General features: G+C 67.3%; 105 protein-coding genes, 1 tRNA gene and 2 pseudogenes (2 of these 108 running past the window's edge). 44 read left to right on the top strand and 64 right to left on the bottom strand.

Annotated features, from left to right (window positions below):
* From BLU38_RS01010 to BLU38_RS31135, 3 genes are all read right to left on the bottom strand, one after another.
* Positions 1-1,177 carry the 5' portion of an ABC1 kinase family protein gene (locus BLU38_RS01010; RefSeq protein ID WP_091531568.1) on the bottom strand. 146 nt of this gene lie to the left of the window's left edge, so 1,177 of the gene's 1,323 nt are visible here — the first part of the coding sequence; the start codon lies at positions 1,175-1,177; its stop codon lies beyond the left edge, outside the window.
* A 27-nt stretch (positions 1,178-1,204) separates the two neighbouring features.
* A complete protein-coding gene (locus BLU38_RS01005; protein ID WP_091518463.1) occupies positions 1,205-2,158 on the bottom strand; it encodes a ThiF family adenylyltransferase in 954 nt (317 codons plus the stop codon).
* Positions 2,159-2,300: 142 nt separating this feature from the next.
* Entirely contained in the window at positions 2,301-2,459 is a 159-nt protein-coding gene (locus BLU38_RS31135; RefSeq protein ID WP_091531565.1) for a DUF5679 domain-containing protein, read from the bottom strand.
* 547 nt (positions 2,460-3,006) lie between these two features.
* Between BLU38_RS31135 and BLU38_RS00995 the strand changes: the two genes are divergently transcribed.
* Positions 3,007-3,672, top strand: a complete 666-nt coding sequence (locus BLU38_RS00995; protein WP_091518460.1) for a M48 metallopeptidase family protein — start codon at positions 3,007-3,009, stop codon at positions 3,670-3,672.
* The gene (locus tag BLU38_RS00990; protein ID WP_157683125.1) at positions 3,669-4,277 is read left to right on the top strand and encodes a hypothetical protein; all 609 of its coding nucleotides are present in this window, start codon (positions 3,669-3,671) and stop codon (positions 4,275-4,277) included. Before BLU38_RS00995 ends, BLU38_RS00990 begins: the two co-directional genes overlap by 4 nt.
* A gap of 45 nt (positions 4,278-4,322) precedes the next feature.
* Here BLU38_RS00990 and BLU38_RS00985 read toward each other — a convergent pair whose 3' ends face one another.
* The 4 genes from BLU38_RS00985 to BLU38_RS00970 all read right to left on the bottom strand — a co-directional run bounded on the left by BLU38_RS00985 (position 4,323) and on the right by BLU38_RS00970 (position 8,528).
* A complete protein-coding gene (locus BLU38_RS00985; protein WP_091518454.1) occupies positions 4,323-4,862 on the bottom strand; it encodes an NUDIX hydrolase in 540 nt (179 codons plus the stop codon).
* Positions 4,859-5,728: an oxidoreductase gene (locus BLU38_RS00980; RefSeq protein ID WP_091518451.1), complete on the bottom strand. Its 870-nt coding sequence runs from the start codon at positions 5,726-5,728 to the stop codon at positions 4,859-4,861. The genes BLU38_RS00985 and BLU38_RS00980 overlap by 4 nt, the downstream gene beginning before the upstream one ends.
* A 144-nt stretch (positions 5,729-5,872) precedes the next feature.
* Positions 5,873-7,486, bottom strand: coding sequence for a zinc-dependent metalloprotease (locus BLU38_RS00975; RefSeq protein WP_091518448.1), 1,614 nt, complete (start codon positions 7,484-7,486; stop codon positions 5,873-5,875).
* Between the two features lie 184 nt (positions 7,487-7,670).
* Positions 7,671-8,528, bottom strand: a complete 858-nt coding sequence (locus tag BLU38_RS00970; RefSeq protein WP_091531562.1) for an NmrA family NAD(P)-binding protein — start codon at positions 8,526-8,528, stop codon at positions 7,671-7,673.
* An 82-nt stretch (positions 8,529-8,610) separates the two neighbouring features.
* Between BLU38_RS00970 and BLU38_RS00965 the strand changes: the two genes are divergently transcribed.
* Genes BLU38_RS00965 through BLU38_RS00945 form a run of 5 tightly spaced genes read left to right on the top strand, consistent with a single transcriptional unit; the run spans position 8,611 to position 14,520 of the window.
* Positions 8,611-9,354: a TetR/AcrR family transcriptional regulator gene (locus BLU38_RS00965; RefSeq protein ID WP_197679943.1), complete on the top strand. Its 744-nt coding sequence runs from the start codon at positions 8,611-8,613 to the stop codon at positions 9,352-9,354.
* A 50-nt stretch (positions 9,355-9,404) separates the two neighbouring features.
* Positions 9,405-9,869, top strand: coding sequence for a molybdenum cofactor biosynthesis protein MoaE (locus BLU38_RS00960; protein ID WP_091518440.1), 465 nt, complete (start codon positions 9,405-9,407; stop codon positions 9,867-9,869).
* Entirely contained in the window at positions 9,866-10,948 is a 1,083-nt protein-coding gene (locus BLU38_RS00955; protein WP_172836039.1) for a YlbL family protein, read from the top strand. Before BLU38_RS00960 ends, BLU38_RS00955 begins: the two co-directional genes overlap by 4 nt.
* 58 nt (positions 10,949-11,006) lie before the next feature.
* Positions 11,007-11,654 carry a PPA1309 family protein gene (locus BLU38_RS00950; RefSeq protein ID WP_197679942.1) on the top strand — a complete coding sequence of 216 codons (648 nt, stop codon included), beginning with the start codon at positions 11,007-11,009 and terminating at the stop codon, positions 11,652-11,654.
* 16 nt (positions 11,655-11,670) lie between these two features.
* Positions 11,671-14,520, top strand: coding sequence for a UPF0182 family membrane protein (locus BLU38_RS00945; RefSeq protein WP_091531559.1), 2,850 nt, complete (start codon positions 11,671-11,673; stop codon positions 14,518-14,520).
* 57 nt (positions 14,521-14,577) lie between these two features.
* Here the strand turns inward: BLU38_RS00945 and BLU38_RS00940 are convergent, their stop codons facing one another.
* The 5 genes from BLU38_RS00940 to BLU38_RS00910 all read right to left on the bottom strand — a co-directional run bounded on the left by BLU38_RS00940 (position 14,578) and on the right by BLU38_RS00910 (position 21,759).
* Positions 14,578-15,780, bottom strand: a complete 1,203-nt coding sequence (locus BLU38_RS00940) for an IS110 family RNA-guided transposase (protein ID WP_157683124.1) — start codon at positions 15,778-15,780, stop codon at positions 14,578-14,580.
* A 1,571-nt stretch (positions 15,781-17,351) separates the two neighbouring features.
* A complete protein-coding gene (locus BLU38_RS00925) occupies positions 17,352-18,710 on the bottom strand; it encodes a M16 family metallopeptidase (protein ID WP_091518426.1) in 1,359 nt (452 codons plus the stop codon).
* A complete protein-coding gene (locus tag BLU38_RS00920) occupies positions 18,710-20,041 on the bottom strand; it encodes a M16 family metallopeptidase (protein ID WP_091518422.1) in 1,332 nt (443 codons plus the stop codon). The genes BLU38_RS00925 and BLU38_RS00920 overlap by 1 nt, the downstream gene beginning before the upstream one ends.
* 56 nt (positions 20,042-20,097) lie before the next feature.
* Complete coding sequence (locus BLU38_RS00915; protein ID WP_091518418.1) at positions 20,098-21,369, bottom strand: RNA polymerase sigma factor; 1,272 nt, start codon at positions 21,367-21,369, stop codon at positions 20,098-20,100.
* Between the two features lie 21 nt (positions 21,370-21,390).
* Entirely contained in the window at positions 21,391-21,759 is a 369-nt protein-coding gene (locus BLU38_RS00910) for a YciI family protein (RefSeq protein WP_091518414.1), read from the bottom strand.
* Positions 21,760-21,938: 179 nt separating this feature from the next.
* Between BLU38_RS00910 and BLU38_RS00905 the strand changes: the two genes are divergently transcribed.
* Complete coding sequence (locus BLU38_RS00905; RefSeq protein ID WP_197679941.1) at positions 21,939-23,114, top strand: hypothetical protein; 1,176 nt, start codon at positions 21,939-21,941, stop codon at positions 23,112-23,114.
* 3 nt (positions 23,115-23,117) lie between these two features.
* On the opposite strand, the gene BLU38_RS00900 is transcribed toward BLU38_RS00905, so the two are convergent.
* Complete coding sequence (locus BLU38_RS00900) at positions 23,118-23,687, bottom strand: mismatch-specific DNA-glycosylase (protein ID WP_091518411.1); 570 nt, start codon at positions 23,685-23,687, stop codon at positions 23,118-23,120.
* Positions 23,688-23,783: 96 nt separating this feature from the next.
* Positions 23,784-25,406, bottom strand: coding sequence for an alpha/beta hydrolase (locus BLU38_RS00895; RefSeq protein WP_091518406.1), 1,623 nt, complete (start codon positions 25,404-25,406; stop codon positions 23,784-23,786).
* A 367-nt stretch (positions 25,407-25,773) separates the two neighbouring features.
* On the opposite strand from BLU38_RS00895, the gene BLU38_RS00890 reads away from it, so the two are divergent.
* The 4 genes from BLU38_RS00890 to BLU38_RS00875 all read left to right on the top strand — a co-directional run bounded on the left by BLU38_RS00890 (position 25,774) and on the right by BLU38_RS00875 (position 33,201).
* Positions 25,774-31,272: a DUF6531 domain-containing protein gene (locus tag BLU38_RS00890; protein WP_091518401.1), complete on the top strand. Its 5,499-nt coding sequence runs from the start codon at positions 25,774-25,776 to the stop codon at positions 31,270-31,272.
* Positions 31,272-31,625 (top strand): hypothetical protein, encoded by a 354-nt coding sequence (locus BLU38_RS00885; RefSeq protein WP_091518397.1) that lies wholly within the window; start codon positions 31,272-31,274, stop codon positions 31,623-31,625. Before BLU38_RS00890 ends, BLU38_RS00885 begins: the two co-directional genes overlap by 1 nt.
* Positions 31,612-32,163 (top strand): RNA 2'-phosphotransferase, encoded by a 552-nt coding sequence (locus BLU38_RS00880; RefSeq protein WP_091518393.1) that lies wholly within the window; start codon positions 31,612-31,614, stop codon positions 32,161-32,163. The genes BLU38_RS00885 and BLU38_RS00880 overlap by 14 nt, the downstream gene beginning before the upstream one ends.
* A gap of 309 nt (positions 32,164-32,472) precedes the next feature.
* On the top strand, positions 32,473-33,201 hold the full coding sequence (locus BLU38_RS00875; protein ID WP_157683123.1) for a pentapeptide repeat-containing protein: 729 nt from the start codon (positions 32,473-32,475) through the stop codon (positions 33,199-33,201).
* 477 nt (positions 33,202-33,678) lie between these two features.
* Here BLU38_RS00875 and BLU38_RS00870 read toward each other — a convergent pair whose 3' ends face one another.
* The 5 genes from BLU38_RS00870 to BLU38_RS00850 all read right to left on the bottom strand — a co-directional run bounded on the left by BLU38_RS00870 (position 33,679) and on the right by BLU38_RS00850 (position 36,267).
* On the bottom strand, positions 33,679-34,008 hold the full coding sequence (locus BLU38_RS00870) for a DUF6572 domain-containing protein (protein ID WP_157683122.1): 330 nt from the start codon (positions 34,006-34,008) through the stop codon (positions 33,679-33,681).
* A gap of 130 nt (positions 34,009-34,138) precedes the next feature.
* Positions 34,139-34,546 (bottom strand): type II toxin-antitoxin system VapC family toxin, encoded by a 408-nt coding sequence (locus BLU38_RS00865; protein ID WP_091518382.1) that lies wholly within the window; start codon positions 34,544-34,546, stop codon positions 34,139-34,141.
* 3 nt (positions 34,547-34,549) lie between these two features.
* Entirely contained in the window at positions 34,550-34,828 is a 279-nt protein-coding gene (locus tag BLU38_RS00860) for a type II toxin-antitoxin system Phd/YefM family antitoxin (RefSeq protein WP_091518379.1), read from the bottom strand.
* A 109-nt stretch (positions 34,829-34,937) separates the two neighbouring features.
* A tRNA-Met gene (locus tag BLU38_RS00855) sits at positions 34,938-35,014 on the bottom strand.
* Positions 35,015-35,133: 119 nt separating this feature from the next.
* Positions 35,134-36,267 carry an FUSC family protein gene (locus BLU38_RS00850; protein ID WP_091518375.1) on the bottom strand — a complete coding sequence of 378 codons (1,134 nt, stop codon included), beginning with the start codon at positions 36,265-36,267 and terminating at the stop codon, positions 35,134-35,136.
* A 129-nt stretch (positions 36,268-36,396) separates the two neighbouring features.
* On the opposite strand from BLU38_RS00850, the gene BLU38_RS00845 reads away from it, so the two are divergent.
* The 4 genes and pseudogenes from BLU38_RS00845 to BLU38_RS00830 form a co-directional block, all read left to right on the top strand.
* Positions 36,397-37,200 (top strand): ThuA domain-containing protein, encoded by an 804-nt coding sequence (locus tag BLU38_RS00845; RefSeq protein WP_231920122.1) that lies wholly within the window; start codon positions 36,397-36,399, stop codon positions 37,198-37,200.
* Between the two features lie 3 nt (positions 37,201-37,203).
* The gene (locus BLU38_RS00840) at positions 37,204-38,331 is read left to right on the top strand and encodes a Gfo/Idh/MocA family protein (protein ID WP_231920121.1); all 1,128 of its coding nucleotides are present in this window, start codon (positions 37,204-37,206) and stop codon (positions 38,329-38,331) included.
* 104 nt (positions 38,332-38,435) lie between these two features.
* Positions 38,436-39,635 carry a phosphoglycerate dehydrogenase gene (gene serA / locus BLU38_RS00835; protein WP_091531552.1) on the top strand — a complete coding sequence of 400 codons (1,200 nt, stop codon included), beginning with the start codon at positions 38,436-38,438 and terminating at the stop codon, positions 39,633-39,635.
* 257 nt (positions 39,636-39,892) lie between these two features.
* A pseudogene (locus BLU38_RS00830) lies at positions 39,893-41,194 on the top strand (alkaline phosphatase family protein); the annotation flags it as partial.
* Positions 41,195-41,449: 255 nt separating this feature from the next.
* Here BLU38_RS00830 and BLU38_RS00825 read toward each other — a convergent pair.
* The 3 genes and pseudogenes from BLU38_RS00825 to BLU38_RS00815 form a co-directional block, all read right to left on the bottom strand.
* Positions 41,450-42,620, bottom strand: a pseudogene (locus tag BLU38_RS00825) (IS3 family transposase).
* Positions 42,621-42,785: 165 nt separating this feature from the next.
* A complete protein-coding gene (locus tag BLU38_RS00820; protein ID WP_091518364.1) occupies positions 42,786-44,318 on the bottom strand; it encodes an HNH endonuclease signature motif containing protein in 1,533 nt (510 codons plus the stop codon).
* 92 nt (positions 44,319-44,410) lie between these two features.
* Positions 44,411-45,280: a PaaX family transcriptional regulator C-terminal domain-containing protein gene (locus BLU38_RS00815; protein WP_091518360.1), complete on the bottom strand. Its 870-nt coding sequence runs from the start codon at positions 45,278-45,280 to the stop codon at positions 44,411-44,413.
* Between the two features lie 74 nt (positions 45,281-45,354).
* Here BLU38_RS00815 and BLU38_RS00810 point away from each other — a divergent pair, with 74 nt between their 5' ends.
* Positions 45,355-46,092 (top strand): VC0807 family protein, encoded by a 738-nt coding sequence (locus tag BLU38_RS00810; protein WP_091518356.1) that lies wholly within the window; start codon positions 45,355-45,357, stop codon positions 46,090-46,092.
* Between the two features lie 298 nt (positions 46,093-46,390).
* A complete protein-coding gene (locus tag BLU38_RS00800; RefSeq protein ID WP_091518350.1) occupies positions 46,391-48,667 on the top strand; it encodes an exo-alpha-sialidase in 2,277 nt (758 codons plus the stop codon).
* A gap of 18 nt (positions 48,668-48,685) precedes the next feature.
* Here the strand turns inward: BLU38_RS00800 and dgoD are convergent, their stop codons facing one another.
* The 6 genes from dgoD to BLU38_RS00770 all read right to left on the bottom strand — a co-directional run bounded on the left by dgoD (position 48,686) and on the right by BLU38_RS00770 (position 55,447).
* Positions 48,686-49,831: a galactonate dehydratase gene (gene dgoD, locus BLU38_RS00795; protein ID WP_091518346.1), complete on the bottom strand. Its 1,146-nt coding sequence runs from the start codon at positions 49,829-49,831 to the stop codon at positions 48,686-48,688.
* Between the two features lie 81 nt (positions 49,832-49,912).
* Positions 49,913-51,298 carry an MFS transporter gene (locus tag BLU38_RS00790; protein WP_091518342.1) on the bottom strand — a complete coding sequence of 462 codons (1,386 nt, stop codon included), beginning with the start codon at positions 51,296-51,298 and terminating at the stop codon, positions 49,913-49,915.
* 94 nt (positions 51,299-51,392) lie between these two features.
* Positions 51,393-52,235, bottom strand: a complete 843-nt coding sequence (locus BLU38_RS00785; protein ID WP_091518339.1) for an inositol monophosphatase family protein — start codon at positions 52,233-52,235, stop codon at positions 51,393-51,395.
* Between the two features lie 10 nt (positions 52,236-52,245).
* Positions 52,246-53,247 carry a ribosome small subunit-dependent GTPase A gene (rsgA, locus tag BLU38_RS00780; protein WP_231920120.1) on the bottom strand — a complete coding sequence of 334 codons (1,002 nt, stop codon included), beginning with the start codon at positions 53,245-53,247 and terminating at the stop codon, positions 52,246-52,248.
* Positions 53,244-54,575, bottom strand: a complete 1,332-nt coding sequence (aroA, locus tag BLU38_RS00775; RefSeq protein ID WP_091518337.1) for a 3-phosphoshikimate 1-carboxyvinyltransferase — start codon at positions 54,573-54,575, stop codon at positions 53,244-53,246. Before aroA ends, rsgA begins: the two co-directional genes overlap by 4 nt.
* Entirely contained in the window at positions 54,575-55,447 is an 873-nt protein-coding gene (locus BLU38_RS00770; RefSeq protein WP_091518334.1) for a DoxX family protein, read from the bottom strand. The genes aroA and BLU38_RS00770 overlap by 1 nt, the downstream gene beginning before the upstream one ends.
* A 118-nt stretch (positions 55,448-55,565) precedes the next feature.
* Here BLU38_RS00770 and BLU38_RS00765 point away from each other — a divergent pair, with 118 nt between their 5' ends.
* The 3 genes from BLU38_RS00765 to BLU38_RS00750 all read left to right on the top strand — a co-directional run bounded on the left by BLU38_RS00765 (position 55,566) and on the right by BLU38_RS00750 (position 58,396).
* On the top strand, positions 55,566-56,366 hold the full coding sequence (locus tag BLU38_RS00765) for an SOS response-associated peptidase (RefSeq protein ID WP_091518331.1): 801 nt from the start codon (positions 55,566-55,568) through the stop codon (positions 56,364-56,366).
* The gene (locus BLU38_RS00760; RefSeq protein ID WP_091518327.1) at positions 56,366-57,019 is read left to right on the top strand and encodes an alpha/beta hydrolase family protein; all 654 of its coding nucleotides are present in this window, start codon (positions 56,366-56,368) and stop codon (positions 57,017-57,019) included. The genes BLU38_RS00765 and BLU38_RS00760 overlap by 1 nt, the downstream gene beginning before the upstream one ends.
* Positions 57,020-57,406: 387 nt before the next feature.
* The gene (locus BLU38_RS00750) at positions 57,407-58,396 is read left to right on the top strand and encodes a GlxA family transcriptional regulator (RefSeq protein WP_091518321.1); all 990 of its coding nucleotides are present in this window, start codon (positions 57,407-57,409) and stop codon (positions 58,394-58,396) included.
* A 23-nt stretch (positions 58,397-58,419) separates the two neighbouring features.
* Here the strand turns inward: BLU38_RS00750 and BLU38_RS00745 are convergent, their stop codons facing one another.
* From BLU38_RS00745 to BLU38_RS00715, 7 genes are all read right to left on the bottom strand, one after another.
* Positions 58,420-59,838 (bottom strand): lactate racemase domain-containing protein, encoded by a 1,419-nt coding sequence (locus BLU38_RS00745; RefSeq protein ID WP_091518317.1) that lies wholly within the window; start codon positions 59,836-59,838, stop codon positions 58,420-58,422.
* On the bottom strand, positions 59,835-61,241 hold the full coding sequence (locus tag BLU38_RS00740) for an MFS transporter (RefSeq protein WP_091518313.1): 1,407 nt from the start codon (positions 61,239-61,241) through the stop codon (positions 59,835-59,837). The genes BLU38_RS00745 and BLU38_RS00740 overlap by 4 nt, the downstream gene beginning before the upstream one ends.
* Entirely contained in the window at positions 61,241-62,137 is an 897-nt protein-coding gene (locus tag BLU38_RS00735; protein ID WP_091518310.1) for an NAD(P)-dependent oxidoreductase, read from the bottom strand. Before BLU38_RS00735 ends, BLU38_RS00740 begins: the two co-directional genes overlap by 1 nt.
* A gap of 93 nt (positions 62,138-62,230) precedes the next feature.
* Entirely contained in the window at positions 62,231-63,124 is an 894-nt protein-coding gene (locus tag BLU38_RS00730) for an aminoglycoside phosphotransferase family protein (protein ID WP_091518306.1), read from the bottom strand.
* 50 nt (positions 63,125-63,174) lie between these two features.
* Complete coding sequence (locus BLU38_RS00725; RefSeq protein ID WP_091518303.1) at positions 63,175-63,996, bottom strand: carbohydrate ABC transporter permease; 822 nt, start codon at positions 63,994-63,996, stop codon at positions 63,175-63,177.
* Positions 63,996-64,937: a carbohydrate ABC transporter permease gene (locus BLU38_RS00720; protein ID WP_231920119.1), complete on the bottom strand. Its 942-nt coding sequence runs from the start codon at positions 64,935-64,937 to the stop codon at positions 63,996-63,998. Before BLU38_RS00720 ends, BLU38_RS00725 begins: the two co-directional genes overlap by 1 nt.
* On the bottom strand, positions 64,934-66,292 hold the full coding sequence (locus BLU38_RS00715) for an ABC transporter substrate-binding protein (protein WP_172836038.1): 1,359 nt from the start codon (positions 66,290-66,292) through the stop codon (positions 64,934-64,936). The genes BLU38_RS00720 and BLU38_RS00715 overlap by 4 nt, the downstream gene beginning before the upstream one ends.
* Before the next feature lie 200 nt (positions 66,293-66,492).
* On the opposite strand from BLU38_RS00715, the gene BLU38_RS00710 reads away from it, so the two are divergent.
* From BLU38_RS00710 to rsrA, 3 genes are all read left to right on the top strand, one after another.
* The gene (locus tag BLU38_RS00710) at positions 66,493-67,515 is read left to right on the top strand and encodes a DUF4037 domain-containing protein (RefSeq protein ID WP_407939637.1); all 1,023 of its coding nucleotides are present in this window, start codon (positions 66,493-66,495) and stop codon (positions 67,513-67,515) included.
* A gap of 126 nt (positions 67,516-67,641) precedes the next feature.
* Positions 67,642-68,313, top strand: coding sequence for a sigma-70 family RNA polymerase sigma factor (locus BLU38_RS00705; RefSeq protein ID WP_091531544.1), 672 nt, complete (start codon positions 67,642-67,644; stop codon positions 68,311-68,313).
* Positions 68,310-68,597, top strand: coding sequence for a mycothiol system anti-sigma-R factor (gene rsrA / locus BLU38_RS00700; RefSeq protein WP_091518292.1), 288 nt, complete (start codon positions 68,310-68,312; stop codon positions 68,595-68,597). The genes BLU38_RS00705 and rsrA overlap by 4 nt, the downstream gene beginning before the upstream one ends.
* On the opposite strand, the gene BLU38_RS31295 is transcribed toward rsrA, so the two are convergent.
* Complete coding sequence (locus BLU38_RS31295; RefSeq protein ID WP_197679940.1) at positions 68,578-68,766, bottom strand: hypothetical protein; 189 nt, start codon at positions 68,764-68,766, stop codon at positions 68,578-68,580. The two genes, rsrA and BLU38_RS31295, sit on opposite strands and share 20 nt — an antisense overlap.
* A 70-nt stretch (positions 68,767-68,836) precedes the next feature.
* Positions 68,837-69,328 carry a MerR family transcriptional regulator gene (locus BLU38_RS00695; RefSeq protein ID WP_197679939.1) on the bottom strand — a complete coding sequence of 164 codons (492 nt, stop codon included), beginning with the start codon at positions 69,326-69,328 and terminating at the stop codon, positions 68,837-68,839.
* 172 nt (positions 69,329-69,500) lie between these two features.
* Between BLU38_RS00695 and BLU38_RS00690 the strand changes: the two genes are divergently transcribed.
* Entirely contained in the window at positions 69,501-70,037 is a 537-nt protein-coding gene (locus BLU38_RS00690; protein WP_091518288.1) for a GNAT family N-acetyltransferase, read from the top strand.
* A 476-nt stretch (positions 70,038-70,513) separates the two neighbouring features.
* Here the strand turns inward: BLU38_RS00690 and BLU38_RS32215 are convergent, their stop codons facing one another.
* The 3 genes from BLU38_RS32215 to BLU38_RS00680 form a co-directional block, all read right to left on the bottom strand.
* Entirely contained in the window at positions 70,514-70,588 is a 75-nt protein-coding gene (locus BLU38_RS32215; protein ID WP_369797015.1) for a 50S ribosomal protein bL37, read from the bottom strand.
* A 72-nt stretch (positions 70,589-70,660) separates the two neighbouring features.
* A complete protein-coding gene (gene mctP, locus BLU38_RS00685) occupies positions 70,661-72,301 on the bottom strand; it encodes a monocarboxylate uptake permease MctP (RefSeq protein WP_091518284.1) in 1,641 nt (546 codons plus the stop codon).
* 2 nt (positions 72,302-72,303) lie between these two features.
* Positions 72,304-72,672, bottom strand: a complete 369-nt coding sequence (locus BLU38_RS00680; protein ID WP_091518280.1) for a DUF3311 domain-containing protein — start codon at positions 72,670-72,672, stop codon at positions 72,304-72,306.
* Between the two features lie 125 nt (positions 72,673-72,797).
* Between BLU38_RS00680 and BLU38_RS00675 the strand changes: the two genes are divergently transcribed.
* Positions 72,798-74,285 (top strand): sensor histidine kinase, encoded by a 1,488-nt coding sequence (locus BLU38_RS00675; protein WP_091518276.1) that lies wholly within the window; start codon positions 72,798-72,800, stop codon positions 74,283-74,285.
* 112 nt (positions 74,286-74,397) lie between these two features.
* On the opposite strand, the gene BLU38_RS00670 is transcribed toward BLU38_RS00675, so the two are convergent.
* Positions 74,398-74,649, bottom strand: coding sequence for a WhiB family transcriptional regulator (locus BLU38_RS00670; RefSeq protein ID WP_091518273.1), 252 nt, complete (start codon positions 74,647-74,649; stop codon positions 74,398-74,400).
* Positions 74,650-74,876: 227 nt separating this feature from the next.
* Here BLU38_RS00670 and BLU38_RS00665 point away from each other — a divergent pair, with 227 nt between their 5' ends.
* Entirely contained in the window at positions 74,877-75,332 is a 456-nt protein-coding gene (locus BLU38_RS00665) for a hypothetical protein (protein WP_091518269.1), read from the top strand.
* 48 nt (positions 75,333-75,380) lie between these two features.
* Here the strand turns inward: BLU38_RS00665 and BLU38_RS00660 are convergent, their stop codons facing one another.
* The 11 genes from BLU38_RS00660 to galK all read right to left on the bottom strand — a co-directional run bounded on the left by BLU38_RS00660 (position 75,381) and on the right by galK (position 86,459).
* Positions 75,381-75,716: a hypothetical protein gene (locus BLU38_RS00660; protein WP_091518264.1), complete on the bottom strand. Its 336-nt coding sequence runs from the start codon at positions 75,714-75,716 to the stop codon at positions 75,381-75,383.
* A complete protein-coding gene (locus BLU38_RS00655; protein ID WP_197679938.1) occupies positions 75,713-76,540 on the bottom strand; it encodes a sulfite exporter TauE/SafE family protein in 828 nt (275 codons plus the stop codon). The genes BLU38_RS00660 and BLU38_RS00655 overlap by 4 nt, the downstream gene beginning before the upstream one ends.
* The gene (locus BLU38_RS00650) at positions 76,537-77,253 is read right to left on the bottom strand and encodes a GntR family transcriptional regulator (RefSeq protein WP_197679937.1); all 717 of its coding nucleotides are present in this window, start codon (positions 77,251-77,253) and stop codon (positions 76,537-76,539) included. The genes BLU38_RS00655 and BLU38_RS00650 overlap by 4 nt, the downstream gene beginning before the upstream one ends.
* 65 nt (positions 77,254-77,318) lie before the next feature.
* Positions 77,319-78,926, bottom strand: a complete 1,608-nt coding sequence (locus BLU38_RS00645; RefSeq protein ID WP_091518257.1) for an N-acyl-D-amino-acid deacylase family protein — start codon at positions 78,924-78,926, stop codon at positions 77,319-77,321.
* 40 nt (positions 78,927-78,966) lie between these two features.
* On the bottom strand, positions 78,967-80,319 hold the full coding sequence (locus BLU38_RS00640) for a Na+/H+ antiporter NhaC family protein (RefSeq protein WP_197679936.1): 1,353 nt from the start codon (positions 80,317-80,319) through the stop codon (positions 78,967-78,969).
* Positions 80,320-80,473: 154 nt separating this feature from the next.
* On the bottom strand, positions 80,474-81,583 hold the full coding sequence (gene menC, locus BLU38_RS00635) for an o-succinylbenzoate synthase (RefSeq protein WP_091518253.1): 1,110 nt from the start codon (positions 81,581-81,583) through the stop codon (positions 80,474-80,476).
* A 61-nt stretch (positions 81,584-81,644) separates the two neighbouring features.
* On the bottom strand, positions 81,645-82,421 hold the full coding sequence (locus tag BLU38_RS00630) for a hypothetical protein (RefSeq protein ID WP_091518250.1): 777 nt from the start codon (positions 82,419-82,421) through the stop codon (positions 81,645-81,647).
* Positions 82,411-83,283 (bottom strand): amino acid ABC transporter ATP-binding protein, encoded by an 873-nt coding sequence (locus tag BLU38_RS00625; protein ID WP_091531536.1) that lies wholly within the window; start codon positions 83,281-83,283, stop codon positions 82,411-82,413. Before BLU38_RS00625 ends, BLU38_RS00630 begins: the two co-directional genes overlap by 11 nt.
* Before the next feature lie 23 nt (positions 83,284-83,306).
* Complete coding sequence (locus BLU38_RS00620; protein ID WP_091518246.1) at positions 83,307-84,302, bottom strand: amino acid ABC transporter permease; 996 nt, start codon at positions 84,300-84,302, stop codon at positions 83,307-83,309.
* A 2-nt stretch (positions 84,303-84,304) separates the two neighbouring features.
* Positions 84,305-85,195, bottom strand: coding sequence for an ABC transporter substrate-binding protein (locus tag BLU38_RS00615; RefSeq protein ID WP_091518243.1), 891 nt, complete (start codon positions 85,193-85,195; stop codon positions 84,305-84,307).
* Positions 85,196-85,289: 94 nt separating this feature from the next.
* Entirely contained in the window at positions 85,290-86,459 is a 1,170-nt protein-coding gene (gene galK / locus BLU38_RS00610; RefSeq protein WP_231920118.1) for a galactokinase, read from the bottom strand.
* A gap of 95 nt (positions 86,460-86,554) precedes the next feature.
* Between galK and BLU38_RS00605 the strand changes: the two genes are divergently transcribed.
* Positions 86,555-87,553, top strand: coding sequence for a zinc-binding dehydrogenase (locus BLU38_RS00605; protein ID WP_091531534.1), 999 nt, complete (start codon positions 86,555-86,557; stop codon positions 87,551-87,553).
* A 70-nt stretch (positions 87,554-87,623) separates the two neighbouring features.
* Positions 87,624-88,919 (top strand): enolase C-terminal domain-like protein, encoded by a 1,296-nt coding sequence (locus BLU38_RS00600; protein WP_231920117.1) that lies wholly within the window; start codon positions 87,624-87,626, stop codon positions 88,917-88,919.
* A 36-nt stretch (positions 88,920-88,955) separates the two neighbouring features.
* Here the strand turns inward: BLU38_RS00600 and BLU38_RS00595 are convergent, their stop codons facing one another.
* The 4 genes from BLU38_RS00595 to BLU38_RS00580 all read right to left on the bottom strand — a co-directional run bounded on the left by BLU38_RS00595 (position 88,956) and on the right by BLU38_RS00580 (position 91,933).
* A complete protein-coding gene (locus BLU38_RS00595) occupies positions 88,956-89,399 on the bottom strand; it encodes a hypothetical protein (protein ID WP_091518236.1) in 444 nt (147 codons plus the stop codon).
* A 68-nt stretch (positions 89,400-89,467) separates the two neighbouring features.
* Positions 89,468-89,758, bottom strand: a complete 291-nt coding sequence (locus BLU38_RS00590) for a hypothetical protein (protein WP_091518233.1) — start codon at positions 89,756-89,758, stop codon at positions 89,468-89,470.
* 15 nt (positions 89,759-89,773) lie between these two features.
* Entirely contained in the window at positions 89,774-91,462 is a 1,689-nt protein-coding gene (locus BLU38_RS00585; RefSeq protein WP_231920116.1) for a sodium:solute symporter family protein, read from the bottom strand.
* Between the two features lie 222 nt (positions 91,463-91,684).
* Entirely contained in the window at positions 91,685-91,933 is a 249-nt protein-coding gene (locus BLU38_RS00580; protein WP_157683121.1) for a DUF4242 domain-containing protein, read from the bottom strand.
* A 113-nt stretch (positions 91,934-92,046) separates the two neighbouring features.
* Here BLU38_RS00580 and BLU38_RS00575 point away from each other — a divergent pair, with 113 nt between their 5' ends.
* Positions 92,047-92,973, top strand: coding sequence for an AraC family transcriptional regulator (locus BLU38_RS00575; protein WP_091531525.1), 927 nt, complete (start codon positions 92,047-92,049; stop codon positions 92,971-92,973).
* A gap of 246 nt (positions 92,974-93,219) precedes the next feature.
* Here BLU38_RS00575 and BLU38_RS00570 read toward each other — a convergent pair whose 3' ends face one another.
* Together BLU38_RS00570 and BLU38_RS30665 are read right to left on the bottom strand one after the other, a co-directional pair.
* Positions 93,220-94,170: a sigma-70 family RNA polymerase sigma factor gene (locus BLU38_RS00570; protein ID WP_091518227.1), complete on the bottom strand. Its 951-nt coding sequence runs from the start codon at positions 94,168-94,170 to the stop codon at positions 93,220-93,222.
* A gap of 122 nt (positions 94,171-94,292) precedes the next feature.
* The gene (locus tag BLU38_RS30665) at positions 94,293-95,018 is read right to left on the bottom strand and encodes a TetR/AcrR family transcriptional regulator (protein ID WP_172836037.1); all 726 of its coding nucleotides are present in this window, start codon (positions 95,016-95,018) and stop codon (positions 94,293-94,295) included.
* A gap of 91 nt (positions 95,019-95,109) precedes the next feature.
* Between BLU38_RS30665 and BLU38_RS00560 the strand changes: the two genes are divergently transcribed.
* From BLU38_RS00560 to BLU38_RS00540, 5 genes are all read left to right on the top strand, one after another.
* Positions 95,110-96,747 carry an FAD-dependent monooxygenase gene (locus tag BLU38_RS00560; RefSeq protein WP_091531520.1) on the top strand — a complete coding sequence of 546 codons (1,638 nt, stop codon included), beginning with the start codon at positions 95,110-95,112 and terminating at the stop codon, positions 96,745-96,747.
* 79 nt (positions 96,748-96,826) lie between these two features.
* The gene (locus BLU38_RS00555; protein ID WP_091518223.1) at positions 96,827-97,546 is read left to right on the top strand and encodes a GntR family transcriptional regulator; all 720 of its coding nucleotides are present in this window, start codon (positions 96,827-96,829) and stop codon (positions 97,544-97,546) included.
* A 2-nt stretch (positions 97,547-97,548) separates the two neighbouring features.
* Positions 97,549-98,499, top strand: a complete 951-nt coding sequence (locus BLU38_RS00550; protein WP_091518220.1) for a carbohydrate kinase family protein — start codon at positions 97,549-97,551, stop codon at positions 98,497-98,499.
* A 5-nt stretch (positions 98,500-98,504) separates the two neighbouring features.
* On the top strand, positions 98,505-99,536 hold the full coding sequence (locus BLU38_RS00545) for an ADP-ribosylglycohydrolase family protein (RefSeq protein ID WP_091518216.1): 1,032 nt from the start codon (positions 98,505-98,507) through the stop codon (positions 99,534-99,536).
* Between the two features lie 43 nt (positions 99,537-99,579).
* The gene (locus BLU38_RS00540) at positions 99,580-100,944 is read left to right on the top strand and encodes an MFS transporter (RefSeq protein WP_091518212.1); all 1,365 of its coding nucleotides are present in this window, start codon (positions 99,580-99,582) and stop codon (positions 100,942-100,944) included.
* A 33-nt stretch (positions 100,945-100,977) separates the two neighbouring features.
* Here BLU38_RS00540 and BLU38_RS00535 read toward each other — a convergent pair whose 3' ends face one another.
* The 3 genes from BLU38_RS00535 to BLU38_RS00525 are packed head-to-tail and all read right to left on the bottom strand — an operon-like array spanning position 100,978 to position 102,596.
* A complete protein-coding gene (locus BLU38_RS00535) occupies positions 100,978-101,478 on the bottom strand; it encodes a mycothiol transferase (protein WP_091518207.1) in 501 nt (166 codons plus the stop codon).
* 39 nt (positions 101,479-101,517) lie between these two features.
* Complete coding sequence (locus BLU38_RS00530) at positions 101,518-101,853, bottom strand: YnfA family protein (protein WP_091518204.1); 336 nt, start codon at positions 101,851-101,853, stop codon at positions 101,518-101,520.
* Positions 101,850-102,596 carry a MerR family transcriptional regulator gene (locus tag BLU38_RS00525; protein WP_091518201.1) on the bottom strand — a complete coding sequence of 249 codons (747 nt, stop codon included), beginning with the start codon at positions 102,594-102,596 and terminating at the stop codon, positions 101,850-101,852. The genes BLU38_RS00530 and BLU38_RS00525 overlap by 4 nt, the downstream gene beginning before the upstream one ends.
* Positions 102,597-102,747: 151 nt before the next feature.
* On the opposite strand from BLU38_RS00525, the gene BLU38_RS00520 reads away from it, so the two are divergent.
* From BLU38_RS00520 to BLU38_RS00505, 4 genes are all read left to right on the top strand, one after another.
* Positions 102,748-103,365: a GNAT family N-acetyltransferase gene (locus BLU38_RS00520; RefSeq protein ID WP_197679935.1), complete on the top strand. Its 618-nt coding sequence runs from the start codon at positions 102,748-102,750 to the stop codon at positions 103,363-103,365.
* A gap of 146 nt (positions 103,366-103,511) precedes the next feature.
* Entirely contained in the window at positions 103,512-103,931 is a 420-nt protein-coding gene (locus BLU38_RS00515; protein ID WP_091518198.1) for an acyltransferase domain-containing protein, read from the top strand.
* A gap of 8 nt (positions 103,932-103,939) precedes the next feature.
* Positions 103,940-104,332, top strand: a complete 393-nt coding sequence (locus BLU38_RS00510; RefSeq protein WP_157683118.1) for a hypothetical protein — start codon at positions 103,940-103,942, stop codon at positions 104,330-104,332.
* The gene (locus BLU38_RS00505; RefSeq protein WP_091518190.1) at positions 104,332-104,892 is read left to right on the top strand and encodes a hypothetical protein; all 561 of its coding nucleotides are present in this window, start codon (positions 104,332-104,334) and stop codon (positions 104,890-104,892) included. Before BLU38_RS00510 ends, BLU38_RS00505 begins: the two co-directional genes overlap by 1 nt.
* Before the next feature lie 128 nt (positions 104,893-105,020).
* Here BLU38_RS00505 and BLU38_RS00500 read toward each other — a convergent pair whose 3' ends face one another.
* Together BLU38_RS00500 and BLU38_RS00495 are read right to left on the bottom strand one after the other, a co-directional pair.
* Positions 105,021-107,189: a S9 family peptidase gene (locus tag BLU38_RS00500; protein ID WP_091518187.1), complete on the bottom strand. Its 2,169-nt coding sequence runs from the start codon at positions 107,187-107,189 to the stop codon at positions 105,021-105,023.
* Positions 107,190-107,233: 44 nt separating this feature from the next.
* Positions 107,234-108,028, bottom strand: a complete 795-nt coding sequence (locus BLU38_RS00495; protein WP_231920114.1) for a thioesterase family protein — start codon at positions 108,026-108,028, stop codon at positions 107,234-107,236.
* A 46-nt stretch (positions 108,029-108,074) separates the two neighbouring features.
* Between BLU38_RS00495 and BLU38_RS00490 the strand changes: the two genes are divergently transcribed.
* The 4 genes from BLU38_RS00490 (at position 108,075) to BLU38_RS00475 (ending at position 112,862) form a co-directional block, all read left to right on the top strand.
* Positions 108,075-109,592 (top strand): glutamate--cysteine ligase, encoded by a 1,518-nt coding sequence (locus BLU38_RS00490; protein ID WP_091518181.1) that lies wholly within the window; start codon positions 108,075-108,077, stop codon positions 109,590-109,592.
* Between the two features lie 106 nt (positions 109,593-109,698).
* Positions 109,699-110,106, top strand: coding sequence for a universal stress protein (locus BLU38_RS00485; RefSeq protein ID WP_091531513.1), 408 nt, complete (start codon positions 109,699-109,701; stop codon positions 110,104-110,106).
* Positions 110,107-110,333: 227 nt separating this feature from the next.
* Positions 110,334-111,701 (top strand): RNA polymerase sigma factor, encoded by a 1,368-nt coding sequence (locus BLU38_RS00480; protein WP_407939635.1) that lies wholly within the window; start codon positions 110,334-110,336, stop codon positions 111,699-111,701.
* Between the two features lie 195 nt (positions 111,702-111,896).
* Positions 111,897-112,862 (top strand): PDDEXK family nuclease, encoded by a 966-nt coding sequence (locus tag BLU38_RS00475; RefSeq protein ID WP_091518176.1) that lies wholly within the window; start codon positions 111,897-111,899, stop codon positions 112,860-112,862.
* A gap of 226 nt (positions 112,863-113,088) precedes the next feature.
* Here BLU38_RS00475 and BLU38_RS00470 read toward each other — a convergent pair whose 3' ends face one another.
* Positions 113,089-113,286 carry a DUF7455 domain-containing protein gene (locus BLU38_RS00470; RefSeq protein WP_091518173.1) on the bottom strand — a complete coding sequence of 66 codons (198 nt, stop codon included), beginning with the start codon at positions 113,284-113,286 and terminating at the stop codon, positions 113,089-113,091.
* A 334-nt stretch (positions 113,287-113,620) separates the two neighbouring features.
* Between BLU38_RS00470 and BLU38_RS00465 the strand changes: the two genes are divergently transcribed.
* Positions 113,621-115,343, top strand: partial view of a DNA gyrase/topoisomerase IV subunit B gene (locus BLU38_RS00465; RefSeq protein WP_157683117.1) — the 5' portion only. It continues 362 nt past the right edge of the window; 1,723 of the gene's 2,085 nt are visible here — the first part of the coding sequence; its start codon is at positions 113,621-113,623; its stop codon lies beyond the right edge, outside the window.

The following is a 115,343-nucleotide window of genomic DNA, read 5'->3' as shown; positions in this document are numbered from 1 at the left end:
GGCCGAATTCGGCGGCGGCCGCGGTGTCACCGTTGGCCTGCCGGTAGACCCCTTGCATCCAGGCCCGGTCGAAGGCGAACTCCGGTTCTGCCGCCGGTTCCACGAACGGAGCGAGGTAGTCCATCACCAGTTCGGCGTCGACGTCATGGGTGAGGAAGCCTTCCTGCCGCAGCCCGGCGACCGCGGACTCGGCGTCGCCGGTCATCGCGATCCGTAGGGTCTCGCCGATCTCGTCGGGCAGCCCGGCCGGCATCCGCGCGACCAGGCCGAAATCGACCACGCCGAGTCGTCCGTCGGGCAGCATCTTGAAGTTTCCCGGATGTGGGTCGGCGTGCAGCATCCCCGCCCTGCTCGGGCCGGCGAACAGGAAACGTACGTATTTCAGCCCGGCCTCGTTGCGGTCGTCATCGGGCCAATCGGCGATCGTGGTCAACGGAACACCGTCGATCCACTCGCTGATCAGCACCTTGCCGGTGCCATCCAGCACCCGCGGTACGACGAATTCCGGGTCGTCGGCGAAGGCCTCGGCGAAGCCGGACTGTGCCTGGGCCTCCAGCCGATAGTCCAGCTCCTCGTCGATCCGGGCGGTCAGCTCGTCGGCAACGGCACGGACGTCCATCCCACCGGCCAGTGGTCCGGCGATCGACGCCATCCTGGACAGCTGCTTGAGGTCGGAGCGGAGCGCTTCATCGGCACCCGGATACTGCACCTTGACCGCAACCGTCCGGCCGTCGTGCCAGACCGCGCGATGGACCTGGCCGATCGAGGCGGCCGCGGCCGGCCGTGGCTCGAAACTGATGAATCGGTCGCGCCAATCGGCCCCGAGTTCGCGAGCCAGCACGGTGTGCACCCGCGAGGTCGGCATCGGCGGCGCGGAGTCGCGCAGCATCGACAGCTTCTCCCGATACGGCCCGGCCACCTCATCGGGCAGAAAGCCCTCGAACAGACTCATCGCCTGGCCGACCTTCATCGCGCCGCCCTTGAGCTCGCCGAGCACCCGGAACAGCTGCTCGGCGGTCCGCTCCCGGAGTTGCTCGTTCACCGTGTCGGCGGATTGCCCGCCCAGCCGGCGCCCGAAACCGAGCGTCTTGCGACCCGCGACTCCCAACGGCAGTGAGGCCAACTTGGCACCTCGCCGAAGGGCCGACCGGGCCAGCGACTTGTCGTCCGAACTCATACCGCCATTGTTGCTCACCGTCATCTCTCATCCGGCGCACCCACAGGTCGGGTGCATCGGCCACCGTCGAAACTTCGCCTCGCACTCGTCGGCGGTCATCTCCAGCGTGCCGAACAGCGTGCTCGGCAGCCTGCCGGCGTGGTCGGAGACGACCTGGGTGATGGCCGTCGAGGCCGCCCAGTCGGCCAGCACCCGGTCGATCGGCAGCCTGGTCCGGCAGAGCTGGGGGAGCAGGGTCGGCCACCGCGGGTCGGCGTCGCGGCGGGTCAGGTCGAGACAGCGCAGGCACGGCGTCCGACCGGGATGGACGAACGGGCCGACCACGGCGCCGCCGCGGGTCGGCCGAAGATAGAGATGGCGATGGCCGGTGCTGACGAAATCGTCCCCGATCGCCGGGTCCGGTTCGGCCAGATCGGTGGCGATCAGGGTCAGATCCGGTGCGGAATGTTCGGGCTTGCTCCAATGGTCGACGACCTCGACCCGGTCGTCCAGTCCGACGGCGAGCGCCTCGGCCTGGGTGGTGGCCAGGCCGGCGCGCGGATGGGTCGTCGGATCCACCGGATCATTGTCGACCAGGTAGAGCCGGGCAGCGCCGGCTCGCAGCACCGTCCTGGCCACCGCGCTGCCGAGGACACCCGCTCCCAGCAGACGGACCCGTAGACCGTCGAGATCGATCAGCCGGCTGCTGCCGGCGTCGGACTCGATCAGCAGGCCCGCGGTCTGCAGCAGCCGCAGGATCCGGTCGATCAGCGCCGGTTCGATCTCCCGACGGATGGCCTGCAAGTGCAGTTCGGTCGTGGTGTGTCGCCCGTCAGCCAGCTGGAGGACCTGCTCGACCCCGTCAGGGACGCCGGACAGCACCAGCCCTGCTTCGGCGCCGATCCCGACCTGCAGTTCTCCGGGGCCACGCTGCAACAGGGGCAGCCAGGGCGCGAGCCGGGGGACCGATCGAGTCGCCATGTCAGGGCCGATGTCCAGCATCCGATGATTGTGCGGCCGATCGAGCCGACCGACGGGCCGTCATCCACAGGGAGGCTGGCCGGGCCGGTTCTGACATGACGACGGGGACGGCACCGTGGTGGTGTCGTCCCCGTGGGAAGTCGTCGCAGGTTGAACCTGTCGGTCAGGCCTTTCCGAGAATGCGGTTCAGGTTGGTCCCGCACTCGGGGCACTTCGCCTTGGCCATCCGGGTGCCCTTGTCGTTCACCTGGACCTCGCCGGTGGCCTCGCGCTTCGCCTTGCACTTCACACAGTAAAACTCGCCACTGTAGGTCTCTGCCACGTTGTCTCCTCGCTCGTACGTGCGCAAAAGGTCTCTTCGCGCCGTTAACTGTACGTGAGTATGCCTCAAACGGAGGGTCGACACCGGTCCGCGCCTCGGTGTGTCGGGCCCGACCCCGTCTCCTGCCCTGGGAGTGGGCCGAAAAAGACGAAACCTCCAGGAACATCGGATCGCTTGCCTTCCCCTGCGAGCGTGCCGACCATCCGGAGGTTTCGTGATCTGCACGTTATTGGGTAAATCGTCCACACGTCAAACCTCGACGGGATCCACCGCGGTGGATAACCCTGTGGACGGACTGTGTACCGTCCGCCTCGCGGTGTGGACGCCGCAGGGTGGTTGCCCGGTCGTACGCGTGTCGGCTTGTGGACACCTGTCGTTCACCCGGGTCTCGGAATTTATTCCCGCGTGGTCAGTCCGTGAGATGTCGGCGTCCACGGCTACCGTTGGAAGAGTCAGGTCGGGTCTGGGGTTGCCCAACCGGACCCGAGAGCGGGCAGCACCCGGGTAGGCAGATCCAACGCAGGCGGATCCGAGGTAGGGAGGGGCGATGGCGCGACGAAGCGGGCGGCGGGACCCGGCGCAGCCGTCACTGCTGGATCCGACCGCGGAGACCGAGGCGCCGTCTCCACTGGTGTCCAGTGGCGCCGGTGCCGCGCCCGACGGTGCCGGCCCGGCGCCGACCGTCGTCGTCCGGCGCAGTGCCCGCCGCAAGCGCACCGTGACCGCCTACCGGGAGGCCGACAGCATCGTGGTGCTGATCCCGCAGCGGATGACCAAGGCCGACGAGCGGGTCTACGTCGAGGACATGGTGGCCAAGGTGCTGGCCCGGGAGTCCCGGACGGCCGCTCCGCGCGGTGACGTCGCCCTGGCCGAGCGGGCCCGGGAGCTGTCCGAGCGCTACCTGGCACCCCAACTGGGCCATGCCCCCGAGCCGTCCTCGGTGACCTGGGTGACCAATCAGAATCACCGCTGGGGTTCGTGTACGCCCAGTTCCGGAGCGATCCGGTTGTCCCACCGGATGCAGCCGATGCCGTCCTGGGTGGTGGACTACGTGTTGCTGCACGAGTTGGCGCACCTGGTCGAGGCCTCCCATTCCCGGCGCTTCTGGCGGCTGGTCAACGTCTATCCCGAGGCGGACAAGGCGCAGGGATATCTGGAGGGTTTCCAGGCGGCGTCGGGGACCACCGGCGCAGGCCGCGGGGACGTCGGATGACGGGCGGGCCTGCAACCGGGCGCTGGGCGGTGGTGCTGGCGGGCTATCGAGCCGTGCCGCCACCGGGCATCGCGGCCGACTCCTACGCCGAGGCGTGTCTGGCCGACAGCTACGAGGTGATCGCCGGACTGTCGGAGATCCGGGCCGGGCTGGCCGGCGATGCCGAGTCGCTGGAGGAGATCCGCTGGCCCAGCGATCGGGTGTTCGCCGGCGACGGACGATCCGTCCGCGCGATCGCCGATCAGCTCGACGACGCGACCGAGCTGATCGTCGTTGCCGCCGACGTCCCGGACCTACCGGAGCTGATCATCGCCAAGATCGCCAAGGCGCTGGCCCGGGCAGATGTCGCCCTGGCGCCCGAGATCGGCGGTGCCGGGCTGGCCGCTGCCGGTGTCCGGTTGCCCTGGCCGGCGTGGCTCGATCGCGACCTCGATCTTGACCTCGATCCGTACCAGGACCTCGGCGAGGCCGCACCGCGCCGCAATCTGGTGGTGCACACCCCGGGCTGGCACCGGCTCCGGACGCCCGAAGCGGTTCACCGGCTCGATCCGCGGCTGGAGGGCTGGGACAACGTCCGGCTGTTGATCACCGCGCCGCTCGGCTGATCGCGCGAAGGGGATTGCGGCCCGGGGCGGTGACGAGGTGACTGCCTACCCCGCTGGAGCAGCAGTCGCTGCGCTGATCAGATCGCGGACGGACTGATCGAGCTCGGGCAACTCGTCCAGACCGAACCAGCGGACGTCGGCGGACTCGTCGCTGATCACCGGCGGCTGGTCCGGGTCGCCGGTGACCAGATATTGCACGTCCAGATGGAAACAGGGCCGGACCGGGCCGCAGGGCACCTCGTGCCGAGACAACAGCAGCAGGTCACCGAGCACCAGATCAGCGAGCCCGGACTCCTCCCGTGCCTCCCGGAGTGCGGCGGCGCCGAGGTCGGGATCGGCGGCCTCGATGTGGCCGCCGGTCTGCAGCCAGCGTTTGATCCGGGCATGCAGGGTGAGCAGCACCCGGTCACGATCGGGCGAGATGATCAGGCTGCTCGCGGTCAGATGTTGTCCGGCGCAACTCCGGGACCAGCCGTCGGAGGTACTCCGCAGATGATCAAGGTACCGATCGCGCAATGCCGACTGCTGCTGGTCCGGCGGTGACCACCGGACCAGCACCTCCTGGCAGGTTCGAGAAAGACTCACCCGGCGATGGCGTTCAGCTCGGTGAGCGTGTCGTCGGAGAGTTCCAGGCCGGCGCCGGCGACGTTATCGCGCAGATGGTCGACCGATGACGTCCCCGGGATCAGCAGGATGTTCGGCGAGCGATGCAGCAACCAGGACAGTGCGACGGCCAGCGGGGTGCTGCCGGCGCCGGCGGCGATCTTGTCCAGCGCCTCGGACTGCAACGGGGAGAAGCCGCCGAGTGGGAAGTACGGGACGTATGCGATTCCCTGCTGGGCAAGGGAATCCACCAGTTCGTCGTCCTCGCGGTGGGCGATGTTGTACATGTTCTGCACACAGACGATCGGCACGATCGACTGCGCCTCGGCGAGCTGATCGGCGTTCACCGTGCTGATCCCGATGTGCTTGATCAGGCCGTCTGCCTGCAAGGCTGCCATCGTCTCGACCTTGTCGGCGATCGAGCCCGGTTCGGGACCGGCGAAGCCGCCGACCCGGAGGTTGACGACGTCGAGCACGTCCAGTCCGAGCCGGTCCAGGTTGTCGTGTACCTGCTGCCGCAGTGATTCCGAGGTCAGATGCGGGATCCAGTTGCCCTCGTCGTCCCGTTGGGATCCGATCTTGGTGACCAGATGGAGATCATCGGGGTAGGGGTGCAGCGCCTCCTTGATGATCTCGTTGGTCACATACGGTCCGTAGTAGTCGGAGGTGTCGATGTGGTTGATCCCGAGTTCGATCACCTCACGCAGGACCGCGATCGCGGCGTCGCGGTCCCTCGGCGGTCCGAAGACGCCGGGACCGGCCAACTGCATCGCGCCGTAGCCGAACCGGGTGAGTGTGATGTCCTCGGCAAGGGTGAACGTGCCGCCAGGGAGGGCGGTGCGGGTCATAGCCGTTCCTTTCGAAGATCAACTTCCGGAGGGGAAGTTCCGACAGCAACTCTGCACCCGAATCTGCCGATCGTGAAGGGCACCGGCGATCCTGGGATCGACAGAGCCTGGCACACCACCGGTGCGCCAGGCTCTGATCGCAGGTCAGGAATTCTTGGTGTCGTCCCCGCCCTGGCCGTCATTCCCTTCGTCCCCGTCCTGCTTGTCGCTGCTCCGGCCGGCATCACCCTTGGCGGAGTTGCCGGGATCGTTCAGCAGTTCCTGCAGGGCCGCGTCGAAGGCGTCGTCCTCGCCGGACTTGTGCTCGCCCTTGGCATAACCGATCGGATCGTCCAGGTCCGACGAGCCCGGCAGCAGGTCCGGGTGGGCCCAGATCGCGTCCCGCCCGGCCGCACCGCGTTCGGCGCGGACCGCTGCCCACAGGTTGGCCGCATCACGCAGCCGCCGTGGCCGCAACTCGAGTCCGACCAGGGTCGCGAACGTCGCCTCCGCCGGGCCACCGGTCGCGCGTTGCCGGCGCACCATCTCCGCGATCGCCTCCGCCGACGGCATCCAGCGGGCGGCCGCCTGGCTGACCACGTCATCGGTCCAACCCTCGACGAGCGCCAGCATCGTTTCCAGCCGCTCCAGGGTCGCCTTCTGGGCCGGCGTCTTCTGCGGTTCGAACAGGCCACCTTCCAGTGCCGAGGAGAGCTCCTCCATGTTGCCGCCCTCGATCTCGCCGACGGCCTGTTCCAGCGCGGAGGTGTCGATGGTGATCCCCCGGGCGTACTCCGCGACCAGCGCCAGCATCTGCTCCCGCAGCCAGCCCGCGGAGGCGAACAACCGCTGCCGGGCGGCCTCCCGCAGCGCCAGGTAGATGCGGACGTCGTCGGCGGACTGCTGCAGGCCCTCGGCGAACGCCGCGACGTTGGTCGGCAGCAGCGCCAGTTGCCCCTCCGGTGCCAGCGGCAGGCCGATGTCGGTGGTGCCGTTGACCTCCGTGGCCAGGGTGCCGAGGGCCTGGCCCACCTGCAGCCCGAACATGCTCGCGCCGGAGCTGCGCAGCATCGGCCGCAACATCTGTTCCATGCCCTGCATCTGTGGCGGCAGGCCCGGCTGGTCCTCGCCACCGAGGCTCAGGGCACCCTCCATCGCATCGGCGATGTGGGTGGCGACCGGCTCGATCAGCCGTTGCCAGACCGGCATCGTCCGCTCCACCCAGTCGGCCCGGCTCCAGGCCGCGACCGTACGGGCTCCGCGAGGCAGTTCGGTGGCCTGATCCAGCCAGGTCTCGGCCAACGACACCGCGTCGACGATCGCCCGGCGCTGGCCGTCGTCCGGCGTCGGATCGGAGCCCTTGGCCGCAACGGTCTTGCGGGCGGTGTCCTTGGTGACGTCCCAGTTCACGCCGCCGTCCGGCGCCGCACCGGGGAACATCGAGCCACCGCCGCCGAACATCTGGAACGCACCCTGCAGCTGCTGCATCAGGGCATTCATGTCCGGCATCTCGCCACCTGGCCCAGCCATCCCGCCGAACAACGCCTCGAACGGGTTCTGATTGCCGCTGGCTCCGGCCTGATTGCCGCCGGCACCGGTGCTGCCGAAGCCGATCGGGCCGTTTCCGGGCGAGGAAGGGGAGTGGTCGCCGGGCGTCGGGCCGAGTGGCCGCTGCGGCTCGCTGCCACCGGTGCTGCCACTGCCGGCCTCGCTACCGTTCCCCTCGCCGAACGGGTCCTCGGGCAGGTCTTCGTCGCGAGGTCGCGAATCGTCGGCCATATCACTGCTCCTGTTGGAGTCGTCGGTTGATCACGTCAGTACCTGAGCCGACCTCGCTCAAGTCCAGACAGTCCATTGAAGCGCACCGGTCCAACTCATCGAAGAGCAGGGCGCGTGTCGTTCGCTACCAGCGGAGGCATCGGGGCCCTGCCGGCGGGCTCGGCACCGCGGTGTGGTCCTCCCGTCACTCCCCGAGGGCCGAACCGAGAACATCGCGTACGGACCGCGCCGGGCGGCCCAGAAGCCTGCTCAGCAACGGATCGGTGCCGGCGAAGTACTTCTGCTCGGCGGCCTGATACATGCCGAGGGTGAAGCGGGCCGCGGCTTCGGGGAGGCCGGCCGTCGCCTGCCCGGCCAGCCAGGCGTCCGGCTCGACCAATTCCCGTTCGATCGTCCGGCCGACGAGTTCGGAGGCGATCTCGGCGACGTCGACGAAGGTCGGTGCGGCGTCGGCGGTCAGGGTGACGGGTCCGTCGTAGCCGGCTCCTTCGGCGAGGATGATCGCGGCCGCCTCGGCGGCGTCCTCGCGTGCGGTCCACGACACCGGGCCGTCGGCCGGAACGGTGATCCGGCCGGTGTCTTGCCAGGGACCGGCGAGCCAGGTCAGGCTGTGGGCGTAGAAGCCGTTGCGCAGCGAGGTCCAGGCGATGCCGGAGCGGACCAGGAGCTGCTCGGTGGCGAAGTGATCCCGAGCGGGTCCGAACGGGCTGTCGGCGGCCGCGCCCTGGTGGCTGGTGTAGAGGATCCGCCCGACGCCGGCGGCGGCCGCAGCGTCGATCGCGGTCCGGTGCAGGGCCACGGCGTCGGCCGCCGGATCGCTGGAGGAGACCAGCAGCAATTGGTCGGCGCCCGTGAAGGCGGCGGGCAGGGAGTCGGGCTGGGCGTAGTCCCCGTGGCGGACGGTGACACCGCGGTCGGCGAAGCGCTGGCCCTTGGCCGGGTCGCGGACGGCCACCGCGATCTCGGTGGCCGGCATCCGCTCCAGCAGGTGGTCGACGGTTGCGCCGTTCAGGGCGCCGGTGGCCCCGGTGACAACGATCATGAACATCTCCTAATAACGATGGAATCAGTGTGATGTTATCACTGGAAATACAGCGCTAACGTATCTGCGTTATCGTTGGACCGTGAGCGAGTCCGTACAGGCAGCCGGCCGGGACGAGGTGCGTTCCCGGATCGTCGACGTCGCCTCGCAACTGCTCCGCGACCAGGGACCCGAGGCAGTCACCACCCGCCGGGTCGCCGAGGCTGCCGGAGCGCAACCACCGACGATCTATCGGCTCTTCGGCGACAAGGACGGGCTGATGCAGGCCGTCGCCGAGCAGGTGATGGCCGACCACGTGGCTGCCAAGGCAGAGGTGGTCCGGGCGGCGTCGGCGACCGCTGTCGATCCGATCGAGGACCTGCGGATCGGATGGGACACCCAGATCGACTTCGGCCTGGCCAACCCCGCGATCTTCCGGCTGCTCAACGACCCGAACCATGCACTGGACTCTCCGGCCGCCCGGACCGGACGGGAGATCCTGCGGGCGCGAGTGCATCGGGTCGCAACGCACGGTCGACTCCGGGTGCGGGAGGACCATGCGGTCGACCTGATCCACGCCGCCGGCATCGGCACCGTCCAGGTGCTGCTCGCGATGCCGCCCGAGCAACGCGATCAGGACCTTGCTGCCAGCATGTTCGCCGCCGTTCTCGGACAGGTGCTGACGCCGGCACCCGAAGACGCGGTCGCAGTCTCCGACGACGCCGCCGCAGCGGCCGCGGCGGTGACCCTGCGAGCTGTTGTGCCTGCGCTGTCGGCATTCAGCGACGGTGAGCGGCTGCTGCTCGGCGAGTGGCTCGGCCGCATCAGCGGCGACGGCGCCCGGTGACGCGGTACGCGGTCGCGAGAGTGCACAGGGTCGCCAAGTAGGCTGACTTCATGTCTGAACCGGTTCGGGTCGCGGCCGTGACCGAGCAGCCGTTGAGTGTCGATCGGCTGCTCGCGACGGTCAACGACCCCGCGGTCGGCGGGATCGTGCTGTTCGTCGGCACGGTCCGTGATCACGATGCGCCCGTTGATCCGACGATCGACGGCGATTCCGCGGGGACGACGCGCGGCGTCACCTCGCTGGACTACACCGCTCATCCACTGGCCGTCGATCGACTCGCCGAGGTCGCCGCCCGTGCCGCGACCGTACACGGGGTACGTGCCGTTGCCGTCGAGCATCGGGTCGGTCACCTCGTGATCGGCGATCTGGCCGTGGTGGTTGCGGTCGGCGCCGAACACCGGGGCGAAGCATTCCTCGCCTGCCGACAGCTGATCGACGAACTGAAGGCGGGCGTGCCGATCTGGAAGGAACAGACCTTCGACGACGGAGTCGCCGAATGGGTCGGCCTGCCATGAGTGGCCAGACCCGGAGCAGGTCCTGGCAGGCGAGTTTGACCCGGCAGACCTGGACCGCCTTCGTGGCCGCGTTGGCCTTCGTGCTGGTAGCGGTCGGGATGGTCACGTTGCCGGTCCCGTACGTGAGCTGGACGCCGGGTTCGACCACGAACACCCTGGGCAAGGTCGGCAACACCCCGGTGATCAAGATCAGCGGCACCACCAGTTACCCGACGACCGGCGAGCTCAGTCTGACCACGGTGTCGGAGACCAGGGCCGACTCCCGACTTTCGCTGCCGGAGGCGTTGCTGTCCTACTGGCTGCCGCATCGCGACACCATGCCTCGCGACATCGTCTACCCACCGGGCAAGACCGCCGACCAGGTGAACAGCGAGCAGCGGGTGATGATGGAGACCTCGCAGGACAATTCGGTGGTCGCAGCGCTCCGGGCGGCGGGCCAACGGATCGTGCAGCGCCCGGCAGTGTCCTCGGTGACGGTGGGGAGCTCCTCCTACAACAAGCTGCAGCCGGGCGATCTGATCGTCTCCATCAACGGCACCGACGTCACCACCAATGATCAGGCCGCCGAGTTGATCAGGGACCGCCGGCCCGGCAGCACACTGATCTTCGAAGTGCTGCGAGACCGGAAGCAGAAGTTGATCAAGGTCGCCCGAGGAGCCGACGACGAGAGCAACACCGATCAACTGTCCGGGATCACCATCGGCAACGGCTATCAGTACGGTCCGAAGATCTCCTTCGACCTGGGTGAAGAGATCGGAGGGCCGAGCGCCGGACTGGTGTTCTCGCTGGCGATCTACGACAAGATCACCCCCGGCCCACTGCTGGCGGGCCGACGGGTGGCAGGGACCGGCACGATCAGCGCCGACGGCACGGTTGGCCCGATCGGCGGTATCCAACAGAAGATCGGCGCTGCGACCTCCGGCGGGGCGACGGTGTTCCTGGTGCCGGCGGCCAACTGTGAGGATCTCGCCGGGCTGAAGACCGACCTGCAGTTGATCAAGGTCGGCACGCTGCAGGACGCGATCGGTGCACTGGACGACCTGAACGACCACCACACCGCGGACCTGCCGCACTGCTGACCCATCCGACCCGATCCCGATCGCATCCGACCCAACCGAACCCGACCCGAGACGAGCAATGACTGAGAATCATCCGGACGATCCGACCACCATCGACACCGACCAGGGTGCAGACGGTTCCGATGCCCTGGTGGCGGCCCTGCTCGAGCTCGAACGGCACGTCGGTCAGGGTGGCTGGGATCAGCCGCCGCGGTTGTTCGCGCTGGTCCGCACCGATGCGGTGATCGCCGCCGAACCGCAACTGGTCGAGCAGCTCGGCCTCCGCGGCAGTGCTGACGGCGGTCACCCGGACGCGCTGACCGCGATCGAACAAGATCATTTCAAGCCGTCGGCGGACCTGCTGACCGATCTGGCCGAGATCGTCTGGCCGGAGGCGGTGTACGGCTGCGCGCTGACCCTGGAGAGCAGCTTCCTGCCGGCCGACGCCGAGGCCGACATCCCCGACGATCCGCAGGCCGCCGCCGAGTACGTCGCCGGTCACGCCGCGCAGCAGGAGATGCGGGTCGTCGTCGGCGTCGACCGAGCCGAGCATCGGCACGGGGTGGCCCGGGTGCGATCCCGTCCCGACGACCTGCTCGGCGCTCCGGATCTGGTTCCGGGGCTGACCGAGGCACTGGCGCATACGCTTGTCGAACCAGACCTCGACGACGAACCCGGCACAGGTCAACCTGGCACCGTTCAAACCGGCACAGTTCAGGAGAAGTGAGAAACACGTGAGCACGATGCAGGCGCGGACGCAGCGGCGCCGGAGCGCTGTACTGCCGTTCTTGATCATCATCGCCGCCCTGGTGGTGGCGATCGCGATCTACACCAGTATCTGGACCGACCGGCTGTGGTTCGAATCGATCGGCTTCTCCGGGGTGTTCACCAAGCTGCTGCTGGTCCGGGCCGGGCTGTTCGTCTCGTTCGGGTTGATCATGGCTGCGGTGGTCGCGGCCAACGTGGCGATCGCGCACCGGGTCCGTCCGGGTTCCAGAGCGGCCGCCAACACCAGCCCGATGCTGGAGCGCTACCGGATGATGCTGGAGTCACGCTTCACCATCGTGATGGTGGTGCTGGCCGTGATCGCCGGACTGTTCGCCGGTGGCGTCTCCACCGGCCAGGCCCAGACCTATCTGGCCTGGCAGAACTCGACCCCGTTCGGCACCAAGGATCCCAAATTCGGGATCGACGTGTCGTTCTTCGTCTTCGACTACCCGTGGTGGCGTTACATCCTGAGCTTCATCTTCACCACGCTGGTGCTGAGTGCGATGGCTGCGGCGATCGTGCACTACGTGATGGGTGCGATCCGGGTGAACGCGCCCCGACGCGGTGGTACCCCGGCGGCTCAGGCGCACCTGTCCATCCTGGTCGGTCTGGCGGTGCTGGTCCGCGGCGCCCAATACTGGATGGACCGCTACGGCCTGCAGTTGGACGACGGTCCGCGGTTCACCGGTCTGCGCTACACCACCGATCATGCGACGTTGAATGCGCACACCATCCTCGCCGTGATCGCGGTGATCATCGCGGCACTGTTCTTCGTCAACGCGGTACTGCGTCGCTGGGTGGTGCCGACCATCGGCCTGGTGCTGCTGGTGCTGTCCTCGATCATCCTCGGCCTGCTGTATCCGGCGATCGTCCAGGGCACCACCGCCGGCCCGAACGAGGGCGACAAGGAACGTCCTTACATCCAGCGGAACATCGACGCGACCCGCGCCGCCTACGACGTCTCCGATGTCAAGACCACGACGTACAACGCCAAGACCACCGCCACCGCCGGCCAGTTGCGGCAGGACGCCTCGGTGTTGCCCAGCATCCGATTGATGGACCCGGCCCGGATCGGTCAGGCCTTCGAACAGCTGCAACAGGTCAAGGGCTACTACCAGTTCCCGCCGGAGCTGGACGTCGACCGCTACCAGCTCGGCAAGGACAAGGCGACGACCGACGCGGTGGTGTCGGTCCGTGAGCTCAACATGGCCGGCATCCAGGACCGCAACTGGAACATCGATCACACCGTCTACACGCACGGCTACGGCATGGTCGCGGCCAACGGCAGCAAGGCCGGCCCCAACGGCGAGCCGGACTGGCTGGAACGCGACCTGCCACCGACCGGCGAGCTCGGGGAGCACGAGTCCCGGATCTACTTCGGCGAGATGCAGGACACCTACTCCATCGTCGGTGCCAAGCCGAACGGCAACTCCCTCGAACTCGACACTCCGACCGGCGGCAAGGACAACGGGCCGAAGTACAACACCTACGACGGCAAGGGCGGCGTCCAGCTGAACGGCTGGCGGCGGCTGATCTACGCGCTGAAGTATTTCGACGCCAACCTGGTGCTGTCCAACCGGACCAAGGGCGACACCAAGATCATCTACGACCGGGATCCCAAACAGCGGGTGGAAGCGGTCGCGCCGTGGTTGACCGTCGACCGGGACGCCTACCCGGCCGTCGTCGACGGCCGCGTGGTCTGGATCGTCGACGGCTACACCACTGCCGACACCTACCCGAACAGCCAGCGGGTCTCGTTGCAGGACGCGACCAGCGACACCCGCAGCCGGGTCGGCACCATCGGAGCCCAGCCGGACACCATGATCAACTACATGCGCAACTCGGTGAAGGCGGTGGTGGACGCCTACGACGGCTCGGTGAAGCTGTACGCCTGGGACGAGAACGACCCGGTGCTGAAGACCTGGGAGAAGGCGTTCCCGGGCACCGTGCAGCCGAAGTCCGACATCAGCGCTGACCTGACCAAGCACCTGCGCTACCCGCAGGACATGTACAAGGTGCAGCGGCAGATCCTCGGCAAGTACCACGTGTCCGACGCCGCCGACTGGTTCACCGGCACCGACCAGTGGACGGTGCCTTCGGATCCGAGCGCGGCCGGTGGCGAGGACACCAAGGAACCGCCCTATTACTTGACCGTGCGGATGCCCGGCCAGGAGAGTGGTTCGTTCAGTCTGACCAGTGTGTACGTACCGAACGGCCGGCAGAACATGGCCGCCTATTCGGCCGTCAACTCCGATCCGACCAGTCCGAACTACGGCAAGTGGGAGTTGCTCCGGGTCCCCGCCGAAAGTCAGATCGACGGACCGGGCCAGGCCTCGAACGCGATCAGGGCCAACGACACCGTCGCCACCGCCTTGAGACCCTTCACCCAGGGCACTGCGAGTGTGACCTGGGGCAACCTGTTGACCCTGCCATTGGGCGGCGGGCTGATGTACGTCCAGCCGATCTACACCCAGCAGCAGGGCAGCGGCGGCGGTCAGTATCCGATCCTGCGGTACGTGGTCGTGAAGTTCGGCCAGAATGTCGGCATCGGCGCGACCCTGCAGGACGCCCTGGACCAGGTCTTCAAGGGTGACGCCGGTGCCAGCACCGGTGAGGAAAGCACCGGGACCTCCGGTGCCAGCACCGGCAAGCCCGGAGGGCCGGCCGACGAGGCCACCGCCCGGGAGCAGTTGGACATCGCGACCGCAGCCTTCAAGGCCGCCGACGAGGCACTCAAGGGCGGCAACCTGTCGGAATACCAGGACCAGAACCAGAAAGCGCAGGATGCGGTGCAGGCAGCCATCAAGGCGTTGGGCGGCGGCTGATCGCTCACCCTCGCTTCCTATCGCGATCTTGGTGGGGGGGTGTCCCTATGTCGGATGTCAACTGGTTGCGGGTAGCTTTGGGCGGTAGACAGTTCGGGTTCTGATCATGGCGTGGAGGACGTCGCAGCGGCGTCGCGCCAGGCAGATGAGTGCGGCGTTGTGTTTCTTGCCTTCGGCTCGTTTGCGGTCGTAGTAGGCCCGGCTGGCCGGGTCGGCCCGTAGTGCTGCGAACGCGGAGAGGAAGAACGCTCGTTTGAGGTGGCGGTTGCCCGAACGTGCCGGGAACTCGCCGCGGATCGAAGTGCCGGATCGTCGGGTGACCGGGGCGAGGCCGGCGTAGGCAGCCAGGTGGCCGCTGGTGCGGAAGGTGGACGCGTCGCCGACTTCGACGAGGATTCTTGCTGCGGTCCTGACCCCAACGCCGGGCATCGAGGTCAGGACCTCGGCAAGAGGGTGAGCATCGAGCACCTGTTCAACCTCGGCTGCCAGGTGAGCCCGCTGATCCAGGGCCTCGGTCAGACTCTTGGCGAGCCTGGGCAGGACGCGTTCGGCTGCTGCTGCGCCGGGGACGGTGACGGTCTGCTCGGCCAGTGCGGAGACGATCTGGTCGACGAGTTCTGCCGCGCCCCGGCGGTTGGCTGCGGTAGCGGTCGTAATCATCCTTGCTCGGCCGGCCGCTGCCATGCCCCGCGGTCCGCCGTATTTCATGATCAACGCGAGCACAGCCTTGGTATGCAGGCGGGGGCCCAGGATCCTTTCCAGGGCAGGAAAGATCTGTGTCAACAGGCCACGGATCCGATTACTCAACCGTGTCGCTTCGGCAGCGAGGTCGTCGTCGAATCCGATCAGCACCTTCAACTCAGCCAACACATCCTCGCCCACGTCGACCCGGCGCAGGGTGTGCGGCATGGTGCGGGCAGAATCGGCGATCACATAGGCATCGCGGGCATCGGTCTTGGCGCTGCCGGGGTGCAAGTCGGCGATCCGCCGCATCGCCAGCCCTGGCAGGTAGGCGACCTCGATGTCCATCGCCCGAGCGACCGCGACCGGCAGCGCGCCGATCGTGTTGGGTTGATCGACCACGACGAGGACTCGTCCTCGAGCAGCTAGCTCGGTGAACAGTCGTTCCAGGCGTTCCTGGTCCTGCGGCAGTTCGGCATCGAAGACGCGGTGGCCCTGCCTGTCCAGCGCGCATGCGTGATGGGCACTCTTGCCGACGTCAAGTCCGCACCAGATCGTGATCGGCTCGTCTGCATCCAACGCTGACTCTCCTCTGCGGTCGAGTCGGTCACCGATCAGGCATCAAGTCCCGGCAGCCACGTTACGACGAGACCTCACTGGGCCGTGTCCCTATCAGCGGTCACCCGATGCCACCCGGCCCGGCGACAACACCCCCCGGATCATTGACAACAGGGGCAGTAAGTCATACCAAGCCCGGCGACCGAAGCCCTTGCCTCAAGGGCCACCAGAAAGGTAACGGGGGGTGCCGTTCGGTGTGGCTGAGGGGGCGCCCGCCCTCGCAGCCTCACCTGGTCTCGCAAGCTCGACCAGCTGAGTTGCAAACGCCCGACCCACCCAGCGCCCCCTCAGCCACACCGAACGGCACGTCGGGCGGGCGACCCGCGTTCCGCGTTGCTCCTCTGACTGGTCGCGTTCGGCGTCTGCGAGTTACTCGAGGATCGAGTTCGCAGGATCGAGGATCGACAACACCAAGCTCGAGTAGGTTGCCGAGAGCCGATCCAAACCGGGTGGGCAGAGCGTTCCCGGTGGAACGTCCTGGGTGCGTCGCTGTCGCCCGAGACTGTGCGGGATGCCGATGCCCGACGAACGTGCCCGAGACGTTTGCTGCCGAACAGGCCCAATCACAGCGGAACTCTCGGTCAGCTTGGTGACGGTGTCGGCTCGCTGCGCAGATCCCCGGGAACTACTCGAGACCTGGGTGATCCGCGTTCGGCGACACTGGTTGATCGCGGTGTCTGCGACGAACACCCGGCGCCGATTTCGCACCAGCACTGGCGGCGACCCTGGCGAATCCCCAGGGGGAGAGCACAGTGCTGCTGCGTTCTTGGCGGTCGACGCTCGACTAGGCAATCATCACGTGTCCTGACTGTCGGTCCGGTGGGCATGGCGATCAGTTCTTCAGAAGTGTCTGCTGCTTGGTGAGGAGGTGGGTGAGCTCTTCAGGTCGGTCCGCAAGACATCCGGTGTCGGTGTGGATGTTGCGACTGAGCACCAGGAGAATCCTGCCCACGAGATGGCTGACATTCTCTGCCTCCCGACGCTCAGCTTGGTGCGCGGCGAAGCTGCCCGAGAAGGTTGCTGCCAAAACGCGTCTCGGACGACAATCTGCTCGGTCAACTTGGTGACCATGATCACGAACAACCTGCGCCACCGCAAGCGCCCGCTACGTTGCCGGGACCTTGCTGCTGCTCGCCGCTGCCGTGCGACCGAGATCCCTACCCGTGCAGACGACTCGATAGTCGAGCGATTGCGTTCGGCTACTCGCTGTCCGCTCCGGATCAGCCCTATGCTCCCTATGATCGCAACTGGGCCGACCGATCCCGGATCTTGTGTAGGCCAGGGTTCCGACGGATGAACACCGAGAGGGGCCATCGGTGAGCAAATCGACGGCACGACGGGCTCCGACATCACGCAGATGGGCGACGCCACGTGGTGGCAGGCGTTTCACGACAACATCCGGGCCGCCGCCAAGACATTTCGTGAGCGATCATCCTGATCGAGTGCCACTCGGGACGGATGGAGCACGCGCAGCTGCCCGCCGACGATCTGGATGATCTGTCGCCGATCCGCGTCGAGCTCGACACCGGTTGCTACAGCTCGATCGTCTGCAGGTCCTCGAAGCCGGCGTCCTTCAGCGGCTGGCTGATCTGCTCGGCGTCGCCGGAGATGGCCAGGGTGAGCTGGTCGGGATCGACCAACGACGTGTACGCCTCGGCGGCCGACTCCGGCGTCACCTTGCGCAGGGCAGCCAACCGCAGGTCCATGTAGTTGTCGGGGAGCAATGCCAAGGCCTGCAGGGCGGCCTGGTCGGCGACGCCGTCGGCGGTGGCGAAGCGGAGCGGGGAGACACCGGCGAAGTAGGTGACGGCGTTGCCCACCTCCTCGGCAGTGAACGGGGCATCCTTGATCGACAGCAGGCTGCGGGCCTGGGTCAGGGCATCGCCGATCACCTCGGTCCGGAACGAGCCGGACACCGCGAAGGTGCCGCCGGCGCGGAGCGGCTGGAAGCCCATCCGCACGCCGTAGGTGTAGCCGAGGTCCTCACGCAGCACGCTGTTCAGCCGGGAGAGGAACGCACCGCCCATGATGTAGGAGGCGACACTGATGTCGGCCCAGCGGGGATCCGCGCGGTCGATCCCGAAACCACCCAGTTGGACGTCGGCCTGAACAGCGCCGGGACGGTGCACCAGGACGGCTCGGCGCTGTCCGGCGGCGGGCGGCTGGTGCCCGACCTCGCGCTGAGTGTCGCCGAGCCAGCCGCCGAAATGCTTGGCCACCAGGGAATCCACGTCGGTCGGCAGCTCGCCGGCGATCACCAGCTTCGCGCCCCGCGGGCCGAAATGATCACGGTGGAAGCGTTGCGCGGCATCGGCCGTGATCGCCTGCACGGTGTCCGGCTCGCCGTCGGTCATCCGGGTGTAGCGGGACCCGTCGGCGAACACCGAACGCCGGAAGGCGATCGCTGCTGCCTGGGTCGGGTTGGCCCGGGCCTGTTCGATCTCGGCCAGTCGGAGCTGGACCTGACGGTCGATGTCGGCGGCCGCCAGGGACGGGGTGATCACGGCTTCGGCGAGCAGCCCGAGAGCCGGATCCAGACGCCGATCGGGTACGTCCAAGATCAACTGCAGGCCCGCGGAGCTGATATCGACACCGAAGCCGGCGCCGGCGGTCTCCAACAGCTCGGCGAATTCGTCGGTGCTGTGCGTCGTGGTTCCCTCGTCCAGGGTCCGGCTGGTGATCGACGCGATCCCTTCCACCGCACGCGGTTCGGCGGCCAGCGGAAGATCCAGCACCAGGCTCGCCGAGACGACATGCTGGCCCGGCAGCTGGTAGCTGATCACTTCCAGCCCGTTGTCCAGCGTCGTCCGGTCGGGGGTCGGGAAGCTCCACGGTTTCGGCGCCGCAATGGTCGGGCGCGGCGTGCTCGTCGGACGCGGGGACGTGGTCATCAGCTCTCCTGGCGGTAGATCAGCGTTGCCCGGCGGTCGGCAGTGAACCAGTCGGAGATCGCCGCGGACACCTGCTCGGGGGTGACCGCCTCGATCTCGGCGAAGCGGGTATTGATCAAGGTCGGATCGTCATACAGGGTGGCGAATCCGCTGAGCTGGTCGGCTCGGGAATCGATCCGGGCGAGCTCGTGCATCCAGTGCCGCTCGAACTGCGCCTTGGCCCGTTCCAGCTCCGCAGCCGTCGGCGGTTCGGTGATCAGACCGTCGATCTGCTCGATCAATGCGGCCTCGAGTTCCTCCGGCGTGACGCCGCTGCGGGTCCTACCACCGACCATGCCCAGCGAGTTGCCGCCGACCAATCCCATCGCGCTGGCGAACGCCGACTCCGCGATCTCCCGCCCGCGAACGAGATTCTTGGTCAGGCGGGCGCTCTGGCCCTGGCCGAGCACGCCGAACGCCAACTCCAGCGCGTCGTAGCCGGGAGCCCGGTCCGCCGGCAGCCGCCAGGTCAGATAGACCGCCTCGGCCGGTACGTCGGCTGTGGTCTCCAACCGCGGCAGGCCGGTCAGCGGCGGCAACGGTTCGGTGATCAACTTCTCCGGGCGGGTGGCGGCCGGGACGGTGCCGAAATACTGCTCGGCCTTGGCGAAGGCGGTCTCGGCGTCGACATCACCGACGATCGACAGTACGGCGTTGTTCGGCATGTAGAAGCGCCGGAAGAAGTTCCGGGCATCCTCGACACCGGCGGCGTTCAGGTCGTCCATCGAACCGATCACGGTGTGGCTGTAAGGATGGCCGTCGGGGAAGACCTGGCCGATGATCAACTCGATCACATCGCCGTACGGGACATTGTCGTAGCGCTGCCGCTTCTCCTCCTTGACCACCTCGCGCTGGTTCTCGAAGTTCTCCTGCGACAGGGCATCCAGCAGCGTGCCCATCCGGTCGGCTTCCAGCCAGAGCGCCAGATCGAGACCGCCGGCGGGCAGCGCCTCGAAGTAGTTGGTCCGGTCGAACCAGGTGGTGGCGTTCACCGAGGCGCCGGCCGGCTGCAGCAGGCCGAAATGCTCGGCGCTGGCGACGTTGGCCGAACCCTGGAACATCAGGTGCTCGAAGAGGTGGGCGAAGCCGGTCCGTCCCGGCTCCTCGTGACGGGATCCGACGTCGTACCAGAGGTTGACCGCCACCGACCCGCCGGCGTGATCGGGGCTGGCGATCACCCGCAGGCCGTTGTCCAGGACGCGTTCACTGATCGGATAGCCCAGCTCCGCTGTCGATGCGGTGCCGGCGGTCCCTGAAGTTCCCGTACGACGCGCGGAGCCGGTTGCTGTCATGGGCCCATCTCAGCACACCGCTTCAATGGTTCGTCGCGCGGCGTCCGGACCGATGGTCAGTCGTCGGCTTCGACCTCGGCGAGTCGGTCGGCCAGGAAGCTGCGCTCGGCACCGTTGTCGGTGAGTGCCAGCGCCTCCTGATAGGCCAGGACGGCCTCGGATCGTCGGCCGAGTCGCCGGAGGAAGTCGGCACGGGCCGCACTCAGATAGCCGTAGGTCGCCAACGCCGGCTCCTCGGCGAGCGGAGCCAACGCGGCGAGTCCGGCCTGTGGTCCGTCCCGGAAGCCGATCGCGATCGCCCGATTCAACGCCACCACCGGGGAGTCCCACAGGGTGAGCAGGACGTCGTAGAGTGCTGCGATCTCGGACCAGTCGGTGGCCTCGAAGCTCGGTGCCTCGGCATGCACAGCGGCGATCGCGGCCTGCACGGCATACCGGGTGGGCCGCTCCCGGGCCAGGGCCGTGGTGAGCAGTCCGACGCCTTCCTTGATCAACTCCTGGTCCCAGCCGGACCGGTCCTGATCCGCCAGCAGCAGCAACCGGCCGTCGGCCGTGGTCCGGGACGGCGACCTGGCGTCGTTCAAGATCAACAACGCCAGCAGCGCGGCCACCTCTGCCGAGGTGGGCATCAGCAGATGCAGCAACCGTGCCAGGTCGATCGCGCTGTCGGTCAGGTCGCGACGCACCAACTGCTCGCCGGTCGGGGCGGTGTGCCCGGTGGTGAAGATCAGGTGGACCACCGTCAGGACCGCGGTCAGGCGTTCGCCGAACTGCTCCGGCGCCGGCACCCGGTAGGGGATCCTGGCGGTGGAGATCTTCTTCTTGGCCCGGGTGATCCGAGCGGCCATGGTGCTCTCGGAGACCAGGAACGCGCGTGCCACCTCACCCGTCGACAGACCGCACACCAGGCGCAGCGTCAGGGCCACCTGGGCATCGATCGCCAGGGCGGGGTGGCAACAGGTGAAGATCAGCCTGAGTCGTTCGTCGTCGGCCGCCTCGTCGGCGGCAGGGGAGGTGACCTCGGGTATCACCAGCTGCATCGCCCGCCGGCCGGCCGATTCCCGCCGCAGCCGGTCCCGCGCCCGATTGCCGGCGACCGTGGTCAGCCAGGCCCCGGGCCGGTCCGGAACACCGGAGGTCGGCCACGACCGCAGCGCCTGGGCATATGCGTCCTGGGTGCATTCCTCGGCCAGGTCGAGGTCGCGGGTCAGCCGGGTGGTGGCAGCCAGCACCCGGGTCCACTCGGCGCGGTGCGCCGCAGCGATCGCGCGGCGCACCACCTCCGTTGCCGAATCGGCCTCGGGTCCTGATCGCTGCTCGGGGACCATGATCAGGATCTCGACCGACGATCATTCACCATGGTCGACCAGCGGGCGGATCTCCACCGCGCTGTGCCCTCCGCGGACCTCGTGCAGGGCTGAGGCCATCGCGATCACCGCGTCCAGATCCTCGGCCCGCACCACGTAGAACCCGCCGAGCGCCTCCTTGGACTCCAGGAACGGTCCGTCGGTGACGGTCGGCCGGTCGTCGCCGACCGCTTTCAGCGTCGTGGTGGTCGAGGACGACTCCAGCTCACCGGCCGCCAGGATGGTGGCACCGACGGAATCGGCGACCTCCCGGAACCGGAGGTGTCCCTTCTCGATCGTCGAACTGTCCTCCGGCGTCATCGCGTCCCACTGCTTCTCGTCGCCGAGGATCAAGATCATGTACCTGGCCATGGTGCTGCCTCTCGCTCGGGCCCCTGATGGGCCGCTCACCATTCTCGACGGTTCTGCGCCTCGCCGGATCGACAGCGCTGGAAATCTTCTTCGCGGCCGCGTGCGATCCGCTCTATGGCGGGGCCGAATGGTAGCGCTACCATTGCGATCTCGGGATCCAACACAGAGGAGTGGTTCGGATGTGGGGACGGCTGCCGATCGTTGTTCTGGGTGCGTTGCTGGCGCTGCCGGCGTCCGCGGCCGCTACGGCGCCGACCGAGGCTGATCCGGAACGGCCGCAACCCGTCGCCGGCGCGTACGGGGCCCTGGCGGCCAACTTCAATCAGAATCTGGACGCGGTGAACGACCGGGAGCTGCGGCTGTCGGGGACCGACTGGGTCCGCGGCTTCTTCCCGATGCCGGCAGCAGACGACGGCGACCCTGCCGAGCATTTCGCGATCAAGACGATCGTCGGTCTGTCCGACCGTGGCTACCACACCATCCTCAGCCTGAAGTTCCCGTACAACAAGGACTCGTTCCCGCAACCGGGGTCGGCGGCGATGGCCGCGGAACTCGCACGCCTGGACCGGGTGCTGCCGACGGTGCTCGGTACCGTCGACATCATCACGATCGGCAACGAACCCTTCATCGAGAGCCTGCCCGAGGAGCGGGACGAGCGGCTGAACGTCTTCTACGAGACCGTCGCCCGGCACGTGATCGACGTCCGCTCCGCACAGTGCTCCGAAGCGTGCGGCACCGCGCTCTACATGGGTGCACTCAATCGACTCGACCTTCCCGACCGTCGCACGCCGGCCGTGGAACGCTGGATGAGCTTCGTCCGTGAGACGCCTCAGATCGCCGGCGTCGACATCCATCCCCACCTGCCCGACCCCGCCGCCGCGCAACCGTTCCTGGACTACATTCTGCCGCGGATGCGCCCGGACCAGACGTTCCTGGTCACCGAGTTCTCGCTGGTCTGGTATTGGCAACAACACCTGCGCGACACCGTCTCTCCCGAGTATGCGGACAGCTACGGCATCGCTCCCGACACCCAGGTCTGGCAGGTGATCAGATCTGCGATCGACGAACCCTTCAGCGAACGGCAGTGGCATGACTTCCTGATCAGCAACCCGTGGTTCGTCGAGCAGTCCGACTTCCTCGCCGACCAACTGCGGCTCTACCGCGGCACCGGCCGGCTCGCCGTCGCCGGCTACGGCTTCAAGCAGGACGATCTGATGGTGCAGAACTTCGGGCCGACCAAGACGCCCTGGTTGCTGAACAGCGTCTTCGCGCCGTACACGGTGCGGAGCCGCGGTGAGGCGATGTCAGCGCCCGGCTTCTGGCTGGACGGCTTCCGTGAGCTGCAGCGGCACTGAAGGTCAGGAGTCGAGGACGCCCGCGGCGCGGGCGGCGGCAGCGTAGACCTCGGCCAGCGACTCCACCGTCTCGTGGGCGTTCAAACCCGACGGGTTGGGCACCACCCACAGCTCGGCGCCCTCCAACGATTCCGGCTGTCGGCCCGGTTTGGCCTGGCGGCGGCCGAAGGCCGTCCGGTACGCCGTGATGCCGGCGATCGCCACCACCCGGGGACGATGCTCGGCGACGAACGCCCGCAGCGTCTCGCCGCCGGCCACCAGTTCATCGCGGCCGAGCTCGTCGGCGCGGGCGGTGGCCCGGGCGACCAGATTGGTGTTGCCGATCCCGCGCGCGATCAGGTAGCGCCGATCGGCATCGGTGAATCCGGCGGCCTGGTCGATGGCGCGGTCGATGATCCCGGCCCGCCTCAGCGCCGGATAGAAGCGGTTGCCCGGATGGGCGAAATGGGTCTGGGTCGCCGCGGTCCACAATCCCGGATTGATGCCGACGAACAGCAGCCGCAGCCCCGGACCGACCAGGTCGGGAACGACGGTGTCGCGGTAGCTCTCCAACTCGGCTCGGCTGAATCCCACAGCGCCCGATCGTACGTGTAGATCGGTTGCGGACGGTGGCCAGGATCACCTGGCCGGACGGGGCCGACCAGGCGATCCGGTCTTCCGTGCGGTCGATCAGCGGTCGAGGCGTTTCAGGGTGTCGGCTCGCCGCTGCTTCCCCGCGGCATCGAGCTTCAGGCCGGAGCCCTTGGTCGCCGGGCAGAAGACGTCATCGTCGGGAAAGGTGCCGTCGACCAGGTAGCTCGTCGTGACGTCCAGCCCACAGGCGTTGTCGTTGTAGACGTAGGCACCGTGACCGCCCTGGTCGATGCTCACCAGCCGCGCACGGTCACCGAACTTCGCCCGGGCGAGTTCGCCGCCCCGGTGCGGGGTGGCGGGGTCGCGCAGGTTCTGCAGGATCAGGATGTTGGCCGGTCCGTCGTCGGTGATCGTGGCCGGCTTCTCGGCCGGCTCCGGCCAGTAGGCACACGGGGTGATGTTGGCGCTGGCCGCACCGAACAGCGGATACCGCTTGCGGTCCTGGGCGACATCACGTTGGTAGGTCCGGACGTCACGGGGGAACGGGGAGTCGTTGCAGGTGATGCCGAGGTAGGCCGACCAGATGTTGTCGTACGGCGACGGCTCGGCTGCCCGCGAGGTCGGGTCGCTGACCGGCGGAACGCCGGGAGCACCGGCCAGTTGATCGTGGTCGAGGTTCCGGCGGACCGCCGACTCGTCACCGTCGACCAGGGACTGCCAGAGCCGGGCCTGGGGCAGGAAGCTGCTGTCGCCGTACAGCGAGGCGAAGGTGGTGAACCGGAACAGGGCACCGTCGACCCCGGCGATCGGTTGTTGATCAAGCTTTTCGCCCATGGCCAGGTAGTTCTTCCGCACCTGGCCGGGGGTTCGGCCCAGTCCGTAGCTGTCGTGCCGTTCGGCGAGATAGGTCGCGAAGTCGCCGAATCGATCCTCCATCCCGAGACCGAACCGGCGGATGCTCGCCCGGTTGCTCGTGGTGGCGCCGAGATTGCTGTCGATCACGACCCGGTCGGTCCGCTCGGGAAACATCGAAGCGTAGGTCGAGCCCAGCGCCGTACCGTAGGACGCGCCGTAGTAGCTGATCTTCTTCTCACCGAGCAGACCGCGGATGTGATCCATGTCGCGGGCGATGTTGGCTGTCGACAGATGCGGCAGGATGCTGTCCTTGTCGTTGGCCGCGCAGCGCTCGGCTACGGCCTTGGCCGCCTTGGCCTGCCGGGCGACGGCGGCCGCGTCCTTCGCCCAGGGCGCGACGTTGCCGCGGTAGTCCTCCTCGGCGGTGAAGCCGCAGTGCACCGGCGTCGAATGGCCGATGCCTCGGGGATCCATCCCGATCAGGTCGTAGGAGTCGGTCACCGAGGTCGGTAGGCCCAAGTTGATCATGTCGGCCGGCTGGGACAGGGCCAGGCCCGGGCCACCCGGGTTGAGCATCAGCACACCGAGGCGGTCGGCCGGCTTCGCGCTGGCCACCCGGGAGATCATCACCGTGATCTTCGTGCCGTCGGGCTGGTCGTAGTCCAGCGGCACCGGCACCTCGGCGCACTGCATCCCGACCGCCTCGTCGGCGACATCCTTCGGGCAGGCACCCCAACTCACCGTCGGCGCCTCCGCCGTCACGTCGTCGGCGATGGCCGGTGCGATCGTCAGCGACCCACCGACCGCTGCCGCCAGCGTCATCGCCAAGCCCCGTACGATCCGTCCTCGATTCGTTCGATCCATCGTGTCCTCTCGTCGCTCATATCTGCTATCCGGACACCATCAGAAACCGTGTCCTTGGGGCACGGTCAAGCCCCGGGGTGCGACGATTCCGATCCGAGAATTCCGATTCACCGGACATTCCCGTCCGATGGTTATCGTGCGGATCGCAAGAAAGCCCCGGTCCGGGGCGATCGGTGAACTCCGCCACTTGTAGCGTTGGGGCTTCAGGAGTTATCGAACGGATTCGCGATGTGGCGGGTCGTCGGCCAGGGATCGGGAGCGGCGCGCGGGATCGTCGGGGACGGCGTGCCGATCGGGCGGCAGCATCACGACGTGCGATCGTCGCCGCGCGCCCGATGGGGTGGATAGCTGGGGGAGGAACGCAGCAGTGAGTAGTGATCCGGATACCTGGGGTGGGCTACCCGATGTCAAGATCGACAACACGGCGGCCGATTCGCTGATCTCGGGATGCAAGGACGCGGCCTCCAAGATCAGGACCCAGTGCACCAATCGGCGGACGCACACCACCTCGGCGATGAACGATTTCAAGGGCTTGTTCTCGCAGATCTTCGAACGCAATCAGGGAATTGCCAACGAGGACGGCGGGCAGATCGCCACCGCGCTGGATGACATCGCGCGGCAGGTCCAGTACATCAAGGACCTGGTCCCCGACGAGAACAGGCGGCGACGCGAGGCCCGGGAGTGGAAGAAGCGGCACGACGAGGACAAGGCGCACATCACGCTCTCCGACCTCGGTGGCGACGAGGACCCGCCGGAGGGACCGAAGCCGCCGCCGGCACCGAAGCAGTATTCGGCCAATGCCAAGGACCGCGAGAACCCGATGCCCGGTGAGGGCGGCGGCGGCGGTGGTGGCGGCTCGACGTCATCGGCACGCCCGTCGGCGTTGCGGGACTTCGCCAAGAGCGGGTCGGGCGAGATCGAGGCGATGAACGGCAGATCGAGCAAGCTGTCCGGCCTCGAATCGGATTTCAATTCCGGCTTCGACTGGGGTGTCGACGGGACGACCGGTGTCAACGGATCGGCGGTCTATACGGCGTTCGGCACCTATCACAAGCTCAACCAGCAGGACCAGACCTGGGTCGGGGCGGTGGCGTCGGCCTTCGAGAAGGCCGGCGGTTCCGGGAGCATGGTGACGGTCTCCAACAGTGCGCTGACCGCCAGCGTGCAGCGGGCCGGCGTCTCGGTCAACCGAACCGACATCCCGCCGACCTCGCCGGCCCGGCTCGGGGTCGCACCCACTACCGGCTACTCCGATGACCCGGTGAACACGTCGACCGGCAACTTCGTCGAGCCCGAGGCCGACCTGGAGTTCGCCGGCGGCTGCGGTTCGCTGAGCCTGAACCGGATGTACAACTCCTTCAACCACAGCGTCGGTGCGTTCGGCCCCGGCTGGACGAGCTGGACCGAGTCCAAGATCAACTTCACTGACCAGGCCGGCTACCTCACCCAACCGGACGGGCGGGTCGTCGAGTTCCCGCGCAGCGGCACCGGCTGGGGCCGGGCGATCGGGTTGTCGTTGTGGCTGCAGCGCGACGACGCTGCCGACGAACTCCGGGTCACCGACAACGACGGCGGCACCTGGCGCTTCACGACCGCCGGCACCCTGCTCTCCCAGGACCGTGGCGAGGGCACCATGATCAACTTCCGCCGTACCGACGGCAGGTTGGTCGCCCTGGAGCACGAACGTGGCCGTTCGATCACGCTGGAATGGGACGGCGAGTTGGTCGTGGCCGCGACGGCGTCGGACGGGCGCCGGGTCAGCTACGACTACGACTCCGCCGGACGGTTGACGGCGGCCACCGGTGAGGGAGGAACCCGGTCCTATCGGTGGGACGACGCGGGGTTGATCACCGAGGTGGTCGATGCCGACGGGGTCGTCGAGGTGCATAACAGCTACGACGGCCAGGGCCGGGTGACCAGTCAGCGGTCGCCGCACGGACGGACCAGCCGCTACAGCTACCTGCCCGGCAACGTGACCGAGGTCGCCGACCTCGACGGGACCCGCGCCAACACCTGGCTGCACGACGGACGCGGCCGGCTGATCGGGATCATCGACAGCTTCGACCAGCGCCAGTCCACCAGCTACGACACGTACGGCAATCCCGTCCAGGTCGTCGGTCGGGACGGACGGGCGACGGTCCGCGAATACGACGAGCGCGGTCACGTGCTGCGCGAGGTCAGCCCGTCCGGTGCGGAGATCCAGTACGGCTGGGACGATTCCGACCGGCTCCTGACCGTGGTCACCGGGGAGGGTGCGGTGACCACGTACGGCTATCAGGGCAGCCAGCGCAACCCGTCGGAGCTGACCGATCCGGAGGGCGGCGTCACCCGGCTGTTCTGGCGCGACGGTCTGCTGGTCCGGATGGTTGATCCGACCGGGGTCGCGCTGCAGTTCGACTACAACGAACACGGCGACCTGATCGCAACGACCAACGCCGCCGGCAACTCCGCGCGGCTGGAGTACGACGCTGCCGGGCGGGTCGTTGCCGCGGTCACGCCCAGCGGCAATCGCACCACTTTCGTGCACGGCGCGCACGGCATCACCGAGCGCCATGACCCCGACGGCGCGGTGTCGACCTATGAGTACACCGCCGGTGGTCGGCTGGCGGCGACCGTCGACCCGACCGGTGCTCGGACCGAGCTGGAGTACGGCGAGGACGGCGAGGAGTCGCGGACCATCGACCCGCTGGGCCGGACGGTGCAGCGGCGGCTGGATGACCTCGGCAACCTGGCTGCGGTCGAACTTCCCGACGGCAGCAGCTGGCGCTTCAGCCATGACTCGTTGTCCCGGCTGTCGACGACCACCACGCCCGCCGGGCATTCCTGGACCTGGAAGTACGGCCGGGACGGATCGCCCACCGGGGTCGTCGATCCGTTGGGCCACGAGATCTCGGTCAGCTCCGACGCGGCCGGTGGCGAGATCATCTCCCGCGACGAGACCGGCACCGTCACCCACCGCTTCGACCCGCTCGGCCGTCCGATCGCCGTCGGACAGCTGGACGATTCGGCGGCGATCACCGCCTACGATCGCTGCGGCCGTCCGGTCGAACTGCTCGACCCCGAGGGTGCGCTGACCCGGATCGAACGCGATGCCGCGGGCCGGCCGATCGCGTTCACCTCCCCGGTCGGTGACGTCACCCGATTCGAGTACGACGAGTGCGGCCGGCGGAGTGCGACCATCGACCCGCTCGGTGGACGCACCACGATCGGCTACGACGCCGACAGCCGACCGGTCCGGGTCACGCTGCCGACCGGCGAGGTCGGTTGGACCAGCTACGACCGGTGCGGCCGGATCACGGCGACCTTCTCGCCCGGCATCGGCACCACCAGCTACGGCTACGATCTCGCCGGCCGGGTGATCGTGGCCAGAGATCCTGACAACGGGCGACGCAGGTTCCGCTACGACTCCGCCGGGCAGCTGACGTCGGTGGTGAACGGCAACGGCGGTGTCACCCGCTACGACTACGACGCGGCCGGCCGCAACACCACGATCACCGATCCGTTGGGCAACGTCACCCGGCGCGAGTTCGACGCCGAGAACCGGTGCATCGCCGAAACCGACGCTCTCGGCCGGACCACCACCGCCGGGTACGACGCGGTCGGGCACCAGGTCTGGCAGACCGAGCCCGGTGGTCGCCGGACCGAATGGACCTACGATGCCGCCGGCCGGGTCGCCTCGATCGCCGTCGACGGCCGCGAGATCAGCTCCATCCAACGGGATCTGCGCAACCGTCGGGTCACCATCACCGACCGCAGCCGTCCCGATCGGGTCAGCACCCAGCAGCTGGAGTGGAACCGGCGTGATCAACTGATCCGGCAGGAACGCGACGGCAACGCCGTGCAGTGGAGCTACGACGCCGCCGGTCGGCGGACCTCGATGACGACGCCGGACGGCAATCGGACCACGTACAGCTACGACGCCGCGAACCGGCTGGCCGTCGTCGACCATCCGCTGCTCGGCCGTGCCGGATTCACCCGCGACCGGTCCGGTCGGCTGATCGGCGCGACCGCCGGAGCTGAGTCCCAGACCTGGGGCTACGCCGACGGTTTCGTCTCCGCGCACACCGTCAGCCGCACCGACGGATCCGTCCGAACCACCATCGATCGCGACGACGACGGCCGGATCACCCGGATCGACCGGGACGACGTCGACGGCTCCGGGCGATCGACGACCTTCGACTACGACGAGGCCTGCCAGCTGATCGCCGCCCGGCTGGTCGACGGGCTCGGCGAGTCCGTGTCCCGGTGGCGCTATGACGCCGCGGGCCGGCTGATCGCCGAGACCCGGGACGGGCAGTCCCGGACCTACGACTACGACGCGGCAGCCCAACTGATCTCCTCGACCGATGCCGGGGGCACGACCAGCTACCACTACGACGACGCAGGCCGCCGCGTTCGGACCGACTTCGCCGACGGCCGGCAGCGGGACTACTCCTGGTCGCCGACCGGCTATCTGTCGGGGGTCACCGATCGGGTCGGCGACCGGGTGCGGACGACCCGGATGCAGGTCGACAGCACCGGTCAGCTCGCGTCGATCGCGGGGGAGTCGGGCGAGCTGTCGACCTACTGGGACACTGCCACCCCGTACGCGCCCGGTCTGGTGCAGGTCGGGGACGCCTCGGTGCTCGGCACTCCCGCCGCCGTCGGTATCGGTGATCAGTGGACAGCGACCGGCTGGCGTCCCAGCCGGGCGACCGGTCATGATCCGTGGACCATCGACAACGGTGGTGCGACGGATCTTCCCGGTGGCCTGAGCATCGGCGCGGCGGGGGAACTCAACATCGCCGGCCTGGAATGGCTCCATGCCCGGGCCTACGATCCGAGCACCCGCGGCTTCCTGTCGGTCGACCCGCTGGAACCCGAGCTCGGCGCCGGGTGGGCCGGCAATCCGTACTCCTATGCCGGCAACGATCCGTTGCAGGCCTTGGATCCGACCGGTCTGAAACCGGTCTCCCAGGCCGATCTGGAGAACGCCCGCAAGCCCTGGTACGAGAAGGCCTGGGACGCGACGACCGGCTGGGTCAAGAACAACTGGGAATACCTGGCCGGCGGCGCGATGGTGCTGGCCGGCGGTGTCATGGTCGCCACCGGCTTCGGCGGTCCCGCCGGCATGATGCTGATCTCCGCCGGCGCCGACACGATCATCCAGAAGGCCACCACCGGCGAGGTCAACTGGGGTGAGGTCGCGGTCTCCGGTGCCCTCGGCGGTGTCGGCGGTCTGGGTGTCGCGGCCAAGGTCGGGGCCACCGGTCTGAAGGCCGCCGCGATCACCGGTGCGGTGTCCGGTGGCGTCGGCGGCGCCGGGATGGGCGCCTACCGCTACTCCACCGGACCTGGTCCGCACACCGTCGGTGGCTTCCTCACCGCGACCGGCACCGGCGCCGTGTCAGGTGCCGCACTCGGCGGCGCCGGTGGCGCTGCGGGACACGGCCTCGCTGCCGTCGGCGGCAAGGTGTTGCAGAAGGTGCGACCGAAGCCGAGCCCTGGAACTTCGATCCCGTCCGACTCGGTACGGTTCAGTCAGAACAAGGCTGGAGCGGGGGTTGCGGAGATCAGGGACAGCATGCGTGCCAACGGCTGGAAGGGCGACCCGATCGATGTCGTCAAGATGCAGGATGGCGGCCTCACGTCGCTCGACAACCGGCGCCTGCTTGCGGCGAAGATGGCCGGTATCGACGTCAAGGCCAATGTCCACGGCTTCGACGATCTGATCCCTGGCGAGCACGCAGGACGTTTCCCGTCGCGCAAGGGTGTCATCCCTGAGACTTGGGGCGAGGCGGCTAGCAACCGAATCGGCAACCAAAGTGCGGGCTATCGCAACGCATGGCCGAACGGTTCGCCATGGACTGGTTACGAAGGGAACTGATGGTTACTCTGCTGGGCCCTGCCGAGCTTCCCGGCGGGTTCATGTATCCGCCGGAGTTCATTCGGGTTGTGGAGCTCGGGCTGACCGACCTGGAGCCATGGCGAATCCTCGAGGGTGAGGAGCTTGCACAGCGTCTGGATGGTCTGGGTGAGCGATATCCGACGCGACTGCTGGTGCCGTTCGCTCGGCGGATCGATAACGATGACGTCGGTTGTTGGGACCTGCGCCGAGGCGATGGCAGGGTGTCGATCATCCACGACTTCGCCTCACCCGGCTGGGAGCAGCAGGCGGAGTTCGACGGGTTCTACGCTTGGCTGCGCCAAGCAGTGGAGGACTTGATTGAGTACGACTGACGCGGATCTGAGTCGACTGGTGTCTCACGCGCTGCGCCACCAGCCATGGTTGTACGAGCTGGAATTGGACGACGAGGGCTGGGTGCCTATCGATCAACTCATCGAGGCCATTCGCGAGCAGGGTGGCGTGTGGGCTTCGGTCGACCGGACTGCCTTGCAGAACATGCTCGCCACGGCGACAAAACGTCGTCACGAGATCGACGGAGACCGTATCCGGGCGATCTATGGCCACTCGATCCCCGGCCGGATCCGTCGTCGACCTGCTACACCGCCGAGCCGCTTGTTCCATGGGACGGCCCCTGACTCGTGGTCGGCGATCAGGTCCGAAGGTTTGATCCCGATGGGGCGACAGTTCGTTCATCTGTCCATAGATCGCGAGACCGCTGTGTCGGTCGGGCGGCGCAAGAGCGCCGATCCGATCGTGCTGAGTGTGGACTCGGTAGCCGCCGCGGCGGCAGGCGTGACCTTCTACGAAGGTAATGAGGTCGTGTGGCTCGCTGATCAGGTGCCAGCCGAATTCGTTGCTGTCGCGGACTGATCAGCTGGCGGCTATGTCGTCAAGATGATCACGACCGAAGCACGAGTCGGACTACGATCACGGGAATCCGGGAGACCTTGATCTTCGCCGACTGACCGAGGATGTTGCATGGCGACCGCCGCGGAGCTGAGACAGCGCTGGTACGCATCGGACGGATTGAGACTGACCCGTGCCGTCCGTGACTGGTTGCTCGGTCGGGGGCATCGACCCGATGGGCTGTCCGAGGTCTACGGACGGGTCGACCTGCGCGGGATCCCGCTGGCGGCCTCGCCGTTCACCCTCGGGGACAAGGACAATCCCACGGCCGGTGTGCACTGGCAGTCGCTGGATCTCCGGCGGGCTCAGATCGACGCGGCCCGGTTCTTCGGTTCCGAGATCGAGAATTGCCTGTTCGACTCGGCAAGCCTGCTGGACTGGCGGCTGTGGGGCACCGAGGTCACCGACTGCTCCTTCCGCCGAGCCGATCTGCGGGGCAGTGGCGGGCTGGGAACAGGCGAGTGGCTCGGGCGGCGGAACGTGTGGCGCCGGGTTGCGTTCGATCGTGCCAATCTCGTCGATTCGTCGCTCACCGGGTGCGTCTTGATCGACTGCAGCTTTGATGCGCCGTCCAGGTCGCTCAAGTTTCAGGACAGTGAGGTCGTCGACTGTACATTCCGTGGCCCTGCCAGAGAGATGATCATCGACGGGCGCGGCCATCGGTATCCGGTGTCACCCAGTGCGTTCTCGGCGGATTTCAGTCAGGCGGAGTTCACCGACGTCAGCATCACCGGATACGTGCTGGACCGCGTCAAGCTCCCTGATCAAGCCGGCCTGTTCGTCGCCCGACACTATCCGGCCGTCTACCGCCGCGCCGCCGCGTGGCTGTCCTCGCAGCCGAACGATGCTTCGGCTCAAGGGGCATTGGCTTACCTGGAATACGCACTCAAGGCGCCCGGGGCCGAGGACTCCGACGCGTGCTTCGACCTGCGCGGATTCGATGAACCTGAGCTTGAAGCCACGATGCGGCGGGCATTCGAGTGCGCGCAAACCGGTAGCTGAGGAACGTCATGACGGGTGACGTAACGCTGTTCGGGGACCGGTAGCGCCGGTGACGTCGAGCATCGGATTTGTCCGTGCACCATTGGATGAGGTGACCGAGGTGCTACGACTGTGGCGGGCGGAGATTCATGGGAGCTCAACGGTGTCGCGGCTGGACGGCGGTCTGATCGAGAACCTGGAACGGTTGGAGCCGCTGACCGGTGGCGTGCGACCGCGCGAGCTCGAACCTTTGAGTTCAGCGATGGGGGAGAGATCCCCTCCCTCGCACCGCTGTCAGGGTTGAGCAGGATCGAATCGATCATCCTGTACGGATATACCATCGTTACCGATGGTGATCTGACGCCTCTGGAAGTACTGCCTCGGCTGAAGGGCCTGCGGATGCAGACCGACGACACCACCGGCCGAGCGTCCAGGACGTCCAGGCTGGCTTACCCGAGACGTGAGTGACCGGGACGGTGCCGGACCGGATCGAATTGCTCAACCCCGCAACGGATAGTTGACGGCAAGACCCAACGAGTAGGTCGCAAGTTGGGCTTCCGCACGATGCAGCAGGGCACTCACCTCCGGGGTCGGCGCGGTGACGCAGTCGACGAGGATCCGCAGCGGCCTGCCCGCCGACTCCGGGAACTGGTTCAGCAAGCCGCCATCCAGTGCGAAGGACGCGTAGTTGTTGATCTTTGTTGCGAGTCGCTCCAGTTCGACGGGCTCGTCGGTCCAGGCCTTGTCATGGGAGATGATCAGCGAGATCTCACCCGTCTGCTCCTCTCCCACCAGGTCGACCATCCCTGGGGCGTCAAGTCCTCGCATCCGTCCTCCGGGTTTCGACTTCGATCCATCCCAGTCAATGCTGGGCTGCTGACCAGGCCGTGCCAAGCGCTTCGGCCCGGTGAACCGCTGGACGAGGTTCCGGGTTGCGACGATAGCGGAACCGAGACAGCTACGGGCCGGACGTGGCCACTGGGTCCGCCACTCGCAGGCCCAACTGCTCGGCAACGACCTTCATGGTCGCGTCATGCGTCGCGACCGTGACAGGATCGCCGATGAGGAGCGCCGTCGCGAGGTGAAGCGCATCAAGGGTCTTGACGTGCCGTTCGAACGATTCGGCGATCGTGTGGGTCTCGCGGGTGATATCGAGCAGTCCGACGCGGTCGAGCAGCGGCGCTCCGTCGGAGACCGGCCGACCGTCCCGTCGGAGGACGCGAATCACCTCGGTACGCAGCAGTCGGGACGAGACGAAGGTCGTGCCCGGAGTCTGCATCCACTCCTGCAAACGCTGTCGCTCGGGGACATCGAGAATCGTGCGAAGTGCTATCGATGTATCCAGGTAGACAACCGTCGATGCCACGGATCAGTGGTCCCCGCGGATCTCGTCCAGCACGGCGTCGACGTCGCTGTCGCTGTATGTGGGGCCTGCCGGATGATCCGGCCATGACGCGGGATCGGACGACGGTGGGGCATAGCGCCCTTCCCGTCGCAAGCGATCGAGCGCGGAGTCCTGGTCGCGGGCGACGCTGACCCGCCATCGCGGTTTTCCGCGCTCGGTCACCACAACATCGTCGGACTCGGTGACCTCGTCCAGCACCGCGGCGGTGTTCTGATTCAGCTCCCGCTTCGACACCGTCCTCATGACAGCAAATGTACTACCTCTGTCAGACATGACCCCGGACGTCTTCCCGAGGCTCCCAGGAAAGCAAAGAACCTCGGACCGATGGTCCGAGGTTCTTTGGTCCTGCTGGTGGTAGCGGGGGCAGGATTTGAACCTGCGACCTCTGGGTTATGAGCCCAGCGAGCTACCGAGCTGCTCCACCCCGCGTCGCGAGATGGAAATCTACCCGACACATCCCCGTAGGACAAATCGAGCCTGGCCCGACCCCCCGAGACGCACCGTCGACAGTCGATCGGTCGGCTCGGAATCCCTGTGCCCACAGGGATTCAGTCGAGTTCGCCGATCGCCTCACGGGCGTCGGTTGCGCTCATCCCGGACACCTCGAGCAGGTCGACGATCATCGACCGGGTCTGCGCCAGCACCACGATCGCCGACAGCGAATCGGCCAGCCCGACCTGGGTGCTGGCCTGCCCGACATCGAGCAGCCGTTGCCGGGCCCGCTCGGGGATCCGGCCCTCGTAGAGTTCGCCGGCCATGAAGTTGATCACGTCGGCCAGTTGTTCCAGCAGCACCACCGAAGCCAACGGCACGGTCTCGTCCCGCCACAGCGCGACGGCACTGCGACGGGCCAGCACTCGCAGATTGCGCGACAGCCGGTCCAGCGGCGGATAGAGCCCGGCGAAGGCCCGGATCTCCGATCGCCGGCCGCGCAGGAACGGCGAGTTGCGTACCACCGCCAGCCCCTCGTCGGCGGCGTCGGAGATGTCCTCCAGCAGCGCTTCGCCGCGGCGGGCCCGTTCCAGCACGGCGTCACCGGCCTCCGGGTCGTCGTTGCGTAACGACGCCGCGGCGGCCCGTACCGTGGAGGCGACCTCCTGCAGGAAGCCGGCACCCAGCCGACCCGGCCGACGGATCGGACCGATCGGCGCAATGGTCGCGACGATCAACGCCAGCCCGCAGCCGACGAGCGCGTCCAGCCAGCGGGTCACGCCGGCACCAGGATTGGGGAACAGGGTGATCGCGATGATCGCCTGCACCCCGGCCTGGGTGATCATCAGGTTGCCGGCGCCGAGCAGCACCGCGATCGCCATCGCGATGATGCAGACCAGGATGATCTGCCAGGTGCCGGTGCCGAAGATGTGCACGAACAGGTCGCCGATCCCGACGCCGACCGCGACACCGGCCGCCACCTCCAACGCACGGCGCCAGCGCTGGCCGAAGCTGAAACCCAGCGTGATGATCGCGGCAACCGCGGAGAAGAAGGGGCGCGGCCCGATCAGCAGACTGGCCAGTAGCCAAGCCAGGCCGGCGGTCACCGCGCATTGGATGATCATGAACGACCGACTCCGCAGCCGTTCCCAGCGGCGCTGTGCCGACCGCTTGCCGGCGCGCGCCCCGCGCTCACTGAGGTCGAAAGCCCGCAGCGTCATCCGGTGGATCGAGAACCGGTTGCCGTCCATCGGTCACCTCCAATGTCGCCGTCACAGCCGCGGTCCGGACCCCATGATGCCGGTGATCCGTCCGAATGCCGGGAAGGGCGGCGCGCCCGATGTACGAACCCCCGAGGTGAGGGGGAAGGATGGGGCCTTGTGAATCAATTCTTCAACCGACCGATTCGCGTCACCGTATGGGGCGAGAACTTCCACGAGACCTCCGAACGCGACCAGGCCGCGATGGCCGAGCGTTACCCGGAGGGCATGCACGGCGCCATTGCCGGCGGCCTGAGCAAGCTGTTGGGTGATGCCGTCGAAGTGCGCACCGCAACCCGCGACCAGCCCGAGCACGGACTGACCGACGAGGTGCTGGACAACACCGACGTCCTGACCTGGTGGGGCCACGCGGCGCACGATCAGATCGACGACGCGATCGTGGACAAGGTGCATCAGCGGGTGCTCGGCGGGATGGGCATCCTGTTGCTGCACTCGGCGCACTTCTCCAAGATCTTCAAGAAGCTGATGGGCACCAGCTGCTCGCTGTCCTGGCGCAGCAAGGACGACTCCGAGCTGGTCTGGACCGTCGCGGCCGATCATCCGATCGCCGAGGGCGTACCGAGCCCGATCGTGATCGAGCAGCAGGAGATGTACGGGGAGTACTTCGACATCCCGCAGCCCGACGAGCTGGTCTTCATCTCGTCCTTCAGCGGCGGCGAGGTGTTCCGGTCCGGCTGCACCTGGCGGCGTGGCAAGGGCAAGGTGTTCTACTTCTCGCCCGGTGACCAGGACTTCCCGGTCTACCACCATCCCGACATCCAGCAGGTGCTGGCCAATGGCGTTCGGTGGGCCGCCCCGACCGCGAGCACGAACTTCGCCGCGCCCGCAGTGCGGAATATGGCAACGCCGCAGTTCACCGGTGCCAAGCTGAACCCCGAAGCTGACAAGAGCGGGGAGGTCTGAGGAGTGAGCAGGAATCTGCGTGCGGGGGTCGTCGGACTCGGCTGGGCAGGCCAGCAGCACATGAACGGATATCAGCGGGCCGCCGGGGTCGACCTGGTCGGACTCGCCGGGATGGAGGCCGAGCCGCTGCAGCGCCTCGGTGACGAGTACGCCGTCGAGCACCGTTACGCCGACTGGGTCGACCTGATCAAGAACGCCGAACTGGACGTGGTCAGCGTCTGCACCCCGCCGTCGCTGCATGCGCCGATCGCGATCGGCGCGCTGGAGGCCGGTGTGCACGTGCTGAGCGAGAAGCCGATGGCGCTGGACGCTGCCTCGGCGCGGCAGATGGTCGATGCAGCGAAGGCGAACGGCAAGATCCTTGAGGTCTCGTTCAACCATCGGCGCAAGGCCGAGGTGACCGCGACCAAGGAGCTGATCGACAAGGGCCTGCTGGGCGAGATCTACTACGCCAAGGCCGGCTGGATGCGCTATCACGGCATCCCCGGTGGCGTCGGCAACTGGTTCAGCCGCAAGGCCACCTCCGGTGGCGGCCCGCTGATGGACATCGGCGTGCACATGCTGGACATGGCGCTGCACCTGATGGGCGAGCCGTCGGTGCAGACCGTCAGCGCCTCCACCTACGCCGCCTACGGTCCGCGCGGCCGCGGCCGGGGCAACTACGGTGCCGGTCAACCGGGCAGCGACCAGCCGGTGCCGTTCGAGGTCGAGGACCTGGCTACTGCCTTCGTCCGGATGGACAACGGCAGCACCCTGCTGCTGGAAAGCAGCTGGGCGCAGGGTGTCGGGCACGACGACATGTACGTCACGCTGTACGGCACCGAGGGCGGCGCCGAGTTGACCTGGAACCCGCCGGGGCCGCAGCTGCGGGCCTGGACCCAGATCGACGGTGTGGATGCCGACCTGAAGCCGGCGCTGGGGCTGAACGGTGGTCACGCCGAGGCAGTCGCCGACTTCGTGGCCGCGGTCGCTGCCGAGGAGTTGGCCGGGCACCAGGGCGACGAGGCGTTGACCCGTGCCCTGATCGTGGACGCCACCTACCACTCGGCGGCGGAATCGACCGAGGTCCGGCTGCAGCCGACACCGCCGAGCGCGTTGACGCAGGATGCCGTCACCGCGGTTGCTGGCTGAGATCACTGTCGGTGTCGCCGCACCGGGTCCCTAGAATGAGGGCTCGGTGCGGCGACACCGGTGTGCCGGGGTACGACGATCAGGGCGAGGAGCAGGACGCGGCGATGAAGGCTTTATTGCTGGAGAACATCCACGCAGACGCGCAACGGCTGTTGGCCGAGCGTGGCTTCGAGGTCGAGGTGGCCAAGGGTGCCTTGGACGGCGACGATCTGGTGGCCGCGATCCACGATGTCGACCTGCTCGGGATCCGTTCCAAGACCCAGGTGACGGCCGAGGCGCTGGCGTCCGCGCCAAACCTGCTGGCCGTCGGCGCCTTCTGCATCGGCACCAACCAGATCGACCTGAACGCCGCCGCCGAGCGCGGCGTCGCCGTCTTCAACGCGCCGTTCTCCAACACCCGCAGCGTCGTCGAACTGGCGATCGCCGAGATCATCGCGATGGCCCGGCATCTGACCGACAAGAACAAGGCGCTGCATGACGGCGTCTGGGACAAGTCGGCCAAGGGCGCCCACGAGGTCCGCGGTCGCACCCTCGGCATCGTGGGCTACGGCAACATCGGCAGCCAGCTGTCGGTGGTCGCCGAGGCCCTCGGCATGCAGGTCTACTTCTACGACATCGCCGACAAGCTGGCGCTGGGCAACGCTCGTCGCTGCAACAGCCTGGAGGAGTTGCTGGAGACCGCCGAGACGGTCAGCCTGCACGTCGACGGACGGGCCGGAAACGCCGGCATGTTCGGCGCGGAGCAGTTCGCCCGGATGCGGCCGCGCAGCCTGTTCCTCAACCTGTGCCGTGGTTTCGTCGTCGATCATGAGGCGCTGCGCGACAACCTGGTCAGCGGACACATCGCCGGTGCTTCGGTCGACGTCTTCCCCGAGGAGCCGAAGGTGGCCGGCGATCCGTTCGTCTCCTCGTTGCAGGGACTGCCGAACGTGATCCTGACCCCGCATGTCGGCGGCTCCACCGAGGAGGCCCAGCTCGACATCGGCCAGTACGTCGCCGGCAAGCTCCGCGACTACGTCGCCGACGCCAACACCACGATGTCGGTCAACCTGCCGCAGGTCGCCGTCACCGGTCGGACCGCGGCAGCACGGATCGTGCACATCCACCAGAACGTCCCCGGCGTGCTGGCCACCGCCAACGGCATCCTCGCCGACAACGGCGCCAACATCGACAGCCAGACGCTGAGCACCCGCGGTTCGCTCGGTGTGGTGGTCACCGACGTCGGCTCGCCGCTGTCACCGGAGCTGATCGACAAGCTGCAGGCTCTGCCGGAGACCGTCTCGCTGCGGATCATCTCCGACTGACCTTCCCGCAATGGCCTTGAGCTTGTCGAAGGGCTGCGACCTCGACTCCACAACGCAATGCTCGGTCGCGTTGCGGGACCCCTCGACGCGCCCAGGCGCTGGATATCAAGATCATCACTGGGCGCGTTCGCGCCGGTAGATCAGGACGCCGACGCGTCGGCATCCTTTGTACGGCTATTCATCTCAACGTTGACCACCGTCGGCCGTACTGCCGAAATGATCATCGGGTCCCGTCCCTCCGCTCCGGAAGCGAGCCGATGCCCGACGATCCCGACGCGCCCCGTTCCCATGATCAGATTTCGGCAGCGGCTGCTGCCGGTGAGACCCGACTGACCCGCCGCCGGTTGCTCGGCGGTGCCGCCGCGGCGAGCGGGCTGGCCGCCGCAGCAACCATGATGCCGACCAACGTCCAGCGGGCGATGGCCACTCCGATGTCGCATCGCCCCAAGCTGGACGACGTCGAACACGTTGTCCTGCTGATGCAGGAGAACCGCAGCTTCGATCACTATTTCGGCACCCTGGCCGGCGTCCGCGGATTCGACGACCCGCACGCCCAGCGGCTGTCCCACGGTCGGTCGGTGTTCTACCAGCCCGACCCCGTCAACCCGGACGGCTATCTGCTGCCGTACCACCTGAACAGCAGGACCAGCGCGGCTCAGGCGATCCCGTCCACCAGCCACGCGTGGAGTGTGCAGCACGAGGCCTGGAACGAGGGCCGGATGGACAACTGGCTGCCCGCCCACCGGTCCGCCGACGGTGATACGACCGGGCCGTACACAATGGGCTATTTCACCCGCGACGACATTCCGTTCCACTACGCGCTGGCCGATGCGTTCACCATCCTGGACGGCTATCACTGCAGTGTGCTGGGGCCGACGCATCCCAACCGGTACATGTGGATGACCGGAACGATCGATCCGGATGGCACGGCAGGTGGTCCGGCGTTGGACAACGGCGCCAAGGCTGGCACCTACTCCTGGACCAGCTATCCCGAACGACTGCTGGAGGCAGGGGTCAGCTTCAGGGCTTATCACGAGGAATCCAGCGCTACCGGGCTGCCGCCGATGGCGAAGATGAAGCAGTATCGGCAGGCAGCTGCCGACCCTGAATCGCCGCTGTACAAGCAGTTCCTGAAGCCGTCGCCACCTGGCCAGTTCGAGTATGACGCGGTGAATGATCAACTTCCTACGGTCAGCTGGCTGTTTCCGACCTCACTCAACGACGAACATCCCAAGCGGACCCCGGCTGCCGGTGCTCAGTTCATCGCCAGCAAGATCGACGCCATCGCCGCCAATCCGGACGTCTGGCGCAAGACGGTGTTCATCGTCACCTACGACGAGAACGATGGACTGTTCGATCATGTCACGCCGCCGACGCCACCGGACGGTACGCCGGAGGAGATCGTCACCGCGACCTCGCCCACCGGAGTGGAGGGCGGCAAGCTTCCGATCGGTCTGGGCTTTCGGGTGCCGTGCATCATCGTCTCGCCCTGGACGGTCGGCGGCTGGGTGTGCTCGGAAACGTTCGACCACACCTCGCATCTGCGCTTCCTGGAGCGGGTGACCGGCGTCGTGGAACCCAACATCAGTGACTGGCGGCGCAAGACCGTCGGCGACCTGACCTCGGCGTTCCGGTTCCGCAACGGTCGCGACGCACCGGTGCTGCCCGACACCATGGGCGGCTTCAATCTCCAGCAGTACGCGACCACCCAGTTGGCGATGCCGACCGTTCCCGACCGGCAGCAGATGCCGCATCAAGAACGGGGCCGGTGCTCCCAGCTCTGGGGACTGCTGCACGAACTGGTGACAGTTGGGTTAGGCCGCCTGTGTGGCGGGTGTGTTCATGATCAGCTCGCGTTCGATGGGTGTCAACCCGTGGAGTCGGTCTTGGCGTCGTCGGCGGTGGTAGGTGCGTTCGATCCAGGTGATGATCGCGATCCGCAACTGGACACGGCTTGTCCAGATGTGGCGGTCAGGACGTTCTTTTGCAGCAGGGCGAAGAACGATTCCATCGCCGCGTTGTCGCCGGCGGCTCCGACCTGACCCATCGATCCGGCCAGGTCATGACGGCGCAACGCTCGAACGAACTTCCGGCTACGGAATTGCGATCCTCGGTCCGAATGCAGAACGCAGCCGGCCACGTCGTCACCGTCACGTTGGCGTCGTCGGACCGCTGACTCCAGCGCCTGAATGGCTAGTCGGGACCTCATCCGGTCGCTGATGGAATAGCCGACGATCCGGTTGGAGTAGACGTCCTTGACCGCGCACAGATACACCTTGCCCTCACCGGTGGGATGTTCGGTGATATCGGTCAACCACAACTGGTTCGGCCCGGCAGCGGTGAAGTCGCGGTGGACCAGGTCGTCGTGGACCGGTGGGCCAGGCTTCTTGCCGTTCTTGCCGCGTTTCTTACCGAACACCGACCACCACTGCTGATCTCGACAGATCCGCCACACCGTCCGGTCACAACCGGCTTGTCCGACGGCGCGGGCTTCGTCGGCCAACAGGCGATGCCCGAACTCCGGGTCGTCTCGGTGAGCATCGAAAACGGCGTCGGCCAGATAGGCCCGGGACAGTTCTTGGTCGGTGATCGGATCGGCCAGCCACCGGTAATAGGGCTGGCGGGCGATCTTGAGGACCCGGCACGTCACCGTGACGGGGATGCCGTCGACGGCCAACTCGCGGACGAGCGGGTACATCATTTCCCCGGCAGGTTCGCCTGGGACAGATACGCCGCGGCCCGACGCAACACCTCGTTCTCCTGCTCCAGCAGCCGATTCCGACGCCGCAACTCCTTCAACTCAGATGACTCCGCCGAACTCGTCCCGGGCCGGCGGCCGTCCTCGATATCGGCTTTAGCCAGCCAGTTCCGCAGGCAGGAATCACTGATGCCGAAGTCCTTCGCGACCTGACTGACCGGAGCATCACCCTTGCGGGCGACGGCCACGACATCATCGCGGAACTCTCGTGGATGGGGTTTGGGCACGATCAACATCCTTCCAGTGATGCCCACAGACATCACAGATCAGATGTCACCTACTCGTGCAGCAGTCCCCTGAGACGTCGTGTGAAGGGCGCGTCCGGATGGCGACGCGCCCGGTCTTCCAGCGGTCGTCTGCGGTGCGATCTGCTCTTGCGACGAGTCAGCGGTTCAGCGTCGTTGGCGCATGGATCGTTCGGTGAAGCGGACATGTTGCCGGGGTCGCTGGCGGGGGTCGATCCGGATCGGTGGGATCACCTCAGGTAACCCTCGGTGGTCCAGGCGGATGGTCCAGCGACTGCCCGGCGGTGCGGTGGGGTCGGGTTCGACCAGATGATGATGGTGGGTGCACAACAGGACCCCGTTTGACAGGTTGGTTTCACTACCGGCCCACCAAGGTGTCAGATGATGTCCCTCGCACCGGATCGGTGGCACATCGCAGCCGGGGAAGACACAGCCACCGTCGCGCAGGGTCAACGCTTGCCGCAGCGCGCCGGTGAACAACCGCACTCTTCGACCGAGATCCAGGACGGTCGACGGGCCACCGAACACGGCCGGCAGCAGGTCCGCGCCGCAGGCCAGCCGGCGGGCCTCCCCAGGGGTGACGGTCTCCTCCGACCCGAGGATCATTCCACCGGATCGGAGTCCGGCCAACAAGTGCTCGTAATCGATCACGATCACCACCCGGGGCCGATCACCATGCACCGACGGAGCGAGCTGGCGACGGGCCAGATCATCGATCATCGCAGCCAGAGCGTCGGCGCGGCGTTGCGCCAACGTCGGAACCTCGGTGTCCGGGTCGATCCGGTGATCAAGGCCTTTGGCTAGGGCCTGTTTCTCGTAGGCATCGAGCTGACCGATGAACGCTTCCCCGGCAACCGCGGGCAATCGGCCGTGGAAATTGATCGATCCGTGTGCACCATGCCGCCAGGTCAAATACCGGTCGCGTCGGGCCCGGCGTTCCTCGGCCTCCAACTGGGCGTCGAGTCGTTCGTCCACGGTGTCGGGTTCGAGCTGTTCGATCAGACGGTTCGTCAGCCGGCGCAACGCATCGGCGGGGAATTCGGCGGCGCGGATGATCAACTCGACCTGTAACCCTTCGACCTCGACCGGGTCGGCGGTAGCGGGGAGGTTCTTCAGACTGGTGCAGATCGCGGTGGCTTGTTCTACCGTCAGGTCTGCCGAGTCGATGGCGGCGGCGATCAATGGGAACCGTTCCAGTTGTTCGGCCAGCCGGACCAGGGCCCGGCCTTGGCGGGGGCGGAGTCGGTTGGTGTCGGTGATCCGGTCGGCGACGGTCCAGCCTTGTTGGTCTTCACAGATCCGGCGGCGCTGGGTTTCGGCGATCACGCGCAATTGTTCGCCGCGGAGCCGGTCAGCGACCCCACCGAGCTGGTCCAGTCGTTCCAGCAGCTCGGTATCGGACAACTGCCACATCTGCGTTGATGTGATCCGGTCGACTGCCTGCCGCACACCGGTCAGCGGTGGGGCGATGGTGTGGACCAGATCACCGGGATCGTCGGGTAGCTCGAGTTCCCATCGTGATCCCTCGTCCCAACACGGATGATCTTCCGACGGGCCGTCCAGAAGACCAAGAGCGAACGAGTCCGGGACGGTCGAACGCTCGGGCGCAGCATCACCCGCCGCGCCGGCAGTGAACGTCCCGTTGGTCATGTCCAACACACTAGAACGACCCACCGACATTTCTTCCTCGGCTGCGACGGCCGCGGTCGGCAGTCGGAGAAACTGATGTAGCCACGTGATGCGGAGTGAGGACGGCTCAGCTTGCCGCGCTGTCAGCGGGCGGGGCGGCCTGGGGGAAGTCGCGCGAGATCGTCGTGTCCGGTGGTGCCGAGCGGTTCGACCAAGTGCCGCAGGCCACGGCGGTCGGCGTTGGCCAGCGCATGCTCGCGGACCCGCGGACCGAGCAGCGACGACGTCGCACTGAGGGCGGCCGGGACGTCACGTCCCGGCCAATCCGGCGGAGTGATCTCGATCGGCAGCGACGGCGTGTCGGCGTACAACTCGCCGTAGTCGCGCATCACGTCGTTCAGTAGTCGGAACGCCTCCGGTGCCGTTGCCGGTCGACTGGCCTCGCGGCTCCGGATCCGCTCCAACCGTTGGAGGTAGCGGCGTAACGGCGCCGCGGATTCGGCAAGCTTCCAGGCGCGTTCGGCGAGTTCACCGGCGACGTCGACGGTGCACCGCAGCTCCCCGACCCGGACGAACAGATCATCACGGTCGACCCACTCCGCGGACCATTCCGCCGGGTCGTCGAAGCCGATCAGTACGCCGGGACGAGCCGCGGCGAATCCGGAGGCGGCCGCTCGATCCCGCAGTGCGTCCCGGTCCCGCCGCTGCGACTCGGCGATGTCGTACATGATCATCTGGAACGCTCCGGACCACGCGACCGGGCGATCACCGTGGCGGAACCTGTGGAATCGATCGCGAAACGCGCCGGCCAGCCGATACACCGCGACGCGGCCGTACCGCCGAACCGTCAGCTGCTCGCTCCGCGTGAGCCGGGAGAGCATCGTCCGCGCCGCCGGCTCGGCGACGCCGAGCTCCGCCAACAGTTCGATCAGACTCGGTCCGGGCACGGCTTCGGCGCCGAAGGCACCGAACACGTAACCGAGGGCCGAGGCAGCACTGGCGGTCTGAAGCATCCCGATCCCTTCTGGTGTGCAAAAAACCTTACACTAGTAGCACGATGCACCGAAGAAGTGACATGCTTGAGCCCATGGAGAACAACACCGCGAGCGCGCCCGGGGGTGCTCGCTCCTTCGACCGCCGCTCGATGATCATCAGTCTGCTGCTGACGGCGATCTTCGACATCGGTCTGGCCATCGCGATCTTCCAGATCGCCAAGCACCAGTTCGGTGCCACGGACTTCGTGGCCTATCTGGTGGCCAGCATCGGACCGGTGGTCGGAGCCCTGGTCGGTCTCGCTCGCACCCGCAGGATCGACGGTGTCGCGATCATCATCCTGATCAACCTGCTGATCTCTGCCGGTGTCAGCTTCATCGGAAGCCACGACGCGAAGACCCTGCTGTTGAAGGATTGTGTGCTGACCGGTGGCTTCGGGTTGGTCATCCTGATCACGTCGATCCCGATCTTTCCCAAGCCGCTGATGTTCTTCTTCGGGTTGAAATTCGGCACCGACGGCACCAAGGAAGGGGCAGGGCAGTGGTATCGGCTGTGGGACACGATTCCGCAGTTCCGCCGGAGCCAGATCTGGCTGAACAACGTGTGGGGGATCGGCTTCCTGGCCGAAGCGCTGGTGAAGGCGATCTGTGTGTTCATCCTGCCGTACGGCGCCGCGTACGCGGTCAACCAGATCGCGCCGTTCGTGCTGCTGGCCGGGCTGATCTACTACAGCATGCGGTTCGGGATGAAACTGCGGCGCGAAGGTGAGGCCCGCCGCCGAGCGGCGATGAATGCAGCGGTGCAGCGTCCGAGTGAGGGAACTGCCCGATGAGTTCTGATCCGACGGTCGCGTTGCTCGCTCCGCTCGTCGGTCGCTGGTCGGGCACCGCCAGGATCGCCTGGCCCGGTAGGGATCCGTTCGAACTGACGCACGCCGAGTCGATTCAACTGGTCGGCGATCGAACCATGATCACGATCGAGGGGAATTCCTGCCGAGACGGGATCGAGACACCGGGAGGTCTTGCGATGAGGTTGCCGCTGACGTCCTGAGGTCTTGACATGGAACACGATTTCACGCAATTCTTCGTCCGACGGCGGTCGATGGCGACCGCGCGACGGAGGTTTCGCCGATGCCCACATCCCTCGCTCGCACCCGATTCGGATCCAGGGTTCTGATAGCTGCTCCCAGCCTGATTGTCGGTGTCATCATCGGCTCGCTGGTGGCCGGCCCCGGCCTGCTCACCCGTCACGAGGCCGCAGCAGAGCCCGGTGGTCCGCCATCCTTGACCGACGGCGCCGACGGCAACGCTCCCCGTCTGTCCAGTGGGGCGATGTGGCACCCGTGGTCGCCTGGGCCGGGTGAGCTCGGCTCGAATCCGATGGCGTTCACGGCTGATCATCTGATCGGCGATCGGACCGCCAAGAAGGTGTTCGTCACCTTCATGCGGAACGAGGACACACCGACCGCCGAACTTCGCAACACGAGTGCGGTGGCAGATGACAACGGCCGGGTGTTCAAGCCATACAACGGCCCGTCGACCACGTTCGGCATGACAGCGACGACTCGGTTGCACGATGGCTCCATCCTCAGTGCGACCTTCGTGCCATTGCCGCTCAGCGGAGAGCACCGGATCGGCTTCGGGATGGCTGCGTCTACTGACCTCGGCACGTCCTGGACATCCTGGACCGCGCCGTTGATCGAGAACAAGTGGAAGCTGAACTGGTATCGGGTGCACCGTGACCTGATGGAGCTGCCCGATGGCACGTTGCTACTGGGTGGCTACGGCAACGGGACGATCGATGGCGTCACCAAGGAATACAGTCTGATCTTCCAGTCCACGGACGGTGGCAAGACCTTTACCCAACGGTCGGCGGTGAACGCGGGTTCATCCTTCAGCACCAACGAGATGGGCTTCACGCGGACCGGCGACGGTCGGTTGATCGCGATGATGCGTGGCACCGAACCGAATCCGCGGCCGCCGGCGATGCCGATCACCCAGAGCTTCTCCGATGACGACGGTCGGACCTGGGGGCCGGTGAAGCGCTATCTGCCGCCGCCGGGGATGCCGGACAACGGGGTCATGCCGCAGCCGATGTTGCAGCCCAACGGTCAACTGTTGATGACCTACGGCCGACCCGACAACAACGTCGTGGTGTCACGGGACGGTACCGGGAAGACGTGGGACGACGGATCGGTGATCTACTCGCGCTACCCGGGTGAGGGAGCATTGCGGAGGTGGATGGGGTCCAGCGGCAACATGGACATCGCCCAGCTCAACGCCAGCACCTCGTTGGCCTTCGGCGACACCTGCCACGCGATCTGGCTCTGCCGGGAGTACGGTCACGACAACAAGGTGTGGACCAAGATCGTCGACGCCAAGGGGCCGGGAGTCGGCAAGATCGACCTGACGACGAAGGTCGCCGATGACATCGTGGGTCTGAGCGGCACGGTGGTCGCGCCCGATGAGAGGTTCCCTGAGCAACGACTGAAGGCAATGGTCGACGGGAGTTCGGAATACCGCGCTGCCGCCCGGTTGAAGAACTCCTCTCCGGTGACGATCAAGCTGGACCGCAATTACAACCTGAACAGGGTCGGGTTGATGATGGACCAGGGCAGACGCAACAGCGCCGTCGTCCAGGTCTCCACCGACAACAAGAGCTGGAGCAAACCGGTTGTCGAGACCGGGGCCCGAACCGATTGGGCGATGCAGTATTCCGACATCGATCCCAGCGCGGCGCGTTACGTTCGGATCACGCCCGGGAGCGAGGCGCCGTTGACGGCGATCACCGAGATCGAGCTGTACGCCGACGACACCATGACCTTCGAGAACGATGCGGTCACCTCGACACCGCGAGATGTGCGCGACACGCGGTATGCCTATGTTGCCGATGAGGGTGCCATTCCGGGCTATGACCATTCCCGGGCCCGGATGGTGCTGGTCGATGCTGATCAGTCCGCCCGGGCTGAAGCGACGTTCGTCCAGAAGGCGCCGGCCGGTGATCAACATGCGGCGTTCGGGTTCGAGGGCTACGGCTACGGCACCGGAGCGATCTGGGAGGTGCTCGGCAAGGACGCCAACGGTGAGGTGAAGGTCGCCTATCGGCTGTTGTTCTCCGGTGACAGTCCGAACGGGGCGATGAAGCTGCGCTACTGGGACGGCGATGCCTGGCAGGATGCCGGCAGTGTCGGTCCGTTCATCCCGAACAAGGTATGGATGGGTGTCACGATCGACTCAGATGCCGACGGTGCGACCGTGCGCCTGAACGGCGAGAAGCTGGCCACCGTGACGCACCGGTTGAACGATGTCAGCACGTTCACCGGGTTGCGGGCACAGACCGGGATGGACCCGGTCGACGTCGGCAACATGGAACATTCCTACGACGACGTGGTGATCGCGCCGCGCTGACGTCACGGTCCCGAGCACTCACCACTCGGCGAGCGAGCCGTCCGGCTGTCGCCACAGCGGGTTGCGCCAGGCGTGGCCCCGCTCGGCAGCCTTCCGCACCACGTTCTCGTCGACCTCGATGCCCAGCCCCGGCGCGGTCGGTCGAGCGACCGAGCTGTCGGCGAAGGCGAAGACCGCCGGGTCGACCAGGTAGTCCAGCAATTCCGACCCGGTGTTGTAGTGGATGTCCAGGCTGGTCTCCTGGATCAACGCGTTCGGGGACGCGAAGTCGATCTGCAGACTGGCGGCGAGCGCGATCGGGCCGAGCGGGCAGTGCGGTGCCAGCGCTACGCCGTGGGTTTCGGCCGCCGCGGCGATCCGGCGCACTTCGGAGATGCCGCCGGCATGGGACAGATCGGGCTGGGCGACGGCGATGCCGGAGCTCAGCACATCGCGGAAATCCCAACGGGAGAAGAGTCTTTCACCGGTGGCGATCGGGATCGTCGTACTTTCGGTGATGTTGGCGATCTGGTAGGTCAGCTCCGGGACGACCGGCTCCTCGACGAACAGCGGCTGCAGGTGTTCGAGTGCCTGACAGGCGACCCGCGACACTGCGGGGGTGAACCGGCCGTGGAAGTCGATGGCGATGTCGAAGTCGTCGCCGACGGCGTCCCGGACCGCCGAGACACGGTCCACCAGGGCGTTGATCTGGGCCCGTGACTCCAGTGCCCGCATCCGGCCGCCGCCGTTCATCTTGATCGCAGTAAAGCCCTGCTCGCGACGCTGCACAGCCTGTTCGGCCAGTGCGCCGGGTTCGTCACCTCCGATCCAGGAGTAGACCCGCATGGTCTGCCGGACCGGGCCGCCGAGCAGCTCGTGCACCGGCAGTCCGAGAGCCTTGCCCTTGATGTCCCACAGCGCCTGATCGATGCCGGCCAGTGCGCTGGACAGCACCGGTCCGCCCCGGTAGAAGCCGCCCTTGGCCAGCACCTGCCAGTGGTCCTCGATCGGGCCGGGGTCCTGGCCGATCAGGTAGTCCGACAGCTCCGCCACGGCGGCGGCGACGGTGGCCGCCTTGCCCTCGACGATGGGTTCGCCCCAGCCGGTGATCCCTTCGTCGGTGCGGATCGCCAGGAACAACCAGCGGGGTTCGACGATGAACGTGTCCAGTGCGGTGATCTTCACCCGCCCAGTCTTTCAGATCGTCAGCACGGGTCCTGAGCCTGTCGAAGGACCGTCAACTCAGCCCCTTGCCCTTCGACACGCTCAGGGTTCCTGGATCGAGCGGCGCTGCTCGGCGACCAGGCCTTCGGCGGCGAGCCGTTGATGATCTTCGTCGTCGACGGCGTGCAGCGAGGCACCTCGGGTCTCCCGGGCGGCGAACACGGCGGCGCCGGTGATCACGCAGCAGATCAGCAGATAGATCGCGATCGGGGTCGAGGAACCGAACCGGTCCAGCAGGGCGGTGGCGATGATCGGGGCCAACGAGCCGGCGACCAAGGAGGTGACCTGGTAGCCCAGCGACACCCCGGAGTAGCGCATTCGGGTGGGGAACATCTCGGCCATGATCGCCGGCTGGCCCGAATACATCAGGCCGTGTCCGATCAGTCCCATGATGATCGCCAACACGATCACGCCGGGGATCGCGGTCTCGAACATCCGGTACGCGTAGAAGCCCCACGCAGCGGTCCAGATCACGCCGGCGGCGTACACCGGTCGGCGGCCGACGATGTCGGTCAGCTTGCCCCACAACGGGATCGAGCAGAAGTGCACGGCATGCGCGATCGCCATCAGACCGAGGATCTCGGTGGTGTCGGTCTTCACCACGATCTTGAGATAGGTGATGGTGAAGGTGACCACCAGGTAGTAGACGACGTTCTCCGCCAGCCGCAGTCCCATTGCAGTGAACACGCCACGGGGATAGCGCTTGAAGACCTCTACGACACCGTAGGACTTGGCCTTCTCCTGCTCCATTTCGGCCTGGGCCTGCTTGAAGATCGGCGCATCGGTGATCTTGGTCCGGATGTACCAGCCGATGAAGACGATCACCGCCGAGGCGAAGAACGCGATCCGCCAACCCCAGCTGAGGAAGGACGTCTCCGGCATCGCATTGGACAAGATCAACAACACGATGGTGGCGAGCAGGTTGCCGGCCGGCACACCGGCCTGTGGCCAGCTGGACCAGAAGCCGCGGCTGCGATCCGGTGCGTGCTCACCGACCAGCAGTACGGCGCCGCCCCACTCGCCGCCGACGGCGAACCCCTGGATGAAGCGCAGCACCACCAAGATCACCGGGGCGAGGTAGCCGACCGAGGCGAAGGTCGGGATGCAGCCCATCAGGAAGGTGGCGATGCCGACCATCAGGATGCTGACCTGCAGCAGGTACTTCCGGCCGTACTTGTCACCGAAATGGCCGAAGACGATGCCGCCGAGTGGCCGGGCGACGAACCCGACGGCGTAGGTCAGGAAGGCGGCGATGATGCCGTCCAACGGGTTGCCGGTGTCAGGGAAGAACTGGCTGCCGAAGACCAGGGTGGCGGCCGAGGCGTACAGGAAGAACTCGTACCACTCGACGACGGTGCCCGCCATCGACGCGGCGACCACCTTGCCCAGACGCGTCGGTGCAGGATCTGCGGACCGTTCGATGCTCATCGTGCCTCCTCGGTCGGCGGTGACCGGACACGGTGAGTATCGTCCGGCGCACCGTCGGTGGCAACGATGCCGCTCGGCGTGGCGCGATCTCCGATCAGCTCGGGTCGATGTCCGGTTCGGCGTCGGCGTCGGCATCGGCCGACGGGCTGAGCCGGGCCAGCAGGTCGTCGTGCAGCCGACCGTTGGAGGCATAGGCGCCGACGCCGTTCGGGCCCGGCGTGCCGTCGATGTCGGTGAAGCTGCCGCCGGCCTCGGTGACCACGATCGAGCAGGCGGCCATGTCGTACAGCTCCAGGGACGGCTCGCAGGCCAGATCGACCGCTCCCTCGGCGAGCAGCGTGTAGGACCAGAAGTCGCCGAAGGCCCGGGTCCGCCAGACGTCGCGGAGCAGATCGACGAAGCCCTGACCGACGCCGGAGGAGATCCAACCGTCCAGCGAGGAATAACTGAGCGAGGCATCGGAGATCTGGGCCACGTCGGAGACGTGGATCGGCGACGCCGACATCAACGACTTGCCCGCGTAGGCACCACCGCCGCGACTGGCCCACCAGCGACGCCCCAGCGCCGGGGCACTGACCACGCCGACCACCGGTTCGTCGCCGATCATCAGGGCGATCAGGGTCGCCCAGACCGGGACACCCCGGACGTAGTTCTTGGTGCCGTCGATCGGATCGATCACCCAGCGGCGCGGACCCCAGCCGGTGTCGTCCATCTCCTCGCCGTGCACGGCGTCCCGCGGCCGGGCCCGGCCGAGCGTACGGCGCAGCGCCTCCTCGACCGAGGTGTCGGCATCGCTGACCGGAGTCAGATCGGGCTTGGCGGTGACATGCAGATCGAGCGCCTTGAACCGGCTCATGGTGATCGAATCGGCATCGTCGGCCAGCAGGTGGGCCAGTCGGAGGTCGTCGGTCAGCGCGGAGTTCGGATCAGCGGGCATGAAACTGACACTACTGGTCAGTGGTGATCATCCGGCGGAACGACTCAAGTCGTGCCGCGGACAGGTCGCCGCGTTCGACGGCGGCGTCCAGCGCACAGTCCGGTGCTCCGGCCTCATGGCTGCAGTTCCGCGGGCAGTCCCGGGCGATGCTGTCGAGATCCTCGAAGGCGCCGATGATGCGATCCCGGGAGACGTGGGAGAGGCCGAACGACCGCACGCCAGGGGTGTCGATCACCCACCCCGGCTCCCGATCGGGGTGATCGGCGAGCGCCGGCAGCCGCAACGCATAGGCAGCGGTCGACGTGTGCCGGCCCTTGCCGGTGACCTCGTTGACCGCACCGATCGAGCGGTGCGCCTGCGGGATCAGGGCGTTGACCAGGGTGGACTTGCCGACCCCGGAATGGCCGACGAAGACGCTGCGTCGACCGGCAAGCCGGTGCCGCAGCGAGTCGAGATCGGCTCCGGGCGAGGTGACCTCGACCGGCACGTCCAGCGGCTGGTAGAGCGCGAGCAGTTCATCCGGGGAGGCGAGATCGGCCTTGGTCAGGCAGAGCAGCGGGTCGAGTCCGGCGTCGAAACCGGCCACCAGACAGCGGTCGATCATCCCGGTCCGGGGCGGCGGGTCGGCCAGGGCGGTGACGACCACCAGCTGGTCGGCTCCGGCGACGATCGGGCGTTCGTACGGGTCGTCGTCGTCGGCGGTCCGGCGCAGCACGGTCGGCCGGTCCAGCACCTCGACGATCCTGGCCAGCGTGCCGTCGGCTCCGGAGGTGTCACCGACCAGCCGTGCCTGGTCGCCGACGATCACGCCCTTGCGACCGAGCTGCCGTGCCTTGGTGGCGATCACCTCATGATCATCGACCAGGCAGGTGTAGCGGCCCCGGTCGATGGTGATCACCATGCCGACGACGGCGTCGCTGTAGTCCGGTCTGATCTTGGTACGCGGACGGGTACGGCGCTGCGGGCGCTCGAAGCGAGCATGATCATCTTCGCCGATCCCGCGCGGCGTCACGCCTGCCCAGCCCCCTCTTCGTGGGCGACACTGTCGGCCAACATGCCGTTCCACAGGTCGACGAAGCCGGGCATCGTCTTGCTCACGCAGTCGACGTCGTCCAGCTCGATGTCGTCGATCATCAGCCCGAGCAGCGCACCGGCGGTCGCCATCCGATGATCGGCGTAGGTCAGCCAGCGGTTGCTGCGCAGCAGTTTGGGATGGATCGTCAGACCGTCCTCGGTCTGGTCGACCTTCGCGCCGACCCCGTTCAGATCCTCTTCCAGGGCAGCCAATCGGTCGGTCTCGTGGCCGCGGATGTGGGCGACGCCGTGCAGGTGGCTGGTGTGATCGCCAAATGCCGCCAGCACCGCGATCACCGGGGTCAGTTCGGAGGCGTCGTGCAGATCGACGTCGACCGATTGAATGGTGTCGGTGCCGGTGACGGTGAGTCGGTCACCGTCCTGGCTGACGTCGGCGCCGACCAGCGCGAGCAGGTCGGTGATCGCCGCGCCCGGCTGGTTCGAGTGGGCCGGCCACCGCGGTACGGTCACGCTGCCGCCGGTCAGCGCCGCTGCGGCCAGGAACGGCGCGGCATTGGCCAGGTCGGGCTCGATCACGAACTCGCCGCCGCTGATCGGTCCGGGGGAGACCACCCAGCGGTCCGGCTCGGAGTCGTCGACCCGGACACCGCGGTCGCGGAGCATCTGCACCGTCATGTCGATATTGGGCCGGCTGGGGACCGACCCGTCGGCCTCGTGCCGCAGGTCGAGACCACCGACCATCCGGGCGCCGGCCAGCAGCAGCCCGGAGACGAACTGACTGGAGGCTCGGGCATCGATCGTCGCCACCCCGCCGGGTAGGTCGGGCCGACCGTGGATGGTGAACGGCAGCTCCGGCCCGTCCTCGATCTCGGCGCCGGCAGCCTGCAGCCCCTGCAGCAGTCCGGCCATCGGCCGGGTCCGTGCTGCGGCGTCGCCGTCGAATTCGGTCGGCCCGTCGGCGAGGGCGGCCAGCGGCGGGACGAATCGCATCACGGTGCCGGCCAGTCCGCAGTCGATCCAGCCGGCGGCGGTGAACTCGGCCGGCGGCTCCACCCGCCAACGGTCACCCTCCTCGGTGATCGCCACGCCGAGGGCGCGCAGTGCGTCGCGCATCAGCCGGGTGTCCCGGGCATCGAGACCGCCGATGATCACCGAGGGCTCGGTGGCGAGCGCGGCCAGCACCAGCGCCCGATTGGTTTCGGACTTGGAACCCGGAATGTCGACGGTGGCGTTCAGCGGGACCTGTGCCTGGGGCGCGGTCCAGGGGGTAGGCGCCGCGGGCTGGGGATCGACCGGAGGCGTCATCAGTTGTTGCCGAGCTCGATGTGTTCGCCGAGCTGGCCGCGTGCCTGGGATGCTGCCGACCGGACGTTCTTGGCGGCGTCCTCGGCGGCGCTGCGGGCTCGCTTCTGGGCGTCCTCGGCGGACTTCTGCAATGCACCGGCGGACTTGCTGGCCGACTTGGAGGCCTTCTGCACCGTCTTGCGGGTCTTCTTCTGCGCCGACTTGGACGCCTGCTTGGCGTCCTTCTGGGCCTGCTCGGCGACGGCCTTGGCCCGCTTGGCAGCCTTCTTGCGTGCCTTGCGGCCCTCCTCGACGGCTTCACCGACGAACGCCAGACCACTGCCGATGGCGGCCGTCGCGGCCTCACCGGTGCTCTGCTGCAGGGCCTTCTTCGCCGCCTTCTTGGCCTGCTTGGTGCGCTTGATCGCCAGCTCGCGGCCCTCGTTGGCGCGCCAGCCCAGACCGGGCCGGCCCTCGGTGTCCCGGCTGGCGATCACGACGCCGCCGAGCAGCCCGATGTTCTTGACGAACTGCTGCCGGTCGCGTGCCTTCTCCTCGGGATCGGTCCGGCTCCAGAACGGGTGCCGGGCCAAGGTCGTCGGGATCATCGACAGTGCCAGCAGGCCGGCACCCAGCCGGCGACCCTTGCCGGTGGCCAGGGCGACGCCGCCGGCGACCTGGATGGCGCCGTTCATCCGGACCAGGGTTGCGGTGTCCTCGGGGATGAAACCCGAGACCTGCTCCGGCGCGAACCGCTTCGCAGTCGGCACCACCCGGTCGGTCAGCGGTTGGGCGTCGGGTACGAACTCACCCGGGTTGCGGATCGCGCGAATGCCGCTGAGGACGAAGTAGCTGGACAGCATGGTTCGGCCGATGGCGCGCACAAGAGTCATGCCCCATTCCTAACACAACACCGAAGCACTCAATCGGGTCTGTCGGCCGCTGTTTGAGTGTCGGGCACAAATTTGCCGGCCGGGCGGACCGTCGGTGCCGTCGACTACCGTGAACCCCATGTGTGGCAGGTACGCGTCCTCGGCGACTCCGGAGGAGTTGGCCGAGGAGTTCGACGTCGACGACATCCTCGGTGATCTTCCCGAGCCGGACTACAACGTCGCTCCGACCGTCGAGGTGCCGGCGATCCTGGAACGCACCGACAAGGAGTCCGACACGATCCGTCGGCGGCTGACCCCGCTGGTCTGGGGTCTGGTGCCGTCCTGGTCGAAGGGACCCGGCGGTGGCGCGAAGATGATCAACGCGCGCTTCGAGACGGTCGCGTCCAAACCGGCCTTCAAGCGGGCCTGCTCGGTCCGCCGCTGCCTGCTGCCGGCCGACGGCTACTACGAGTGGTACGACCCGCAGAGTCCTGAGCCTGTCGAAGGATCCACCCGACGCAACGCGAAGCCCCGCAAGCAACCGTTCTTCATCCATCGTTCCGACGGCGACCGGCTGGTGATGGCCGGACTGTACGAGTACTGGCGCGACCCGGCTAAGGATCCCGACGACGACAGTGCCTGGCTGCGGACCTGCACCGTGATCACCACCAGCGCGACCGATGCGTTGGGCCACATCCATGATCGGATGCCGATGGTGGTCCCGGCCGACCGGTGGGCCGGCTGGCTGGACCCGAAGCTGACCGATCCCGAGGCCGCACGACAGCTGTTGACCGTGACCGACGCAGATCAGCTGGAGGCCTACGCCGTCTCGGCCCTGGTCAGCAACGTCAAGAACAACGGCCCCGAGCTGCTGCAGCCGCTGGCCGAGTCCGCGGAGACAACGTCCGCGGAGGCAACGACGGAGGACACGCTGTTCTGATGACGACGATCATCGAGGCCGACACCCCGGAGGGACCCGGCCGGTTCCATGTCGCGGCCGCCGAGGACGAGCGGGCGCTGTTGATCATGGGCCACGGTGCCGGTGGTGGCATCGACGCAGTCGACCTGTCGGTGCTGGCCAGTCGGCTGCCGGCGCGCGGAATCAGCGTCGCGCGTTTCGAGCAGCCGTGGCGGGTGGCGGGCAAGAAGGTCGCCAGCCCGCCGCCCCGGTTGGACATCGCCTGGAACGCCGCCGTCCCGAGGTTGCTCGCCGATCGTCCGCAGCCGCCGATCTACTTCGGCGGACGCAGCGCCGGCGCCCGGGTTGCCTGCCGGACGGCGCCGGAGTTCGAACGGGTCAGCGGCGTGGTGTGCTGTGCGTTTCCGCTGCATCCGCCGGGCCGTCCGGACCGGAGCCGGGCGCCGGAGCTGCTCGGTGCCGGCGTACCGCGTCTGGTGCTGCAGGGGGAGAAGGACACGTTCGGTGGCCCGGACGAGATCCGGGCCGAGTTGGCCGCTGATGATCCGGTGACCGTGGTCCCCGTCCTGGGCGCCGATCATTCGATGCGGGTGGCCAAGACCGGGCCGATCACGCCGGCCGAGCTTCGTGATCTGGTCTGCCGGTCGGTGATCGACTTCATCCTCGGCAGCTGACCTGGTCGGCAACCCGGCCGGTTGCCTTCGCCGCGGGCTGGGCATCGTTCGCGATCGGCATCGCGGGGACCGGTCGTGGCCGTAGGCTCTGCGTCGTCGGCCGGGCGGCGCGCCGATCAGCGGGTGCTCCGGCGAGTCGCGGCCGCACCTGTCGGGACCACCTGCGGCGTTGCCTGATCCGACGTGCGGGGACCGATCCGTCGCGGACCGTCCGCGCCCACCGATCGACCTCCGACCCGAGCAGCCGGTCGGCCAGCCATCCGGCAACGATGAAGAGCGCGACCGAACCGACGGTGATGAGCAGGGCAAGGACCATGCATCACATTGTTGGGACGGGCAGCCACTCAGAACAGTGGCAATAATGACTATCTGCGATAGATTATTGTCATGCATCGGGTTGCGGTCCTCACCTTTGACGGTGTCCACAGTTTTGATCTGGCGATGCCGCTGCAGGTCTTCTCCACCGCGCACGGCGCGGCGAAGGAACCGGGGGAGCTGTTCGGTCCGCGGCTGTACGACGTCCGGGTCTGCGCCGACGGGGAGGATCTCGCCGTCACCGGGGTCGGCGGTGTCGAGATGTATCGCTACACGCCGCCGTATCCGCTCGCCGCAGCGATCGACGCCGACACCATCGTCGTGCTCGGCACCGATCGCCGCGGTGATCCGCCGGCCGCGGTGCTCGAGCTGTTGCGGGAGGCGCACCGGCGGCAGATCAGGATCGCCTCGATCTGCTCCGGCGGTGCGCGGGTGCTGGCCGCCTCGGGGCTGCTGGACGGTCGCCGGACCGCGACCCACTGGTCACGGGCCGAACAGCTCGCGCAACGCTTTCCCCGGGTGACGGTCGACGCGAACGTGCTGTTCATCGATCACGGCGACGTGCTGACCTCCGCCGGCGCGGCCAGCGGCATCGACCTCTGTCTGCGGATGATCCATCACGATTTCGGATCCGCGGTCGCCGCCGACGTCGCCCGGCACATGGTGGTGCCGCCGCAGCGGGAGGGTGGGCAGGCGCCGTACATCGCCCACCCCGAGCCGGGATCGGACCACGGGGTGCTGGAACCGACGATGCGTTGGCTGCGTGAGCGGTTGGACAAGCCGGTGACCCTGGCCCAGATCGCCGATCACGCCGGTACCAGTCCGCGTACGGTCAACCGACGTTTCAAGGAACAGACCGGCAGTACGCCGCTGCAGTGGCTGTTGCGGCAACGGGTACACCATGCCCAGGAGTTGCTGGAGACCACCGATCTGCCGATCGAGACGATCGCCACGCATTGCGGCTTCGGCACCGCGCTGGCGATGCGACAACATTTCGCCAAACACATCGACACCTCGCCGACGGCCTATCGGCACGCCTTCCGGGGGCGTCCGGTCTCCTGAGCCACCGATCGTCGGTAGCCGGGTCAGCGGCCGATGCTCAGGTGGTAGGCGGGTTTGGACAGCTCGGGAACCACGAGCACCCGCGGGTCGGTGCGGAGCAGCGCGCCGGCGTCGGCCAGTGCCTCCTCGACCGTCGCCGCGGTCGCCGCGCCCATCCCGTGGGCGAGGTCGGGGCGCTGCGCACCGGCGATGATCACCGATCGGCTGTTGATCTTGGCCAGCCCGCCCATGTAGGCCATCGAGAAGGCATGGAACGGATGGTAGGCACCACCGTGGCGGTAGGCCTCGACCCAGTCGGTCCGGGTGCTGAACTCGTCCTCGAAGCGGGTCAGGTCGGCGGCCGTGTCGACGGTCTGCAGCGCGTCGTAGACCGCGACGGTGGCGGGGAACTCGTCGTCGTTGAACCAGCCGTCGCAGACCGACGCGACGATGATCACCGGATCGGCACGGAGCGCGTTCTTGGCTCGCGAGATCGACGAGCCGGCGGCCTGCATCATCAGGATCGGATTGGACCCCATCCCGTTGCCGTAGTGGAAGTTCCGCGGCATCCCGACCACCAGCACGTCAGCGGGAGGGCCGTCCAGCACCAGCTCGGTGCGTCGACCCGCAGTGGGCCAGGTGGCCTGTTCGACCTCGGCGATCGCGCCGGCTGCGACCTTCAGCTGCCGGGACGCGGCGTCCAGGACGGCGTCGACGGTGAAGAACGGCCGTGGCATCGCCGCCTCCATCGCGCGGCCGATCGCCTGCAGCTGATGGCGGAAGTGGCTGTCGGTCGAGGCGGGGACGAAGTCGGGACGCTGCATCGTCCCCGGTGAATGGTGCGAGCGGATCGAGCGCCAGCTGGTCAGCCCGGTGGCCGGCATCTTGTAGCCGCCGCTGTATCCACCGTACGGGTTGCCGCTGGTGTGCCCGAGCATGATCGACAGGTCGGCGTCCAGCAACCGCCTGTTCATCTGCACCGGGTCGCCGTGCCGGGAGGTGCCGATGTCGACCATCTGGTCGGGGTCCTCGGCGTCGTGGTTGACGATCTGGGACGGGTCGAGTCGGGACAGCGTGTCGTCGCCGAGCAGTGCGGCGAACTCGTCCTCGGTGTTCTTGCGGTGCAGGCCGATCGCGCAGACCAGGGTCACGTCCCGGGAGCTGACGCCGGCGCGTTCGAGCTCGTCCAGCAGCAACGGTACGGCGACCCGGCGATGCGCGCTGTCGTGCACCCCACCCTTGACCCGGTCGGGGAAGGCGATGGTGATCTTGCTCCGTGGACCGACGAGTTGGTCAAGCCGAGGCATCCCGACCGGGTTCTGCACGGCTTCCCGGGTCGCGGCCACCGGATCGGGCAACGGATCGGGTTCGGCACCCGACTGTCCGGCCCGGATCTCGATCGCGTCGTCGGGCAGCTCGGCATCGAGATGACCGTCGCCGTACTCGAGTCGTACCGTCGTCATGATCGCCTTTCGCTCTGCTGGACTGCGGGTTCGTCCTCGACGTCGGCGCCGATCGGATTCCACTTGATCAACAACACCGCGACCAGGCCGACCGCGGGGATCACGGTCAGCCAGCCCATGGTGCCGGCCAGGCCGAGGGAGGCCAGCAGCAACGGGAAGACGTAGAAGCCGATGATGCTGCCGACCCGGGACATGCTCTCGGCCCAGCCGGTCCCGGTGCCACGGAGCCGGGTCGGGTAGGAGAGCGCGGCCATCGTCTTACCCTGCGGCCCCGGTCCGAAGGACTGCCCGAAGACGAAGAGGGCGACCAGGCCGGTGGAGATCCAGACACTGATCGAGTCACTGCCGATCGCCAGGCCGAGCGTGCAGATGATGATCAAGGTGTAGCCGATGCCGGCCAGCAGCCGCATCCCCAGCCGGGCGGTGACCAGGGACTGCAGGACGCCGCCGATGATGCCGAAGGTGTTGATCACCAGGGTGGCCAGGATGGTGGCGACAAGATCGTCACCGAACAGCACGGCGGCGATGGTGGGGATGTAGAAGCCGACCGCGAAGTATTGCGCGGCCTGAGTGCCGGAGATGATCGACGCCAGCGCGGTCCGGATCCGGAAGCGGGGTGTGAAGAGCTCGCGGAGTCGTTGCAGCGGTGACTCGGTCGGCGCTCGTTCGGCGGCGGCATCCGGGGCGACCACGACGTTGATCTTGTAGCTGCTGCGCAGGATCGACGCAGCCTCCTGCAGCCCGAGGTTCTGAGCGGCCCACATCGGACTCTCCTCGGTGAACCTCAGGCGGAGCAGCAGCACGATCAGAGCCGGTACGGCACCCAGCCCGACCATCCAGCGCCACAGGTTCTCACTGCCCGCGAGCAGCAACAACGGCAGCGCGATGATCGCCGCACCGACCACGGCGACGTACCACATCGCCTGCCAGAAGTTGACGTAGCCGCCCTTGCGGCGTCGATCGGTGAACTCGGCGATGAAGCTGAACGAGGCCGGCATGTCGATGCCGACACCGACGCCGAGGAAGAAGCGACAGACGACCAGGAAGCCGTAATTGGGTGCCAGTCCGGCGGCGACCGCGGCGACCACGAACAGGATCAGGTCCAGCACGAACATCTTGTAGCGGCCGATCCGGTCGACCAACGGCCCGCCGGCCAGTGCGCCGACCAGCGCGCCGAGCGCCATCACCGAGGTCAGCAGTCCGACCTGGCCGGCGCCGAGATCCCATTGCTTGGTCAGGCTGCCCATCCCGATCCCGAGGCTGGTGAAGTCGTAGGCGTCGACGAAGATGCCGCCCAGGGCGATCAGGGCCAGGATCCTGGTCCGGCCGGTGCCGGTCGGGTGATCGTTGACGTAATCGATGATGTCCCGCGGGCTGCGGACGGTCAGTGACTCGGTCGGCATCAGTCCGGTCCGTTCTGTCGCAGTGTCGGCTGGTCGCGATAGGTCTCCACCACGGCCGCGGTGTCGAGATCGCCCAGCCCCTGGCGGACAGCACAGTCGGTGATGTCCTTGACGATCCGGGTCACCGGGAGGTCGCGCTGCAGCGAAGCGGCCAGTTCGGCGCCCAGCCCGACATCCTTGGCCAGCAGCCTGATCGCGAATGTCGGATCGGCATAGCGGTGCTCGGCCATCCGAGGGGCGATGTCGTTGAACAAACCGGAGACGGTCGCTGCTCCGGAGCCGCCGACCACCCGAGCGAAGACCGCCGGGTCGACGCCGGCACGTTCGGCCAGGTCGACGACCTCGGCGGTGATGGTGTTGATGCTGGCGAACATCAGGTTGTTGCAGACCTTCAGGGTCGCTCCGGAGCCCACCGTGCCGACCCGTTCGACCGCCGCGGCGATGGTGCCGATCGCGACCTCGGCAAACGCCTCGACCGCCGTCTCGTCACCGCCGCAAGGCAAGGTCCAGTTGCCACAGGAGGCCGGCCGGCCGAGCACCGGCGCGTCCAGGTAGCGGGTCCCGGACGGCTCGAGCGCGGCGGCGACCTCGCGGGCCGTGCCGGGATCGATGGTGGACAGGTCGGCGATGATCTTGCCGTCCGCGGACCGGCCGAGATCGTCGACCACCGATCGGACCACCGCCGGGGTCGGCAGTGACAGCACGATCAGGTCGGCCGCTGCGGCGGTCGCAGCGGGGGAGTCGTAGCCGACCACCCCGTCCTGGACCGCGGCGTCCAGCGCCGTCCGGACCGGGTCGTAGCCGGCCACCGGGAAACGTCGGGCCAACGCCGCCGCGGCGGGGCGGCCCATCGCGCCGAGTCCGATGACGCCGACGGTCGGCTTGGTTGACTGCACAGCACTACACCTACCGGCTGTCCGGCGGAGATCGGTGCTGAACACGCTCGGCAATGGACGATCAGACGATCTGAGGGCACGTCCTCCTGACGGCTATCCGGTCAGTCGATCCGCCTCGGCGAGCAGCAGATCGCCGAACGGCTGGAACCCGATCTGCCTGCTGTACAGGCCACTGACGACGCGATGGATCGTTCCCCACTCCCAGATCGCCGCGGCGTCCACGCCGGTGCGGACGGCCAGCCGCCTGGTCCTGTCGGCGAGGCCGTCGGCGCTGTCCGGATTGCATCGGATGATCGTGCCGAGGTCGTAGGCCGGCTCCGCGCGCAGTCCATCCGGATCGATGAGCTTGAAGGTTCCGTCTGCGGCTCGCAGCACGTTGAGATCGTGGACGTCGCCGTGCACGAGCACCGAGTGCCGGTCATCGTGAGCGCGGCGGCGGCGCACGATGCAGGCAAGGGCGTCCTCGACGGTCGCTCGCGAACACGGCTGCCCGGTCTCCTCCCACAGCCGGGGCAACAGGTCGGCATACTCGCGGGCCCTGTCGGCACCGGTCGGCAGGTCGACATCGGGGCTGATCGGAAGCCAAAGTCGGGTTGCGACATCGCACAGCACGTCGTGCCGCGTCGCGGGCTCAGGCACGGCGTCGTACAAGGCAACCCCGAGCCGTTCGAGCAGGAGCGCGCCGCGGTCGAGGTCGTCGCGGAGCAGGCGCGCGCACCCGTCACCGTCGGCGATGCGCAGCGCGGCGGCCTCGAAGGAGAGATCGCGCCGAGTCCCCGGGGCGCCGATCTTGAGGACGCCCACCGTCGCGTCGGGGAGTGTCGCCCCGACCACCAGCGCAGCATGGCCGCCGCGCAGCGTGGCACCGATCGTCAGCGACCAATCATGCGCCAACGATTCCACGATCGAGGGCAGCTCGTCGAGCCATCCGACGTCCCCGTCGGCGATGACCTTGTTCCGGACCTCCTCGGGGATATCGACCAACACGCGACTCCTGACGGCTCTGGCTCGGAAGCAGGATGAATCGAACTGCCAGGCTACTTCAGTCCGGCCATCTTGATGTTGCCGATGATCTGCCGCTGGAAGATCAAGAAGAGCACCACCACCGGTGTCGCGGCCAGCGCCGAGCCTGCCATCAGCTTGCCCAGTTCGGCCGAGCGTTCGGACCGGAAGGCGGCCAGATACTGCTGCACCTGGAACAGGTCCGGGCTGGTGATCGTCATGATCGGCCAGACGTAGGAGTTCCAGAAGGCGAGGAACGAGGTGATGCCGACCACCACCATCGGTGCCTTGGACAACGGCAGGAAGAGCCGCAGATAGATCGTCCAGCGACCGCAGCCGTCCAGCATCGCCGCCTCTTCCAGGCTGGCGGGGATGTTCAGGTAGAACTGCCGGATGAAGAAGATGTGGGCACCGGCGGCGGCCCCGGGGAGTACCAGCACTGCCAGGGTGTCCAGCATGTGCAGCTTGGTCACCACGATGAACGAGGTCAGCAGGATCGTCATCCCGGGGATGAACATGGTGCCCAGCATGATCGGCCAGATCACCTTCTTGCCGGCGAACTCCAGCCGGGCGAAGACGTAGGCCGCCATCGAATTGACCGTCAGCGAGAGCAGCGTGAACAACACCGCCCCGAGACCGGTGACCGCAAGCGTGCGGAGGAAGGCGGGGTCGGCGAGGATCTGGGTGTAGTTCTGCACCCGCCACACCTCGGGGAAGAACTGGAACGGGGTCTGCACCACCTCACGCCGCGACTTGAAGCCGGCGATCACCATCCACAACAACGGAAAGATCGCCAGCCCGATGAACAGCACGCTGACCACCGTCTGAAAGATGATCCGGCCGATCCGGCGGGCCATCAGTCGACCAGCTTCTCGGAGTTGAGCACCCTGAAGACGAGCGCTGAGATGGTGCCCAGGATGATGAACAGCAACAGCGCCGCGGCCAGCGAATAGCCCTGGTACGGGTCGTTGCGGAAGTGGTTGAAGATGAAGAGGTTGGGCAAGGTTGTGGACTCCAACGGTCCGCCACCGGTCATCACCAACGGCAGCTCGTACTGCTGCACGGCGGCGACGAAGCCGGTGATCAACAGGAACAGCAGAATGTTCTTCAACTGCGGGATCGTGATGTAGATCGTCTTCTGCCACCAGTTCGCGCCCTCCAGGGACGCGGCCTCGTAGAAGCTGTCCGGGATGTCGATCATGCCGGCGATCATGATCAGCGAGGTCAGTCCGAGGCCGATCCAGACCGCCGGGGCGGCGATCGCCGGCAGTGCGAGCCGGACCTCACCGAGCCAGGCCTGATTCTCCAGGCCGAACCGGTTGACCACGGCGTTCAGCAGACCGCCGGAGTAGTCGTAGATGATCGTGAACACGATCGAGGTGATCACACTGGAGATGATCGTCGGGATGTAGATGCTGACCTTCAGCACACCGGCCAGCCGACGTCCGACGGTCATCACGAAGGACGCGAACAGGAAGGCGATGATCAGTCCGGTGGGGACGGTCATCAGGACGAACTTCAGGCCGAGCAGCACCGACGCGCGGAACGCCGGATCGGTCAACACCGCAACGAAGTTGTGCAGCCCGACGAAGCGGGGCGGCTGGTAGAAGCTCCACTCGAAGAAGCTGAGATAGATCGCGTACCCGGCCGGCACGATCACGAAGATCGTCAACAGGATCAGCGCCGGTGCCAGCATCGCCCAGGCGACCTTGCTGTCGCGATGCACCCCACGAGGTCGCCTCGCCTCGGGGTGTGCCGACCCGGTCGTCGTGGCCGGGTCGGTGACGGTCGAGGTCAACTGCCGCCCTTCCCGGCCAGCTTGTCCCGCTTGATCACCTGGGTGATCGTCTTCTGCGCCTCCTGCAGGGCGGTGTCCGGATCGGTGCCGGTCATGCCCTTCTGGATGGCGGTCCCCATCGCCTTGCTGACGTCGTAGGGCTGATCGGTCTCCAGCACCGCGTTCGGCACCACGTCCTCGGTCAGCATCGACGCCCACGGCGCGTTGCTCGCATCCTGGTCCTTGGCAACCAGTTCGGCGACCTCGTTACGGGCCGGCACCTTGGTGAACTTGGTGTCGACGAAGAACGGCTTCAGCACCTCCGGATCGCCGGCCAGCACCCACTGGATGAACTCGGCGGCCTCCTTGGGGTGTTTGGACTTGGCGTCGATCACCCACTTGAAGTTGCCCAACGGCGAGATGTTCTTGGTCTGATCGCCGGTCGGGGTGGCCATCGGTGCCATCGAGATGTTCGGTGCGACCTCGGGGAAGTCCGCGGCGATCTGGCTCATCCCCCAGGAACCGTTGACCGACATCGCGACCTTCTTCTCACCCAACGCGCCGACATCGTTGCCCGGCCCGAGTGGCTGCTTGGGAATGTAGCCCTTGTCGTAGAGCGTCTTGAAGAAGGTGATCAACTGCTTGTACTTCGGGTCGGTGGCCTGTGCCTTGGACCAGTCGTCGCTGAGTGGCAGGTGACCGGCGACCTGCAGCTGCTGGGCGATCGAGGTCCAGGCGAAGGTGTCCGGATCGGCGGCGGTCTGCAGGCAGAACTGGCCGTTGCTCAGGGTCGGTTTGATCTTGGCGCAGGCGGCGAGCAGATCCTTCCAGGTCGTCGGCGGCTTCTTCGGATCCAGCCCGGCCTTGGTGAACATCTCGCTGTTGGTGAAGAGCACCTGCTGCGGTTCCAGCAGCAGCGGGTAGGCGTAATGCTTGCCGTCGACGCTGACCACGTCGTCGGCCTTCGGGTTGAGGTTCTCCCACACCTTCTCGGGCATCAGGCTGTCCATCTCGTGCACCTGCCCCAGGCGTACGGGGTCGGTCAGCCGGCCGGGCAGCGGATACACGTCGGGGGCCTTGCCGGCGGCCTGGGCCGCCTTCATCTTCTGATCCCAGGCGTCGCCCGGGACCGTGGTCGCCTTGACCGAGATCTTGGGATGCGAGGCGTTGAAATCGGCGACCACCTTCTTGTACCAGGCGTTCTCCGGCGTGGTGTACTCGCCCTGCCAGAACTCGACGACGGTCTTCTCACCATTGGCCTGATCGGCGGACTGGCCGGGCGTCCCGCTCCCACAGGCCGTGACGCCGGCCACCGTTGCGAGCGCGGCCACCGCGACCAGCGGCCTGCTCAGCCGCCTCATCCAGCTCCGGTTCATGATCCTCTTCCCTCGAGCGACACCGATCGTGAATTCGATTTCACCGAAGATAACCGGGACGACCGGCGGACTGTCAAGGACACGCGGCATCGATCTGAAATCGATTACAACCTCCGCCGCCGAACGGTCCCGGCTCGGCTGCTGCAGGGACGGACCGAAATGAGTAGCGGGGCGGCAGCCGGGCGACGACGATGTCCGTCGTGCCAGCCTTCGTACCTGCGTTGCAACTCGACGCCGAGTTCTACTCCGAGGTCGTCGCCCCGCTGTTGACCGGCCTGCCCCACGCGGCGGCACGGCTCGGGGACGGGTCGGAGATCCTCGGATTCGACACCGAACGGTCGACCGATCACGGTTGGGGGCCGGCGCTGCAACTGTTCACCGACCGGGCCGACGAGGTCCGCTCCAGAATCGAGGACGCGCTTCCGGAGACCTTCCACGGCTGGCCGGTGCAATACGGCTGGGACGACGTCGCGCAGGGCGCACACCTGGAAGCGACGACGCTGACGGCGTGGCTGATCGGCCGGCTGGGGGTCGATCCGCGGGAGTCACCGACGCCGATCGACTGGTTGTTGATGCCGCAACAGCAGCTGCTCGGGCTGACCCGTGGCCGCGTCTACGCCGATCCCGACGGTGCGGTTGCCGCGGCACGCTCGGCCGCGCATTACTACCCGGAGCAGGTCTGGCTGTGGATGATGTCCTGCCAGTGGCGTCGGATCGCGCAGGTGGAGGCGTTCGTCGGCCGGACCGCGGAGGTCGGCGACGAACTCGGCTCACGGGTGCTGGCCGGCTATCTGGTCCGCGATCTGATGCGGTTGGCGTTCCTGCAGGAACGCAGCTATTGGCCCTATCAGAAATGGTTCGGCAGCGCTTTCGCCCAGCTCGCGCTGGCCGCTGACCTCGGCCCGATCCTGGATGACGTGCTCGACGCCCGCGACCATCCGGCCCGCGAGCGGGCGTTGGTGACCGGATACGAGCTCCTGGCTGCCACCCACAATCGGCTCGGTGTGACCGCGCCGGTGGAGGCGACGGCCCGGCTGTACCACGGGCGGCCCTACCGGGTGATCGGGGGAGACCGGTTCGCCGACGTCCTGCGAGCTGCCGTCACAGACCAGGAGCTGCGGCCGTTGCCGCCGGTCGGTTCGGTGGACCAGTTCGCCGACTCCACCGACATCCGGGCCAACACCGACCGTACGCTCCGACTGCGGTTGATCTACACCTCCTGACCGCTGCTCGGCCCGGACGGGAATACCGGGCGCGTCGATGCGTTTCATCACGTGATGCCTACTTTGATCGAGCAACACAGCGATGAGCTTCGGCGACCGACACAGTCGCCGGTACGCTCATACCTGATGACGATTCCCACAGGCTCGCCGACGTCCGCCCCCAGCCAGGCCGAGGTGCTGGACGACGACGAGGTGCGCGCACCCGCCGAGACCGAGGCCGAACGCCGTCAGCGGTTCGAGGCCGACGCCTTGGAGTTCATCGACCAGCTGTATGCCGCCGGGATGCGGATGACCCGTAATCCTGCCGACGCCGAGGACCTGGTGCAGGAGACCTACACCAAGGCCTACTCGTCGTTCCATCAGTTCCGGCCGGGGACCAACCTGAAGGCCTGGCTCTACCGGATCCTGACCAACACCTACATCAACAACTACCGCAAGAAGCAGCGGCAGCCGCAGGTCTCCGACGGCTCCGACGTCGAGGACTGGCAACTGGCTCGCGCGGAGTCGCACACCTCGACCGGCCTGAAGTCGGCCGAGATGGTGGCCCTGGAGAACCTGCCGGATTCCGACGTCAAGGACGCGTTGCAGGAACTGGCACCGGACTTCCGGCTGGCGGTCTACCTGGCCGACGTCGAAGGCTTCGCCTACAAGGAGATCGCCGAGATCATGGGGACGCCGATCGGGACCGTGATGTCCCGGCTGAACCGGGGTCGTGGCCAGCTCCGTCATCACCTCGAGGACTACGCGCGCGACCGCGGTCTGCTGCGCGAAACCAAGCAACAGGAGGCTCGGGCATGACCGGGTACGGCAAGGACGGCACCGAATGCACCGGTGACGACTGCGAAAAGGCGTTGTCGCGGCTGTACGAGTTCCTGGACTCCGAGCTGGACGCGTCCGACGCCGACGAGATCCGTCATCATCTCGCCGCCTGCGAGCCGTGCCTGGACGCCTTCGACGCCGAAGAGGCGATGAAGAAGTTGATCAAGCGCGGCTGCGGCGACGAGCCGGCCCCCGAGCAGTTGCGGGCCAAGGTGATGGCGGTCTTCGCCAGCCGCACGACGATCACGGTCCGTCAGTCCTGACCTGTTCGGTCGGCTGCTGCCGGAGGTGTCGGCCGAGTCGGCGCAACACGTCCAGTTGGGCAGGGTTGTAGAGATCGTTCATCGCCAGGCCGATGGTTCGGGCGGCGAATTCGGCGCCGCCGGGTGACTTCTGCTGGGCCCGGACCAGGCCGGGGTGGTCGCGATGCATCGCCACGACCTGCGGCGCCAGCCGGCGCGCCAGGTCCTCACGGCTGGCCTCGTCGGCGTCGGCGGGCAGCTCATCGAATTCGACACCCCTCGGGTTGCCGACGGTATGACGTCAACATCTCACGATAGGCCTCGACGCCGTCCGGCCCGAGGACCCGGCTGAGCACCACCATCATCGATCGGTCGACCTCTGGGAGCTGCTCGGTTGCCGGCGCGAGCTCGGCCGGCAGGTCGGTCGGCAGTTCCTGGCGCAAGATCACTGCCAGCTCCGCGCGCACCCGCTGTTGCCGCTCGATGCTGGCCGCCAATTCGTCGTCCAGCCGGCGTAACGCGGCGGCAGGGTGCTCGTCGGCGTCGCCGAGCTCGGCGATCCGGGCCAGCGGAACGCCGAGCTCGGTCAGTCGACGGATCCGCAGCAGTCGGCGAAGATGATCGACGCCGTACTGTTTGTAGCCGTTGCTGCCCCGCTGCGGCTGATCCAACAAGCCGAGCTTGTGGTAGTGCCGCACCGCCTTCACCGTGGTCCCGGCGAGCTCGGCGATCTGCCGCGTGCTCCAGGCCACCAGCGTGCTCCTTCCACCTCGGCTGCGGATTGAATTCGTGCGTCTGCCCGATCGATCGGGTCAAGATCATCACACACGCTGAGGTCGGCCGGTGACCGTGTGCGGGGCAGGGAGCGTGACCGTGGTGTCAATGGAGTAGCGCCGGGTGGTGCGAAGATGTTGTGATCGGGGCATGATCAAACTCGTCGAACCCTCGCTGGACCACTACGATTCCTGGGCCGATGCGGTCCGGGAGTTCCACGGCGGTCACATCGACGGTTCGGGCCTGTCCGACGGCGCGACGCCGGACCGGGCGACCTGCGAGGTGCTGATCGAGAAGCAGCGCCAACACGCCGACGTCGACCGGCGTCTGCCGGCCGGCCTGGTGCACAGCGACTACTACTGGATCACCGACGACGAGGCTGCCGACGAGGTGGTCGGCTTCATCGCGCTCCGCCATGAACTGAACGACTTCCTGTCCGAGGTCGGCGGCCACGTCGGCTACGCCGTCCGCCCGTCCCGCCGCCGCGAGGGCTTCGCCTCCGGCGCCCTGAAGCTCGTCCTGGACCGTGCCCGCGAACTCGGCCTGGACCGCATTCTCGTCACCTGCGACGACGACAACGAGGCCTCCGCCCGCACCATCGAATCCGCCGGCGGCCACCTGCAGGACACCCAGGACCGCCCCGAGCGCGGCTACGGCCTGGTCCGCCGCTACTGGATCACCCTCTAGACCGGGTGACCCAGACGAACGCACGCCGTCACCAGACCGGGCGAGCCTCCACGACCGTACGACGGCACGGTCGCGAACGTCCTTCGGCAGGCTCAGGACCCGGGTTGGGGATGCGGACGCGGGGATGAGGCCGCGGTCCTTCGACAGGCGCAGGACCCGGCTGGCCAGTTCGCCGGCCCTTCGCACGCTCAGGACCGCCTGTGCGTCGAGGTTGCGTCCACACCGACGACGTAAGTCGCGGCACCCAGGTGAGCCGGGAGGGTCGGACATGACGTCCGGGTGTGGTGGGCGTAAAGCGAATTCCGGGCGAGCCTGCGAGCTCGGAATCGCCTCGGGCGGGGCGGCATGTCCGACCCTCCCGGCGTAGGGCAAAGAACAGCGGCAGCAAGAAGCAGGCAGCAAGAAGCAGGCAACAAGAAGCGGGAGACCGAACTCGAAGTTCGATCTCCCGCTCTGGTGCGAAGGTTCAACGCCAATCAGGCGTTGGGGCGCTTGCCGTGGTTTGCGCCCTTCTTGCGGCGTGCGCGGCGCTTCCGTCCGGTCTTGCCCATCGGTGTCACCTCTGTTCTGTCTTGCAGTCTGGCCAGCACGTCATTGTGCCACGGTTGGGAGGGAGGTAGAAATCACGGCTTGATCGGCTGGTGCACATCCGGCTGCACGGTGCCGGGGGTGTCGGCGTCGACGAAGTAGTCCGCCTGCTTGGTGATGTCACTGCCGTTGGAGACCTTGGCCGCTCGCAGGATCGCGGTCAGCACGATGGCCACCAGCAGATTCAGCAGGAACGCGGTGAAGCCGATGTAGGCCGTCTGACCGAAGATCGGCATCGCTGCCAGCGAGCTGCCGAACGGCTTGACCGTACAGGCACTGCAGTAGCCGTAGGCGACGACCGTGCCGTAGATCATGCCGGCGGCCCAGCCGGCCAACAGTGCCCAGCGGTGGAACCATCGGGTGAACAACCCGAACACGATGGACGGCAGGGTCTGCAGGATCCAGAGCCCACCCAGCAACTGGAAATTGATCGCGTTCTGCTTGTCCAGGAAGAGCACGAAGAGCAGCGCGCCGACCTTGGTCAGCAGCGAAACGATCTTGGAGACCTTGGCCTCCTGGGCCGGGGTGGCCGTCGGCTTGAAGAACTCCCGGTAGATGTTGCGGGTGAACAGGTTGGCCGCCGCGATCGACATGATCGCTGCCGGCACCAGGGCACCGATCGCGATGGCGCCGAACGCGATGCCGGCGAACCAGCTCGGGAAATGATCTTCGAACAGCTGCGGGATGACCAGCTGTGGGTTGAGCTTGCCGTCCAACCCGACAGGCTTGGTGCCGGCCTTGATCGCGACATAGCCGAGCAGTGCGAGCAGACCGAGCAGCAACGAGTAGGCGGGCAGGATGGCGGCGTTGCGGCGTCCGGTCCACCGCGACTTCGAGCTGAGCGTTGCGGTCACACTGTGCGGATACATGAACAGCGCCATCGCCGAGCCGAGGGCGAGGGTGGTGTAGGCCCAGGCGGTCTTGGCGGTGGGGATGAACACCCCGGCCGGCTTGCTCGGATCGGTCGCGCTCGGTTCGGCCATCTTGGCCTGGGCGGCGTCGAAGATGCCGTGCCAGCCGCCGAGCTTGGTCGGCAGGTAGATCACCGCGACGATGATCACCAGGTAGATCAGCCCGTCCTTGACCACGGCGATCAACGCCGGTGCCCGCAGGCCGGAGGAGTAGGTGTAGGCGGCGAGCACCGCAAACGCGATCAGCAGCGGGATGTCGCGGGCCAGTGCGCTCGAGCCGCCGATCCCGGCCACTTCCAGGACGGCCTGGATGCCGACCAGCTGCAAGGCGATGTACGGCATGGTGGCCAGGATCCCGGTGATCGCGATCGCCAGGCTCAGGCTCTTGGTCTGGTAGCGGCCCTGCACGATGTCGGCGGTGGTCACGTACCCGTGCTTGTGTGCCACCGACCACATCCGGCCGAGGAAGAAGAAGATGATCGGATACAGCACGATCGTGTACGGCACCGCGAAGAATCCGGAGACCGCACCGGTCGCCCACATCGCAGCCGGGACGGCGATGAAGGTGTAGGCGGTGTACAGGTCGCCGCCGAGCAGGAACCAGGTCACCCAGGTGCCGAACGACTTACCACCCAGACCCCATTCGTGCAGGGAGTCCAGGTTGCTGGTGCCACGCCGCCACCTGGCGGCCCGGAACCCCATGAACGCGACGATGACGAAGAGCAGGGCGAGGATGATCAGCTCGACCCAATTGACATGCTGCATGACTACTCCGCCTTCGGGTTCGGATCGGTCGCGGACTCTTCCGGTGGCGGATCACTCGGCGGTGGGCCGGTGGGCGGCGTCAACGTGCCCCCGTGGCTCCGTTGGTAGGCCCGCTGTTCGCGGCGGAGCAACACATAGCTGATCCAGCAACAGGCGGCGGCCAGGAACACCCACAGGAACTGGTACCAATAGAAGAACGGGAAGCCGAACAGGCGTGGATCGACGCGCGAGTAGCTGCTTGTCAGGAGCGGCAGCACGATCGCGGCCAGCAGGATCACGGCGACCACGATCTTGGTCGGCGTGAGCTTCCAGCGCGGATCGGCGTCAGGATTTCCTGCGCGCTCCGGGTCGGGTTGGTCATCGGTGCCCATGGGAATCAGAACTATCATGCGGTTGCCCGATCCGCGCGCATCATTCGATCGTTTTCGTAGTGTTCGATCAGTTCGCCGGTGTCGGGCACACCGGAACGTCACCCAACCCAGAAGGAGGCCGGACTATGCCGTCGATGTCGGAAGTCATCGCCGAACACACCGGCCTGTCCACCGACGACGAACACTGGCTCCGGGTGTTGGTGGAGGAGTGGCAGCTGTTGGCCGACCTGGCCTTCTCCGACCTGGTGCTCTGGGTCCCCGAGCCGGACGGGAACGTCTTCTGGGCGGCGGCCCAGGTGCGTCCGACGACCGGCCCGACGGCGCTGGTCGACGACGTGGTCGGCGACCTGATCGCGTACTCGCCGGAACATCTGGTGTCCGAGGCGTTCCTCAGCGGGACCATCACCCAGACCAGTCAGGGCAAGCTACAGGCCGGCATCCCGGTCGACGTCCACGCGATCCCGGTCGGCCGGGAGGGGCGGACGATCGCAGTGGTGGAGCAGCACACCAACCAGTTGGCGATCCGCACTGCCGGGGCGCTGGAGCAGACCTATCGACGATCGGCCGCCGAACTGGCGCAGATGGTCACCGTCGGCCGGTTCCCGTCCGGTGACGGCGGCATGATGACCGGGCTGCGGGTCGGCGACGGCTTCATCCGGACCGACGCCGACCACGAGGTGACCTTCGCCAGCCCGAATGCGCTGAGCGCCTATCGGCGGCTCGGTCTGACCGGGGATCTGGTGGATGCCGACCTGACCGAACTCACCTCAGACCTGGTGCCGGCCTCGCAGGAGCCGATCCACGACACGCTGGCATCGGCGCTCGGCGGCCGGAAGGCCCGGGAGATGGAGGTGGAAGCCGGTACCGCACACGTCACGATGCGGGTGGTGCCGCTGACCCCGGAGGGCCAGCAGACCGGCGCGATCGTGTTGTGCCGTGACGTCACCGACCTCCGCCGCACCGAACGCGAACTGCTCAGCAAGGAAGCCACCATCCGGGAGATCCATCACCGGGTGAAGAACAACCTGCAGACGGTGGCCGCACTGTTGCGGATGCAGGCCCGCCGGATCGACGCCCCGGAGGCCAAACAGGCGCTGAACGAGGCGATGTCGCGGGTGGCATCGATCGCCATCGTGCACGAGACGCTGTCCCAGGCCTTCGACGAACTGGTCGAGTTCGACAAGGTCGCCGACCTGATCCTGAAGATGGTCGGCGACGTCGCAGCGGCCGACGGGAAGGTCCGCACGCACCGCAACGGCAGTTTCGGCGTGGTGTCGTCCAGCATTGCGGCCAACCTGTCGCTGGTGGTCACCGAACTGTGCCAGAACGCGATCGAACACGGCCTGGATCATCCGGGCGACAGGTCGGCCCGGTCGGAGGAGGTGTCGGTCGAGCCGACCGTCACCGACGGTCGGCTGCGGATGGAGGTGATCGACAGCGGTCCGGGGTTGCCGGAGGGATTCTCCATCACCGATCCCCGACGCAAGAGTCTCGGGCTGTCGATCGTGGTCGGTCTGGTCGCCGAGCTCGGCGGCACCTTCGAGCTGACCAACCGCGGTGACGTCCCGGGCACCCGAGCCGTCGTGGAGATCCCCGTCACCGGCGACCGGTAGGTCCCTGAGACTGTCGAAGGGCATGAAACCTGATCACGGCACAGAAAAGAACCTGATCAGGGCATAGAAAAGCGCCGGGCACGCCGCCCGGCGCTACACAACGTTCGCTCTGTCAGGCGGTCCGGATCCGGGAGCGGGCGGCCCGACGCTTCAGCGCACGCCGCTCATCCTCGCTCATTCCGCCCCAGACACCATGGTCCTGGCCGGCTTCCAGAGCCCATTGCAGGCAGGCGTCGCGGACATCGCAACGGCGGCAGACCTGTTTGGCCTCTTCGATCTGCAGCAGGGCCGGACCGGTGTTACCGATCGGGAAGAACAGTTCCGGATCTTCATCCAGACAGGCCGCCTTGTGGCGCCAATCCATGGGCGTTTCCACTCCTCACGTGTACGGCAATCACCGCGGGTCTGCGGCAAGTAGTGACTCAACCGGGCAGCACGATCCGTGCCGTCCTCGGTCCGACGATCAAGACTGTCAAGTATTTGACGAACGCACAAGACTTGATCAGCGTTGGGTCGCTCACATTTTCCGGCCCGGTGGACGGGTCCCGCCCGCGTACTGAGGACCGGCTGAGCCGACCTACGATACGTGCTGTGAGGCAACCCGACAAGAGTCCCGATCCTTCGGACGAGACCGGCGGCACCCGAACCGGAGGCTCGGCCGCGGCCCGGACGGCACGGCCGGCTCTGTGGGCCGCAGCGATCGTGCTCTGGCTGGAGGCGATCGCGGTCGTCGGCTACGGGCTGCTGATCATCGTCAACCTGCAGAACGTGTCGGCCGGTGTCGGCTACGGGGTAGCCGGCATGTTGATCGTCTGGGGTGTGGCGCTCGCGGTGGTCGGCCGTGGAGTGGCCCTGGTACGACCCTGGTCCCGTGGTCCCGCGGTCGCTCTGCAACTGCTCCATCTGCCGCTGGCGTGGGGTTTCCGGGACAGTATCGGCTGGTTGGCTGCAGCCCTGTTCGTCTCCGCGGCGGCGGTGCTGGTCTGCCTGTTCCTGCCCGCCTCCAGCGCCGCCTTCACCGAAGGCCGCCGCCTCCCCGGCGAATAGTGTCCAGCCGCCGCGCAGCGGCCGGGACGTCGTCGCCGCCCAGCACGACTACGTCCGGACGACTCCGGTTGCGGTGAGGGCGATCAGGGCCAGGATGACGGCGATCAGGATCAGGTAGCGGCGGGTGCCGGCGGTTCGGAAGCCGATCGCAAGGCTGATCAGGCCACCGACCGGGGTGCCGACCATGATCATCATCCCGGCACGTTGCAGCCATCGCCCGGTGCTTGCTGCGCCGAGCGGGACGGCGAACGTGCCGATGATGATCACGACGACTGCGGCCACCGTGCCGCAGCGGAGCACCAGTCCGAGCCGGCCGGCGTTGCGACGATCCCGGTGGTCGAGCGCGTCCCGATCGCCTCGCTGTCCGATCTGCGAATCACTCATCGTGCGCCGACCGCGTTCATGATCATCGGCACCGCCAATCCCAACAGGACAAGGAAGAACAGGACGCGGAGCGGCCCGTTCGGGATCCGGACCAGGACCCGCGCGCCGATCGTCGAGCCGAGCACCGACCCCAACACCACCGGCACCGCGTAGCTCAGGTCGACGCCGTCCTGCAGCACGGCCGCGGCCGCCGTCCCGGCCGCCGTGACGCCGATCATCAGGCTGGCGGTCGCCGAGGAGACCTTGATCGGGAGTCGGAGGGCACCGTCCATCGCCGGGATCTTCAGCACCCCGGAACCGATGCCCAGCATCGAGGACAGCAGACCGGCGCCGAACATCGCGCCGAGCCCCACCGGCACTCGGCTGACCCGGTAGGGCAGGCTGACATCGCCGTCCCGAACGCTGCCGTCCAGCCGCCAGCCGTTCGGCTTGGTGTCCGGCGCGGTCACCGGGGCGGTGCGTCTGCCACGGGCCAGTTGTACGGCGGAGACGAGCAGCACCAGGGCGAAGACGCCGTACAGCAGCCGGGTCGGCAGTCGATCGGCGAGCAGCACGCCGGCGATCGCGCCGCCGACCGTCGGCACCTCGAGCAGCACGGCCAGCCGCAGATTCGGCAGGCCGGCGGTCAGGAAGGCCGGTGTTGCGGCGCAGGAACTGGCCACCACGGCCACCAGGCTGATCGCGACGGCCGACGGCCAGGGCAGGTGGGCGACCGTGGTCAGCAGCGGGACGATGAAGACCCCACCCGCCATGCCCAACGCGCCACCCAGCGCGCCGGCCACCGCGGCCGCGGCCAGCAGGGCGCCGGCATCCAGTGCGGTCACCCGGGCAGGCTGCGGTCGAGCCGGGTCGCGAAGCTGACGGCGTCGCCGCGGTAGTGCAGGACCTCGTGGTCGATCGGGCGTTCGTCGGCTGTGCGCGAGGTGCGTTCCACCCGCATCACCGGATCCCCGACAGCCACCTGCAGTGCGTCCGCGATCCGTTCCGGCGCTGCCACCGCTTGCAGGCGGTAGTCCGCCTCCACCAGCGGCAGGTCGTACTTCTCTTCCAGCAGGGTGAAGATCGGCTGCCGTTCGAGGTCGTCGCGCGCGATCGCCGTACCGACGTCGGTCGGCAGGTAGGTGACGTCAAAGGAGACCGGGCGGCCGGCCGCGAGCCTGATCCGCTCGATGAACGTGACCGGCGTACCCGCCTCGAGTCGCAGGGCATCGGCGACGTCGTGCGGCGCCGCGATCGTCTCGTTCGTGACCAGTCGTGCGGTCGCCTCCAGACCAGCAGCGGTCATGTCCTCGACGAAGCCGTTGACGGTCCGCAGTGACTGTTCGATCCGAGGTGTGGCGACGAACGATCCGCGGCCCTGGATCACGTCGACCAGACCACGGGTCGCCAGGTTGGCTACCGCGCGACGGACGGTGATCCGACTGACACCGAACACGGTCATCAGCTCGCTCTCCGACGGCAATCGATCACCGGGTTGCAGGTCGTCGGCGATCCGTCGGGCGAGCGCGGCCTCGACCTGGGCATAGAGCGGTTCCACCAACTCATCATAACAACATAATGAGTCGCGAACCGAAGGTGCCAGGAGGGAGCTGCGCCAGCCAACTAGGTTCGGCCGACTCCGGGGTTGTGGGAGCGGTGGCGGCGGAGGACGCGGCCGGGGCGGGCGCCCGTCGGGGTGCCGTCGGTCAGGACCGGGGTGCCGGCAACCAGCAGGTCGGTGACGCCGGTGGACAGTTGCCAGGGGTTGGCGTAGTCGGCCGGGTCGTCGATCGCGGCGGCATCGAACACCGCCACGTCGGCGACGGCACCGGCGCGCAGCACGCCGCGATCGGTCAGCCCGAGTCGGCTCGCCGGCAACGAGGTCATCCGCCGGACGGCTTCGGCCAGATCGAGCAGACCTCGTTCGCGGGTGTAATGACCCAGCACCCGGGTGAAGGTTCCGAAATTGCGCGGATGTGGGTGGCCGACCTGCCAGCCGGGATCGTCCGGACCGGCCATGATCCAGCCGTCGCTGGCCACCGCGGTCAGGCGATGCCGCAGCACGGTGCCGACATCCTGGGCGTCCATCCCGTGATTGATCACGCTCACCGCGCCGTGTTGTTCCTGCAGCACCTGGCAGGTCGCCTCGGCCGAACTGATGCCACGCTCAGCCGCGATCGCGGCCAAGGTCCGGCCGAACACCGTCCCGGAGGCGATCGTCACCCGATCGGCCGACAGGCTGCCGCGTTCGGCGCTGGTCAGATCGGCGACCAGCCGCGCCCGCTGCTCGGGATCGGCCAGCCGGTCCAGCAGCGCCGGTACGCCGCCGTCCATCGCCCAGCCAGGAAGCCGGGCGGTCAGGGTCGTACTGGAGGCGTCGTAGGGATAGACATCGCAGCCGACGTCCAGCCCGTCCTGGCGGGCGAGCTGGATCCGATCGAGCGCGTCGACGACCCGTCCGAAGTTCCGCGGGCCGACCGCCTTCAGATGCGAGATCTCCAGCCGGGCGCCACCGCGCCGGGCGGCGCCGATCGCCTCCTCGATCGCCGGCAGCAGGTCGTCGCCCTCGTTGCGGACATGGGTGGAGTACAGCAGGCCGTTGGCCCCGGCCTCGGCGACCAGCGCGTCGACCTCGGCGGTGTCGGCGTAGCGGCCGGGCGCATAGATCAGACCGGTGGAGAAGCCGAAGACGCCCTGTCCGGCCGCCTCGCTGAGCAGCCGGCGCATCCGGTCCAGCTCGGGCCGCGTCGGCTCCCGCTGATCCTCGCCCAGCACAGCCAGCCGGAGGGCGTTATGGCCGACCTGAAGGGCGAGGTTCACGCCCAGACCGGTCCGGTCGTGGACCTCGGCATAGGACGCCGGATCGGTCCAGGACCAGTCCAGACCGTCGGCGCTGAGGAACGACGTGGCCCCGATCAGGCGATCCTTGTCCAGCACCGGGAACGGGGAGAACCCACAGTTGCCGGTCAGCAGTGTCGTGACACCCTGATGCAGCTGCGAGACCGCGCCGGGCGATCCCTGGATGGTGAAGTCGGCATGACTGTGCAGATCGATGAAGCCGGGTGTGATCATCGAGCCGCCGGCGGCGATCACCCGATCGGCGGGCAGCCGAGCGTCCGGCGGCAGCACGGCGGTGATCAACCCGTCCTCGATCAACAATCCACCGGGCTGTGGTGCCGTCCCGGTGCCGTCCGCGACGACGCCGTCGGTGATCAACACGGACTCAGCCACAGTGCTCCTTCAACTCGGGATTCATGATCGAACAGCGGTGTCAGGTGGTGATCAACAGGATGACGGCGTACATCAGGCAGGCCGGCACCAGCAGCAGCCAGCCGGTGATGATCATGTTGCGCAGACTGTTCGACCGCGCCAGTCCCATCGCGCCGACCATGTTGGCGTTCGGGAACGGGCCGTAGGTGTCGGCCTTGGAAGCAAACAGCAGGACGGTGACCCAGGCACCCGAACCGACGCCGACGCTGGAGGCCAGGTCGCCGAACACCTTGTCCAGCAGGACGACCTGGGCCGCGGTCGCGCCGGGTACGCCGACCCAACCGAGTAGCGCGACCAGTACCGCCACCAGGAACGGCGACACCGATCCCAGTTGATCACCGACCAGATCGAGGATCACCTGGAACGGCTCCAGCTGATCGATCAGCGCGAACAGTGCGGCGAGCAGCCAGAACAGCAGCAGGATGCTGATCAACTTCGCGCCGCCGCGATACATCGCCTCGGCGATCTGCCGGGCGGACAGCCGTCCGGCCAGTCCGGTCGCGATACCGAGCACCGGCAGCGCGACCAGCGGGAAGCTGGTGGTCGCGCTGCTGATCGTCGCGTACACCACGGCGGTGAGCAGCACCACGACGAACACCGTGGTCGCAGCCTTGGCGTTGCGTGGGGGTGTGGAACCCTCGGCGACCAGTTCGCTCAGGTCGTAGTCGTCGCCGCTGCCGGTCGTGCGTCGCTGCAGGAAGGCGACCACGAACGGTCCGAGGATCATCGACAGCACCGCGATCGGCAGCGCACCGTGCAGCAGGTAGGTCAAGTAGTTGACCTCAGCGGCGGTCATGATCGCCACGTTCGACCCGGCGAACGGCGCCAACGCCAGCCCGGCGCAGCCACCGATGAACAGCATCGCCGCGGTTGCCGACCGGGTGTAGCCGAGCCGGGCGGTGATCGGCAGCACGATCGGGGCGGCGACCGCCAGCGCGCCGGCGAGGGTGCCGAGACTGCCGACCAGGATCAGGCAGGCGAGCATCACGCCGATGGACACCGCCGCGCGGTTGTGTTCGCCGGTCAGCCGCAGCACGCCGTGGACGATGGTGGTCGCGACGCCGGTGATCCTGAGCACCTCGCCGACCCCTGCGCCGAGCACGATGATCAAGCCGATCATGGTCACCGAGTCGGCCAGCGAATCACCGAGCAGTTCGCCGATCGCGACCGGCCCGAGGCCGGCGATCAGGATCCCGGACAGCACCGACAGCACGGTCCCGACGACGATGTCCATGCCCAGCAGGCAGAGCACCGCGTACAGCACGATCGGCAGCAGCCCCCACAGGGTCGGGCCGTCGGAGACGATGCCGCCGACGATCGAGGCAATCAGGCCGGCGGCAGCGAGGATGATCAACAGCCGCTGCCGCGCCGGGCTGATCGTGGTGGCGTAGGCGTTACTGCTCGGGTCGGTCTTCTCGGCCCCTGTGTCGGTCTGTTTGGCCTCTGGGTCGGTGTTTTCGGTCCCGGGCGTGGCGGAGGGAATGACGGGGCTCCTCGGGAGTTGATGATCAGAACGAGATCGACTCGATGCTGTGCTCGGCGATCAGTGCGGTGTCGACCTCGTGGCCCAGTCCGGCACCGGTCGGGACCCGGACCACGCCGCGATCGGCCACCACCTCGGGACTGATGATGTCACGGGCGTAGTACTTGGCGGAGGCGGACACGTCGGAGGGCAGGCTGAAGCCGGGCAGGCTGGAGATCGCCACATTGGCGGCCCGGCCGATGCCGAATTCGTGCATCCCGCCGCACCAGACCTTGATACCGTCCTGGACGGCCCGGTCGTGCGCTGCTCGGGCCGGGGTCAGCCCGCCCATCCGGGATACCTTGATGTTCAACACCCGCAGCGATCCCAGTTCGATCGCGGTCTCCAGGTCGTGCACCGTCTCGACACTCTCGTCCAGGCAGATCGGGGTGTCGATCGTCGCCTGCAACCGGGCATGGCCGAGCAGATTGCGGGGCGCGAACGGCTGCTCGATCATGGTCAGGCCGTAGTCGTCCAACGCGGTCAGGGCGGCCAGGTGCTCGGTCGATTCGGAGTAGGCGCCGTTGGCGTCGACGTGCAGGTCCAGATCGGCGAACTCCTTGCGGACCGCCTGTACCGGCTCGACGTCCCAGCCGGGTGCGATCTTGAGCTTGACCCGCGGATAGCCCGCATCGGTGTGCAGCCTGACCTGTTCCAACAGATCGTCGATGGTCGGCTCGATCCCCAGCGAGACGCCGGCCACGACCTCGCGCCGGGTACCGCCGAGGGCCGCGCTCAGCGACATCCCCTGTGCGGCCGCCCACAACGTCCAGACCGCGGCGTCGACGCCGGACTTGGCGAACTCGTTGCCGCGCACCCGACGCCAGTTCTCGACGGCCTGCTCGGGGTGCTCCCAGTCGGTGCCGATCAGGGCGGGCAACAGATATTGGCTGGTGATCTGCCAGCAGGTGTCGGTGGTCTCCGCGCAGTAGTACGGCCCGCTGGGAGAGGCGACCTCGCCCCAGCCGACCCGGCCGTCGGCATCGTGCAACTCGATCAGCAGGTGCTCCAGATAACTCTTCTGGTGTGAGCTGGTACGGAACTCGTGCACCAGCTGCTGTCGCACCCGGTGCATCCGCGCGGACACGACCCGCATGATCAACTTCTCCGTTCGTCGTCGGGATGGAACCGGATATCGGGACTCGACCGTACCCGTGTCAGGCAGCTGCCCGGAAGATGTAGTAGGCGGTGTGCCCGACGGCGGAGCAGGAAACGGCCTGGTAGCCGTCGCCGAAGATCGTCACCAGCGTGTGCCGGAGGGTGATCGCCAGATCGGCCGCCCGGATCGGATCGTGGGACCGCAAGGCGGTGAGGTCGGTGGGCAGCGGCAGCAGGATCCGATCGCCGTCGGTGATCGGTTTGCCCCAGGCATCGGCGCCGGGCCGGGCCGCCGGCTGGGGCAACGGCTCGGCAGCCCGGTGCGGGCCGGGTTCGACGCTGAGGTCCCAGTTGATCATGATCCGGTCGCTGCCGGGCTCGCCGTACAGCTCGGGATGGAACGACACCCCACGGGCACCCAGCACATCGAGATTGAAGTGGGCGTTGCGGGTCAGGATCGGGTCGTAGGCCCAGCGCATGGTGCTGATACCGGTGGCCAGAGCGACGTCGCGCTGAGCGAGCTTGAGCCGGCGGCCGAGCCCGCGACTCTGATGCCCGGCAGCGACAACCGCCGCTTGGGAGTAGTGATAGGTCTCGGTGCCGTCGGTGCCGAGGAACCCGTAGGCGAACCCGCCGAGCCGGTCCTCGTGGTCCAGCGCCCCGACCACCGAACCGCCGTTGGCGATCAGGCCCGCCAGCAGCCGCGGATTGATCCCGTAGGACGGATGGTCGTAGCCGAACACCGACCGATACAGCTCCGCGGCCTGCTGACGCTGCGCCGCCGTGTGCAGGGTGACGATCCGAAAATCAGGCTGCTGGTGCGCCTCATGAGTCACCGGGTACGCCTTCCGTCGGGGATGGTCGGGTCGAGGCCTGCCGGCTCGGGGACTTGCCCTCCTGCAACGCGGCCAGCGCATTGGCTGCCTGGGCTTCGGCATCGGCCTCCTGGCGGACCCGGCGCAGGAACGACCTGGTGCGGTCGTGCTGCGGGTTGCCGAGCACCTGCGCCGGCGCACCCTGCTCGACGACGACCCCGCCGTCCATGAATACGACGCGGTCGGCCACCTCGCCGGCGAACGCCATCTCATGGGTGACCACGATCATCGTCATCCCGTCGGCGGCCAGGTCCCGCATCACCCCGAGGACCTCGCCGACCAGTTCGGGGTCCAACGCGGACGTCGGCTCGTCGAACAACATCAACTCCGGCCGCATCGCCAACGCCCTGGCGATCGCCACCCGTTGCTGCTGGCCACCGGACAACTGGGAGGGGTAGAAATTCGCGCGGTCGGCCAGGCCGACCCGGTCCAGCAACTCGATGGCCTCTGCGGTCGCCACCCGCTTGGACATCCCCTTGACCTGCCGCGGCGCCTCGATGATGTTCTCCAACGCCGTCTTGTGCGGGAACAGGTTGAACCGCTGGAACACCATCCCGATCCGGGCCCGCTGCCGGGCGATGTCGCGATCCTTGCGGACGTAGAGCTTGCCGTTGCGCTCGACGTAGCCGAGCAACTCGTCGTCGAACCAGATCCGGCCGCCGGTCAGGGTCTCCAGTTGGTTGACCAGCCGGAGCAGGGTGGTCTTGCCCGAGCCGCTCGGGCCGAGCAGGCAGACCACCTCGCCGCGTTGCACCTCGAAGTCCACCCCCTGCAGGACCTGGTGCCCGCCGAAGGTCTTGATCACGTTCAGGGCGCGGACCAGTGGCGTCGCCGCCGGCGTCGTACTCAATGTGCACCTCCGGCCTGCAGCCCGATCGCGGCCTGATCCTTGGCCGACGCCGCGCGACTGCCGAAGCCACGACCGAAGCGCCGTTCCAGATAGCCCTGGCCGATCATCAAAATGCTGGTGACGATCAGGTAGTACAGGATCGCGGCCAGGTAGGACGGGACGATGTTGAAGGTCCTGGTGGCGATGTTCTGCACCTGGAAGAAGAGCTCGGTGGTCAGCGAGCCGAGTCCGATGATCAACGAGGTGTCCTTCATCATCGCGATCGTCTCGTTGCCGGTGGGCGGCACGATCACCCGCATCGCCTGCGGAAGCACGATCCGCCAGGTGGTCTTGCGGCTGTTCATCCCCAACGCCTGGGCGGCCTCGCGCTGGCCCTGGTCGACGCTGAGGATGCCCGACCGCGCGATCTCCGACATGTACGCCGCCTCCGACGCTCCGAGCCCGACGACTGCTCCGAGGAAGCCGCCGAACAGGGTGTTGGCGTCGAAGTGGGCGAACCGCCAGTCACCGTGCAGCCCGAGGAGCTCGATGATCTTCCAGTCGAACGGGACGCCGAGCGCGATCCCGTCCTTGAAGATCGCCCCCATCCCGGCGCCCAGGAAGACCAACAGCACATACCGCGGTATCGACCGGAAGACCCAGGTGTAGACCCAGGCGACACCCTTCAGGATGGGGTTCGAGGACAGCCGCATCAACGCCAGCACGACACCGCCGAGGATGCCGACGATCATGGTCAGCAGGGTCAGCAGCAGGGTGCCGATCAGCAACCCCTTGATCACCGTCTGCTGGTTCATCACCTCCAGCACGAAGGGCCAGTCGAAGGCCGGGTTGAAGATGATCATGTTGGCGAACATCAGGGCGCCGATGATCACGATCACCGCCATCACCCAGGTGCCGTAGTGCCTGACCGGGACCGCGTCGATCAGTCCCGGGCGCTCCTGGGAGCCCGCCGGGGGATCGCCGGCCGGGTCGTCCTTGACCACGTCGGTCATGATCAGCTCACGGACGGATTGACGGTGGGGTTGTCGATCTCACCGGTGGTGATGCCCCACTTGGCCATCGCCGACTTGACCGCGCCCTCCTTCTGGACCTCGGCGAACGCGTCGGCGATCACCTGGGCGTACTCGGTCTGGTCCTTGGCCGTGATGATCCCGTACGGCGCCGTGGCGTACACATCGCCGACGGTCTGGATCTTGCCCTTCTGCTGCTTGGCCGCATACTGCGCGACGGGGGAGTCGGCCAGCATCGCGTCCGCACGGCCGGAGACCACGGTCGTGGTCACGGTGTCCTGGCCGTCGAAGTGCAGGACCTTGATCTTGTTCGCGCCGCACTTCTTCTGCCGGACCGGAAGGTCGTCCAGTTCCTGGGTGGTGCCGGTCTGGACGGCGACGGTCTTGCCGCAGGCGTTGTCCGGATCGATCTTCTTCGGATTCCCCTCGGCGACCGCCCACTGGGTGCCGGCGGTGAAGTAGGAGGTCATGTTGACCTGCTTCTCCCGGGTCGCGTTGACGGTGAAGGAGGAGATCCCGGCGTCGAACTTGCCGCTGCTGACCGACGGGATGATGGTGTCGAACTTGGCGTTCTGATACTCGGCCTTGACCCCGAGCTTCGCCGCGATCGCGTTGAACACGTCGATGTCGAAGCCCTGGATCTCGTTGCCGACGGTGAACTCGTTCGGCGCGTAGCTGGCGTCGGTGCCGACCAGGATCGTCTTGTCCTTCTTGATGTCGTCGGGCAGCCGCTCGAACAGTTTCTGATCGGCCTGGACGCTCGGCGCCGAGCTGGCCTGGTCGCCATTGTCGCCACTCAGCGAATTCGAACACGCGGTGCTGGTGAGGGCCAGCGCGGCGGCGACGATGCCGCCGATCAGGTATTTGGGTTTCACGGCCTTGCTCCCTTGCGTCCCTGGGGTCTGTCGTCCGACGAGCGGTGTGTCGGGTCTCGGCACTACCTTCCTTGATCGGTGTTGCGTTCAGGTTTCAGCTTGACACTTCGAGCCGTCGGGCACCGGCAGAAGGGTAGGCCAGGAAGTGCGCGGGGGCGCCGAAGCCGGCCTCGGCGAACGCCGCCTTCACCGCGCCGGCGACCTGGTCGCCGGTTCCGCTGGGCACCAGCGCGATCACGCAGCCGCCGAATCCGCCGCCGGTCATCCGGGCGCCGATCGCGCCGGCCGCCCGCGCGGTCTGGACGGCGAGATCGACCGTCGGCACGGTGATCTCGAAGTCGTCGCGCATCGAGGCGTGCGACGCATCCAGCAGCGGGGCCAGCGCGGCGAGTCGGTCGGCCATGCTGCGGCTCTGGTCGCCGAGGACCTCGCGGGCCTGCAGCACCCGGGCGTCCTCGGTGACGACGTGGCGGACCCGTTTGCGCATCAGTTCGTCGGGCAGCACGGCCAGCGCCGCGTCCAGGTCCTCGACATCGCGCAAAGCCGGCACGTCCAGCCGGGCGGCGGCCTTCTCACAGGTCCGGCGCCGCTCGGCGTACTCGCCGTCGACGTGGGCGTGCGGTGTCTTGGTGTCGATCACCAGCAACTCGAGTCCGGCGGCCCGCAGATCCAGCGGCACCTGCTGGTAGGAGTGCGTCCGGCAGTCCAGGAACAACGCGTTGTCGGCCGTGCACAGGGTGGAGGCGGCCTGATCCATCAGCCCCGTGGGAGCACCGACGAACTCGTTCTCGCAGCGGCGGGCCAGGATCGCCCGCTCCAGCGGCGGAATGTCCAGGGTGTAGAGATCGACCAGTGCGATCAGGACCGCGCACTCCAGCGCCGCGGAAGAGGACAGGCCGGCAGCGACCGGGACCGTGGAGGAGATCGTCAGCTCGGCGCCGGCGACCGGATGGCCGGCCTCGCGCAACGCCCAGACGATGCCGGCGACGTAGGCCTGCCAACCGTCCAGACCGGCGTCCAGCTCGTCGGGTCCGAAGGTGACGGTCTCTGCCATGTCCTTGGAGTGCACGGTCCACACGTCGCCGGCGACCGGCGTCGCCGCGACCAGAGTCTGCTCGGCCAACGCGAACGGCATCACGAAGCCGTCGTTGTAGTCGGTGTGCTCGCCGATCAGATTGACCCGGCCGGGCGCCGCCCAGACACCGGCCGGACGGTGGCCGAACTGTTGGGTGCTGGTCCGGATCAGTCGTTGGGTTTGGTCCACCGGCACATCCTGACAGAGACCGCACCGGACAGCCTCTCGACGGTCCCTGAGCCTGTCGAAGGGCATCGGGCCGGACCGCTCGTAGAGTGACCGGCATGCTTGCCGCGTACGCAGCCCGGACCGATGCCGACCAGCCGTTGAACGCCCTGCAGGTGGGGGAGTTGGACGTTGCCAGCACACCGGGAGGGCAGCAAACACCCGATGACTGGGTGGAAGTCGAGCTGCGAGCGGCCGCGTTGAACCACCACGATCTGTTCTCCCTGCGTGGGGTCGGGCTGTCTGCCGATCAGTGCCCGATGGTGCTCGGCTGCGACGCCGCCGGCATCGGGCCGGACGGTGCGGAGGTGATCGTGCACGCGGTGATCAACGCACCGGGATTCAGCGGTCCGGACACCACCACCGACCCGCGTCGCAGTCTGCTGTCCGAGCGCTGCCCGGGGACCTTGGCCGAGCGGATCCGGGTGCCGGCGGCCAATCTGATCGCCAAACCGGCGGAGCTGTCGTTCGCGGAGGCGGCGTGCCTGCCGACCGCTTGGCTGACGGCGTACCGGATGTTGTTCGTCCGGTCCGGGGTGCGGCCCGGCGACACGGTCCTGGTCCAGGGCGCGGGCGGCGGCGTGGCGACGGCGTTGATCCTGCTCGCGCGGCACGCCGGGCTGCGGGTCTGGGTCACGTCGCGGTCCGCGGAGCGTGGCGAGCGGGCCGTCGGGTTGGGTGCTCACGCCTGGTTCCCGTCCGGTGAACGGTTGCCCGAACGGGTGGACGCCGTACTGGAGTCGGTCGGTGCCGCGACCTGGTCGCATTCGATCAACGCGCTGAAACCGGGCGGCACGGTGGTGATCTGCGGTACGACATCGGGTGCCGAGCCGAGCAAAGCCGAGTTGACCAAGATCTTCTTCAAGCCGTTGCAGGTGGTCGGATCGACGATGGGCACCCGGGAGGAGTTGGTCGGTCTGGCCGCGATGTTGGTGGCCACCGGGCTGCGACCGGTGATCGACAGCACGCTGCCGCTGACCGCGGCCGCCGACGCGTTCGCCCGCCTGGAATCCGGCGCCGGCTTCGGCAAGATCGTCCTCACGGCAGGGCGCAACTGATTGACAGCCGATAAAGATCGGATGTTTACTTCGGTCAGGTCTTCTCCCTTCACCGACCTGGAAGGTGCCCGTGCCCAGCAGCTCAACCGAACGTCCAGCGACCCCGATCAGCGCTGAGACCTTCGACGTCCGCTTCCCGACCCACGAGACCCTGGCCGGTTCGGACGCGATGAATCCTGATCCGGACTACTCCGCGGCCTACCTGCGGCTCAACACCGATCAGGGGGCGGGACACGGCTTCACGTTCACCATCGGTCGGGGCAATGACATCCAGGTCGCGGCCATCGAATCGGTGGTCGCCCAGCTGGCCGGTGCCGACATCGATGTGCTGTTGTCCGACATGGGGCAGACCTGGCGCCGACTCGTGCATGATTCCCAGTTGCGCTGGCTCGGTCCGGAGAAGGGCGTCGTGCACATGGCGATCGGCGCCGTGATCAACGCGCTGTGGGATCTGCGGGCCAAGCGTGCCGGCCAGCCGTTGTGGTTGCATCTGGCGACCTTGAGCGTGGACGAGCTGCTGTCCCTGGTCGACTTCCGCTATCTGACCGACGCGCTCACCGTCGAGGACGCCCGGGCGATCCTGACGTCGGCCGAGCCGGGCCGGGCCGAGCGGATCGCCGAGCTGCAGCGGGTCGGCTACCCCGGCTACACCACCGGGCCCGGCTGGCTCGGCTACGACGACGATCTACTCGCCAAGCTGTGCCGCGAAGCGGTCGCCGACGGGTTCGCGCAGATCAAGTTGAAGGTCGGCGGCAACCTGTCCGACGACAAACGCCGGCTGCAGATCGCCCGGGACGCCGTCGGCCCCGACGTCCGGATCGCGGTGGACGCCAACCAGCGCTGGGGTACGGCCGATGCGATCACCTGGATGCGCGAGTTGGCGCCGTACGACATCGCCTGGATCGAGGAGCCGACCAACCCCGACGACGTGCTGGCCCATGCGGCTATTGCCAGGGCGCTGGCCCCGATGCCGGTGGCAACCGGCGAACACGCGGCCAATCGGGTGATCTTCAAACAGTTGATGCAGGCCGGCGGCGTGCAGATCGTGCAGATCGACGCGACCCGGGTCGCCGGAGTGAACGAGAACATCGCGATCCTGTTGCTGGCCGCCAGGTTCGGACTGCCGGTGTGTCCGCACGGCGGTGGCGTCGGGCTCTGCCAGGCTGTCCGGCATTTCTCGTTCTTCGACTACGCGGCGGTGTCCGGGTCGATGGACGGGCGGATGATCGAACACGTCGACCATCTGCACGAACATTTCGTGGAACCACTGGAGTTCCGTGCAGGGCGCTACCTGGCACCGAGCGTGCCGGGTGCGAGCACCGAGATGCGCCCGGAGTCTCTTCAGCAGTACCGGTTCCGCAGCTGACCGAACAGCACCAAGGGCCCGGTCAGCCGATCATGCTCACGGTCGGAAGACCATCAGCACGATGATCACGACGAAGATCAGTCCGACGACTCCGCCGGCCGCGGCGACCCTGCCTCGTACGCTGTTCGGCGACTCGCCGTTCTTGATCAAGGAGGTCGCCTTGTCCAGGCCGGTGGAGACCACGCCCCAGGCGAGCCCGACACCGATCAGCCAGAGCAGCAACGACAGCCAGACCCAGGTGTCGGTGAAGCTGCCGACCGGCTTGCCGTCGTAGGGCGAGTCCATCGACAGCAGCCCGAAGCCGAAGATCACCACCAGCACGCTGCCGATCGCATAGATCTTGATCATCCGTGACCCGGCGGCGGTGGCGACGGCGTCGGCGGTGCGGACTCCCCGGACCGCGGTGGTGGCGGCGTGCAGCAGCGGGCCGATGGCGCCGACGGCGAAGATCAGATGCAGGGCGAGAAAGATCTTGAACACACCCCGACAATAGCTCTACCCCGAGGGAGAAGAGCGGCACGGAGGCGATGCCGTCGGCGTCCGCCGCCTCAGGACTGCTGATCGGGCCCGGTCTCGGAGTCCGGCGACGGCGGATGGAACGGCTTGGTCAGTGACCAGACGATGAAGATCGCGGCGATGATCAGCTGCCCGATGCCGGACCACAGATTGACGTTGATGCCGCCGGCCTTGGTGCTGTCGGCGGCGGAGAAGTCGATGATGCCGGTGATCAGACAGACCGCACCGTAGATCAGGAACAAGGTGCCGATCACCGTACGGATGTCGAACAACTCGGCGAGCCGGAGCTGCGACTTGTCGTTGTCTGTTGGCTGAGTACTCATGCTGGGCTCCCGGGATCAGACGATGCTGAAGAGGATGTAGAAGAACACGACCAGGCCGAGCGCGACGGCGGCCAGCAGGACCGGAGACTGGTACCAGACCTTCACCGCGACCGCGGTGTCGGCCTTCGGCGTCACGCTGCGGACCAGTCCGACCAGTTCCTCCTCCGGCTTGGGTTTGGTGCGGGCCGAGACGATCACCGCGACGATCACCACCAGCACGCAGGCCACCGCGCCGCCGAGGAAGCTCGAGCCCTGGCCCGGCAGATGCAGCACGCCGACCTCATTGAGCACGAAGACCGCCACCGCGCCCGCGGTCCCGGTGACCAGACTGGTCCAGCCGGCGGTGCCGGTCATCCGCTTCCAGAACAGGCCGAGGATGAAGATCGCGAACAGCGGCACGTTGAAGAAGGAGAACAGCGTCTGGATGTAGTCCATGATGTTGCTGAACCCGGCGGCGATGAAGGCGGTGCCGACAGCAGCCGCGGTGGCCAGTACGGTCACCACCCGGCCGACCTTGAGGTAATGCAGGTCGGGCATGTTCGGCTTGATCCAGTCCTGCCAGATGTCGTAGGTGAAGACCGTGTTGAACGAGCTGACGTTGGCCGCCATGCCGGCCATGAAGGAGGCCAGCAGGCCGGTCAGTGCCACCCCGAGGAACCCGTTCGGCAGCAGTTCGCGCAGCATCAGCGGCACCACGTCGTTGTACGTCGCACCGGTCTCCGCCCCCGACTTCAGCCCGGCGATCGCCGGCACCAGCACGGTGGCGATCATGCCCGGGATGATGATCACCAGGGCGACCAGTGCCTTCGGGATCGCCGCGATCAGCGGCGTCCGTTGGGCGGCGCCGGCGTCACCGGCGGAGAACGCCCGCTGGACCTCGGTGAAGTTGGTCGTCCAGTAGCCGAAGGAGGTGACGAAACCCAACCCGGCGACCACACCGATCACCGAACCGACGCTGCTGGTGATGCCGGTCAGCTGCTCGGCCGGGAACGGGGTGAGCATCTGGTGACCGTCCGGCCGTGCGGTGATCTTGCTGACCAGACCGTTCCAGCCGCCGACCCGGTGCAGGCCGACCAGAGTCACCGGGATCATCGCCGCGACGATCACGAAGAACTGCAGAACCTCGTTGTAGATCGCGGCCGAGAGCCCACCCAGGAAGGTGTAGGCCAGCACGAAGACGGCAGCGACGACGATCGCCACCCAGGTCGGCCAACCCAGCAGCGCGTGCACGACGATCGCCATCGCGTACAGGTTGACGCCGGCCAGCAGGATCGAGGCAGTGGCGAACAGGACCGCCTGAATGCGTTGGGTGGTCCTGTTGAAGCGGCGGTGCAGGAACTCCGGAACACTGCGGACCTTCGAGCCGTAATAGAACGGCATCATCACCAGGCCGAGGAAGACCATTGCCGGGATGGCGCCGACCCAGTAGTAGTGGAACGCCTGTTCGCCGTATTGGGCGCCGTTCGCCGACTGCCCGAGCAGCTCGGTCGCGCCGAGGTTGGCCGACATGAACGCCAGGCCGGTCACCCAGGCCGGCAGCCGACGGCCGGCCAACAGGAAGTCGACACTGCTGGCGATACCCCGCCGGGAGATCAGACCGATGGCGATGATGATCGCGAAGTACACGGCGACCAGAACGTAGTCGATGGGGTCCGCGTCGATCCGCAGGACGCTACCTTCGAGCGCCGGGATGGTGGGCTGCACAGTCGCTGCCTCCTGTCGAAACTTTCCAAATTCCGCCGAAAGTTAGCACGACAATGCGAGCTGGTCCAGACAAGGGGCTCTCTACCAATGGCCAGTTCGATGACCGGCGAATGACACGACAGGTGCAGGCGACAGCGTCGCGCCGCCCGATACCGATGGACGGCGCGACGCAGGAAGGTTCAGCAGCTCTGGGTGAGCCGGATCCCCTGGTGGAGTCGGAGGTCAGCCGCCCTCGACCACCGGATAGGTACGGTCGGGGAGGAGTCCGTGTGCCTCCTTGTGGACCGCCGCGGCGGCTTCGGCCGACGGTGCTTCGACCAGGCAGAAGACCTTGCCCTCGGCCTCATCGACCCAGTATGTGCGGTAGTCGACGCCGTACTGGTCCTGGATCGCCAGGTCCTTCTTGTGTGCCTCGGCGACATCGGCTGCGGTGACCCCGGGCAGATTGTCATGCACGTCCATGAAAAGCATCGGATGCTCCTTGCGGTGGTTGCTGAACTGTCAGACTGAGTCTTGTGTGCGCGGCACGGATCGACCATGACCGCGTCCCCACCGGACCTGACCGCAACACCACGCTTGTCGAGATGCTCGGCCGGATGCATCTGCAGGGGGCGGTGTTCCTGCGCGGCCGGTACACCGAGGCGTGGGCCTACCGGTCACCGACGCCGGAGGCGACGGCGGCGCTGCTGAGTCCCGGTTCGGCTCGGGTCGCGTTGTTCCATCTGGTGGCCACCGGGCGCTGCTGGACCGCACTGCCGGGCGGCGAACGCCACTGGGCGCGTGCCGGTGACGTGGTCGTCGCGCCGTACGGGGACGTACACGTCATGGGCGGCGCCGCCGACACCGAGGTGGTCTCGATGGAGGATCTGCTCGAACCGACTCCGTGGCGGACCCTTCCGGTGATCACGTTGGGTGCCGGCGGGCCGCGGACCGATGTGGTCTGCGGCTACCTGAGCAGTGATCATCCGCTGTTCGACCCACGGCTGCGGGCGCTGCCGCCGCTGTTCGTGGTGAGTGTCGGATCGGGTCCGGCCCGGGATTGGGTACGCGCCAGCATCGACTACGCGCTGGCGCAGACGGCTCCGGCGTCGGCAGGCGGATTGCAGGGACCGACCGAGTTGCCCGAGTTGGTCGTTCGAGAGGTGTTGCGGACCCATCTGGCGAGTGCGCCGGACATCGAGGGTGGCTGGTTGGCTGCTCTCGGCGATCCGGTGCTGGCTCCGGTGCTCGCGGCGATCCACGGCGCGCCGCAGGAACGGTGGAGCGTGCAGCGGCTGGCCCGATTGAGTCTGGTGTCGGTCTCGTTGCTGGACGAACGCTTCCGGAGCCGTTTGGGGATGCCGCCGATCCGCTATCTGGCGGCTTGGCGGATGCACGTCGCCGGCGATCTGCTGGGCTCGACGACGCTCGGCGTCGCCGCCGTCGCGCGTCGGGTCGGTTACGAATCGGAGGAGGCGTTCAGTCGTGCCTTCAAACGCCACACCGGCCGGTCGCCACGGGACGCTCGGTGAGTCGTCGCCCGATCGGCGGGTGGAAACACCATCACGTCGCCATACACAAATAGAGGAGCCGGTCGCGTCGGCGACCGGCTCCTCTGTTCGGTGGTTCAGTTGTTCTTCAACGGCGACTGAAACGGCGCTTCATCAGCATTTCTTCGATGAGCTCGTTGTGCCGAATCATCTTGACGATCGGGCTGGTCAGAATCCTTCTTTTCATCGGATTGCCTCTTTGCCGGGAAGTGGATCGTTCACATTCGATTATGCGGCCAGAGTGGACGCGTTGCGCAGTTTGGCGATGGCGTGTCGTTCGATCTGCCGGACCCGTTCGGCGGTGATTCCCCAGACCGCACCGATATCGGCGAGTTTGGCCTGGCGACCGTCGACCAATCCATAACGGCGGCGGACCACATCGGCGGACCGGTCGTCGAGTTGATCGAGCAGCGCCTCCAGACGCTGGTGTTCCTCGGCGTCCAGGAAGACCTCGTCCGGACCCGGCATCGGCTCCCGGGCGATCAGGTCACCGAGGGCGGTGTCACCGCCCTCCTCGACGGGCGCGTCCAGGCTGACGTGGTCACGGCCGTACCGCATCAGGTCAAGCACTCGGTCGACCTCGACACCCATCTCGTCGGCGATCTCCTCCAACTCCGGGTCGCGACCGAGGCGGCGTTCCAGTGTCCGGCGTACCGCGCCGACCTGGTTGACCTGCTCGGCGACGTGCACCGGGAGCCGGACGATGCGCCCCTGCTGGGCGATGCCACGGGAAATGGATTGCCGCACCCACCAGGTGCCGTAGGTGGAGAACTTGAATCCCTTGGTGTAATCGAACTTCTCCACCGCGCGGATCAATCCGGTATTGCCCTCCTGGACCAGGTCCAGGAGTGGCATCTGGGCGCGACCGTATTTGCGCGCGACCGAGACGACCAGTCGGAGATTGGCCATCACGAAACGGCGCTGGGCCTTCTCGCCGAGATCCACCAGTTGCTGCAGTTCCTCGTCGGTGGCCTGGACCGCTTTCTTGCCGCGCTCCTTGGCTGTCACCCCATCCGACAGCAGGGCAGCTGCATAGAGACCGGCCTCGATCCGCTTGGCCAGTTCGACCTCTTCCTCGGCGGTCAGCAGCGGCGTCTTGGCGATTCCATCAAGGTAGAGACCGACAGCATCCTTGCCTTCGATGCCCTCGGTCGTGCGGGATGACGTTCTGGTTGCCACGGTGCGGCCCCTTTCGTTGCCTTCATAGGACTCAACGCACGAGAGGCCGTCCGGGATTCCTTCGGCACCCTGAAGAGTCCCTGAGATGGGACCCGGGGATTCTGGGGTCGTGAACGGGTGGTTCAGGGCCGATTCGGATCGGCCCGATCCGGATCGGGCACGGCGCGTGCGGCCAGTCCGTCGATCAGCAGGTCGAGCCCGATCGCGTACCCATCCCGTTGGCCACTCATCGCGGGCGCCAGCGCAACGAGGTACGGGAGTCGTCCGGCCGGCACGATCTCCAGGTATTGGCCGATCCGCGCGATCCGTTCGGTCGCTTCCGCTGTCGCGCCGGCACTGCTGCGCAGGCCCTGCTCGTAGCCGCCGGCCGCGGTGTACAGCGCGAGGATGTCGCCGGCGAGCAGGGCGTCGTCATCGCTCAGCCCGCCGGCTTTCAGGATCCCGAGCATCCGGTCCATCAGGTTCAGCATGCCCGGGGTGGTGGGAATCAACGTTTCCAGGGCGATCCGCGCAATGCCAGGGCGGGAGGCGAGCACCGTGGTCAAGCGGTCCGCCAGTTCCCGGAGCTGTTCTTTCCAGTGCAGCGGGTCGGGATCGGGGATCTCGACGGTCGCCAGTACCGCGTCGAGCATCAGCTCATGCAGCTCGGCCTTGTCCCGGACGTGGGCATACAGCGACGCGGCACCGGTGCCCAGGCGCTGCGCCACCTTGCGCATGGTGACCGCCTCGAGCCCGTCGCCGGCGAGCAGATCGAGCGCGGTGTCGACGATCAGTTGCAGGCTCAGTTGGCGTCGTTGACCTCGCCCTGAGCGGAGCCAGGGTTGCGGGGGAAGCGGGTCAGGGTCCATCCGAACACTGTACTGGTAACGAACAGCGTTCCGAGATAGAACTGTGTTCGTCAACAACGAACGCCGTTCGTTCAGCTTCAAGGAGTGCACCATGATTGATTCGTCCACCGATCGTTCGCAGCCGCTCGTCGAGCAGGTTCCGGTGCTGGTGGTCGGCGCCGGTCTGGCGGGCCTGTCCACCGCGATGTTCCTCGGCATGCACGGGATCACATCGTTGGTGGTCGAACGCCACGCGACCACCGCAACCCATCCGAAGGCCCGCGGTCAGATGCCGACGGTGATGGAGGCCTTCCGGGTCGCCGGCATCGACGATGCCGTGCGGAGGGCGGGGTATGACACCAGCCTGCCGATGGAGATCGTGATCGGTCCGAGCCTGTTGGGTACGCCCTACAAGACCTTGGTCGAATCCTTCGACTTCGACCTGACATCGATCAGCCCGACCGGAATGGGAATGGCCAGTCAGGAGGCAGTCGAGCCGATCCTGGCCGACCGGGCCGGTGCCTGGGGAGCGCGGGTCCAGTTCCGGACCGAGCTGGATGGGTTCACCGTCGATGACGAGGGTGTGACTGCCGAGTTGATCGACCTGCAGACCGGCGGTCGGCGTACGGTCCGGGCGGACTATCTGGTCGGCGCCGACGGCTGGCGGACGACGACCCGGGGCGCGGTCGGCATCGGCGCCCACGGTCACGGCGCGCTGTCGCATTGGGTGAACACGATCTTCCGGGCTGATCTCGGTGCGCCGATGGAGGGTCGCGAGTTCGCCCTGGTCTATCTGCAGAATCCCGAGCTGCAGGGCGGCACCGGGGTGTTCGGGGGTACGGACGAACCGGGCCGCTATGTGCTCAGCTTCGCCTTCGACCCCGAGCAGGGCGAACAGTTCTCCGATTTCACCGAGGCCGACTGCATCGAACAGATCAGGATCGGGATCGGTGATCTGGATCTGGAGGTCGAACTGCTCGACCGGGCCGAGACCGAATTCGCGCATCGGCTGGCCGATTCCTACGTCGCCGGTCGCGTCGTCCTGGCCGGCGACGCCGCCCACGTGATGCCGCCGACCGGAGGCCAGGGTGGCAACACCGCCGTGTTGGACGGCTTCGATCTCGGCTGGAAGCTTGCCATGATCATCAAGGGCGAGGCCGGCCCCGGGCTGTTGGCCAGCTATGACGTCGAGCGCCGGGCGTTCGGGGAGTGGATCGCGGAGTACCAGTATCAGAATCTGTTGCAGCGGATGACTCCCGGCGGCGCGGAGAAAGACGGCGGGGAGGCCGGACGGGATCCGCTCGATCTGATGTTCGGCAGCCGGGTGGTCGATGGCGCGGTCTGCCCGGAGCCCGATGATGATCATGAACTCGTCGAGCACGTGGTGACGGCGGACAGCAGGCCGGGATCACGGGCTCAACATGTCTGGTTGCAGCGGGACGGTGAGCAGATCTCCACTCGTGACCTGTTCGGTCGATCGTTCGTGATCTTGGCAGCGGACCCTGCCTGGCGGCAGGCCGCCGGTCAGGTCAGTGATCAGCTCGGGGTGCCGCTGGATGTGCAGGTGGTCGGTGGCGATGATCTTGTCGACCCCGCAGCGCAGTTCGCAGCCCGCTACGGCGTCGGGGAGGACGGCGCGTCGCTGGTCCGTCCCGATGGCTTTGTCGCCTGGCGCACCGAGGGCGCCGCGGATCCGGCCGCTCTCGCCGATGCTGTCCGCCGGGTTCTGAGTCTGTCGACGGTCGGTTGACGCTGTCCGCGGCTGGTCCGGACGGTGTTCGCCCCGGGCGCTGGTTGCATCGCAAAGTGCACTTAGTACACTAAGTCGTATGACCAGTCGTCCGGGGCGTGGACCGCTCTACCGCGCAATCCAGAGCGAGATCCAGCGCGACATCCTGAACGGGACGCTGAAGCCCGGAGACTGGTTGCCGTCGGAGAGTCAGCTCCGGGCCCGTTACGGCGTGTCCCAGACATCGGTCCGTCGTGCCTTCCAGGAACTGCAGCGACTCGGCCTGGTGGAGCGGTTCCATGGGCGCGGCAGCATCGTCGCGTCGAACGAGATCCGGGCGATGAGCCCGATGCTCGGCCTCGGCCGGGAACTGCGCCATCGTGGCTTCACGATCCGGCCCGAGCTGCTCAGCAACGCCGAACAGGCGGCCGACGAGGAGATCGCCGGAGCCCTCGACATCCCGGTCGGCGCGACCGTCGTACACATCGAGCGGCGCTACTGGATCGGTGACGACCCGTTCGTCTTCCTTGATCATCATCTGACCCCGCAGCCGGGCATCGACTTCACCGAATTCACCGGCGACTCGCTGTACGCCTTCCTCACGGTGCGTGATGCCCAGCCCACCCATGCCCACGAGCGGGTCAGCGCGGTGAACCTGTCCGCGGCCGAGGCCGAACAGCTGACCGTCGAGCCGGGCACGGCAGCAATGCTGCGGCAACGGACCTCGTTCGGCGCCGACCAACGGCCGACGGAGTTCACCCGCTACATCCTGCGCGGTGATCTGTACCACCTGGACATCGACCTGCGGAACGAGCTGTGAGCATGATCGACGATCATCAGCCGGGAGGCCGGCTGGTCGTTGTCGGCGACGCCAGCATCGACTACTTCGTCCGGGTCCCACACATCGCCGGCAACGACAACAAGGCCATCGGTTCGCTGGCCGGGGTGTATGGCGGCGGGATGAGCGCCAACCTGGCTGCCGCTGCCGCCCGGCAGGGCATCGCGGTCGACCTGATCACCAAGACCGGCGCCGGACCTGACACAGACGTGGCCCTGGACGAGTTGCGCCGGCTCGGGGTGTCGCTGGAGCATTCGCTGCGCGATCTCGATCACCCGACCTGGATGTGCTTCGTGCAGCTGGATCCGAGCGGGGAGAAGGCGCTGACCGGTGCGGACACCGGGATCAAGCTGCCGACCATCGAGGAGATCGACGCCTCGATCATGACCGGAGCCGAGATCGTCGCACCGCTGGCCGACGATCTGACGTGGGCGACGGCGGTCGCCGAGCTCGCTCATGATCATGGGGCGCGGGTTGCCGTTGACCTCGAACCGGACGCGTTCGAGCCCGAACAGCCGCAGTTCGCCCGGCTGATCGAGCTCAGCGACATCGTCTTCCTGAATGCCTCCTCGGCGGCCAAACTGGCGTCGACCGGGGCACCGGCTGCGGCCGGTCGCCTGCTCCAGCTCGGAGCGAGCCTCGTGATCACCAGTGCGGGCGCGAACGGCGCCTTCAGCCTGGATCGCGACGGTGTCCTGCACCGGGCCCGACTGCGACAGCCGGTGATTGCCGTCGACACCACCGGCGCCGGAGACGCGTTGGCCGGAGCCTTCCTCGGGGCGCTGCTCACCGGTGCCGACATCCACGACAGCCTGCGCCGCGCCGTGGCGCAGGCGACCCGCTGCGTGACCGCCGTCGGCGGTCGGAGCTATCTGTCCGACTCGCGGCGCGGCGAGCGGTTCGAAGACCTGATCACGATCACCACTGAGAGGTAACTGCTTTGCCGTCCCTGCTGCATTCCAAGATCCACGGCAGTCTCGCCGCCGGCTGCCTGGCCGACGCACTCGGCGCTCCGACCGAGGAACTGAGCCGCGATCAGATCCGAGCCGCCTTCGGTGGCTACGTCACGGAGTTCCACGCACCCCTGCCCGGTGCGCCGTACGCGAACGGCCGGGCTGCCGCGCAGATCACCGACGACTCCAGCCAGATGATCATGCTCGCGCGGCTGCTGACGCGGACCGGTGCCGCGCTGACGCCGGAGGACATGGCACAGCTGCTGATCGAGTGGTCCAAGAACGAGAACTACTTCCCGCATTTCGCCGGTCCGACCACCCGGGAGGCCATCGCCCGGCTGGAACGGGGCGAGGACCCGCGGCAGGTCGGACGACAGGGAACGATCATGACGCAGGGCGCCAGCAACGGTGCCGCGATGCGGGTCGGGCCTGTCGGACTGTTCCACCACGGCGACCCGCAGGCCGCGGTCCGGACCGCCTTCACCACCTGCGTACCCAGCCACAACACGCCGCCCGGGGTGGCCGGTGCCGCGGCGATCGCAGCCGCCGTCGCCCGGGCCTGCACACCCGGTGCCGAGATCGTCGACATCGTCCGTGCTGCCACCGACGGTGCGCGAGAGGGCGCTGAGCTCGGCCGGGCCGAGGGCCGCGATGTACCGGGCGCCTCGGTCGAGCGCCGGATCGATCGCGCGGTCGCCCTGGCCGTCACCGCCCGCGACGACGAACAGGCGATCGATCTCATCTCCGACGAGATCGGCGTCGGCCTGCCGGCGGCAGAGGCGGTGCCGGCAGCGATCGGATTCTTCGTCGCCGGCGCCGGCGATCCCGTCCGCGTCGCCCGGCTGGCCGCGAACGCCGGCGGGGACAGCGACACCATCGGCTGCATGGCGGCCGCGATCGCCGGAGCCTTTCGAGGCATCGAGGCGATCGACGAAGCCGCCGTCGCGACGGTCGAACGCGCCAACGATCTTGACCTGTCGGCGCTCGCCGACGAACTGCTGGCCGCAGCCGAGCGCTGAACGGCGCCGGCACACTGCACCTGACCCCGAGAGATTTGGCCCGATGATGAGCACACCGAACGAAGAGTTCGCCACCGTGACGTGGAAGGAGCGGCTGTCCTTCGGCGCCGGTGATCTTGCCACCAACATCGCCTGGGGTGCGCTGTCCACCTACGTCGTGTTCTTCTACACCGACGTGATCGGGGCGGCCGCTGCCGCAGTCGGCACGATCGTGCTGCTGGCCCGGCTGTTCGACGGATTCGTCGACGTCGCGATGGGAGCGGTGGTGGACCGGACCTCGACCCGCTGGGGTAAGGCGCGCCCCTGGGTGCTGTGGGCGGCCGGGCCGTTCGCCGTCGCGTTGATCTTGGTGTTCGCCGTGCCAGGGCTGAAGCCGACACCGACGCTGATCTACATCGCGATCACCTACATCCTGATGAACATCGCACTCAGCGCGGCCGTGATCCCGTACGGCACGCTGAACACGCGGATGACCCGCGACTTCACCGAACGCTCCCGGCTGAACGTCACCCGGATGTTCGGCGCCACCCTGGGCGCGCTGATCGTCACCGTCCTCACGTTGCCGTTGGTCGGAGCGCTCGGTGATGATCAACGAGCCTGGATCATCACCTTCGTGATCTTCGGCGTGCTGGCCGCGGCGCTGTTTCTGATCACCTTCCGCAACACCCGCGAACGCATCGTCGACACGGCGCCGCCGCGCGACCAACCCGGCGTGCTCGAGTCGCTGAAGCTCGCCGTCCGCAATCGTTACTGGCTGTTGCTGTTCGCGATCTTCATCGTGTTCAGCGTCGCGGAATCGCTGTACACCGGGTCGACGGCCTACTTCGCACGGTACTTCCTGGGCGATGCCGGCTTCGCGGCATTGATGTCGTTCATGCTGTACATCCCGGCATTGGTCGGGATGCTGTTCATGCAGCCGATCTATCAGCGCTTCGGCAAGATCGTTCCGATGATCGTCGGTGCCTCGGTGTTCCTGGCCGGTTCCTTGATCATCGCCATCGATCCGACCGATATCAGGCTGGCGGTCGCCGGGTCGATCCTTCGAGGTGTCGGTCGGATCCCGATCTTCGGCGCCATCTGGGGGATGCTTCCCGACACCATCGAATACGGCGAGTGGAAGAACGGGCGCCGGCTGGAGGGCGTGCTCTACAGTGCGGGCAGCATGGGGCAGAAGCTGGGTTACGGACTCGGAGCTGCAGCGCTCGGCTGGATCATGGGGGCAGCAGGCTACAACGGCCTGAACCAGACCCAGCCGGAGTCCGCCTTGACCGCGATCACGGCACTGTTCGTCTACGTCCCGATGGCACTGTTCGTGGTGTTGATCATCCTCTTCGCCGCCTATCGGCTCGAACGGATCTATCCGACGGTGGAAAAGGACCTGGCCGAGCGTCGATCGATGGCGCGGTGAGCTCGCCGTCCACGTGACGCCCTGGGTCGGGATTCATCGATCGGCGTCGGGGCGGTCGGCGGCGAGGATCTGTTCCCGCAGGATGTCTGCGTGGCCAGCATGCTGGGCAAGCTCGCGCAGGACCTGAAGATAGAGCGCCCAGACGGTTCGCGGTCCCCGGCCGTCGACGACATCGGCCAGCGACAGGTCCGCCATCCGGCGTCGCGATGCCTCGCATCGCCGGCGGTGGGTCTCGCGGATCGACGCAATGGTGTCTGCCTTGGTCACGGTGAAGGAACGATCCGGAGTACTGGCGATGCCGACATCGGCGTAGGACCGGCCGGTGACCGCTTGGTCGAACCAGACGCCTTCGACATAGCAGACGTGTTTGAGCAAGCCGAGCAGCGTCGTCTTCGACGGCACCAAGCGGCGACGTGCCTGCTCCTCGGTCAAGCCGTCGAGGCTGGCTGACAGAGCCGTGCGATATTCATCGAGCAACTCGTCGAGGCGCCGACGGAGGTCATCGTTCTGGGCTGGCGAGGCGGCAGTGTCCATGTGACCAGCCTGGCATGGGCGACGGCGCCGGCGCAGTGATCAACGGGTGCGTGGGGCGTACATGATCACAGCGACGCCGGCAAGACAGAGCAGGGCACCGATGATGTCCCAGCGGTCGGGCCGGTAGCCGTCGACACCCATCGCCCAGATCAGCGAGCCGGCGACGAACACGCCACCGTAGGCAGCCAGGATCCGGCCGAAGTGGGCGTCGGGCTGCAGGGTGGCGACGAACCCGTAGATGCCGAGGGCGATCACGCCGGCGCCGATCCAGGCCCAGCCGCGATGCTCGCGAACCCCCTGCCAGACCAGCCAGGCGCCGCCGATCTCGAAGACCGCCGCGACGACGAACAGGATGATCGATCGGACGACGGTCATGACGCCGCCCCGCCGAACACCTGCGCGAGCTTGGCGGCAGCCTCCGGCGGCGCGGACACGGTCAGGTCGAACTGCGATCCGTGCAGGTCGAACCCGATCCCGAAGAACGGACAGCACTGTTGCTCGGCGACGGCGAGCTCGGTCGCGGTCGGCAGCAACGAGACGGGGAGCCGGAATCGCAATCCGTCCTCGGCTGTGCTGGCCGGGGCGTCGGCGATCAGCGACCGCCAGCCGGCAGCGCGTTCGGCGTAGCCGTCGCCGTCCAGAGTGCAGGCGATGTCGACGGGTGGGTCGATCGTGATCATGAAGGGCTCCGTCGCGGTCGGGGTGGTGGGCGGGTCGTTCAGGAACGAGCAGTCCGCATCGCAGGGTGCATCACGATCGGGGATCGTGTCCAGGTGCTGTTGCGCGCCGGTGATCATGGCCTGCAGGTCGCGGAGTTGATCAATGCGTTCCTGCACCTGTTCGGCGTGCTGTGCCAACAGCGGCCGATACCGCGTGCGGATCGCGCGACACGGCTCGGCGTCCCGAGCGGTCACCAGATCACGGATCTCGCTCAGCGGCAGCGAGAGCGACTTGGCCTGGGTGATGAACGCCAATCGGCCCACCGCCGATTCGTCGTACACCCGATAGCCGTTGCCGGCCCGCGAAGCCGGCAACAGTCCTTCGGCCTCGTAGTAGCGCAGTGTCGAAACCGGCACACCCGAACGCGCGGCCAGCTGCGAGATCCTCATCCCGTCCATGACAGCGACCGTAAACCCTCGAGTCGACTGGAAGGTCAAATTGTCCGGGGCAGCGGTGTCGGGGCGGTCCAGTAGCGTCGGGCGGGTCGAGTCGATCGGCCTTGTGAGCGCGATCGGGGCGACCGCACCTGTGACCGAGGGGAGATCGAACGTGCCGATCAGCAACGAGCAATCCGCCGACCTGCGGATCGTTCCGGCGAACCGGGCGACCGCCGCCGATCTCGATGCGATCTACGGGACTCGCGGTCCCGGTGCCGGCTGCCGATGTCAGCGGTACAAGCTGGGCCGGAAGGAGTCGTTCCGCTCGGTGACGGTCGCCGGGCTCCGGCAACGGCAGCTGCAGCAGGCCGGTTGTGACACGCCGGGCCAGGAAACGAGTGGCCTGGTCGGCTACCTCGACGATGAGCCGGTCGCCTGGTGTGCGATCGAACCGCGCCCCGACTACCAGGGACTGGTCCGTGTCTTCCGGGTTCCGTGGGACGGACGCGACGAGGATCGCACCGATCGGTCGGTGTGGGCGATCACCTGCCTGTACACGAGAGTCGGCTTCCGGCGGCGTGGGATCAGCGGCGAGATGGCCGCCGCTGCCGTCGAATTCGCCCGGGAGCACGGCGCTGCCGCGGTCGAGGGATATCCGATCATCAACCGATCCCTGCCCGATGAGGGCAACGTCGGCACGCCGGACGTGTTCCGCTCCGCCGGACTGTCCGAGGTGCATCGGCCGTCGCTGCGTCGGCTGGTGATGCGGATCGACTTCGACCGGTCGTGAATCTGCCCGAAGTCCGCGCAACGCTCGGTCCTTCCGAGAAGTGTCGCCACAGGGACGCGACCTGCAGTAGGTTGCTGGTGGGTTCCTCCAGGACCTCCCTGCAGAAGTGGGCGCCATGCCGCCCCGACGATGTACGGGAGGTTCGCATGACATCGCAGGAGTTGAACGGGTCGGATGACCCGGAGTTCGATCGCAGAGCAGGACTCGGGCTCGATCCGAATCTGTTGCCGTCTGATGCCGACGCTGCGCGGTTGTTGATCAAGGTCGGGGTGCGTCGCCGCGATGTGCCCTTCGTGCTCGGTACGCGGCCCGACCCCGAGCGTGACCCCGACGCCTGGCGAGTGCTGGATCGCGGCTATCGCCTGTTGACGGCGAGCATGGGACGCCCACCGATCGGACATCGTGGGTGGCCGGCAGTTCGCGATGCCGGAGTGGTCGGCGCGTTCGCCTACGTCTGGGCGTTCCTGACTGTGGTGCCGACCGTCCGCGCCCACCATGTCGCGTTAGGACTGACCGATGACGAGTCGTGGGATTCCCTGGCGGCCCGATCCCGCCGGCGGCAGTGACAGCATCGATGGATCGAGCACTCGGGCTCTCCGAGCGGGCCGCCGCCTTCTGCTGCCACTCCTGGCTAATGGATCCTCAATTGATCGATCTGCTGCCGGCCGACAGCAACATCGTCCGGTTCCAGGCACGCTTTGATCACTTCACCGACTCCCGGATCGATGACGCCGATCCGATTCGGCATGTCTTTCGACGGGCGGTCGGCGGGGCACAGGTATCGTCCGGCTTTCTTGATCAACTTCCGCAGGACACATCGTTACAGCGCGGCATCGTCTCGGTGCTCGGATCGGGACGGCACTGGTACGTCCGCACGGGGTGGTTCCGGGTGTCGGATCCATCGACAGGCCTTGCACCACTGGCAATGCCTGCGAACGCCCGCGAAGCGGAGAACGGGGAAGCGTGATGCCGGGACGGTTGGAGTTCACCGATTCGGAGAACCCGTGGTCGCCGGTCGACACCATCACCGAGATCAACGCGCGAATCGGTGCAGACCTGCAACTGATCGGGCTCGACGATCAGACCGGAGGAACGAGCAGCGCTGCCTACGCGCGGCATCGCGGTACCGGCGTCGAGGTGGCGATCACCCGCACCACGGCTTCGTTCACCGAGATGTCGCTGACCGCCGAAGTGCTGGAGTTGGCGCGGGCGGCCGGCTGCCCGGTGCCACGCCACGAGCAAACGGTGCAATTGGCCGACGGCTACGTCGCCGTCGTCCAACAACGTCTGCCGGGGCGGCGTCCCGGACGCGTCGATGCAGCCACCATCGATGCCATGGTGGCTGCCAACGACCGATTCGCCGGCCTGCTGGCGGATCGGGCCGACATACCGGGACCGTCGGCCTTCGCGTCGACCCGGGCCAACGGCTGGGACGGCACGCTCGGCACCCACCGTTCGATCGCCAATCGGTTCCCGGCCCGCCGAGTTGATCAAGATCTTGATCAGGCGGAGCGGCACCTGACCTGACTCACCTGCGAGCGGTGGCGAGTCGGCCGCGCCGTATCGTATCGACGCTACGTCCCGGCGATGTCGTCACCCAATTGTCGCCGTACGGTGATCGGCCGCAGCCCACGTTCACGTCACCGTGGACGCAGTCAGCCCGGACGAACCTGGGAGATGATCCAGGCGTAGTCGAAGGCGGTTTCCTTCCACCGTTGGTAACGGCCGCTGGCGCCGCCGTGTCCGGCTGACATCTCGGTCTTCAGCAGGATCGGACGATCCGGGCCGTTGGTCGCGGTCTGGCGCAGTGCCGCGATCCACTTCGCCGGTTCGGTGAAGAGCACCCGGGTGTCATGCAGGCTGGTGGTGGCCAGGATCGCCGGATAGTCCTTGTGGGCAACGTTCTCGTACGGGCTGTAGGACTTCATGTAGGCATAGACCGAGGCATCGTGCAGCGGGTCACCCCATTCTTCCCACTCGGTCACCGTGAGTGGCAACTCGGGCATCAGGATCGAGGTCAGCGGATCGACGAACGGCACCGCGGCGTGGATCGCCCGGAACGCGTCCGGGGCGAGGTTGGCCACCGCGCCCATCAGCAGCCCGCCGGCGCTGCCGCCACGAGCGGCCAGTCGATCGACACTGGTGTAGCCGGCGTCGACCAGATGCCGGGCACAGGCCACGAAATCGGTGAAGGTGTTGATCTTGGTCCCGGTCTTGCCCTGGTCGTACCAGTGCCGGCCGAGCTCACCACCGCCGCGGATGTGTGCGATCGCGTAGACGAAACCACGGTCCAGGAAGGACAGCACCGGGATGGAGAATTCCGGATCGATCGGGATCTCGTAGGAACCGTAGCCGTAGATCACGGCCGGCGCCGTGCCGTCCAGTGGGGTGTCCTTGGCCCGCACGATCGAGATCGGCACCTTGGTGCCGTCCGCGGCGGTCGCCCAGTCCCGAGTTTGGACGTAGTCGTCGGAGCGGTAGCCGCCACGGGTCGGATGATCAAGGACCGGTGTCACCTTGCGCAAGATCAATTCGCGGTCAGCGACGCGGTAGTCGTAGATCGAGTTCGGCGTCACCATCGAGGTGTAGGAGAGCCGGATCGACGGGCTGGCGTAGTAGCTGGAGGCCGACGGGTAGACGGTGAACAGCGGCTCGTCGAAGTCGATGTCCCAACCCTCGCCGAGCTCACCGCCGGCGTCCCGGCCGATCACGTGGATCCCGGTCAGTCCGTTGCGCCGCAGACCGACGACGACATGACCGGCGTAGGCGTCCACCTCCTGCAGACGGACACCGGGCTGATGACCGAGGACCGGTCGCCACTGATCATGGTCGGTGGAATCGAGCGGAGCCTGGGCCAGGGCGAAGTCCTCGGCACCGTCGTTGTGCAAGATCAGCAATCGGTCACCGGCCGGCTCCACCTGATACTCCACGCCCTGTCGACGGGGTGCGACGATCCGCGGCTCCGATTCCGGATCGTTGCTCGGCAACAGCCGGACCTCGCTGGTCAGCTTGCTGCCGGCATCGATCACGATCCAGTCCCGGTCCCGACTGCTGCCGACACCCACCCAGAACCGTTCGTCCGGTTCGGCGAACACCTCGGCATCGTCGCCGGCGTCGGTGCCGAGCCGATGCCGCAGCACCTGGAACGGTCGCCAGGCGTCGTCGGCCCGGGTGTAGAACAGATGATCATCACCGGCCCAGGCCGCGCCGTAGGCGACGTTGTCGATCACCTCGTCGGAACGTTTGCCGCTCTCCAGATCGAGGAACCGCAACTGGAAGCGTTCGTTGCCGGTCTCGTCGACGGAGTAGGCCAACAGCTTGCCGGTGGGGGAGACACTGAACGCACCGAGCGAGAAGAACTCGCTGTCGCCGGCCTCGGCGTTGGCGTCCAACAGCACCTGCTCGCCGGCGATCTCGCCGTCCACGTCCGGCGGCTGCAGCGGATCAGCTGCCGCGGCTCGGCAGAAGATCGGATACTCCGAGCCATGCACCGTGCGGGTGTAGTACCAGTAGGCCGATCCGTCGGTGTGCTTGCTGAAGCCGGGGACGCTGAGGTCGGTCTCCTGGGTGCGCGACCGGATGTCGTCGAAGATCTCTTCCCGTAGGCCGGCCAGCTGGGTGGTCATCGCCTCGGTGTAGGCGTTCTCGGCCTCGAGATAACCGATCACCGCCGGATCGTCGGAGTCCCGCAACCACTCGTAGGGATCGTTGACCTGGTCGCCGTGATGGGACCGGGTGAACGGGCGGCGTTCGGCGATCGGGGCGACAAGGTCGGTGCTGGGATGCTGATCGGTGCTGGGATGCTGAGCGGAATCGCTGGTCACAGTCCGACCCTAACCAACGCGCCAACCGAGTATCCGCCCCCAGGTCATGGCATCGGGCGGACGGTCAGGATCTGTTCGGCGCGGCCGACCGGGCCGGCGGCGTCGTACAGGGTGGTCGAGGTCAGCCCGACACCGGACGGTCCCCAGATCGCCCGTGCATCCAGCCCGACCCGATGATCATCTTCGGCGAACCGCGGGGTCCGGAAGAAGTGCAGGGTCAGGTCGGTGTTCGGGTAGAGCCACTCCTTCGGCGGCTGCCGGGCGGCGATGCCGTTGGCCGCATCCACCAGCGCGGTGAAGCGGGCCAGATCGGAGGACGGCTCTCCCTCGACCAGGTCGATCTCGGTGCTCAGCCAGGCCCGGCAGCTACCGGGCTCCGAGGCCGGGTCGATGTGGAAATCCAGGCTGTCGATGTAACCGCCGGACCAGAAGGTCGAGATGTCGCTGCTCGGCCAGGTGTTCGGCGCCGGAAGCGGTTCGGGCTGCCCGCCGGCGACGGCTGCGGTGTCACCGATCGCCAGCCGCCAACCGGTCGCCCGGACCGCGGTCCGGCCGCCGATGATCATCCGAGCCTCCAGCATCTCGATGGTTCGCCCGGGTCGGACCACCTCGACCTCGACGGTGGACTCGTCGGCTGCGATCACGCCGAGGATCTCGTAGCTGATCCGGCACAGTTGCAGATCCGGACGCGGACTGGTCGTCTCCAGCGCGTGGGTGAGCAATCCGGAGACCGGACCCATGTGTTGCTCGGTCTCCCGCCAGGCGCCCTGGACATGTTCGGTCGGTGCGAACGTGGTCGGCGAGGTCCGTCGGTAGTAGCTGGTTGCTGCAGTCGTCACCTCGGCGAGCATACGGAAGCCGGCGTGGTAGGGAAGGATGGCGGGTATGGGAGATGAGGTTGAGGCGCAACAGTTCACTCGCGCCGACCGGACCCGGTATCGGGAGAAGATGCGGACCGACCTGGACGTGCTGGCCCGGATGCTCACCGAGGGCCGCTTCGAGGCGATGAGTCCGATGAGCGGCCTGGAGATCGAGCTGAACCTGATCGACGACCGGTTCGAGCCGGCGATGCGGAACGCCGAAGCGTTGGCGGCGATCGCCGACCCGCAGTTCCAGACCGAGCTCGGTCGCTTCAATCTGGAGATCAACGTCCCGCCGCGGCGGCTGGAGGGCAACGGTCTGGGCGACTTCGCCGACGCCGTACGGGCCGCACTGGACTCGGCCGAACAGAAGATCAGCGGTGCCCGGCTGGTGATGATCGGGATCCTGCCGACGTTGCGTCCCGAGCACACCGACAGCGAACACCTGTCGGCCAATCCGCGCTACGCGATGCTCAACGAGCAGGTGCTGCAGGCCCGCGGCGAGGACATCGCGATCAGCATCGACGGGGTCGAGCAACTGCGACTCAGCACCGATTCGGTGATGCCGGAGGCGGCGTGCACCTCGACCCAGATCCATCTCCAGGTCGGGCCCGACGACTTCGCGCCGTACTGGAACGCTGCCCAGGCGATCGCCGGCGTGCAGGTCGCGGTCGGCGCCAACTCACCCTTCCTGTACGGCAAGAGACTGGTCGACGAGTCACGGATCCCGTTGTTCTCGCAGGCGACCGACACCCGCACCGACGATCTGAAGGCCCAGGGCGTCCGGCCGCGGGTCTGGTTCGGCGAGCGGTGGATCGACTCGGTGCTCGACCTGTACGAGGAGAACACCACCTACTTCGCCGCGCTGCTGCCGGTGGTCGGCGACGCCGACCCGGTCGCCGAACTGGACGCCGGCCGCAACCCGCAGTTGGACGAGCTGCAGCTGCACAACGGCACCGTCTATCGGTGGAACCGGCCGGTGTACGACATCGCCGGCGACCGGCCGCACCTGCGGGTGGAGAACCGGGTGCTGCCGGCCGGTCCGTCGGTGATCGACACGATGGCCAACGTCGCCTTCTTCGCCGGACTGGTCCGGGCCCTGGCCGAACAGGACCGGCCGATCTGGACCGAATTGCCGTTCGAGGTCGCGGCCGCCAACTTCGCTGCCGGCACCCGGAACGGGCTCGCGGCGACGGTGAACTGGCCCGGCGTGAACTCGGCCGCCGCAACCCCATCCGCCCCGGCCCGGGGACAGCAGGTCGGCGAGACCGCGGTCACCGATCTGGTGCTGCGCAAACTGCTGCCACTGGCCGCCGACGGGCTGCGGCGCTGGCAGATCGACAGCACCGAGGCCGATCAACTGCTGGAGATCATCGAACGTCGTTGCCTGACAGGGATCAACGGCGCCACCTGGCAGACCTCCGCGGTGGCAGCCAGGGAACGGGCGGGGGAGAGCCGGGACAGCGCGCTGCACGGCATGCTCGGCGACTATCGCCGGCTGATGGCCGAAGGGCAGCCGGTACACACCTGGCCGGTGTCGTGAGCCGCCGGCCGTTCGGGGCTAGGGTCTGCCTCAGAGATTCGTTCAGGAGTCGGATGTCCCAACCGGTTAAGGTGGCCGCAACGGTCGACGGCGGATGGAGGACGGCATGACGGACAGCGGGACAACCTCAGGCGCCGCATCGACGTTGGTGGTCGGATATTCCGCCAAGCCCGAGGGCCGCGCCGCGCTGGCCCGAGCGATCCGGATCGCCAGGACCAATGACGCCAAGGTGGTCGTGGTGCACACGTCCGCCGACGACGAGGTGACCGATGTGCAGGACCTGATGGAGTCGACCGGTCTGCAGTTCGACATCCACCAGGCGCCCGACGTGCTCGACCCGGCCGAAGAGTTGATCAAGGTTTCGGAAAGCTCTCCCGATGCCTTGATCGTGATCGGGCTCCGGCGCCGGTCCCCGGTCGGAAAACTCTTGCTGGGCAGCAATGCCCAGCGGGTGCTGCTGGACGCGTCCTGTCCCGTGCTGGCGGTGAAGGCGGAGGCAACTGCACCGTCGTGACCGCCGACGACCCGGGGCGTACCCGGGTGATGGGTCGTGTCGGCGGTGATCGCGATCGGCGTTTCGACCCCCTCGATGCATCAGGATTTGGAGAGTCGTGCCAGAATACTTTTCGGACCAGGGGTTGACTTCCGACGGCCTGATCCTGCCCTAAAATCAGAAGCTTCCGAGAAGCTACTGCCCAGCCCGACCCGATGCATTCCGTACCGGTAAGCGAGAGGTTCTTTGTGACACCCACCTCCAATGCCCGTCCGGCCGACGGACGCGTGTCCGCTGCGACCAGCAGCGCAAGCAAGATCGACGCGCCCGTCAAGAAGGCCCCTGCGAAAAAGACGTCGAAGTCTTCGACGAGGAAGGCGCCCTTGAAGGCTGTAGCGGATCCGACCGTCGAGGAGGCGGAGGAGACGACCGGGCCGGCGAAGAAGGCCGCGGCGAAGAAGACCGCCGCCAAGAAGGGTGGTCGCAAGACCAAGGCCGAGACCGATGTGTCGGTCGAGGTCGACGGCTCGGACGTGGTGCTGACCGTCGGCGGCAAGAAGCGCAGCCTGGACGATGTCGACGAGTCCAAGTTCGACCAGAAGGAAGAGGGCAAGCTCGAGAAGGAGCTGACCGAGGACCAGGGTTTCAGCCTCTCCGATGCCGATGACGCCGACGAGCCCGAGCAGCAGGTGCTCGCCGCCGGCGCCACCGCCGACCCGGTCAAGGACTACCTGAAGCAGATCGGCAAGGTCGCCCTGCTGAACGCCGAGCAGGAGGTCGAGCTCGCCAAGCGGATCGAGGCCGGTCTGTTCGCCGACGAGCAGATCGGCTCCGACGACGTCAAGCTCCGCGAGTCCAAGCGGACCGACTACGAGTGGATCGCCGAGGACGGCCGGCGCGCCAAGAACCACCTTCTCGAGGCCAACCTGCGACTGGTGGTCAGCCTGGCCAAGCGGTTCACCGGCCGCGGCATGATGTTCCTGGATCTGATCCAGGAAGGGAACATGGGCCTGATCCGTGCGGTCGAGAAGTTCGACTACACCAAGGGCTACAAGTTCTCCACCTACGCCACCTGGTGGATCCGGCAGGCGATCACCCGCGCGATGGCCGATCAGGCTCGTACCATCCGGATCCCGGTGCACATGGTCGAAGTGATCAACAAGCTGGCCCGGGTGCAGCGCCAGATGCTGCAGGATCTCGGCCGCGAACCCACTCCGGAGGAGCTCGCCAAGGAGCTCGACATGACCCCGGAGAAGGTCGTCGAGGTGCAGAAGTACGGCCGCGAGCCGATCTCCCTGCACACCCCGCTGGGCGAGGACGGCGACTCCGAGTTCGGTGACCTGATCGAGGACTCCGAAGCGGTCGTGCCGGCCGATGCCGTCGGCTTCACCCTGCTGCAGGAGCAGTTGCACGACGTGCTGGACACCCTGAGCGAGCGCGAGGCCGGCGTGGTCTCGATGCGCTTCGGCCTGACCGACGGCCAGCCCAAGACGCTGGACGAGATCGGCAAGGTCTACGGCGTCACCCGCGAACGGATCCGGCAGATCGAGTCCAAGACGATGTCCAAGCTGCGGCACCCGTCCCGGTCCCAGGTCCTCCGCGACTACCTGGACTGACCTCGTACGTGAATCGGCCCCGCTCCCTCCTTGGGAGCGGGGCCGTTTGCGTCTCGGCCTGTATCGGCCCCGAATGTGAGCTGATGGCTGTCACTCCGTTGGCCTGACAGCCATCAGCTCACATTCTGTGCCGGCATCCGCCGCCCGTGTGGATAACTCGGTGGGCAGGGCTGGTGCGGCCGCGATGCTGAGGGGATGGCAGGGACTGCGCGCGAGCTCCGGCAGGTCGAGGTGCCCCGATCGTTCCGGGAGCTGACGTCGGCGGGAGTCACACGAGCCGTCCTCCGGGGTCGTCGGTGGCGCCGGACCGAACGCGGCTTCTACCTGCCGGCCGACACGATGTCGGATTCGCCTGGCCAGCGGATCGCCGAAGCGTGGGCCGCCGTCGCCAGTGGCGGCGGCGTGATCGGAGGCTGGGCCGCTGGCTACCTGCACGGCGCGGGCTGGCTGGACGGCAGGAGCCGGGACTCCGACGGCACTCTCGCTGTCGACGGCATCGGCCCGAGGAGGCTTGACAGACCGACCGTGCGCTACCGCGCGACCCGGGTCTCCGACGACGACACCTGCCTGCGGTACGGAATGCGAGTCACCACACCGGTCCGGACGACCTTCGACGGTGCCCGCTGGGCGCCGACGCTGTCCGAGGCGGTGGTCTTCGTCGACGCCATGCTCACGCAGGCTGCAGTCGACCCGCGTGCGCTGCTCGACTACTGCCGCCGCCATCCGAGGATGGGCGGGGTCCGGCAGGCCAGGGCGGCGATCGCGCTCGGCCGGACCGGCGTCCGCAGCCCTTGGGAGTCGATCCTGCGAGTCTGCTACCTCCACGACGCCGGGCTTCCGGAGCCACTCCTGAACGTGCCGCTGTTCGACGGCGAATCGTTTCTCGGCCAGCCCGACCTCTTCGATCCTGAGGCAGCGTTCGCAACCGAGTTCGACGGCAAGCAACACCGCGACCGTGAACAGCATCGCAAGGACAACGTCCGCGAGGAGAAACTGGAATCGGCCGGCGTGACCGTCAGTCGCTGTGACAGCCTCGATCTGACCCGCCATCGCCCTCAGTTCGTCGCCCGGCTGCAGGACGGCTACCGTCGCGGACAGGCCCGGGACCGCAGCCGTGACCGGTGGACCCGGGCACAACCCGACTGGTGGGGCTACCGCTGACAACCCGACCGAATGTGAGCGTATGGCTGCAGCACCGAGCGATCCGGCAGCCACCAGCTCACATTCGGTTGGATGAGCGGTAGCGCGCGAGCAGGCGGTCGCGGGGAGCCAGGCCTCGTAGTCGGATGCACGACCGCCGCGGTCCCGGGAATCCCCGGGAGCGCGGCGGTCGAGGTGAAGTGCGATGGGCCGTACTGGGAGGTTTCTCCGGTCCGGCCCGGTCAGCTCAGCTGATCTTCGACGTCTCGTCCTGGATCTTGAGCGCGACCTGCTTCAGCTTGTCGGCGTGCTCCTTGCCGTGGTGTGCGCAGAACAGGAGCTGCGAACCACCCGGGAGCGTGACTCGTACATAGGCCTGCGCGCCGCAACGGTCGCAGCGATCGGCCGCAGTCAGGGCTGCGTCCTCGATAACTGAAGTGCTCACGATAGGCCTCTCTTTCCCCAGATCCAGTACTAGGAACTTCGCGGATCCACCAACGGTTCATCTGTCTTCGAACCTACACACCAGTCAACCGCGAACGACCGCTGGTTTGTTCCGTTTTGCCAACTCAACATCATGAAAGTTCTGTTACGACGATCACACGGTCACCCGGTCCGCGACCTGCGATGACGCCGATCAGAAGCTTCATGCCTCAACGGTACCCGGCCAGGGGTACAGCACACGTCGCCACGCCCGACAGGTGAGCCGATCCTGACGGTCTGGTGCGGTCCCGTCGCGCCTCCGCAGAGCACCCGGCCGATGCGAGTAACCTCGCCAGGTGCCCACTGCGAAGAAGACGAGTCCGGCCGGGGAGAGTCGGGACTACGAAGCGCGTCACCTGCTCGTCCTGGAAGGCCTGGAAGCCGTCCGCAAGCGTCCCGGCATGTATGTCGGCTCCACCGACACCCGCGGTCTGATGCACTGCGTCTGGGAGCTGATCGACAACACCGTGGACGAGGCGCTCGGCGGCTTCGGCGACAAAGTCGAGGTGTTCCTGAACGCCGACGGCAGCATCGCCGTGCACGACCATGCCCGCGGCATCCCGGTGGACAAGGAACCGCGGACCGGACTGAGTGGTGTCGAGGTGGTCTTCACCCGGCTGCACGCCGGCGGAAAGTTCGGCGGCGGCTCGTACAACGCTGCCGGCGGTCTGCACGGCGTCGGGTCCTCGGTGGTGAACGCGCTCAGCTCGCGGCTCGATGTCGAAGTCGACCGTGGGTCGGCGACCTGGGGAATGTCCTTCCAACGCGGCGTACCGGGCGAGTTCGCCGGACCGGGGGAGAAGGCCAAGTTCACGCCCGGCGGTGGCCTGAAGAAGCTGCGCCGGGCCAAGAAGGGCGTCACCGGCACCCGGATCACCTACTGGCCGGACAAGCAGATCTTCCATCCCGGCGCCGAGTTGTCGTTGGAGGAGTTGAAGGGACGACTGCGGCAGACCAGCTTCCTGGTGCCCGGGTTGTCCTTGACCGTCACCGATGCCAGGAACGGCGAGCCGGAGGTCGAGACCTTCCTGCACGACGGCGGGATCAGCGAGTTCTGCGAGTACCTCGCGCCGGACGAGGCGGTCACCGACGTGATCCGGCTGCAGGGCAGCGAGCAATTCACCGAGACGGTGCCGATGTTGGACGACGACGGCCACATGACGCCGACCGATGTCGACCGGGATCTGGACGTCGACATCGCGGTCCGCTGGGGCAAGGGCTATGAGACCACGCTGCGGTCCTTCGTCAACGTGATCGCGACCCCCAAGGGCGGCACCCACGTGCAGGGCTTCGACCGGTCACTGACCCGGACCTTCGGCAAGGTGCTGGAAGGCACCCGACTGTTGAAGAACGGCGAGGAGGTGATCAAGGACGACATCCTGGAGGGGATGACCGCCGTGGTCACCACCCGACTGGCCGAGCCGCAGTTCGAGGGACAGACCAAGGAGGTGCTCGGCACCCCCGCAGTGGCCCGGCTGACCGGCAAGGTGGTGGATCGGGAGTTGAGCGCGTTCCTGACCTCGACCAAGCGGGACGCCAAGGCCCAGGCCCGTACGGTGCTGGAGAAGGTCGTCTCCGCGTCCCGGGCCCGGGTCGCGGCACGGCAGCACAAGGAAGCCCAACGCCGCAAGAACGCGCTGGAATCCTCCAGTCTGCCGCCGAAGCTGAAGGACTGCCGCAGCAACGATGTCGACCGCTGCGAACTCTTCATCGTCGAGGGCGACTCCGCGCTCGGTACCGCGCAGGCCGCCCGGAACTCCGAGTTCCAGGCGCTGCTGCCGATCCGCGGAAAGATCTTGAACGTGCAGAAGGCCTCGGTCGGCGACATGTTGAAGAACGCCGAATGCGCCTCCATCATCCAGGTCGTCGGTGCCGGCTCCGGTCGCAGTTTCGACCTGGACGGCGCCCGCTACGGCAAGATCATCTTCATGGCCGACGCGGACTCCGACGGGGCCCACATCCGGACCCTGTTGGCCACTCTGTTCTTCCGCTACATGCGGCCGCTGGTGGAGGCCGGAC

The organism is Microlunatus soli, from assembly GCF_900105385.1.
GTDB classification, from domain to species: Bacteria; Actinomycetota; Actinomycetes; order Propionibacteriales; family Propionibacteriaceae; genus Microlunatus; species Microlunatus soli.
This window is presented reverse-complemented; position numbering and strand designations above follow the sequence as displayed.

Excerpts from the sequence above, each read along its gene's own strand:
- BLU38_RS01005 (WP_091518463.1), bottom strand. The coding sequence starts at position 2,158 with ATGCTGGACATCGGCCCTGACATGGCGACTCGATCGGTCCCCCGGCTC.
- BLU38_RS00995 (WP_091518460.1), top strand. The coding sequence starts at position 3,007 with ATGGCGCGACGAAGCGGGCGGCGGGACCCGGCGCAGCCGTCACTGCTG.
- BLU38_RS00990 (WP_157683125.1), top strand. The coding sequence starts at position 3,669 with ATGACGGGCGGGCCTGCAACCGGGCGCTGGGCGGTGGTGCTGGCGGGC.
- BLU38_RS00980 (WP_091518451.1), bottom strand. The coding sequence starts at position 5,728 with ATGACCCGCACCGCCCTCCCTGGCGGCACGTTCACCCTTGCCGAGGAC.
- BLU38_RS00975 (WP_091518448.1), bottom strand. The coding sequence starts at position 7,486 with ATGGCCGACGATTCGCGACCTCGCGACGAAGACCTGCCCGAGGACCCG.
- BLU38_RS00970 (WP_091531562.1), bottom strand. The coding sequence starts at position 8,528 with ATGATCGTTGTCACCGGGGCCACCGGCGCCCTGAACGGCGCAACCGTC.
- BLU38_RS00960 (WP_091518440.1), top strand. The coding sequence starts at position 9,405 with ATGTCTGAACCGGTTCGGGTCGCGGCCGTGACCGAGCAGCCGTTGAGT.
- BLU38_RS00955 (WP_172836039.1), top strand. The coding sequence starts at position 9,866 with ATGAGTGGCCAGACCCGGAGCAGGTCCTGGCAGGCGAGTTTGACCCGG.
- BLU38_RS00950 (WP_197679942.1), top strand. The coding sequence starts at position 11,007 with ATGACTGAGAATCATCCGGACGATCCGACCACCATCGACACCGACCAG.
- BLU38_RS00945 (WP_091531559.1), top strand. The coding sequence starts at position 11,671 with ATGCAGGCGCGGACGCAGCGGCGCCGGAGCGCTGTACTGCCGTTCTTG.
- BLU38_RS00925 (WP_091518426.1), bottom strand. The coding sequence starts at position 18,710 with ATGACCACGTCCCCGCGTCCGACGAGCACGCCGCGCCCGACCATTGCG.
- BLU38_RS00920 (WP_091518422.1), bottom strand. The coding sequence starts at position 20,041 with ATGACAGCAACCGGCTCCGCGCGTCGTACGGGAACTTCAGGGACCGCC.
- BLU38_RS00915 (WP_091518418.1), bottom strand. The coding sequence starts at position 21,369 with ATGGTCCCCGAGCAGCGATCAGGACCCGAGGCCGATTCGGCAACGGAG.
- BLU38_RS00910 (WP_091518414.1), bottom strand. The coding sequence starts at position 21,759 with ATGGCCAGGTACATGATCTTGATCCTCGGCGACGAGAAGCAGTGGGAC.
- BLU38_RS00905 (WP_197679941.1), top strand. The coding sequence starts at position 21,939 with ATGTGGGGACGGCTGCCGATCGTTGTTCTGGGTGCGTTGCTGGCGCTG.
- BLU38_RS00895 (WP_091518406.1), bottom strand. The coding sequence starts at position 25,406 with ATGGATCGAACGAATCGAGGACGGATCGTACGGGGCTTGGCGATGACG.
- BLU38_RS00885 (WP_091518397.1), top strand. The coding sequence starts at position 31,272 with ATGGTTACTCTGCTGGGCCCTGCCGAGCTTCCCGGCGGGTTCATGTAT.
- BLU38_RS00870 (WP_157683122.1), bottom strand. The coding sequence starts at position 34,008 with ATGCGAGGACTTGACGCCCCAGGGATGGTCGACCTGGTGGGAGAGGAG.
- BLU38_RS00860 (WP_091518379.1), bottom strand. The coding sequence starts at position 34,828 with ATGAGGACGGTGTCGAAGCGGGAGCTGAATCAGAACACCGCCGCGGTG.
- BLU38_RS00850 (WP_091518375.1), bottom strand. The coding sequence starts at position 36,267 with ATGGACGGCAACCGGTTCTCGATCCACCGGATGACGCTGCGGGCTTTC.
- serA (WP_091531552.1), top strand. The coding sequence starts at position 38,436 with ATGAAGGCTTTATTGCTGGAGAACATCCACGCAGACGCGCAACGGCTG.
- BLU38_RS00820 (WP_091518364.1), bottom strand. The coding sequence starts at position 44,318 with ATGTCGGTGGGTCGTTCTAGTGTGTTGGACATGACCAACGGGACGTTC.
- BLU38_RS00815 (WP_091518360.1), bottom strand. The coding sequence starts at position 45,280 with ATGCTTCAGACCGCCAGTGCTGCCTCGGCCCTCGGTTACGTGTTCGGT.
- BLU38_RS00810 (WP_091518356.1), top strand. The coding sequence starts at position 45,355 with ATGGAGAACAACACCGCGAGCGCGCCCGGGGGTGCTCGCTCCTTCGAC.
- BLU38_RS00800 (WP_091518350.1), top strand. The coding sequence starts at position 46,391 with ATGCCCACATCCCTCGCTCGCACCCGATTCGGATCCAGGGTTCTGATA.
- BLU38_RS00790 (WP_091518342.1), bottom strand. The coding sequence starts at position 51,298 with ATGAGCATCGAACGGTCCGCAGATCCTGCACCGACGCGTCTGGGCAAG.
- BLU38_RS00785 (WP_091518339.1), bottom strand. The coding sequence starts at position 52,235 with ATGCCCGCTGATCCGAACTCCGCGCTGACCGACGACCTCCGACTGGCC.
- aroA (WP_091518337.1), bottom strand. The coding sequence starts at position 54,575 with ATGACGCCTCCGGTCGATCCCCAGCCCGCGGCGCCTACCCCCTGGACC.
- BLU38_RS00770 (WP_091518334.1), bottom strand. The coding sequence starts at position 55,447 with ATGACTCTTGTGCGCGCCATCGGCCGAACCATGCTGTCCAGCTACTTC.
- BLU38_RS00765 (WP_091518331.1), top strand. The coding sequence starts at position 55,566 with ATGTGTGGCAGGTACGCGTCCTCGGCGACTCCGGAGGAGTTGGCCGAG.
- BLU38_RS00760 (WP_091518327.1), top strand. The coding sequence starts at position 56,366 with ATGACGACGATCATCGAGGCCGACACCCCGGAGGGACCCGGCCGGTTC.
- BLU38_RS00750 (WP_091518321.1), top strand. The coding sequence starts at position 57,407 with ATGCATCGGGTTGCGGTCCTCACCTTTGACGGTGTCCACAGTTTTGAT.
- BLU38_RS00745 (WP_091518317.1), bottom strand. The coding sequence starts at position 59,838 with ATGACGACGGTACGACTCGAGTACGGCGACGGTCATCTCGATGCCGAG.
- BLU38_RS00740 (WP_091518313.1), bottom strand. The coding sequence starts at position 61,241 with ATGCCGACCGAGTCACTGACCGTCCGCAGCCCGCGGGACATCATCGAT.
- BLU38_RS00725 (WP_091518303.1), bottom strand. The coding sequence starts at position 63,996 with ATGGCCCGCCGGATCGGCCGGATCATCTTTCAGACGGTGGTCAGCGTG.
- BLU38_RS00715 (WP_172836038.1), bottom strand. The coding sequence starts at position 66,292 with ATGAACCGGAGCTGGATGAGGCGGCTGAGCAGGCCGCTGGTCGCGGTG.
- BLU38_RS00705 (WP_091531544.1), top strand. The coding sequence starts at position 67,642 with ATGACGATTCCCACAGGCTCGCCGACGTCCGCCCCCAGCCAGGCCGAG.
- rsrA (WP_091518292.1), top strand. The coding sequence starts at position 68,310 with ATGACCGGGTACGGCAAGGACGGCACCGAATGCACCGGTGACGACTGC.
- BLU38_RS31295 (WP_197679940.1), bottom strand. The coding sequence starts at position 68,766 with ATGCATCGCGACCACCCCGGCCTGGTCCGGGCCCAGCAGAAGTCACCC.
- BLU38_RS00690 (WP_091518288.1), top strand. The coding sequence starts at position 69,501 with ATGATCAAACTCGTCGAACCCTCGCTGGACCACTACGATTCCTGGGCC.
- mctP (WP_091518284.1), bottom strand. The coding sequence starts at position 72,301 with ATGCAGCATGTCAATTGGGTCGAGCTGATCATCCTCGCCCTGCTCTTC.
- BLU38_RS00680 (WP_091518280.1), bottom strand. The coding sequence starts at position 72,672 with ATGGGCACCGATGACCAACCCGACCCGGAGCGCGCAGGAAATCCTGAC.
- BLU38_RS00675 (WP_091518276.1), top strand. The coding sequence starts at position 72,798 with ATGCCGTCGATGTCGGAAGTCATCGCCGAACACACCGGCCTGTCCACC.
- BLU38_RS00670 (WP_091518273.1), bottom strand. The coding sequence starts at position 74,649 with ATGGATTGGCGCCACAAGGCGGCCTGTCTGGATGAAGATCCGGAACTG.
- BLU38_RS00660 (WP_091518264.1), bottom strand. The coding sequence starts at position 75,716 with ATGAGTGATTCGCAGATCGGACAGCGAGGCGATCGGGACGCGCTCGAC.
- menC (WP_091518253.1), bottom strand. The coding sequence starts at position 81,583 with ATGCGGGTCGTGTCCGCGCGGATGCACCGGGTGCGACAGCAGCTGGTG.
- BLU38_RS00620 (WP_091518246.1), bottom strand. The coding sequence starts at position 84,302 with ATGACCGACGTGGTCAAGGACGACCCGGCCGGCGATCCCCCGGCGGGC.
- BLU38_RS00605 (WP_091531534.1), top strand. The coding sequence starts at position 86,555 with ATGCTTGCCGCGTACGCAGCCCGGACCGATGCCGACCAGCCGTTGAAC.
- BLU38_RS00590 (WP_091518233.1), bottom strand. The coding sequence starts at position 89,758 with ATGAGTACTCAGCCAACAGACAACGACAAGTCGCAGCTCCGGCTCGCC.
- BLU38_RS00580 (WP_157683121.1), bottom strand. The coding sequence starts at position 91,933 with ATGCTTTTCATGGACGTGCATGACAATCTGCCCGGGGTCACCGCAGCC.
- BLU38_RS00575 (WP_091531525.1), top strand. The coding sequence starts at position 92,047 with ATGCTCGGCCGGATGCATCTGCAGGGGGCGGTGTTCCTGCGCGGCCGG.
- BLU38_RS30665 (WP_172836037.1), bottom strand. The coding sequence starts at position 95,018 with ATGGACCCTGACCCGCTTCCCCCGCAACCCTGGCTCCGCTCAGGGCGA.
- BLU38_RS00560 (WP_091531520.1), top strand. The coding sequence starts at position 95,110 with ATGATTGATTCGTCCACCGATCGTTCGCAGCCGCTCGTCGAGCAGGTT.
- BLU38_RS00555 (WP_091518223.1), top strand. The coding sequence starts at position 96,827 with ATGACCAGTCGTCCGGGGCGTGGACCGCTCTACCGCGCAATCCAGAGC.
- BLU38_RS00550 (WP_091518220.1), top strand. The coding sequence starts at position 97,549 with ATGATCGACGATCATCAGCCGGGAGGCCGGCTGGTCGTTGTCGGCGAC.
- BLU38_RS00540 (WP_091518212.1), top strand. The coding sequence starts at position 99,580 with ATGATGAGCACACCGAACGAAGAGTTCGCCACCGTGACGTGGAAGGAG.
- BLU38_RS00535 (WP_091518207.1), bottom strand. The coding sequence starts at position 101,478 with ATGGACACTGCCGCCTCGCCAGCCCAGAACGATGACCTCCGTCGGCGC.
- BLU38_RS00530 (WP_091518204.1), bottom strand. The coding sequence starts at position 101,853 with ATGACCGTCGTCCGATCGATCATCCTGTTCGTCGTCGCGGCGGTCTTC.
- BLU38_RS00525 (WP_091518201.1), bottom strand. The coding sequence starts at position 102,596 with ATGGACGGGATGAGGATCTCGCAGCTGGCCGCGCGTTCGGGTGTGCCG.
- BLU38_RS00515 (WP_091518198.1), top strand. The coding sequence starts at position 103,512 with ATGACATCGCAGGAGTTGAACGGGTCGGATGACCCGGAGTTCGATCGC.
- BLU38_RS00510 (WP_157683118.1), top strand. The coding sequence starts at position 103,940 with ATGGATCGAGCACTCGGGCTCTCCGAGCGGGCCGCCGCCTTCTGCTGC.
- BLU38_RS00505 (WP_091518190.1), top strand. The coding sequence starts at position 104,332 with ATGCCGGGACGGTTGGAGTTCACCGATTCGGAGAACCCGTGGTCGCCG.
- BLU38_RS00490 (WP_091518181.1), top strand. The coding sequence starts at position 108,075 with ATGGGAGATGAGGTTGAGGCGCAACAGTTCACTCGCGCCGACCGGACC.
- BLU38_RS00485 (WP_091531513.1), top strand. The coding sequence starts at position 109,699 with ATGACGGACAGCGGGACAACCTCAGGCGCCGCATCGACGTTGGTGGTC.
- BLU38_RS00475 (WP_091518176.1), top strand. The coding sequence starts at position 111,897 with ATGGCAGGGACTGCGCGCGAGCTCCGGCAGGTCGAGGTGCCCCGATCG.